We start from the raw sequence: 115,343 nt of genomic DNA, 5'->3' as shown, positions 1-115,343 counted from the left end.
GGGTTGAAAAAGTTGTACTTCATCAACCGACAAGATAAAACTCTCAGCGTCTTTTTTAGTTTTTTCGAATTGTTCAATATACCAAGAATAACTATAGGGCTGTTCCATAAGGAGCAATTTTGATAATCCGTTTAAAAACTAATTTTAAAAAATACAAGATATTCAGGTTAATCAATCGAAAGTATAATGTAATTTGTGACTAAATATTTGGTCTTGGTAGAAGTTCGTAAAACTATACAAAAAAGGGAGTGAAAGAGTTGCAATAACAATATTATTTCTTCTCATTGTGTAAACAAAGTTTTTCTATTGTACAGGTGGTAGGAATCAGCAGATACAATAGTTATGGTAATCGAAAAAAAAGTCAGACATTATGATTAGTATGAAATGGGTACTGCGTTCTTTTGTAATGTGGATTACGGTAGTAATAGCTATACCGCTTTTGTCCACGGCACAAAATAAAAAGCTTACTTTTGAGGATGTGATGAAATGGGAGGATATTTCAGACTCTCACTTTTCAGACAATGGGGAATGGCTGGTATATAGTGTCTGGCCAGACAGAGGAGATGGTGAAGTGCGTATTCGTAGCCTGGAAGAGGATAAAATTTTTACCGTCAAGATGGGAGATGATCCTAGGATAACTCGCAATGGAAATTGGGTAGGAGCTTATCTAAAACCTAAACTCATCGATCAGATAAAAGCTGAAAAGGATAAACCTAAACAGGGGTTGGCTTTATTAAATACCGCTAACGGTACTACAATTGAAAAGGATAGTGTAAAATCGTTTGAGTTTTCTAATGATGGGAAATGGGCTGTAGTTCACTTTTATCAATCTAAAAGTATTAAGGATAAAAAGAGTAAAAATGATTATCTGGGTACCAAAATGATATTGCGTAACTTGGAATCAGGTCAAGAGTATAGCGTCCCTTTTGTAAAAGAAGTTGCCTTTGACAGTACTTCTCATCATTTAGCATATTCAGTCGTTGATACCAATGGGGCTAATAATGGGCTATTTTATCGTGACCTGGAATCGTCCTCATCAGAAAAGCAGACGGTAGTTAAGGCAGGAAACCAGCTGTTTGCCAACCTGGAGTGGGATCATAACGACGAAAAGCTTGCTTTTACTCAAGCCAGTCTGGATACTACGTTTGAAACAGATGATGCAGACCTGAGGATTTGGCAGGTTAATGATGAGGGTGTACGTACATTGGTTGAAGCTGGAGATGTTGATAAGGAATGGGCGCTGCGCACCAATAACGACCTGGAATGGACAGAAAATGGAGAGCGCTTATTTTTCGGATTAATGTCACGGGAAATGGCTGAAGTCAATCAGAAGAAAAAAGAGGAAAAAGCAGACTCTGTAGATATTTACAGTCGGGAACAGATTCTGGATAAAAAAGAGATGGATGTATGGCATTATGATGATCCCCGGATTAAAACTCATGAGAAGGAATCATGGACTTGGCGCAAAAAACGAACATATCGAGCGGTTTATCATATGGATAATGCCCAATGGGTACAACTGGCTGACCACAAGGTGCCGAATGTAGAAGTCAGCCAGAATCCTGATTATGTGTTGGGACAATCCCGGGTGCCATATCTGCAAGAGATGACTTGGGACGGGTTTTTCAGCGATTACTACATTATTGACTTGAAAACAGGTGGGCGCACAAAGGTTATTGAGAAGCTAAGATCTGACGCCGTTCTGTCCCCCAAAGGAAATTATGTAGTTTTTTATCAAGACAAAGATTGGCATCTGTATAATGTGGAAGAAGAACTGTATCGTAATCTCACAAAGCATCTGGATACGCCCTTTTATAATGAAGATCATGATTATCCCTATCCGGTACAGGGATATGGAATCGCTGGGTGGATGAAGGGAGATAAAGCCGTTATGATCTATGATAAGTACGATGTATGGAAGTTTTTTACAGATGAGGGTAAAGCCGTAAACCTCACTGAAGATGGCCGTGACCGGGATATAATATATCGTATTGAGCGCACTGAGAAGGATCGCAAAACTTTTGATCCCAGCGATGAAGTCTTAGTTCGGGGATTTTATGACCATAAAAAAAACTATGGTTTTTATACCCTGAAGCTGGATGAGCCTGGAACAGAAAAAAAATTGGAGACAGACCATAAGTACAATTTCGTGACTTCTGCTGAAGATTCAGATCGTATTATCTATAGCCGTGAAAAATATGATGAGTATCCAAACTTGTGGGTTAGCAACGATCTTTCGTTTGGGGATACCGAACGACTAACAGGGCTGCATTTAAATCTCCATGATACCTATAATTGGGGAACGGCTGAGCTTATTGAATGGTCGGATATGGATGACGGACAAACTATTCGCGGGGCTTTGATAAAACCGGATAATTATGATCCGGATAAAAAATACCCGGTATTGATCTATTACTACCGATTCTTTTCGCAACGGGCGTATGAGTTTAATAACATTACGACCGACGACCGTCCTACGCTCCCACAATGGGTGAGTGATAACTATGTGGTGTTTCTACCGGATATCCGTTTTGAAGTGGGCACGCCTGGTTTTGCATCAACCAAGAGCTTGGTGCCCGGTGTGCAAAAGCTAATTGAAATGGGGATTGCACACCCTGACAAATTAGGCCTACACGGACATTCCTGGAGCGGGTATCAAACGGCTTTCATGATTACCCAGACCGATATATTTGATGCAGCAATTGCCGGTGCACCTGTTTCAAACATGACGAGTGCTTATAGTGGTATTCGATGGGGATCGGGACTTGCCCGTCAATTTCAATATGAGCAAACCCAAAGTCGTATCGGGGGAAGCTTGTGGGAGTATCCCGAGCGTTATATTGAAAATTCGCCGGTATTTTATGCAGACCGCATTAATACTCCCTTGTTGATGATGTTTGGAGATGAAGATACCGCGGTGCCATGGTATCAGGGAATAGAAATGTACTTGGCAATGCGTAGACTCGATAAGGATGCTGTCTTTTTACAATACCGTGATGAGCCGCATCACTTGCAAAAGTATGCCAACAAGTTAGACTATGCAATCAAAATGAAAGAGTATTTTGATCACTATCTGCGGGGAGAGGAAGCTCCTGAATGGATTACCGACGGAGTGCCATACCGAGGGGAATAAATTATCCGGGCAGTGGTGAAAAAGCCACTGCCTGTTATTTTAACTGTGTTTTAAATCTTATAATACGTTTATAAGACTGATCAATTTGTTCTTCATTAATAACTCCCTTATCTACAAGTTCAGTTATTATGCGATGGGCTTTTGGTACGATATTCGGATCATAAATCGAATTATTTCCAAAGGCGAGGATATCGACGCCGGCCATAATAGCTTGTTTAATAGCTGTTTGTAAGCCGTACTCTTTGCGGATTGCTCCCATCATCATATCATCTGAAAATATCACCCCATCATATTCCAACTTGTTTCTCAAAAGGCCTGTGATTGTAGGTTTTGATAAAGTAGCAGGATAGCTGGAGTCAATTTGTGCATTGAAAATATGGGCCGTCATAATAGCATCAGCTTTACCAGTATTAATGAGCTGCCGGTAAGGAATAAGTTCTTTCTCTGACCATGTATCAGTTACATCAACAACCCCGAGGTGAGAGTCTTTTTTTGAGCTGCCATGGCCCGGAAAATGTTTTAAGACGGTTTGTATATCGTATTCATTTAAGGTTTGTATAAATGTACCGGCATGCTTTACAACAGTTGTAGGTTTGGAAGAATAACTGCGACCAAGTTTTCCAATAATGGGATTGTCCGGATTTACATTTAGATCCACGACAGGTGCAAAATCAACGTTAATACCAATTTTGGAAAGGGTATGCGCAGTGCGTCGTGCATACTTTCTGGTACTATCAATATTATTTAGTTCTCCCAAATATTGTGCTGAAACCGATGGAGGGAATCCGTATTTAGGTTTAAGGCGATTCACCTTTCCTCCTTCCTGATCTATTGAAACAATTAGGGGAGAATAAGATAACGCCTTAAGCTTTTTCACCAAGGTTTTAAGTTGTTCGGATGATCGTATATTTCTTTTGGCTTGGCCCCGAGGTACATCATAGTCAAAGAGTATGACTCCTCCCAAGTGATACTTTTGTATATCGCGGACTATATGATTGGTGTCAGCTATGGTCATGCCACGAAATCCAATGGTCAACATTTGACCAATTTTTTTATTCAGCGGTATTTCGTCAAGGGTTTTTGATAAGGATTGACCATTTATATTGCCTGAAAGAAATGAGAAAACTAAAAAAAATAGTAGTAAGCGAGCCATCTTTTATTGTTTCGGTGTAATTAAACTGTCTAGTAGTTTGGGGAGATTAAATGAAGGGCGCGCATCATTATAACGAACGATCTTTCCATCGGGGCCTACGAGGATATAAAAAGGAATACCGCCGCCCCGGTAAGTTCGAAATGTTTCTTGCTGAAAGCCATTTCCGCCATACAGTTGTGGCCAAGGATTCTTAAATTGTTGCAGTGATTGTCGCCAGCGTACACTATCTTCTTCAATGGAAATCGCCAATATCTCAAATTGATCACGAGAATATTTATTATACAGATCCTTCATGTGTGGAAATTCATCGAGGCACGGAATACACCAGCTGGCCCAAAAATCGAGAAGTACATATCGTCCTTCGTAGTCTTCCATACTCACCATCTCTTCATTTTTATTAGGAAGGGTAAAAGGTACTGCCGGTTGTCCGGGTGAGACCTTTTTAATCTGACTATAGAATGATTTTAGAAATGATGTGTATTTAGGATAGTTTTCGTACTTTTTTAAATAGTTTTTGTAGCTAGGCGTTGCAACTTCTAAAGACATTTCTCCGATGCGTTCAGCTACGAGATACATTTTTGCATATGCTTTAGCTTTTCTCTGATCGATATATTGGAGTACAGATCTGCGAGCTGAATCAAGGGTTTCGTATCCCAGTCGTTTAATGTCGTATTGCATCAGTTCCTGACCATATTTTTCTTCCAGGCTATCCTCAACTCCAAAGGTGTTTGCAAAGGCATTGGTGAAATCACGAATACCTGCACGTTGTGAATGCAATGATTCAAAGGTGAAGAAGTTAAGCTCTTGGGCTTCTTCAAGGATTTGCTTTCGTCTGGATTTTGGAGAGATGTCTGGTTTTGTGCGTTGATAGGTAACTTCCTCTAATTCTTTCACTAAATATTCACCCACTGCTTTATAGTATATATCTACCAGCGGCGTGTTAAATAAATGTTTTTTCGCTATTTGATATCGTTTTTTGTATAAGTCGGTGATATTCGTTTGTTTCCCTTCCCGAAAATCAGGGATAGCATTGTTAATTTTTTGTTGTATGGGCTTAAGTTTATTACGATAATCTGAGTAGCTTTGGTCCCATGGTTTAGGATATCCACTAACAGATACAGAATCAGGGAAGTGAGAAAAAGATATATTGAGCTTAAGGGGTTGTGCCGGTTCAGCTACAACTGGATAAGTTTGTTCATTAACATTAAACTTAATGAGTTGTGTAGAATCAATTGGTAGGGAAAGTGAGAAATTCCCCTCCTCATTTACAGTCACCGGGAAATGTTTTTTGGGAGCATACTTATAGTGAACCGGTTGTTTTGAGATGAAAATATCTGCGGAGCCAACGTAGTCAATACTGCCTGAAATGGTAGAAGTATATTCTGTTTGACACCCGGATAACACTATGAGGAAAATGATTAGTGTTGATAGGCCATTTAATTTAGACATAGATTTTAATCCGGAAAACATTAGAAAATTTTAATATTTAAGATTAAAGTACTTTTAAAGCTGTTCAAAGCTAATTAGTATTTGGCTTTAATCCTAAATGCAAAAATATTTTGTAACAAATGGGATTTAAAATACTCTTGTTACATGAATTGATGAAAACATAATTGGATTACGATAGTCATTATGTTGGGTTGCTGCAGACATTATCCTTTGAGGGTATTGTAAGATATATTTAAGTAAAATTTAAACGTGAAGAATCATGATTGAGAGCTATAATGAAAAGCAGTTGGAAGAAAAAATTGACAAGTATGTCAATGGAGAGCTTTCGCCAAGAGAGACAGACGAGCTATGGGCAGAATTGATCCAGGATGGTTACCATCTGGACTATATGAAAAGTGTTGCAAATGTGAAGGCTGTTATTGAAAAGAAGAAGGAAGAACGTCAAATTCAGAAAAGAAGAAAAAAATGGTTTTATGCTGCTGCAGCCATAGTTATCTTTTTAGTTGGCGTAGTAGGTTATATGAATATTTATAACCAAAATAACACACGATCTTTAGAACCAATCTCTAGTATTGAGCTTGATTATTATCGTTCTGAAGATGGTAATATGGCTCAGGATGACTCTAAGGTTATTCGGGATGCAATACGTCTAGCCAATACAGGGGCAGTCACTGAAGCCATTAATTTATTAGATAGTGAGTTGGAAAAGGCGTCAAAACCTTCCTGGATTGCTGAATTAAGTTTAAACTTAGGATCTCTCTATTATAATGAGGGTAATTATCGAGAATCCATTAATCATTATGAGCGAGTGATAGAACACAAAGAGAAAGTGGATCTTCTTATGTTAGAAAAGGCATATTGGTATGTGGGTAACGCCTACTTCCATATAGATCAGCTTGTGAAGGCACGAACGCATATTGAAAAAGCGTATGATTTAAATGGGGCTTACCGCAGAGTTTCTAAAAGTTATCTTGACGCCCTTTCTGACTAAAGAAAAAAGCAACTCTTCTAGTATCAGGAAATGAATAAAAGGCCGGAAGGAAATATCCTTCCGGCCTATTCTATTTTTGCTAGATGTTATGCTGCTTATTCCCATTATTGTTAAAAAAGATTCCCTGTTCTGCCATGTAAGATAGACCTACCATCAACAAGAAATAAAAAACGAAGGTGCCGGCTAAAGCCATATTTTTGTTGTAATCGGGCCTTACAATAGGTTGTGAATCCCCTATTAACATATAGGGACCCCAAAAATGAGGGCTGGCATTTTTATTCTCGAGGAAATACCGTTTTGTCGCTTGTAGGGCTTCAGCTTTCGATTTTCCTTCATTTAATTGTTCATAAAAATGGACTGCAAAATCAGAAGCCAGCATGTCATTTACCGACCATAAATTCAAGACTAGCGACTCTGCACCGGCATAACGAAGGGCCCGACTAATGCCCATGACTCCTGTTCCCTGTATATATGACCCTGACCCAGACTCACACGAGTTTAGCATAATCATATCGCTGTTAAGGTTCAGTTCAAAAAGTTCATAAGCAAATATTTGGTCTTCAAAAGTGGTATCTGCAGCTGCCTGCTGTTTGCTCATATACATCGTAGAGAACATAGGATCGCGTTCAGAGACAGAACTATGAGTAGCCATATGTAAGATACGTGCCTTTGGTGCTGTGCGTTTAAACGTTTCTTTGGTAGAGTTCTGGTTAATAAAAGTTTGTACTTCAGATAGATTTGTTAACCTATTCGCTATGGAAGTCACTTCTTTTTGGGCAAAGGGTAATGGTACAAGTTTTTTTTCTTTGTAAGAATTAAATTCGGAGACACCGTAACCAACATAACTCAAGGGGTTTTGAATATTAGACGGTTCATTATTTTTATTAATTACTTCGTCAAGAGAAGTAAGGTACTGTGTGTTATACTTTTCAATAAGGTATGTAGCTTCCCCATAACTGTAGTTGTGTGTTGGTTTCGCGAGAGGTAGAATATCAATAGGAAGCTGGTATAAATAACTGTCAGGGATAATGGTTATCTGTTCAATGTGCCCAGGTATATCATTAATACCAAGTAGCTTTGTGACTGTATATAAGGAGTCGAGATTTGTTTTATGGGTAGCTACTTGTGTAACAGAATTTGAAAATAGATTGCGAAGTGTTGAATCTAGTGAAACAGTTTGCATTTCTACATCCGACCGACTGATTTTAGCAATGTAATATTTATTTTTCAGCTCAGTCACATGCATGATCATTTCACGGGCAGAGAGTTGACTTTGGATTTTATGTATTGAAACTGTTTCTGATCCTTCTTTTCTAGTAAGTTTTTTATCCAGCTTCCGTTTTTTGAGGTTAAGTTTGCTTATGCGCTGGCGAATTTGAAACTGTTCATCCTCTGGAGCAGTCAGTAATCTTTTTCGATTGGCATCCAGCTGTTTGGTCAGCTTCTTATATTGGGTCAGCTCGGACTCATTCAATAAACTCGATTTAACAAGAGGGTTCTGATAATAACGGGAATCATTGATAGTCTTAAGTTGGTCTAGTACTTGTGTTGCTTTGTCCGGCTGGTCTTCTTTTAAATAAATAGATACGGCCAACTCAAAAGCATCTAAATACTCATCTTCGATATGCCAAAAACCAGATTTTAGATCTGCGCTGCTTCTGGCTCTAACAATTACCTGCTCAAGAGCGGGATTAAGAATGGCGAGTGCTTTATGAGGTTTCCCAGTTAGGTATAGATAGTTTGCTTCAATAGTTTTTGCTTTTATGATTTGTTCAAAATCAAGAAGCTTAAGGTTTTTGTTTTTAAACTCTGTGATTAGAGAGCCAGCTTTACCTTTCTGTTCACTGTTAAGGTAGTTTAAGGCTTTGTTTATAGTAGCTTCAATAAAGTTTGGGTTATTTTTATTGGGAGCTAATTTGAGAATCTTATCTTGTTTTTCGATTGCTTTTTTAAACTTTCTTTGCTCAGAATAAGTTTCTGCTTGTTCATTTAATAACTCTATATATGCTTTGGTATCAGTTGAAGAGGATAGATGCTCTTCAGCCTTGTTGAAAAAAATATGGGCTTTCTGAAAATCATTCCTGAATTTCCGATAAAAAGAACCATTCAGCATATACAATGTTCCCAAATCTGAGCTGTTATTTTTTTTCTGCGCCAATTTTCTTGCTGTTTGCAGGTATGCTAAGGCATTCTCCTGATCATTAGTTTTTCGATGGTAAATAAAAAGATTATTTAGGATTTCAATTTGGTGGTCGTAGTTCTCCTTATTTTTGGCTGTTTCTAAAGCCTGAAATTGTAGATCCAAATATCTTGCATACTGTCCTAGTTTGTAGTGAGTTAACGCTAAGTTATTATAGAGCGCTGAGAATTTAATCGGAGGATTGTTTTTTTCTATTTGTTTAAGTATCTCCAAATAGACTTTATTTGCAGCCTTAATTTTACCAATATTATATAGATTGATTCCAGTGGAATATTTAATCTGCTGTTTTAGTTTTTTGCGATTTAAGTAATCTGCTAATGGGAGCGTAATATTTCGAGCAATTTCCAGATTACGGTCATAGAAACCTAGTCGATACATTGAGTAGTCGAGGAGGCGGAATGTGCGCAGCTTAAGGGAGGAATTGGGAAAGAGTTTGTTATTAATCAGTGTATTATAAAGGGAGGAGGTGTTGGAATATTGGTCTTCAAGGTAGAGGGTTCTGAAGTAACTAAATTGGGCCAGCGTTTTTTTTAGGTCCTTTTCGTCTGAAATGCTTGTGTTCCAGCTTTGTATTATCTTTTCTCGGTAGGATTTACTCAATAGATCATTTTGACTACTGCTAAACAACAGGAAAAAGTGAGGAAGAACAAACTTATTCGGATTCAGACTCTCTCGGTCTATTGTTTTGTTTTGAACAATAGTTTGTACTAGTTTTTCATATTGGATATTACTAGTAGAAGGGAGGGTAAAGCGTGATATAAAATCAGTATAGAGATTCTTCTTTCTTTGAATAGTTTCGGTGCGGAGAAGCAGTCCGATAAATAGATCTACAGAGCCTGTATGCCAGACTACTTTTTTTAACTGCTGATGAAAATTTTTGTTGACCTCATCAAAAGATGGATGGAAATTTTTCTTTCGATTAAGTTGTTCAATAAAGTCTCTCAGCTCATCTTTTTCACTGGCTAATAAGCTGAGTGCCCACAGGTTCTCGTCGGTGTTTATTCCGTTTTCTATCTGTTTTGCATAGTGTTTGGCTTGTTGTTTTGAGTTATGTAATAGCTCAGAGCTATCAGACCCCGCAACAATTTGAAAGAAGCTGAATAGAATAACTAACAACATCAGATAGATCTTAGCTAGGATTGATATGCCATTTCTTTTGGTCGTTCTAGATTAAATCTATGGTACTATTACAGTAAAGCAAAATTTTTGTTAAAAATATAGATCTTAGCCTAGCTAAGGCAGACTGTCACTTTCATAATGATAAAAGTGTTTTGAGTTAAAAAGGTAACGTCAGGCAGTGATTACAGTTCGGGCTTGTCGTAGATGGTGCTCATGTCGGAGTCGGAGTCGAAGCCGTCGCGATCAGGGGTATCCTGGGTGACTTCGGAGTTGTTCTGCTCAGGTGTGGTATCGAGGCCGGGGTCGGTAACGGAAGCACAACCGGTGAACAGGGCAAAAGCGAAAGTGACAGCGAGTAGTTTTTTAGCGAGCGTTTTCATAATGATAAAAGTGTTTTGAGTTAAAAAGGTAACGTCAGGCAGTGATTACAGTTCGGGCTTGTCGTAGATGGTGCTCATGTCGGAGTCGGAGTCGAAGCCGTCGCGATCAGGGGTATCCTGGGTGACTTCGGAGTTGTTCTGCTCAGGTGTGGTATCGAGGCCGGGGTCGGTAACGGAAGCACAACCGGTGAACAGGGCAAAAGCGAAAGTGACAGCGAGTAGTTTTTTAGCGAGAGATTTCATAGTGATCCTTGGTTTTATTCTTGGTTAAATTGTAACGAGTATGAATTGTTGTACCTAAAAGCCTTAAGTATAAATGTTATTAAACATACCAATTCTCGACTACAAGAGTAGCGAATGGGGAGTTTGTTACAAGAAAGTCAATATTTCTGTAATATTACCACATATAATTATTTGTAACAGTAGTCTATTTTAAGATAAATTTTAGTGACTATAATTCAGTATACTCTATGATACAAGAGTATTTAGACATTCGTTTGTTACAAAAAATATCAGAAGACAAAAAATTTAATTACAATGATTGTATGAGTTTTCATTTGTATGATTATTGAATAGTTATATATTTGAATGATTAAACCATAGTACGTGGCTTCTTCATGTATCATTTTTCAGCAAATTGATTAGCTAATAAGGCTTTTTTTATTACCTTGAATAACTCCAGAGTTGATTATTCAGAGCTAGTTCATGCTCTCCAAGAAAATAAACAGGGCAAAGCCAATGAATTGCTCGAGGAGCTGCTATATCGCCTTAAGGACTATCTGCAGGTTGTTCTCAATGCCACTGAGCGCGAAGCTGAAGAGTGTACCCAACAAGCTTTTCTGGACGTTTTTGAGCAGATCAAAAAAGACAATATCCGGGAAGAAAAGTATATTTTCAGTTATATGATTCGCGCTTGCCGGCATGAATACTTCCGCCATTCCAAAGAGCAGCACCGTTTTAATAACCCAATGGAGGATCATCAAGAGCATCTGGTTGATCCCGCAGAACAGTTCACAAACTTGATGGATAAGGATCGGCAAGAAATTTTAGAGGCTTGTTTGGATGAGTTGCGGGAGAGCTCACGTAAGTTTATCGAATATTTTATTGATGAACCGGATACAACAACAAAAGAGGCAAGTGCCCATTTTGATATATCCGGAGCGAATGTGAGAACAAAGAAGTCTCGAATATTGAATCGTCTACATCATTGTTTTAAGAGGAAATGGCGACAATAGGTGGTATTGACAGAGAATGTTTCTGAACAATAGCATTTTGAGTATCTGTTATTAATATGCTGGTATAACTTGTCCTTCCACGATAATAAAAACGCTATCATTTTTTTGGGGAGTAACTGTATGGGTTCCGGTAAATGCACCGAAGGCTGGCAATATTCCATATCTTTGTCCAAAATAAAAGCAGGGAAACGTCATGGCCTGACGCCCTTTTCCATTTAATTTTGCTGCAGGATGTACATGGCCACTCAGTAAATAAGCTTCAGTTTTGTCAGAAGGAGTGTGAGGGTCTTTATCATGAACAAACAAAAAGGCTCCTATCTTCATTTTTTTAAAAATGTTGATAAAACCAGTATGGTACTTATCTGTACTTAGAATATCATGATTACCAACAACAAGGCTTACTTCAATCTGACAGTATCTCTTACGCCACTTTATAAATTGCTGCCACTCATGATTGAGGTTACTGTGGAAAAGATCTCCCAATATTATCAGATGGTCGGGTTCTGTTTTTTCAACCAGATGTTCTAAGCGATGAAGGTTAGATTCGTTCACCTGCTTTGGTACAGCGATACCATGTTTTCGGAAATGGGTTGATTTGCCTATATGTAGGTCGGCAATGAGAAGGATTTTCTCTTTTTGCCAATAAATGGCCCGTTCTGGCAGCAGCCAAAAACGATTACCTTTAAGGTTGAATGTCGTAGCGTTTTGAATCATAGAATGAATCTAAAAATAGCTGTTACACGATTCAAAGTTTTTCGGCAGTTCTTAAGAGAAATCTAGGTTTGTTTTTCGAGCTTTAGTTGCATGCGCTGCACGCGATTGGTCAAACTCTCTGAGCTAAGGCGTTCGCGCAGACGATCTACCATGATAGGAAAGGCAAAAGGCGTAAAACGTTCTGTTTCTTTGAGAGTTATTTGTTGAGATTGTATGCGCTTGAGGACTTTTCGAAGTCTCACTTCATCCAGTTGGTATGAAAGCACCTCATCGTAGGCTTGTTGAAGTAGCAGATTATCCGGTTCATATTGGTCAAAAACATCAAAAAATAAGCTTGAGGAGGATTGTAGGTGACGGCTGGCTTTGCGTTGTCCGGGAAAACCCTTAAAAATAAGGCCGGCAATGTGACAGATTCCACGAAAGCGTCGCTTGGCGAGTTCAGTATCATTCAGGCTGGAAAAGATATCTTCAACTAAATTGTTATCAGAAAACAGATCGTTTGCCAAAGCTTTTTTTAATGGAATCTCCTTATCTGACAAGAGCTCAAAGCCATAATCATTCATGGCAATAGAAAAGGTAATAGGTTTGAGCTGTGATATGCGATAGGCTATCAGTGCTGACATGCCTTCATGAACATACCGTCCCTCAAAAGGATAAAAAAATAGGTGATGGCCTTCGTTTGAAGTTGTCTGTTCAATGAGTAGTTCATCTTGGTCGGGTAGGGTAGACCAGTTCTCTTGCACATTTAATATAGGTTGAATCGTCTTAAGTTCAATGTCATTTGAAGTCTCCTCGATAGCCTCGTGCAGTTTATGGCGAAGTAATGCAGACATGTTTGAGGAGAGAGACATCCGGCCGCCCATCCAGCTGGGAACTTTTGCTTTTGATGTATTAGAACGACGTACATAAGCGGTCATTTGTTTTGTGCGAACCAGTTCGAGACTACGTCCGGCAAACCAAAATTTATCCCCCTTCTTTAATGAAGCAATGAACCACTCTTCAATACTCCCTAAGTGTCCACCATTAAGGTATTTGACACTCATCATGGTGTCACTGGCAATAGTACCAATCGACATTCGATGACGTCGTTTTATTTTGTGATCGGTAACCTTATAGAGGCCACCTTCTTCTATTACTTTAGAATATTCGTCATAAGCTTGTAGTGATTGCCCACCGGTTGTTATAAAATTCATGATCCAGTTCCATTCTTTCCGGCTCAGTGTTTGGTAGGCAAAAGTCGATCTAACTTCCTCATAGAGTTGGTCCGGTTTAAAGCCGTTGGAAACGGCTAGGGTGATGACATACTGAATCAGTACATCATAAGGTTTTAAGACAGGTATTCGGTTCTCCACAGCAACTTCTTGGGTAGCTGCTGTTTTTAGTGCAGCTGCTTCTATCAGTTCCAAGGCATTGGTAGGCACAAAATAGATACGGCTCGTGGAACCCGGTTGATGTCCGCTTCTACCTGCACGTTGCATAAAGCGGGCTACTCCCTTAGGGCTCCCTACCTGTATTACGGTTTCAACGGGTGTGAAGTCGACTCCTAAATCGAGGCTTGAGGTGCAAACTACAGCTTTAAGTTTACCTTCGTGAAGGGTTTGTTCTACCCATCGCCGAATTTTTTTGCTTAACGAACCATGATGCAGGGCAATAGTGCCTGCAAGCTCCGGTTTGGCATCAAGCAATTGTTGGAACCAAACCTCGGATTGTGATCGCGTATTGGTAAAAATAAGTGTAGATCGACTTTCTTCGATAATCGGTAATACTTTTGGCAATAGTTTAGTGCCCAGGTGACCTGACCAAGGAAATTTTTCTACATCATCGGGCAATACCGACTGAATACTTAGGGACTTCTCAATATTAGCTTTAATGGTGACTGCTTCATTCGATTTATAATTGTTTCCCAGCAGAACCTGTTTGGCTTCCTGTAAATTTCCAATTGTTGCTGAAATTCCCCAAATATTTATGTTGGGTTGCAAGTGTTTGAGTCGGGATAGTCCCAGTTCGGTTTGTGTTCCCCGTTTAGTGCCGATCAATTCATGCCACTCATCCACAATAACAGCATTAAGATCCGAAAAATAGTCTCGATATCCTTTTTGGGCCATCAAAATATGCAGGCTTTCCGGTGTTGTGATTAGTACTTCCGGCATCTGCTCTTTCATTTTCTTCTTTTTGTAGGAGGAGACATCACCGGTACGCCGAGCGATTTGCCAAGGAATATCCAGATCATCAACTACCTTCTGAAGGGCTTGCTCAAGATCACGTGCTAAGGCCCTAAGCGGGGTAATCCATAATAGTTGGAGGCCATTATCTGTTAATTCTTTATAGGTTTTGGGATGTCTATTAATCCAGTTGATAAGCACGGGCATCCACAATGCATAGGTTTTTCCAGTTCCGGTAGGAGCATTAAGGAGGCCGTTTTTGCCTGAAAGATATGCATCCCATACCTCTCGTTGGTATTCAAAGGGTTGCCATTGTTGTTGTTCAAACCATTCTTCAATTAGTTCCAGGCCTATCTGTTTCGTTGGTTGCAAATTAATCCTCTTAGTTACCAGTAATAGCATTGTGAATTTCTGACTACAAAAAGTGTAAACGTCAGAGCAAGCAATATAATTTATCTGTTTCTTGTTACCATTTGTTCAGGTTCAAAATATGAGCCAGTCTTTGTTTAACTGGCCCACAAGTGTCTAGTGTTCTCAAAATATATTTGGAGTTATGCTGCCCGAATTGATGAGGTTTCCCATATCTTTGTTATAGATAACACTGATTTTGGAAGGGCTTCCATAGATGGAAGATACCATTTCACAATTTTATACATTCCGTCACTTTTCATTGAGGGTGAAATCTTGTTTATTGCAAAACAGGTAAAAAAATTATGAATACAGAAGTAAAACGATTGGTTTCTTCTGTTGGCTTGATTATCTGCATAAATTATTTAATATGAGATTGTCCGCAAACAAATATTCCCAACCCAAATTCGATTATTATGTGGTTAAATATTGAATCATTTGAAGAGTATAAAAAAGTCTATAATGAAAGTGTTAATAAACCCGAAAAGTTTTGGGAGCATGAGGCCGGTACATTCTATTGGCGAGAAAGTTGGGATGAAACTTTCAGTGGGGATTTTGAAAGTGGTGATGTAAAATGGTTTGAAGGAGGAAAGTTAAACATTACAGAAAACTGCCTCGATCGACACCTCAACACTATTGGCAATAAAACAGCATTTATTTTTGAGCCCAATCATCCCGACTCATTTCGGCGCACAATTACCTATCGGCAACTTCACGAGGATGTATGTCGTTTTGCCAATGTTCTGGAATCAAAAGGGATTGAGAAGGGCGATCGTGTAGCAATTTATATGGCAATGACGCCAGAGCTAATGATTGCAGCATTGGCATGCGCCCGAATTGGAGCGGTTCACTCTATTGTATTTGCAGGTTTTTCGGCACAGTCACTGGCAGAACGTATCCAGGATTGTGATGCCAAGATGTTGATTACCAATGATGGTCTTCGACGTGGAGAAAAGCATGTTCCCCTGAAAGATATTTCTGATGAAGCGCTTGAAGACTGTCCTACAGTTGATAAGGTTATTGTATGTCAGCGAACCAATCGTGATATCAATTGGGTTGAAGGACGGGATGAATGGTGGCACTTGTTAATTCGTAACGCATCCAAAGAACATGAAGCGGTGGAGATGGATGCGGAGGATCCACTTTTTATACTCTATACCTCTGGTTCTACTGGCAAGCCCAAAGGGCAGGTTCATACCTGTGGAGGATATATGGTTTATACCAGCTATACCTTCCGGAATGTATTCCAGGTTGAGGAGGAAGATGTTTATTGGTGTACCGCTGATGCCGGATGGATAACCGGTCACTCGTATATTCTGTATGGGCCACTGCTAAATGGCGCATCCGGTATTATCTTTGAGGGAACACCAACGTATCCTGATCCGGGCCGTCTGTGGGAAGTTTGTGAGAAATACAATGTAACTCATTTCTATACATCACCGACAGCTATCCGGGCATTGATGAAAGAAGATATTGACTATGTTAATAAATATGATTTGAGTTCACTAAAGGTTCTCGGTACAGTGGGCGAGCCTATCAACGAGGAAGCTTGGCATTGGTACCACGACAACATTGGGAACGGGCAATGTCCTATTGTTGATACTTGGTGGCAAACCGAAACAGGGGGGATCATGATTTCACCCTTGGCCGGTGTAACTCCTACGAAACCCGGATTTGCTACATTGCCACTGCCAGGAATACAGCCGGCGTTAATGGATGAAAACGGAAAAGAGATTGAAGGAAATGGTGTGCAGGGGAACTTGGTAATCAAGTACCCTTGGCCCGGTATGACACGTGGGATATGGGGCAATCAGGAACGGTATATGGAAACATATTTTGAAGACTATCCGGGATACTATTTTACAGGTGACGGATGCCGTCGCGATGAGGATGGTTATTATCGAATTACCGGTAGGGTGGATGATGTGTTGAATGTCTCGGGCCACCGACTGGGCACAGCAGAAATTGAAAATGCAATTGATGAACATCCAAAAGTGGTAGAGGCCGCTATTGTTGGCTACCCGCATGATGTAAAAGGGGAAGCAGTTTTTGCCTTTATGACATGCGATGAAGAGATTAGTGATCCGGCGTCTTTTAAAGAAGAGATAAATAAGCTGGTCTCAAAAGTAATTAGTCCTATTGCCAAGCCAGAGAAAATTCAGATCGTGGAAGGACTCCCGAAAACACGGTCTGGTAAGATAATGCGGCGTATTTTACGCAAGGTAGCAGCTGGTGAAACGGATGATATGGGAGATACCTCTACCTTACTTGATCCTTCGGTAGTTGATGGGATAAAAGAGGGAACGGCCTATTAAAAACTAAAAATGGATTCGTTTATTTCTCAGGGATGCGGCTATGTCGCATCCCTTTTTAATATCTATAAGATAAGCCCTACAATAAAAAGCAGTACGCTGGTAACAAGGAGGATTAGACGAAAACGGGTTCGAACTAACATGGGATGATAGAGTAACCCAAAAGTGAGAGGGCGCTCATTTAGCCAATCGTAGTAATGGTGACGATGTGCTTCGCCCAGCGCCATTGTAACGTGCCCGTGTATAATGGTAATCATGAAGGGAACCGAAAAGAATATGCATCCAATATAAGCCATCGGCTTTTCGATACTGAATATATTAGCAAAATACAGGTAGGGCCAAGAAAAGAGAATGAAAAAAGGTATAGTCAATACCCAGTTGATGATACTTATTTTCTTAAAGTTCTTGGGATTTAACTCCTGATTCATAATTAGTATAGTGGTTGGGGTTTGGGGCAGAATCGGTATTCTAAATGTGCAGATACCAATAAAATGGCATTGAAAGACCATTTAATACAATGAGTACGACGAACCAAAGTCCTTTCTTTTCAGTATCCAAAAAAGGATTTCGAATAATATGAGCGAGATAAAAGATTCCGAGAGCTAAATAGAAAAGAGTATAGAAAAAAAGAAACGGTATTACGTATCCAAGGTATGATAAATACATGAGGGGATTAACGGCTTCAGGAGATAGCACCGTCTCAATGATTGTGTACATGCCCCACCCAATACTAGACAATATGATTAGAAACGGAAGGAAAGTAAGGACACCCAGAAAAATTTGAGTAGTTTTGTTCATGGAGAATTTTCATTTAAGCTAGATTTGACTGGCAATAAGCATCTCGATTTCCCGATATGGCATATCAAATATTTTTGACAAAGATTTTTTTGTCAAATGCTTTTTATAAACATATGTGCCGTTTCGGAGGGCTGTATTTGTCCAGAGACATTCTCGTATTCCACCAGCATCGCCAATAGCGAGAAGGTAAGGTACAATGACGTTATTAAGAGCGTAGGTGGCTGTACGAGCTACATTCGAAGGGATATTAGGTACACAATAGTGAATGATATCGTGTTTTATAAAGGTGGGCTTAGAATGAGTTGTTGCCTTGCTCGTTGCAATACAGCCGCCTTGGTCAATAACCGTGTCGACTATAACGCTGCCAGGCTTCATGCTGGTGACCATCGGTTCTGTTACTAGGCAGGGGGATCGCTTTCCTTCAAACATGGCAGCACCAATTACCACATCGGCATATTGAAGGGCTGAAGATAAGTACTGGTAATTAGCAGTGGCTGTGATGATTCGTCGATCAAGGGCATTCTCAAGATGGCGGAGCCGGGCTAAGTCATTATCCATCACAAAAACTTGGGCACCGTAACCCAAGGCTGTTCGTGCAGCATATTCTGCAGTAATACCGGCCCCAAGGATAACGACAGTCGCAGGGGGGATTCCTGAAATACCTCCCAGCATGATTCCTTGTCCTCCGTCGGCCTTTTCGAGGTAGTGGGCTCCAATTTGCACTGACATTGAACCGGTAATTTCATGCATCATGCGCACAATGGGAAACTCTTTGTCGTCGCCTTTGATAAATTCAAAGCCAATAGCCGATATGTTTTTATTGATAAGGGTATCAATAAACTCTTCTGTAGTGTTGCCCAAGTGCAGGGCTGAAAGCAGGATATGGTCTTGCTCCAGTAGTTCAAGTTCTGATTCTGAAGGGGGAGCTACTTTAACGATCAATTCCGACTTTTTATACACCTCATCGATGCTAAAGGCTATTTCAGCTCCGGCATCGGCATATTCCTGATCTGTAAAGTGAGCTTCAGCTCCGGCATCTTGTTCTACATAAACTTCGTGTCCGTTTGATGTTAATACCGATGTGCCTCCTGGAGTTAGACACATTCGTCGTTCATCATTGGAGACCTCCCTTGGTAACCCTATCTTTAAGGAGATTTCTGATTCGGATTTCATAAGCTGTTTTTCAAGCGTCTGAATACCAATTTTTTCCGTATCAAGTGGGTTAATATCCATAAAATAATTATTTCTAAGGGTTATTTAGGATAATTTACTTTACTAAGTACCACTTAGCAACATTTTCAATAGAACATATAAAAGACTTATACCGGCTAAAACGATTGTTTTTGAGAAATATCGATGCTTTCTAAAGGTTCGCTGTGAGTCATTATAGATTTTAAAATGAGTATAAAGCCAAAAAAGAGTTTAGGGCAACACTTTCTTACCGATGACAATATTATTGCAAAAATTGCGGATGCCATACCTGCGCGGGAAGGCGATCGAGTGGTTGAGATTGGTCCGGGAACGGGAGCACTTACCGAATCGCTGGTCGATCAATATAAAGATATAATAGCTGTTGAGTTAGACCAGCGTGCTATTGAAATACTAGAGCAAAAGTTTGATGATCTTGAGATTCGTCATGAAAATGTGCTTGACATAGATTGGGAGGAACTTTCTATAGGTAAAGAGAAAACCCATGTAGTCGGGAATTTACCCTATTACATAACCAGCCAGATCTTATTTTCTCTGCTTGAGCACAGAGAAGTACTTTCTACAGCATTACTTATGATGCAGAAAGAGGTGGCGGAACGGATTGTTGCAGATATCCGAACCAAAGATTACGGTATTTTAAGTGTACAAACGCAGTTGATGGCAACGCCCGAGATCCTGTTTCCGGTATCGCGCCACTGTTTCAGTCCCCAACCCAATGTGGAAAGTGCAGTTATGAAGCTGACTTTTGATAAAGGAGCCATGGAGTGTTCTGACAAGAATTTGAAAACGGTCGTCCGAACTGCTTTTAATCAACGTCGTAAAAAGTTAAGTAATGCACTAAAGCCTATCATTAGTAAAGAGAAACTGCCCGATGGTTTTGATTTTGATAAACGAGCAGAAGCTTGGGAGCCACCATTGTATGAAAAGTTGACAGCACAATTTGTAGAAGATGGCATTTTGACCTGAAATTTCGACTAGCCATAAATAGTGCCTGTCAGTTTTTTTTAAAAAAAAAAATTATAAATACCCAGTTCTTAGCCTTTCTAGCCCATTTTGACAGATCTTTATACTGAACCCTTAAAGTTTGGTATGGTACTTGCTCAACTATAACCCTGTTGAAATGGGATGTGATCTCATTACAAGATTTTTTAAGTATTTCCAGCAGATACTGCTGTAGATAAAGAATTTCAAATGTCAACTAATAACTTAAACTAGGAGTCATTACTTATGGCTAAATCTAAAATCAAACCGTTAAGCGATCGCGTTTTGGTTCAGCCAGAACCTGCGGACGAGAAAACAGAATCCGGCATTATTATTCCTGATTCGGCTAAAGAAAAGCCTCAGGAAGGAACTGTTGTTGCTGCAGGGCCCGGCAAAGTGGAAAACGGAACTAAGATTGATATGTCAGTTGCTGAAGGAGATAAAGTACTCTACGGAAAGTATTCAGGCACTGAAGTTACGCTTGAAGGTGAAGAGTACCTGATCATGCGTGAAACTGACATTCTTGGAATCGTTTCCTAAAGCAATTCTTTACACATTTTTTAAATATAAACTCAAAAAATTAATAGAGGAACTATGTCTGCAAAACTAGTTCATTATGATATGGAAGCGCGCGATGCTCTCAAGCAAGGCGTTGACAAGCTTGCAAATGCTGTCAAGGTCACTTTGGGACCGCGTGGACGAAACGTAGTAATTGAAAAATCATTTGGAGCACCAACAGTTACTAAAGATGGTGTTACAGTAGCAAAAGAGATCGAGCTGTCCAACAAGCGCGAAAACATGGGCGCTCAGATGGTGAAAGAAGTTGCGTCTAAAACTAGCGACAATGCTGGTGACGGAACTACAACAGCTACTGTTCTTGCTCAGTCTATTATTCAAACCGGTCTTAAGAATGTTACTGCCGGAGCGAATCCAATGGAACTGAAGCGAGGCATTGATACCGCTGTTAAAGCCATTGTTGCAGAGCTGCGTCAAATGAGTAACCCGGTTGGTGACAGCTTGGATAGCATCAAGCAAATTGGTACTATCTCTGCTAATGGAGATGACGAAATTGGCCAAAATATTGCTGATGCAATGGAAAAAGTTGGTCAAGATGGTGTTATCACTGTTGAAGAAGCGAAAGGTACCGAAACATACCTCGAAACCGTTGAAGGTATGCAGTTCGACCGTGGATATCTCTCTCCTTACTTTGTGACCGATTCTGAGAATATGGTCGCTGAAATGGAAGAGCCATATATCCTGATCTTCGACAGCAAGATCTCTAACATGAAAGATCTGCTACCAATTCTTGAGAAAGTTATTCAAACCGGTAAGCCGCTGCTTATCATCGCTGAAGATATTGAAGGCGAAGCACTGGCTACATTGGTTGTAAACAAGCTGCGCGGGTCGCTGAAGATTGCTGCTGTTAAGGCACCTGGATTCGGTGATCGTCGTAAGCAGATGTTGGAAGACATTGCTATTCTCACTAACGGTACTGTTATCTCAGAAGAGCGTGGATACAAGCTCGAAAATGCTACGCTTGATTTCTTAGGTACTGCTGATCGTGTGAATATCACTAAGGATGATACTACACTTGTTGGTGGACAGGGTGAAGATGATGACATCACTGCCCGTGTAAACCAGATCAAAGGTCAAATCGAATCTTCTACTTCTGACTATGACCGCGAGAAGCTGCAAGAGCGTCTTGCTAAGCTAAGCGGTGGTGTTGCAGTATTGAACATCGGAGCTGCTTCTGAAGTTGAAATGAAAGAGAAGAAAGCTCGTGTTGAAGATGCACTCCACGCTACCCGTGCCGCTGTTGAAGAAGGCATCGTAGCTGGTGGTGGTGTTGCATTACTGCGCGCTCAATCTGCTCTTAATGATCTTGAAGGTGAAAACCCTGATCAAGAAGTTGGATTCGATATTGTGCGCCGTGCACTCGAAGCTCCTCTTCGAACTATTGCTAACAACGCTGGTGCCGAAGGCTCTATCGTTGTACAGAAAGTTCTTGAAGGCGAAGGTTCCTTCGGATACAATGCTCGTACCGAAGAGTATGAAGATCTCGTTGAAGCAGGCGTAATCGATCCTACGAAAGTAACTCGAACCGCTCTTGAAAACGCTGCATCTGTTGCCGGCTTAATGCTGACAACGGAAGCACTCATCTCTGACAAGCCTTCTGAAGGTGGAGACGATGATGATGGCGGACCAGCCGGCGGCGGTATGCCCGGCGGTATGGGAGGCGGTATGCCCGGTGGAATGGGCGGCATGGGCGGCATGATGTAAAATAGCCGTTTACGCTCAACCGTCTTTCGTTAGACGATTTAAAGCCTCGCTCCCTGTTGGGAGCGAGGCTTTTTTATTTTCATGAGGTACTCGATGTGATGAGCTAGACAGTAATGCAATATATACAATAGCATTAGAATGGATTAATGTTGGTAACAGTACGGTGTTTGGTTTCTCTTGACCGTAAATATTGCAAAAAAGATTAAGAGAGATGCTATGTAAAACGTCTTTAATACTGTTTATCAAACTACAACGTTGATTCCTCTGAGAAGTTGGGATCCTGATACCTTAAACTGGAACTAAATGTGGAGGTTTTTTGGAATTCTTAAAGAGGGTAATTCTAATTTTGTTTTTTGTAACTGTTTCTATTGCTGTTGTTATGGCACAATCCAAAAATAAAGAGAAAGAAATACGATAAACGTTTTACTTAGAGCTGGGAGGAACCGGGGCATCTATCAGTTTTAATTATGACCGGATGTACAGTGAAAAGTTTGTTTTTAGAACAGTAATTGGTGTCATATTAAACTTAAGTGAGGATGAAATACTCAGTCGTTTTAGCCAACATGAAGTGCATTGGCAAACATATGGTATCTCGGTGCCGGTAATGAGTAGTTACTTAGTTGGTAAAGACAAGAAGTTCTTAGAACTCGGAGGTGGTGTTACATTTCAGTGGGTATCAGAAAAGCACACATTATCAGAACGATATAACAACTTTGAAGCAATACCTTCTTTGCATGTGGGATATAGACGTCAACCAGCAGGTAAAGGGTTTGTATTCAGGGTGGTAGCCGGACCACTTTTATATGATAATTTAATATTTCCTCATATTGGTCTCAGTTTTGGGTTTGTCAAGTAATACCGTGCTATACTTGGCAACACCAATACTTGATGATGTCTAATAGGGCAACGACTACTGCTAACTATTGTTTAATATTGGCTACAATATGTACCATTGTGCACTAAAGTAATTTAATGCTGTGTATATTCGAACGGACATTATTGGGCGAGACTTTTTTTATTGAGTTATAGCTCATTATTAGAAAAATCTATAACATCAGCTTTAGTAAGAATATAGCCGCTTAGTGCGTCATAAACGTAACTTGAAAAGCTAAACCTGTTGGTAGAATTGCTGTTTTCAGTGGAGTAACTATAAAAGCTGTAACATTTGTAGACTAGATATCTCTTGTAAATGAGTAAAGTTAGGATTGGATTAATCAGAGGGTTTTAAATGTCGGATGACCAAACTATCTACATTCGGATAAATGAAAGACTTATACAAGATCTGATGTCATCATATTTGAAAGATGAAGATTTTAGGGTATTGGGAGTAGGTCAGGAAGATACTGTCTCTGAGCAAGATATTATTGATCTGAAACCAGATATTATTATCGATGAGTATCAACAGTACCAGAATAGCAGTTTTAGTGCAATTACGGTTTCGGCTAAAGATAAGCACTCACCGGCTTTTGTGATTTTGGATAGATTTGAGGTGCTATCCAATCTTCAGAGTTTAATCTCTGACGGAATAAGCGGGGTGTTATTAAGAAATGATGATAAGGATACTCTGCTAAAGTGTTTGGATGCTGTATCAAAGGGAGAGTTTTATTTTAACTCTTATCTGCAGTTTGAGCATACAAACAATTTCGCGAACGAACGGAATATAAATGATATTCAACAGTTGACTTCAAGAGAAGTTGAAGTATTACAAGAGATGACCAAGTTGAAATCAAATGAAGAAATTGCCCAATCGTTATCCATTAGCCATAAGACAGTTAAAAATCATAGATATCGCATTGGTAAAAAGTTGGGTCTGAGTGGTCGTGGGGAGTTATTACGTTATATATTGAGAAATAAAAAAGCATTGAATTTATCTACTTAGTGTAATGGATGGGCAAAATTTTAAACATATTGTTACTTAAGTCTCAATAAAAATGAGCCTTTTAGACCTATTTACATTTAGGAAACAAAATCCTCTCTTGTAGTTAATTCATTAAAACAGAATATAGCGATCAAAAAAATTTACGCTATTTGGCTAGGGGAGCTTTATGAAACAGTGTAACACATGGACTGCATTTTCAAAATTTATATCTGGCTTAGATATCCCGGAAGCGATTAAAGAACAAGAGGGAAATAAAAAGTTACAGGTCGATCATCAATTCTACTTGGATCTTTTTTCTATGTTGAGTCCGGCCTTTCCAAATGTTGACCAAGTTGTTGTTGAGCGCTTGTCTTTGGCAGGCTATCTATATTTTCGAACAACATTACTATTAGACCAACAGTTTGATACGGTTTCTGACAACACCAATACTTCGTCGATAAAGCGAATGATGTTATGTATGGCGTATCATGAACGGTCTATTAAAGAGTTAACTCAAGTATTTGAGAGTAATCACCCGTTTTGGGAAGAGTTTGATGTTATTAAGAAACGGTATTTAGAAGCTAATATGCTTGAAAAGAAGCTCTCAAAAGAGCAGCAATTCTTTACTGAAAAATTATTTGAGCAATTAGCCGAAGGCAAGTCGGGATTAAGTATTGCTTCGGTGTTAGCCCTGTGTTCGGTTAATAACAACTTTGATACAGAGAAGTACTGGAACGCTCGTTGCTGTCTTTTCATACCGGCTTCCAGCTTTTTGACGATATTGATGATTTTAAGCAGGATATGAAGAGCGGGCAGTGGACCTATGCTATTTACCGCGTTGAAAAATTTATTGAGCAAAATATTGAACATGATCAGATACTTGCCCCCGCTACAAAGAATAAGTACCTGTTTGTCTCGGGGATTGCCAGTAAGCTCCTGAATGAAGCCAAGGATTACTACCTGAAGGCAATGGCTCTGGTTGAAAAGATCCCCGTGGATAAGTATAAATCACGTATCAAGAGTGAGATTGAGAGATGTGATAAGTTGTTGTGGGAAATTGAACAGCTTTTACTTAAAACCCGGCAAAAGGCGAACAGGAATGGGGCATTCAAGAATAACTCTCCTCTTAAAAAGGTTCACGAAAAGGATATTGAAAATGCCATTGAGGATGGAGTTACATATTTAAAAGAGACTCTTGATGAATCTAACCGGTGGTCTGACTTTTTAACAAATGCTGGCCTGGGAAGCGGTTGGATTACGAACTACGTGTGCTATCAGCTGCATGAAGCCGGACTGGCCCAAAAGTGTGTTGAAGACGTTAGCCGCTCTTTGATTGAAGATGAAGAGTCGCTTGGCGGATATAACGATTTTATGATCCGGGATGGCGATTCACTTAATTTTATTATTGGCATAAATCCTTTATTGCCGCAGGAACAGCGAGAACGGCTCGTTGAACGCTGGCTGACCTTCCAAAGGGAAGACGGGGGATGGGGTACATATAATGATCCGGTTTTGTTAAGAAGAACTCTTGAGCTCCCTGAGGATGAGGACGTATCAGGATGGACGATTTCGCACCCCTGTGTTGCGGCGGTCGCAGCTTACATGCTAAAGGATTTGGATCAATATTCTGACGAGTTTGCTAACACAATATCATGGTTGGCGGAGCAACAGACTGCCGAGGGATATCTGCCGGCTTACTGGTGGACAAGCCCTGTTTATACCACTTCCTTTTTTGTAATGGCTGTTGCCGGGGTTGATAAGTATGCCAGGCAACAGCAGCAGGCTCTGCAATGGCTGGCTGCATATCAAGAGACCGATGGAGGATGGGATTCTGCTATAGAAGGGGCAAATTCCAATGCCTTTTACACTGCACTTGCATTAAAAGCTTTGCTCCTCAGTTACCCGGAAAAGTATGAGCAGCAGATTGAAGGGGGAATACATTGGCTTTTAAATCATCAGTATGAAGATGGAAGTTGGCCTGTTTCAAGAATATTGAAGCTGCCGGCGCCTGATGTAAAGGATCCGTCTTCGGTGGCACGCTGGCGAAAAAGTTCATTTGGAGTCAATATTCTGGTGGATGATCATCTCGGTAATTTCTCAACGGCAACAGTAGTTAATATGCTTGCTTGTTATCAAAAACTAAAGTTAGAACCTATAGAGGGTGAGAATGAAAAAGTGGAAACAAATTAGCTTAGCATTTTTTTGCGGTATCATGCTGCCGTTAACAGTGGTTGGTCAGCAGCCGGATTGGGAGAGGTTAACCAAAGAAAAGTCTATGGAGTACAAGCTGGATCGGTATTCGGTCTACCAAACAGATTTTAGGTTCTCGGGAGATCTCTCTTATCCCATAATCAAAACGCCCTATGAAGGTAGAAAAAAGGGATACAAGAATTTTGAGGTAAATATTAATCGTCGTTTGGAAGAGGCTATAGATAAATCTTTCCAGGTGAAAAGGTCATCCGGCTTTTATCAACTGTTGATGTTGGTTGCCCCCTTTGTGAATAACCGATTCGAATTTGGGCATTACAAGGCCTTCGATATACCGATTATCAGCAGGGAGCAGTTGCGAAGCTGGTGTAAAACTCGAACTCTAACAAAAGAAATACAGGGCCGGTATTTTTAATGACCGGCTCTGTTTTTATTTCAACTTCAAACACTTATCGGTTATGCACAAGTTTACAATTGTTGTATTATTGATCACTTTTTCATTATCCGGTGAATTACTGTATGGACAATCAGTGATTACGGGCAAAGTTGTTGATCGGGAAACCGGTCGTTCCCTTCCCGCTGCAAATATTATGGTTCAAGACAGTAGTTATGGCACGGCATCCAACAGCCAGGGATCATTTTCACTTAAAACAGATAGCTTACCGCTAGATTTGGTTGTAAGTTTTGTGGGGTACCAAGAACAAAAAGTGAAGGTCACAGAGAAAAAGCACAGAGAACTTGTCATTAGCTTGAAACCAACAGTAGTTAGGTCAGAGCAAATTACGGTTACCGATAATTTTGAGATCAATTTGGTAGAGAAAGCGATAGACAAGGTGTTATCGAGGAAAGAACAGGTATTCGGCCACGCCTTTTACCGGCAGCTTACCCAGAGTGATTCGATTTATACTGAATTTGTAGAAACGTTTTATCACGCTGAACTCTCCTCGAATGTAATTGACCATTTAAAAGTAGAAAATGGCAGATATGCAGTCATCCCTTATGATAGTTTGAAGGCTACAATGTACAATACTAATTTTTCCATTTTTTCCAGAATGGAACTTGTTGATCAGTACCCATTTATTTCGACTTTTATTTGGCCACTTCGAGTAGATTCAAGGGATTATTATAACTTTTATGTGGAGAAAAGATATCACCAAGAGGCAGAGGATGCTATAGCACTCCGCTTTGAACCCAAAAAGAATATTGAGGGGCCAGCTTCCACTGGTACAGTGGTAATTACCGATAGCAGCCACACTATTTTAAAATTGAATGTACGAGTTAATGATGAAGATTATGACCCGGTTAACCCCGTTGCCCAAAAAGCGGAGACGCGAAATTCAATTCTTAATATTGAATTTTCAAGAACGACATTAAGCAATGATATTTTGTATCCAAATATGATAAAAGTCGACTTGTCATATGATTATATCAAAAAGAAAGGATTATTTGGCAGGACTGATTTCAAGCGGCGGATTCATTCACGGTCGTTACTGTTCTTTTATGACTATGAAGTAGATGGGTTATCACAATATTTAACCGAGAACTATTTTGAAGGTGAAAAGACTGATGCTTCAGATTACCGTTTGATTGATAAGGCTGATTATAATCCGGAATTTTGGAAAAACAATCCGATTATTCTGCGAACACCTGTCGAGAACAATGTTGTGAAATCATTCGAGAAGTATGGCTCTTTTGGTAAGATGTTTAATTCTGAATCAACAAGTAGAAAGTAATCAGTAGCAGACTCAAAGAGCAGGTAGCTGTAGCGTTGTTAATTCCGGTGTTAATTGTTACTGATGTTATTAGAGATCCACTTTCTTCCCCCTTCGAAGCGGGGATGATGAATTCGGCGTCAGCCGAAGATAAAGGGGGATGTTTCTCTGCCTCACAATCTTCCCCATTCCGTTTTAAAAGAGTACCAGTGGCTTCCCTTCTCCTTCCGGTCTCTGCACCCTTTTTGTTCTTCACAGCTAATTTTTTGGGATGGATACCGACTTTTTAAATGAACTCCTATCATAGATAAGCGTTCTTCTTCTTGCTTGCAGGGAGAGAATAGGGGTGGGGATGGAGTTGAAATTAAAAAAAATCGGGAGAGTGGACGAAAGAAAATCCCGGCTATCTTCTGATAGCCGGGTGTTTTAGAAGTCATTTACTGATTATCAAACTTAGGTATCTTGTTTTCATAATGTTTGGCAGCATTAACACCCAACACATCAAAACGATCAAAATGCACATGCATACGTCGCCAGAAGTCAGTCCAGTTTCTTTTACTATGGGGGGACCAAACTACTTCTGAAAGGGCAGAAGCACGGGGATAGGCCATATATTCCACTTTATCTCCACTGTGCATATATTCGGTCCAGATATTCCCTTGTGCTCCAAGGATATATTGTGCTTCTTCAGCGTTTAACTCTTCTGGTACCGGATCGAAGTTGTATATTTTTTCAAGGCTGATAAATCCACCAATAGCCAGTGGCTCCGTTTCTTCATCTGCCTGGTAATAATCTAAGTATACATGGCTGGTAGGCGTCATGATCACATCGTGTTTCTGTTTGGCAGATTTAATACCACCTTCCATGCCGCGCCAGCTCATGACGGTAGCATTCGGGGCCAAGCCGCCTTCCAGGATTTCATCCCATCCGATAATCTGCCGTCCATTTTTGTTGAGGAATTTTTCAATACGAGTGATGAAATAGCTTTGCAATTCGTGTTCATCCTCCAACTCTTCGCGCTGTATAACCTGCTGAGCAAATTCACTTTCCTCCCATTGTTTTTTAGGTGCTTCGTCGCCCCCGATATGGATATACTCGCTTGGGAATAGGTCCATGACTTCCGTTAATACATTTTTAAGAAAAGTGAATGTTTTTTCTCGCGGACAGTAGATATCTTCAAAAATACCCCATGTTGTTTTTACCTGGTAATCTTTGCCTTCTATACACCCGTACTGGGGATAGGAAGCAAGGGCAGCGGAAGCATGTCCGGGCATCTCAATCTCAGGAATAACCGTAATATGCTTCTTTTGAGCATATGCAACTACTTCCCGAACCTCTTCTTGAGTGTAGTATCCGCCATAAGTTGTAGTATCGTATACATTTGAAGTGTAATGGCCTACAAGTGTTGAATCTCTCCATGCACCTATTTCTGTAAGTTTAGGATACTGCTTAATCTCTATACGCCACCCCTGGTCCTCGGTTAGGTGCCAGTGAAAGCGATTCATTTTGTGCATGGCCATCAAGTCGATATATCGTTTTACAAATTCGACCGGGAAAAAGTGGCGTGCCACGTCGAGGTGCATCCCCCTATACTCGAAACGGGGATAATCGTGAATCTCCACTGCAGGAATATGCCATTCGGTATCTTGGGATACCAGTGTATAATCGGTTTGGTATATTTGTGGAGGTAATAATTGTAGTAGTGATTGTACTCCATAGAACAATCCGGTGGCGTTGGGAGCCGATAATTTGACCGACTCCTGAGTAACTGATAGGTGATAAGCCTCATCATTTTCATATGAGGTGGTATTGTCATCAATCGTAAATGAGATGCTGTTTGAAGCAGTAGAGTTTGAATTTTGGATACTGAGATCAAAACCGGTCGCTGAATCGATGGTACCTTTTAGCTGTTTAGCCACATCGAGAAGTGTAGAATTAGACTTGTCGGCGTAGATTGTTGTTTGTCTATCAATTTGAAATGTACCGGATTTTAACTGTAATGTAGCTGGCTCGGGAATAATATGAGGGGCTTGTTTTTGGGTATGTTCAACCGGTTGACAGGCACAAACTATTAAAGCTGAAAATGCAAAAAGTAGAATTCGTAATATCATAAGATTGATTTGGTTCACAATTGCCATCGTACATTAATAAAAAATGCCCTGTGATAAAAAAGCTTGGGAGCTTGTTTGCGGAAGCCCTAAAAAAATGTACTTGAAGGTATATGGGCGAGCTTTTGGGCAGGATTTTAACCTATTTTGTATGAGATATCGGTATGTGGACGAAATATTGGAACCGCTCCCAAAGGTTGTGAAATGGAAATAAATGGTAGTTAGAAGTAGATATTTTGTCTCTTATTTATAAAAATAGGGCTGCGAATGAACTTTGAAAGAAGGTTGGTTTCCATTGCTAGGTGATAGTTACAACCAAAACATTAGCATGCTATCCTTGGAGATTATTATTGTATCAGCCATATTAAACGATCTTTTTAATTAGAGTCTACATTTATGCTATTAGCCCCTATAGATTGGGCCATTATTTGTGCCTATTTACTTTTTTCACTATGCATCGGCCTTTGGGTGGCCCGGCAGGCCGGCAAAAATTCCACCCAGTTTTTTGCTGCAGGTAAAAATATGCCATGGTGGTTATTGGGGATCTCAATGGTAGCCACCACTTTTTCTACGGACACTCCTAATTTGGTATCTAATATTGTTAGAACCGATGGCGTATCAGGAAACTGGGTGTGGTGGGCTTTTTTGCTTACAGGCATGCTTACAGTTTTTGTATATGCAAACTTGTGGAAACGGTCGGGAGTACTTACCGATGTGGAGTTCTATGAGCTGCGATATAGTGGTAAAATGGCGGCTTTCTTGCGTGGGTTCCGGTCGATCTATTTAGGATTCTTTTTTAATGTTGTGGTGATGGCAACCGTATCACTTGCAGCAATTAAGATTAGCGGTGTACTGATGGGGCTTACCCCTGTGCAAACAGTGGTAATTACCGGGGTTGTTACAGTTATTTACAGTTCGCTTGGAGGGTTGAAGGGAGTGTTACTCACCGATTTTTTTCAGTTCTTTTTAGCAATAGGGGGTAGTCTTATTGCTGCTTATGTTGCGCTGGATCATCCCGAAGTAGGGGGGCTTGAAGGATTGCTCAATCATAAAGAAGTAATCACCCAGCTTAATATTTTACCTGATTTTTCAGATCCATCCCAGGCCATAGGTATTTTTATTATCCCATTGGCTATTCAATGGTGGAGCGTTTACTACCCGGGAGCTGAGCCAGGTGGCGGTGGATATATTGCTCAGCGAATGTTTGCTGCCAAAGATGAAAATAACTCGATTGCTGCTGTTTTCTTCTTTAACGCCGCACACTATGCGCTTCGCCCATGGCCATGGATTATTGTAGGTTTGTGTTCTATTATTGTGTTTCCTGATATTGCATCTATGAAAGAAGCCTTTCCAGATGCTGCTTCTGTTGCCGATAATGATATGGGCTATCCGGCAATGCTTACTTTTATTCCTACAGGATGGCTGGGGATTGTGGTTGCGTCGCTAACAGCAGCTTATATGTCCACAATTTCTACTCACCTCAATTGGGGGTCCTCATATTTGGTGAACGATTTTTATAAACGATTTGTCCGTCCGGAAAGCTCAGAAAAAGAATTAGTTAGGGTAGGACGAATTTCTACAGCGGTACTTATGATTGTTGCCGGGTCATTGGCATTATTCCTGCGTAATGCTCTGGACAGTTTTCAGATTATCTTGCAGATCGGGGCCGGAACCGGCTTACTCTTTATTCTACGCTGGTTTTGGTGGCGTATAAATGCGGCCAGTGAGGTTGCCGCGATGGTGATCTCTTTTCTAGTAGCTATGTATTTTCAGTTTGCTCATACTCATACAGGGTTGCCTGATTTAACGTCTTGGCAAGAGCTTATTGCAGGTGTGATTATTACAACGATCGGTTGGGTGTTGGTTACGTTATATACCCGGCCAACGGACAAAGAAACGTTGGTTAATTTTTGTGAGGTTGCACGACCTGGTGGACCTGGTTGGCAAAAAGTTATTGAAGAAGCCGAAGCTGAGGAAAACAATTTGGAACCACTTCAGGATGAAGCATGGCGGGTGCCCCAAGGAATCTTATGCATGGCATTAGGATCTGTTGCAATCTATGGAACCCTCTTTGCTACAGGGTATTGGATATACGGACGTTGGACATTGGCCAGTGTTATTACCATTGTTTCGATAGCAGCAAGTGTTTATTTATTTAAATCATGGAGAAAACTCATACAAATAAGACCGGAAGACGAAGAGTTATTTGAGGAATAATACTGACTAGAGGTAGTGTACAGGCTTTCTTAAAAGTATTTGGAGATAGGTATTGTACCACATTAGGTGGTTTATTAGAACCAAAGAGTATGAAATATGAAGTTTGGAAACGTTTCCAGTGGGTTTACTCTAGAAGAGTATTATCGAAAATAGTAACATATATGGGTTAATTTTTTTTAACACTAAGGTAAAACAGAAGCTATAATGCAAGATGGTGTGGTCGGCGTAGACTTGGGCGGAACATGGACAAAATTCGGATTGGTATCTGAAGAAGGGGGGCTTTTGGCTTATAATGCTATTCCGACCAATTCATCAGTAACATATCAACATTTTTTTAAGCACTTATTCGATCAAGTGATTCAATTAAAATCATCACTTGATGTCGAATTAAACTTAAAAGGAATTGGTATTGGCGCTCCTACAGGCAATTCTTGCCTGGGCACTATAGAGAGTGCTTCAAATTTAGATTGGAATGACAATGTTCCTGTTGTCAGTGTGTTAGAAGAGTATACCAATTTGCCTGCTTTTTTAGTCAATGACGCGAATGCATCGGCAGTGGGAGAGCTGCTATATGGTGCCGCACGTGGAATGGAAAACTTTGTTTCAATTACATTGGGCACTGGGCTGGGATGCGGTATTGTTGCCAATGGAAAGCTTGTAATGGGGAAGAGAGGTCATGCCGGAGAGATTGGGCACACTACTGTATATTATGATGGACGCACTTGTTCATGTGGGCGTCAGGGCTGTTTGGAAACCTATGTATCTGCTCCGGGTTTAGTAAGAACGGTACAGAAAATACTATCAGAAAAGGGAAACAAAAGCACACTCCGAAATATTACGTCAGCAGAAATGGATGCAAGGAAGATTACGGAAGCAGCACGCTGTGATGATGTAGTTGCACTAGAGGCTTTTGAGTATACCGGTAGAATTTTAGGATTGAAACTAGCAGATATTGTAGCTTGTATGAATCCCGAAGCGATAGTGGTATCCGGGGGATTAGCAAAAGCAGGAGATCTTATCTTAGAACCGGCAAAAGAAAACATGGAAGAACATCTGTTGGAGATATTTAAAAATGAAGTAGATATCCTGCCTTCCAGCCTTACTGAAAAGAACGCTGCAATTTTAGGTGCCGCTGCTTCAATCTGGCAAGAAATTAAAAAGAAAAAAACTCATCATGCATGAAAGTTAATATTCCAGCAACCAAGAAAATGAATGTTATACTGAAAAGCGACTCAATAGTAGCTTTTGTGATCTTGTTATTTCTCTTTGTTGAGATCGGGAAAGCGCAAAATGAAGCTCCTGCTATCAAATTTAATCCCAAAACATATGTTGCGCCCAAGGTTTCTAATCCGTTGACAATCGATGGTAGCCTGAATGAGAACGGGTGGCAACGGACAATATGGACCGACCCGTTTTTGGATATTGAAGGGGAGAGTGCATCAAAGCCGAGATATCGTACAACCGTTAAAATGTTATGGGATGATACCTATTTGTATATAGCTGCTCAGCTGGAAGAACCTCATGTTTGGGCAAGACTCAAAGAAAGAGATGCCGTCATATTTCATGATAATAATTTTGAGGTGTTTGTAGATCCTGATGGAGACACCCACCAGTATTATGAGCTGGAAGTGAATGCCTTGGGTACCTTTTGGGACCTGATGCTTACGGAGCCTTATCGTACAGGAGGGAAAGCTATAGATTCTTGGGATATGAGAGATCTAAAAATAGGTATTGATATTCAGGGCACGCTAAACAATCCTGCTGATATCGATTCGGGATGGACAGTAGAGCTTGCAATCCCCTGGAAAGACCTGGAAGAAGCCTCTAAAGATGGAAACCGTCCATCTGTTGGAGATCAGTGGAGAATTAATTTTTCGCGTGTAGAGTGGAAGCTTGAATCCGAAGAAGGGGCGTATCGAAAGGTGACAGATCCTGATACAAACGAACCTTTATCTGAGGATAACTGGGTTTGGTCACCGCAGGGGGTTGTAAATATGCATTATCCCGAGATGTGGGGCTATATACAGTTTGCTAAAGAAGTTGGAGATTCTTCCAGTTTGGATAAAGAAGAAAATATTAAGTGGTATTTGCGAAGATTGTATTATCAGCAATATCGTTATAAAAAAAATAAAGGTTCTTTTACTTCAGATCCGCAACACCTGAAAAGTCAATTCATAGCAGATGAGCTTGGTTTGACGAAGCAGTTTCCAGACTTCTCGATTGTGGCTATCAATAGTAGTATACACACCTTTGAAATACAGATCAAAGAGCCGGAAAGTGGGAAACGTTGGTATATTCGTGAGAATGGCAGGGTTTGGAGCACTGCACTATAACAGTAAAAAGAAGTGTTATTTATGGATAGAAAGACATTTTTGAAGTATACAAGTTCTACATTAGCAGGAGTCGCCAGTGGCTTTAACCTATCAAAAGCATTTGGTGGTCAGAAAGTTAGATTGCGAAATCATAAGCTGTCAAAGAATTGGGCATGGATAACAGAAACAGAGGGGTCGGTTGATGATTGGAAATACCGCTTGGAGAAATTAAAAAAGGCTGGTTTCGATGCTATATTACCGCAGAAAAATTTTGATACCATTATTCCGGCTGCCGAGAAGGTTGGGATCGAGGTACATGCCTGGTTGGTGAGTCTACAGCGCGGTAGTGATACGGAGGCTCAACAAAAGCATCCCGAGTGGTTTATGGTAAATCGGAAGGGGCAATCTTCATTATCAGATCCGGCCTATGTAGACTACTATAAATGGTTTTGCCCGTCGCGTAAGCCTGTACATGAATATCTCCGCGAAGAAGTGTCTGAGCTGTTGGCATATACAGAAATTAAAAGTATCCACCTGGATTATATTCGTTATCCGGATGTAATCTTACCTATAAGTTTACAACCCAAGTATGATATTGTACAGGATAAAGAGTACTCCCAGTACGATTACTGCTACTGTTCGGTATGTCGACAGCGATTTAAAGAACAGTATGGGACAGATCCACTGGAGTTGAAAGATCCTGCTCAAAGTCGGGAGTGGAAGCTTTATCGGTATAACCAGGTTACTACTTTGGTGAATAAGATCGCTCTTGATGTGCATGAACAAAATCGATTGCTTACTGCCGCCGTATTTCCTACCCCTGATATTGCACGTACCTTAGTCCGCCAGAACTGGCCCGACTGGGATCTCGATGCTGTTTTACCAATGATGTATCACAACTTTTACGATAAGGGCCTCTCATGGATTGCTGAAGCAGTAAAGGAAGCTCGAAATGAACTTCCTAAAACAACGGCTTTATATAGTGGTTTGTTTGTACCTGCAATGGATGAAAAGGAGTTGGCCCAAGCTTTCGAATATGCCATGGATGCTGGTGCCGATGGTATATCACTATTTACTGATACAGCAATGAAGGGAAAGCATTGGAAAAACCTGCGACGTGTTATCCAAAAGGGATCATAAAAGAAAGCATTGAGATGAAACGTTAAAAGGACATTCTTTAAAAAAAAGAAACTGATTCACTTTTCTGTATAACATCAATGGGAAAGGTATATCTGTTAAAAGTGTATTTAAAGACCGTAAAGATGCATTTCGGTTGTGGAAGCGGTTCCAAAGTAATGGGGATTCTTGCTATATGACAGAACCCTAGTTTTTTTAGAATTGTATAACATCGATGTGATTATGCATCTGATGTATTAGAGATTGGCACATGTAAATCAGAGAAGGATATCATTCATACAAAAAAATAGGGGATAGTATTAGACGCGGATACTCAGTTCGATACGTCTTCTTATAAAATCAATCTAACACTAAAAAGATAAAATTATGAAAGATCAATACGATAGTCGAATTGCATCTTGCTTTGCGAAAAGCATCTTAGTAAGGGGGGGCATGGCAGTAATTTGTTTCATGTTCGTCTTGCTGGTAGGTGCTGTTCCCGCAATAGCACAAAGCAGTACTGTTTCGGGAACAGTTCTATCTGCTGATGACCAAAGTCCACTTCCGGGAGTAAATATTATAGAAGTGGGTACTCAGCAAGGAACAACATCTGATGCCGATGGAGAGTTTACACTTAATGTATCGAACTTAAATACTTCATTACGTTTTTCCTTTGTAGGTTTTGGAAAGAAGACTATTGAGCTCAATGGTCGGTCTCAAATATCAGTAACGTTAGAACCACAGACTGAAGCGTTAGATGATGTTGTAGTTACAGCACTCGGCCTTAAAAGAGAGTCAAAATCGTTGGGGTATTCTGTTTCAGAAGTAGAGTCAAAAGATTTAGTTACTGCAACTGAAACGAATACGGCTAATCTACTACAGGGAACGGTAGCAGGTGTTAATGTAAGTCCGACTTCGGGCGGTCCAGGTTCTTCATCTCGTGTTACTATTCGTGGATCTTCTTCATTAAATGGTAATAACCAGCCGCTGTATGTTGTTGATGGTATACCCATTGATAATACAAACTTTGGATCTGCCGGAAAGTGGGGTGGCTTCGATGGGGGAGATGGTATCTCATCAATAAACTCTGAGAATATTGAAAATATCAGTGTCTTAAAAGGAGCCGGTGCCGCTGCTTTATATGGTGCACGTGCTCGTGATGGAGTTATAGTAATTACAACAAAGTCTGGTGAAGGGCTTGAACGCGGTCCTGTTTTGAATGTAAGTAGTACTTTTACCTGGAATGACGCTATGGTTGGATTTGCTGACTATCAAAGTAAATATGGGCAAGGAAACCAGGGGCAAAAGCCACAAAATCAAACTGAAGCACGGAATACCGGTTTGAGTAGTTGGGGCGCCCCTTTAGATGGTTCTTCTGTAGTCCAGTTTGACGGGCAGAAGCGTCCGTATGTTAGTCATGGTGATAGGCTTAATCAATTTTATGAGACCGGCGTTTCCAGTAAAAACTCTTTGTCTTTATCGGGCGGCGACAAGAACTCGACTTACTATTTTTCGACTACTTATTTTGATTCAGAAAGTATCGTTCCTAACTCAGGCTTAGAACGGTTATCACTGACGTTACGTGGTTCACAGACGGTTGGAAAGTTGAAAGCAGATGTAAAAGCGAACTATATTGATGAAACTGCCAACAACAGGCCTTGGCTTTCTGATAGTCCGGGTAATGCAAACTTCTCTGTTGCTATCTTACCGCCGAATATTGGTTTAGATGCTCTTCAGAATAATTACATGACTGAAGATGGCACCGAACAGACGTTTAGTAGTAATGACTATGTAAATAATCCGTATTGGGTTGTTAATCAGTACGATACTGATGATAACAAAGATCGTATTATTGGGCACGTAGACTTGAGTTATGATTTGACAGATTGGGCTTCTCTGCAAGCTAGAACAGGGTTAGATTGGTATACACTGCGCCGTACGAGTTTTACCCCATGGGGTACTGCATATAGAATGGGTGGCGATATGTTAGAAAATGAATTCAGAGTGCTGGAAAATACTACTGATTTAATAGTTAAAATTGATAGACAGATAACCTCTGATATCGCTGTCAAAGCTACTGCAGGTGGAGCAATAAGTTATAGGAAAAATGAAACCGTTGGTGTTTCAGGGAGTGACTTCAAAGTTCCGAAATTTAGAACTATCTCCAATATGTCGAGTGTAACACCAAATTATGACTTTTCTGAAAAGCAGGTGAACTCTGTTTATGGTTCATTTGATTTCTCTTATAACGACTATCTATATCTTACTTTAACAGCACGGAATGATTGGTCTTCAACACTCCCTAAAGATGGAAATGCATTCTTTTATCCATCAATTAGTACAAGTTTTGTATTCTCTGAAGCATTTTCCTCTGCAATGCCTTCCTGGCTTAGCTTTGGTAAAGTGCGGGGATCTTGGGCCGAAGTTGGAAGTGATACGGATGCCTACCAGTTAAACCTTACATACGCTGTCCTAAACTTTACCCATCAAAGTCAATCTGCTGCTACAGTTGGTGGTGATGTGGTGCCATTATCAACATTAAAACCTACTTCAACGAAAGAACTGGAGTTTGGGTTTGACCTGCGATTCTTTGATGATCGCCTGAGCCTTGATGCTAGCTGGTATGATCGTCAAACAACAAATCAAATCTTATCAACTACTATTTCTAATACTAGCGGTTTTGGTGAACGAATGATTAATGCCGGTCAGTTAGATAATAGTGGTATTGAATTATTACTTAGTGGTATACCGGTTAATACAACGGATGTTCTTTGGGAAACCAGTCTAAATTATGCTCAAAATAAAAGCGAAGTAGTAGAATTAGCGGGAGAACAAGAAGTCCTGTTGATGGAACAAAGCCGAACCCAAACCGCTACTATTACCGCAACTGTTGGTGAGGAATACGGAACGATAAGAGGATATAAATATAAGCGAGATGCGGACGGTAATATTATTCATGAAAACGGATTGCCGGTTCAATCTGATGAGCAAGCTGTCTTGGGTAAAGGTACACCTGACTGGACATTGGGCTGGAGCAATACTGTTTCTTATAAATCCTGGAGCTTGAATACCTTAGTAGGTGTTCATTGGGGCGGGCAAATATTCTCTGGAACAAACTCATATGCTTACGGTGCCGGACTTCATAAGAACACCCTGGAAGGGCGTGCTGGATGTGATCAAGCAGGGACCCCTTATAGCCCTTGTTTCGTTGCCGATGGAGTAGATATTAATGGAGGTCAAAACAATACGGCTGTTTTACCTTCGGCTTACTATGGCAATATCGAGCAAAATATAGCTGAGGAATTTGTGTATGATGCAAACTTTGTGAAGCTACGGCAGTTACAATTAAGCTACCAGCTGCCTCAATCATTGATTGCCAAACTCCCAATTCGAACTGCAACACTTTCTGCAACAGGACGAAATCTGTTTTACATCTACAATTCAGTACCGAATGTAGATCCAGAAGCAACTATTAACAGAAATAATTCCCAAGGTTTGGAGCTGGCGGGAGTACCTGGTGCAAGGTCATTCGGATTTAGCATCGATATTGGCTTTTAAAAGCACTGCATAAACCTAATAAATGAATTCTATCAATTATGAGTACATCATACTTATCTAAAATAACACCTATAGTATTTGCTTTGTTACTGGTTGGAGTGCTTGTTACTTCTTGTGACTCTTTCAGTGATTTTGGAGACATGAATGAAGATCCAACAACTGTAAATCAGGTTGCCCCTGAGATGCAGCTTACTACCATTCAATTAGCTACAGCAGGGACACGCTATGAGGTCTGGCGTGCAAACCTTCTGTATAGTGAAAATATTGTGCAACACCTTGTGAATGTATGGTTTGGGGGTGGCAATAACTATACTGAGAGTGTTGGCTGGTTAACGTCTTTCTGGAATACAGCATTTTCTGGAACCGGTATTTCCAGCAGGGCACAGGTCAAAAATGTTGAGGATCTGGTTTATCAGCTCAAGAAAAAGAAAGAGGCCGGAGAAACCGTCGATAATCAACTCGCCATAGCACGAATAATGAGGGTGTTTATATACCATCGTATTACCGATCTATATGGTGATATGCCTTATTCAGAAGCGGGCAAAGGGTTTATTGATCGCGAGTTTACCCCGGTTTACGATCGCCAAAAAGATATCTATGACGATTTCTTTTCTGAACTGGATGCAGCAGTAAAGCAGTTGGATGGATCAAAATCTTCGTTTGGTAGTAATGATCTGCTTTATAACGGGGATGTCACAAAGTGGCAGAAGTTTGCTAACTCACTGAGACTGCGACTGGCACTTCGGTTGGTTAAGGTAGATATCAGTAAAGCCCAGAACCAAGCAGAGGCTGCGATTTCGGCTCCTGGTGGTGTCATGACCAGTAATGAGGATATTGCTATGGTTAAACACCAAGATGGGCCAAATAATGGTCCGGCAGGTATGAATAGTAATCCTGTTAGCGAAGTATTAAGCCACAGTAGCGATCATGAATATGTTGCACAAACGCTTATTGATTGGTTAGATAACCGCAATGATCCACGTATTGATATTTATGCTCAGGATAATAAGCCCCCTTTAGGATTCCCAAGTGGATATACTTCTACTTCCGTTCAGAGTCATTCAAGCTATACCGGAGATATGGCTGACTACTCGCGGGTGAATCCTATGCTGGCAGATCGTGATGATCCGACTTTCTTCCAAACTTATGCCGAAGTAGAATTTATGTTGGCAGAAGTAGCTGTTCGTGGTTGGTCTGTTTCGGGTACTGCCGAAACACACTATAATGATGGGGTTCGAGCTGCCATGAACTACCTATCACTTTATGATGCTGATGGAGGGGCAGATATTGCTTCGGCAGAAATTAACAATTACCTGGCCAATAATCCCTTTAATACAGGTGGTACTGAAGCACAACAGTTAGAACAAATAAATACCCAATACTGGGCAGCCGTATTCCTCAATGGTTATGAAGCCTGGAGTAACTTCCGTCGCAGTGGATACCCTGACTTGGAGCCAGCAATGGTAGACAGTAATAATCCACCGGCCGGTAACCAAACAAATGGACAAATACCACGCCGAATGATCTATCCACAAGGAACAGAGTCGGTTCTCAATGCAAAGAATTATAAAGAAGTAATAAGCCGACAAGGACCAAATGATATGGTAACCCGTGTTTGGTGGGATAAGCAATAACCTTATGCTTAAACCTAATTGATCTGCCGGGACTTTTGTTGTAAGACAGGGTCCCGGCGGGATCATTATAATATAACATTAACATTTGTCTGCTAGGTGTAGCAGATTTTAACCTATGATAACACGAACTGATTGTTAAGGTTCAGCGACATTACAATCATTTGAATGAGTTGAGATCTATTATTTTAACTAAAAACTAACAATGAATTACCGAGCTTCAGAAACGCGATTTAGTTATTACGAAAATATACCCACTAAAATTTTTGATGAATCTATACAAGGTTCTAGATATGTGGCTCAGCTTATTGCTGATGAAATACGTCGAAAGCAAGAGCAAAATGATTCATTGGTATTGGGCTTAGCCACCGGGTCAACCCCAACTGATGTATATGCTGAACTCATTCGTATGCACCAAGAAGAGGGGCTTTCTTTTCAAAATGTAATTACGTTTAATTTGGATGAATACTATCCGATGCAACCGAACTCGTTGCAAAGTTATGTTCGGTTTATGGATGAGCAGCTTTTTAACCATGTAGATATTCCTGAAGAGCAGGTTCATATTCCGGATGGGACAATTAAAGAAGAGGAGATTGAGGATTATTGCAAAGATTATGAGCAGAAAATTGCTGAAGTGGGGGGGATCGATATTCAACTTCTGGGTATTGGTAGAACAGGACATATTGGTTTTAACGAGCCCGGTTCACGCCCAGATTCCAAGACTCGCCTCATTACGCTGGATAAAATTACTAGAAAAGATGCAGCAAGCGACTTTTTCGGTGAAGAGTATGTCCCAAGACGAGCTATTACAATGGGGGTAGGTACTATTCTCGATTCTGATCGTATTATTATGATGGCTTGGGGCGAAGGGAAGGCTCCTATAATTAAAGAAACGGTAGAAGGGGAAGTTCGTGAAAGTGTTCCTGCCACCTATCTACAAAAACATGATAATGCTGAAGTAGTTTTGGATACTGCATCGGCGGATGAACTGATTTGTAAGAAAACACCCTGGTTGCTAAGAAGTTGTGACTGGGACGATCAGCTGATACGGAAAGCTGTGGTATGGCTGTGTCAGAAAGTTGATAAACCGGTTCTCAAATTAACGGATGAAGACTATAATGAGCATGGCATGGGAGATTTGCTTACGCAATACGGCCCCGCCTATGATATCAATCTAAAAGTATTTAATGAGTTACAGCATACTATAACCGGTTGGCCCGGTGGTAAACCCAATGCTGAGGATAAAAATCGACCTGAGCGAGCCGAACCGTTTCCTAAAAGAGCTATCGTCTTTAGTCCCCACCCTGATGATGATGTAATATCGATGGGGGGTACGTTGATTCGTCTTGTAGAACATGACCACGAAGTACATGTTGCCTACCAAACATCTGGTAATATCGCTGTTTTTGATGATGATGTTGTGCGGTTCGTAGATTTTGTTTCTGATTATAACGATACGTTTAGCATAGAGCAGGATGAAGCTAATAATATGCTGAAAGAGATTAAGCAGTTCTTAAATGACAAAGAGCCTGGTCAAGTTGATACCGATGAAATAAAAGAGATCAAAGGTCTTATCCGACGAGGCGAAGCCAAAGCCGCAGCGCGGTATTGTGGAGTACCTGAAGATCAATTGCACTTCCTTGATATGCCGTTTTATGAGACGGGCCGTGTAAAAAAGAAACCGTTGTCGCAAGACGATGTGGATATTATTGTTGATCTTTTACGCGAAGTTCAACCCCATCAGGTATATGCAGCGGGAGACCTGTCAGACCCGCATGGAACACATCGTGTTTGCCTTAAGGCAATATTCTCGGCTCTTGAAGAGTGTTTAGACGACGATTGGTACCAAGATTGTTATGTGTGGCTATATCGCGGTGCATGGCAAGAGTGGGAAATTAACGAAATTGAGATGGCTGTACCGTTAAGCCCAGAAGAGTTAGCTAAAAAACGCCGTGCTATTTTTAAGCACCAGTCACAAAAAGATCGCCCGTTATTTCCCGGCCCTGATGAACGTGAATTTTGGCAGCGATCTGAACAGCGTAATCGAGGAACAGCAAAGCTCTATGATAAGCTTGGCTTTGCTGAATACGAAGCTATTGAAGGATTTGTTCAGTATAGAAAGAATCAATAAAAAGAAAAGGTGGTGTGCCGACTGGTACATCACCTTTTTTTTACTCTATTTAATACAAATTGTTGAAGAGATACCAAGTAGGGGAATCCATTATTTTTGTGGGGCAATATCGGAGCTTTGGCGAACTATTAGTTCGGCCTCTAAATTTTCATGCACAATATTCGCCTCCTTATTTTCAATTTGATTGACAAGAAGGTTAGCAGCTCGTTGCCCTTTTTGATAGATTGGTTGTTGCACTGTGGTAAGAGGGGGGATGGTATATTGAGCAATGGGTAGGTCATCAAAACCGACAACCGAAAATTCCTCTGGAACTGGAATGCTTTCTTCATGTAGAGCAAGCAGGGCCCCCATTGCCAAGGTATCGCTCATGCAGACAACCCCTGTAATATCCAGCCCTTCTTTAATCCATTTTTTCATAGTCGAATAGCCGTGGCGTTGCGAATAGTCATCAACAGCAATGTATTTATCAGTAATAGGTAAATTGGCTTCATTCAGGGCTGCTTTATAACCGTTAATTCTATCAACCGATTCTTTCATATTGGGACTGGCCATGATAGCTCCAATACGCTTATGCCCCAATTCAATTAAGTGGGTTGTGGATTTTTTTACACCGGAAAAGTTATTTACATCAATAGAGGTTATTTCATGGTTTTGTTCATCATGGCCCACAACTACCATTGGTACATCTTGTTCTTTGAGTTTATTGATGACAAAGTCTGTCACCTCTTGGGTCAATAGGATGTAGCCATCCAGACGCTTCTCGTCCAAGATATTTTCATTAATGTCAGCCCCTTTATCGGTAGAGATGGGTGATAAGGTCACGAAATATCCATTATCAATACATTCCTCAAAAATGCCAAGGTGTAAAAGAGACCAAAAGCCATTTCCTAGAGTTTCATCACATCGGCGAGGGGCTACAATACCAATTTCATAATTTCTATTGGTTGCAAGTCCCCTTGCAACAGAGCTTGGCTGGTAGTTATGCTCTTCTACCACTTTCATAACACGTTCTCGAGCTTCATCACTTACATTTTTGTGATTATTTAGAACACGGGAAACTACCGAACGAGAGACATATGCTAATTCTGCAACTTGGTCAATACTCAGCTTTTTCATAAAACATACTTAACACTATGTTAAAACCTGTTTTTTATGGTACATAGATTTTACTAGGTATACAAGTGATGCATATTAAAATAGATTTGGAAGCGGTTTCAAAAAAATAATTAACCACTCTCAAAGCTACATTGTAATATTCTAAGGTGCTTTTTACACGTAGTTTAGAACATTTTAATAAAGGGTTGTTTGGTTATAATAGAAGTAACTATCACCCTTTTTCGTAAAAGAAAAAGCGGACATAGAAGTGAATTACTTTCTCTGTTTTTTCTCTTTTTCGCTAAGTATCCAATTCACAAACATAAATTCCAATGCTGCCGCCTCATAGCCTTCCCATTTAGAGATCATATCCTGGAAGTTATCTTCTGTTATTGTATCCGGATCTCCTCCATAGCTCATAACAATCCATTTTCGAAGCCCTTTCTCTTCCCCCGATGTTTTATTACTGGGAAAACAAGCATTGGTATGGTTCCTAAATAGCATAAGTTGTTGAGCTGAGGTAGGACCAACCCCTCGTACTTCTTTAATGGTATTGTAAAATGTTTGTGGGTCACAGTTTTCCAGTTGTTCTAAATTTTGCTCTCCTGAAAGAATATCTTCGGCAAAACCTATAATAAATTCTCCCTTCCTTTTTGTAGGTCCCAATTTGCGAATAGCAATAGGGTTGGCTTTTACCAATTGATGTGGTCTGGGCCAGGCGGGTAAACTGTTGCCGTTAGTTGTAACAAGGGAACCATAGTTTTCTCTGATCTTGTAGACCATTTTTTTTGCTGTGGGCTTGTGTGACAGGCGCATCTCAATAATACGGTTAATGGTATCTTCAAAAAGGTTTGCCCGGGACATACGTTTTAATCCATAGAGTTCTGTTAACTTAGGACCGATAACAGGATCATCATCAAGTGTATCATACATTGGGCGTAGATCCAGATCGGTGCCAAAGATACGGCGTAAGCTTTTGTTTGCCTCTTCAATCTCTTCTTTGGTAAGTGATTCGGGGCTCTCAAAATGAAACTCTGGATTTTCTGGGTCACCATTAAAAAAAGAGGTAATTATAGTGTCACGATCTCCAATAGGAATGGGGCGGGTGAATCCCTCTTCAAAAGTCTTTTCGGGATCATGTTCGTGATCAAAATATTGATCGATATCGAGGCATAAAAACCAGTCGTGGGGTGGTATTGATTTGAGAGTCCAACTACTCATGTTAGGAAAAGGTTATTGTTTAAAAAAACTACATACTTTTGATAATGTATAAAATTATGCCATTATTAAAAGAGAATTAATTATCGAGAGAAAAATAAGGGGTACATATGAAATCAATCATTATAAATTTATTGATCGCTGTATTTTTAATGGTTAGCTGCGCAGGCAGTGGGTCTGTTTATCAATTGCCTGATAACCAGCAAAAAGGACTTACTTTCCAAACTTATCAAGAATCACCAGAACAGGCTTTTGATGTAGTCAAAGAGGAGGTGAAAAACTATAAGTCAAAAATGCTTATACAGGACGGTTGGGAAATCACTTCTTCTAATAAGAAGGCAGGTACCATAAAAACTGATTGGAGGCAAGCAGGCAGTTCAGCTTCTGTAAGTGGCGGGCGTACTATGGGATCTGATAGTGACGAACGTTATAAGTTAAGTGTACGGGTTATCGAAGTTGATTCAGGTTCTAAAGTATCAATTCAATTAATAAAGCAGGTTAAGATGTCACAGTGGCGAACCTTTGACGTCAAGAAAAAGACTGCTCAAAAACATATTCAGCCAATTTTAAAGAATATAGAAAGTAAATTAACGGTTCAAGGTTGAGGTGTTTACACAACAAACCCCTCATTGTTCGAATGTGAATGAGGGGTTTTCGTTTTGCTTCAATCGGTCTTGATCAATCTTTTTCTGATACATTCGTTCTACATCTTTAAGGGTATCCGTATCTGAGGGGGCGAGGTCCCAGCGTATAGCTTTAAAACGCGGGAGCCGAAGTGTATAATTAGCTTTGGTACGTTTATTTATCTGGATGTCATCAAATTCTAGCTCTACTACGATTTTGGGAATCAGACCTAGGGTAGGTCCATACTTTTCAACTGTTAAATCTTTAATTTTTTTATTCAGTCGCTTCATTTCTTTATCTGTATAGCCCCCATACGCTTTTCCAATTGGGATGAACTCCTCTTCATATCGCTCATCTTCTGCTACCCGAATACCTAGGGTGAAATCAGAATAGTAGCCACCACGTTTGCCGCTGCCGGCATGGGCATACATCAGTATGGTATCGAGAGTACCAGCAGGTTTTTTAACTTTTAACCACGACTTTCGTCGTTGTCCGTATTCATATGAGCTTTCTTTTTTCTTTAGCATTAATCCTTCATTACCGTGAGCGAGGGCCCTGTTAAATAGCTTTTCCAGATGTTCATGGTTGTTAACTTTGAACTGGTTGGTAATAGGTAGAGTGTGTGTATCTGCTAACGATTCCAGTTTTGCTCTTCGCTGGTTAAATGAATTGTCAAAAAGTGGCTGACCTTCTTTAAAGAGTAAGTCATAAGAGATAAATAGTACAGGAAATTGGTCAATGAATTCTTGGGTCGGTTTTTTTCGCCCCATGCGTTTCTGGAGCAGTTGGAAGGGGAGAATTTCGTCATCTTTAAATACGCAGATTTCGCCATCCAGTACGGTGCCGGGTAGTTTGCGTTGTGCAAAGAAGTCAACAATTTCGGGAAATGAATGGGTAATATCATTAAGGTCGCGGGAATATAGCTCAACTTGTTGATCATTTATATGTGCTTGGGCACGCATGCCGTCAAACTTTTCTTCTGCGAAGTAGGGTTGCAAGTTATCGATACTCCGGCTTTCGATAGGAGAAGCTAACATAAATGACAAAGGATGGAACAGCTTAAAAGTTGCTTGGTCTAAACTATCGTTTTTACAGAGTACAGCTGTTTTTCCAATACTTCCGGTAATCATGTGGGCATAGCGCACATTTTCCAATTTTTTATCAAAGGCAGTTGCCAAAGCCGAAACTACACTCTTGGTTTCAAATCCGATGCGGAGTGAGCCTCTGCTCATTATTCGGATAAAGTATTTTATTTCCAATGGGGTCATTTTCTTCCAGCTATTGCGCAGAACTTTTTGTTTGTCTGCACGCGAAGAGAGCTCTGCAAGTTCTTGGTATCGTTTTTCTACCTGTTTTAGTGATAACTGAGTAGGAGTTCTTTTAGCTCTGGCTACCTCAATATTGCGCATAAGTTTTTCTATCGCTTCAGAGGCACTTCCCAGAGCAGTTTTACAGGGTTTAAATACTTTTTCGTAATCAATTTCACAGAAGTTAGCTGCACAGGTTGAATAGGTTCGGCTGCCAACAGAAGCACGTAAGCCCGACAAGTCAGAAAAAGCACCTTCACCCAGAAATTGGGCAGCCCGATTTAAATCCTCATCTTGTTTAATTGATTGAAAGTAATCCGCACAGATAGCAATTTTTGTATTCGTACTCCGAGTCTCGTTAATCTCTTGTACTGTCTTAGCTAATTTTTGGAATGCGTTATGAGTCATAGATAAAGTTGTTAATAGAAAACAGCTACTAGTATTAATCTCTTTTTTTTAGAGGTCTAAAAAACGAGAATTAATATCTCGCTGTTTTAAGTAATGGCGAACAACATCAGCGTTAGGAGTATGAGTGATATGAACTTTTTTAGGCCTTAGTTCCTCACATAGTTGTATAAGTTCAAAAAAGTCAAGATGGTCAGAAAGGGGAATTAGTTTATGGACAGTAAGTTGGGACCTCGTGGCCTCACGGCTAGCCCAACCTGAGCAATAGGCAATACGTTTTTTTCGAACATTTGAAGCAAAACCGTTGTTGAGAGCTGAATTAGTAGTGATTAAGATATTGCCTTCGCAGCTCTCGCGATTGTAGGTAGAGTACCTGCCCAGATCAATGCCAGCTTCTTCATATACTGCACACATTTTATAGCCTGCACCATGAATTTGTACAGGATGATTCAATGGAGACAGGAAATGCATTACTTCTTGTGCTTTGCCTAGGTTATAAGCCAAAAAAACGGGGGTATGATTATCGGCAAGCGTTTCGGCTGCAAATGTTCGAATTTTGTTGCCCAGCTCTTGATGAGAATCCCAGCGATAAATGGGCAGGCTAAACGTGGCCTCTGTGATGAGGTGATCAACTTTCCTGGGCATGACAAAACCTTCGCTGGCGGGAGAGGGCGGTGTTCTATAATCCCCAGTGTATAGTACTGTCCCCTCCTCACTTTCGACATAAACCATAGCTGAACCCAAAATATGACCCGCCGGAAAGAGCGTGATACGGGCACGATCTGTATCAAAAGGTTCATTAAAATCGAGTACTGTTGCCTCACCCTTGAACCCTCGGCGTTGCATAAGCTTCAAGGTGTTTTTTGTGCAGTATACGTTGCTGTTACGGTTACGAGGCATATGATCGGCATGGGCATGAGAAATAAATGTATGTTGGGTCTCAGTACCGCTATAATCAAAGCCAATATTCAAATTAGGAAGCAGAATACCGTGATATTCCGCTTTTGTGATATTCATTAAATAGGAGTTCGGTTAATTACTAAGTATGCAAGCAGGAATATTGCAAAGCCCACTGCCACCATTATGGCACCGCATCTTGAAATTAGCATCGGTAAGTCTTCAGAATTAGCTTTTATCAAAAGGCGATTTTGTTTCCAGCGGACCAATTGGATTCCTGCTATATAGACTACTAGTAAACTCCAAATAGTGAACAGAAGTTCAATTAATGAAAAGGGAGTAAAAGAAAGGAATAAGCCGGGCAGCGTAAATAGCAGAAAATACTTAATGACTCTAATGAATATAGGGGGTGGCCTTTCTTGGTCTGCGGCCTTTTGCAGAAATTGGCTTAACTGTTGTTTTTTTAGGATGAGATAGCTGCCACTTCCGATAAGAGATATTCCTAATACAACATAATAAAGGGCAAACCATTTTATGGAGAAAGCTTCTAAATTCATGAGAATAAATTATTCTTCATCAGGCATATCTTCTTCGGCAATTGGAGCTTCGTTTTGCGGATACATAATAGAAGCAATAACAGAAATGGTGAGAGCAAGAGCAATAAATGCGAGTGCAAAAGGTGTAGGTATATGATAAAAATCAGTAATCAGCATTTTAATACCCACAAAGACTAATATAATTGAGAGTCCGTAATGTAAGTAATGGAAGAGTCTCATAATACCGGCCAAGGCGAAATAAAGAGCTCGCAACCCCAAAATTGCAAAAGCATTTGAGCTATATATGATGAATTCATCACGGGTAATTGCAAGAATTGCCGGAATAGAATCAAGAGCAAACACAACATCGGTTGTTTCAATAACTACGACCACCACAAAAAGAGGGGTGGCAATTAGTTTACCCATTTTTCGTATGAAAAAGGCCGATCCATGATAGTTCTTTGTCGTGGGAAATATCTTGCGGACAAGCTTCAAGATTGGATTCCGTTCCGGATGGACTTCCTTATCTTTTTCAAAAGCAAGTTTTATGCCAGTAAAGACAAGGAACCCTCCGAATACATAGATGATCCAGTGAAAACGTTCGAGAAGGGCAACACCCGTAAATATAAAGAGAAATCGCATGATAAGAGCTCCAAAAATTCCCCAGAAAAGAACTTTGTGCTGGTATTCGGCAGGTACTTTGAAGTAAGAGAATACCAACAAGAAGACGAAGATATTATCAACACTAAGCGATTTTTCAATTAAATAACCCGTATAGTAATCCAGAGCTGTTTGGGTACCCATATAGTAGTAGACGCCAATACCAAAAATTAGGGCTAATGTAATCCAAACGCCGGTCCAGATGAGGGCTTGGCGGATTGTTTCTTTGTCATCTTTGTCGTGGAAGACGGTTAGGTCAATAATTAGCATCGCAATGATGAAAATATTGAAGACCGTCCAGAGTAATATAGAATGATCCAAAGGTTATGCGGGTGTTTGGCAATTCAAAATAAGCCTCAAAGGTATCGAACCTGTTGCAAAATTACTAAGTAAGCTTTTTGCATATTCCTTACTCAACAAGCAATCCCTCATCAGGCTGTGTTAACTCTTGTGGGATAACATTCATGACTTCTTTTTTGAATGCCTGGATCACATTCGTCTTAAGATATTCTCGGCTGTAAACAACTCGAACTTTACGACGGGGTACCGGATCACTAAAATGACGTAGGTGTGCTTTGGCACATTGTGCATCAATTTGATTTTTGGCAAGGTATGGGAGGAGTGTCATACCAAAGTTTTGTTCAACAAGCTGTTTTAAGGTAGCCAGATTCCCGCTTTCAAATTCAATACGCTGTTCGTCAAGTTGGTTTTTACGGAATTTTTTGCACAGTTGGACGGTTTGGTCCCGAAAGCAATGTCCTTCATTTAGTAGCCAAAGGTCACTACCTGTTAAATCATCAACAGATATTTCTTCTTTTTTGGCCAGTGGATGGTCTTCAGAAACATATCCCAGGAACGGTTCATAATAGAGATCCTCTTCAAAAATATTACCACGATCGGCTGGTGTGGCAATAACTCCAATATCTAGGTGGTCTTGATCCAACAGATCTAAAACATCATCTGTTATAACTTCTTCAAAAATGAGACGCACATCTGGATACTTCTCTCGGAAGTTACGTAGAAAAAGTGGTAGCAAGTATGGTGCTATTGTGGGAATTATGCCAATACGAAAGGTACCGCGAAGTTCTTCATCACGCAGCGATGCCAGATCTTCAATATGTTTTTCCTGTTTCAGCATCTTTTTAGCTTCCGCAATAATTTTTTCGCCAATTTCAGTTGGTATCACTGGCGACTTAGATCGGTCAAAAATAGTAATATCAAGCTCATCTTCCAGCTTGTGGATCTGCATACTTAGCGTTGGTTGTGTAACGTATGACTTTTCAGCAGCTGTAGCGAAATGGCGATACCGGTCAACAGCTACAATATATGAGAGTTGTGTAAGTGTCATATTAAATTTATGAATCTTTAAAAATCAATGTAAACAAGTTCTTCTCCGGAAAAATACAAACTTTAAACTTATAATTCGTTTTTAGTTAGAGAATTCCTATTAGATTGCTACATTTGCCCTGAACGAATAGTTCTAAACATATTATTGAGAGTTAAAGAGTTAACATAAAGAGTGTTTGTGATATGCAACAAGCTCATGTATTTATCGAAGGAAGGGTACAAGGCGTTGGTTTTCGCCATTTTGCACAAGTTAATGCTGAAGAAGTTGGCGTATTCGGATGGGTAAAGAATTTACCTGACGGACGTGTCGAAGCTGTATTCGCAGGCCCCATTGATCATATCCGGGAGATGCTTAACCGATGTGAACAGGGGCCCGGTGCCAGCAGGGTAGACAATATTGATGTTAGCCTAGAAGAGGCAACGGACGAATATGAAGGTTTCGAGGTACGTTATCACTAATGCGACTTTTTATTGCCATTCCTATACCGAATTCAGCAAAGAAAAAGCTTGCTGAATTACAGAATGCTATGGAGGGGGTGCGTTGGCAATCACAAAACCAGCTTCATTTGACGCTCAAGTTTTTAGGAGAGACCGAAGTTGAAAAAGCTGAAAAATTACAAAAGCGATTATCAAAAATTCAGCATCCGGTTTTTTCGTTAGTTATAAAGGGGATGGGATTTTTTTCGCAGGGTAGAAAGCCACGGGTATTATGGGCGGGAATTGTCAAAAATAAACGTTTGGCAGAGTTACATAATAAAATAGAACAACTATGTGCCGCTATGGGGTTTAAAACAGAGGTTCGCCCCTTTAAACCTCATATTACTATGGCCCGGCTAAAAGGGTGCTCTAAACAAAAGGTAACTTCTTTTATTAATGAGTATAAACAGTTTCAGTTGCCCAGGGTCCGTGTTTCTGAATTTGTGCTATATGAAAGCAAACTGAGTTCGGAGGGAGCGACACATCACCGATTAAAAACCATAAACTTGCAGAGTCAGTAGATCTGGAGTCAATAGTAAATTGAATATGAATATGCGTATGCTGCAGACGATATTGTGGATAGGAGTCAGCGTACTAATCGGCTATATGCTGATTCTCTTATTAATGTACCTATTGCAATCAAAGTTGACCTATCATCCTCAAAAAGAGTTGATCGCTACCCCGCAAAGTATAGGCCTTTCTTATCAAGAAGCTAACTTCCACACCGAGGATAACCTCAAGCTCCATGGATGGTTTGTGACTGCAAACCCTTCAGCCCCTACCATACTATATGCACACGGTAATGCCGGGAATATTTCGGGTCGTCTTCAGAGTATTCAGCTTCTTAATAGTTTGGGCTGTAATGTATTTATATTCGATTATCGTGGATACGGCAGGAGTGAAGGGAAACCCAGCGAAGAAGGAACCTATCGTGACATTTCTGCAGCTTGGAGTTATTTGGTGAATCAAAAGAAGATGAATAATGATGATATTGTAATTATGGGACGGTCACTGGGGGGAGCAGTTGCTGCTTGGCTGGCCGCTCGTAAAGATCCTGCCGCCGCAGTTATTGAATCCACTTTTACTTCAGCAGCAGATCTGGGAGCAGATCTCTATCCATGGTTGCCGGTACGTTGGTTGCTAACATACGAATACAAAACAAAAGAGTATGTTCAACAAATTAATGCCCCTTTGTTTATGGCCCACAGCCGAGATGACCGAGTCGTGCCTTTCCATCATGGGCAAGAGTTGTATGCGGTAGCCAACGAGCCCAAGACATTTGTAGAGCTAAAGGGCAGTCACGGTTCAGGATTTTGGGAATCAGGAGAGGTTTATTCAACAGCATTGCTGGATTTTTTAGGACGTAATACCTCATTAAAGTCAAAAATGGGAAAATAGCATGGAGATCATTAGCAAACAGCTAGTCATTGATGCAGAAGGGTTTTCAGATATTAAAAATATTACCAGAGAGGTTGAGCGGTTTGTTGCCGAAAGTGATTTTTCAGAAGGATTGATACACATTTTTCCAATCGGTTCAACCGCATCAATTTCGACTATTGAGTTTGAAGCTGCGTTGGTGCAGGATATGCAGGATAAACTTGAAGAGTTTGCGCCTCACGATCAGAAAACTCGACATGGGGAAACATGGGGAGATGATAATGGGTTTTCCCATATGCGAGCTACTATGATGGGACCCGGTATTACGGTGCCGCTTCATAATGGGGAACCGGTACTGGGCACTTGGCAGCAAATAGTTATCATTAATCATGATAACAGGGCTCGTGAACGCTCTATTTTCTTGCAGTTAATAGGTGATTAGGGGTGGAAATTATAACCAAATCTGTTGCATCGAGATAACGGTTTAAGACTGAGAATGCTTCACTAACCGCCATTTTTGAAGCCTGGAATGACTACAATTTCACAATACAATATTCTGGATTATGCCCTTAATATTGTGGCTCAGGAATCGTATTATTGTCACAAGATCAGATCTAAATTAAATCGCCTGAATGAACTTTTCACACCTCCACAATCACACACAATTTAGTATGCTGGATGGTGCCGCCAGCATCAGTCAGCTCATAAAAAAATCTAAGAAGCATGGGATGCCCGGGATTGCTATTACCGATCACGGGAATATGTTTGGGGTACCGGAATTTGTTAATGAGGCGCATAAGCATGATGTAAAACCGATTATCGGTTGTGAGTTTTATATCACCCCTTCGGGGATGCAAGACAAGCAAGACCGAACGCGATACCACCAAGTTCTTTTGGCAAAGAATATGACGGGATACCGAAACCTGTCAAAATTGTGTTCGCTGGGATATACCGAGGGTATGTATTATAAACCCCGCATTGATAAAGAAACACTTGCAGAACATGCCGAGGGGTTGATTGCTACTACTTGTTGTATTGCCAGTGAGATTAACCAAACGATTATTAATGGCGAAGAAAAAGATGCCCGTGCACTTTTTGAATGGTATCTAAATGTATTTGGGGATGATTATTATATCGAACTACAACGCCATGGCTTGGCAGACCAAGACCGTTGTAATGAAGTACTTGTAAAATGGTCGAAGGAATATAATGTAAAGATGGTGGCTACTAACGATTGCCACTATGTCGAAGAAGAAGATTCGGAGGCGCACGATATCCTATTGGCCTTACAGACTAATGCGGATATCAATGATCCCAACAGGTTTCGGTTTACAGATGATAATAACAATCTAAACACCGATTTCTATTTGAAGACTCCGGAGGAGATGGAAGAACTTTTTAGTGACCTGCCTTCGGCTATTGACAATACAAATGAAATTATTGAAAAGGTCGATAATATCGATCTTAGTTCTGAGCTTTTGCTACCGCATTACAGTATTCCGGATGAGTATGATTCGATGTATGAATATTTGCGGAAACTTACCTACGATGGAGCAAAAGAGCGATATGGTGAGATAACGCAAGAAGTTAGCCAGCGTATTGAGCAGGAGCTGAAGATCATTAGCGAAATGGACTTCGTTGGTTACTTTTTGATTACCCAGGATTTTACCACAGAAGCGCGTAATCGTGGAGTATTTGTTGGGCCGGGTCGTGGATCTGCAGCCGGTTCTATCATTGCCTACTGCCTGGGCATTATTAATATTGATCCGTTGAGGCACGATCTTCTTTTTGAGCGGTTCCTGAATCCCGAGCGTGTAAGTCCACCCGATATTGATATCGATTTTGATGATACCGGGCGCCAGGAAGTGATCGATTACGTAGTAGAAAAATATGGGCGTGATAAAGTAGCCCAGATTGTCACTTATGGTACAATGAAAGCCAAGACAGCCATACGGGATGTAGGTCGTGTGTTGGGCGTGCCATTGCAGGAGGTAGATCGTATTACCAAAATGTTTCCCGATCAGCCGGGAGTAAATACTTTTGATAAGGTATTGGATCCGTCAAAGAATCCAGAGTCGGCCAAAGATATTAAGCAGCTTTTTGATCATCCCGATCCCCAGGTGCAGAAAATGATGCGCTTTGCCCGAACATTGGAGGGGTCGGCGCGACAGACGGGGATTCATGCTGCCGGTGTTATTATCGCTCCGGGCGAAATAAGTGAATATGTGCCGGTAGCCCTTTCTAAGGATAAAGAGCTTATTACCCAGTACGATGGACCGCATGCCGAGGAATGTGGTTTGCTGAAGATGGACTTCCTGGGATTGAAAACTCTCTCTATCTTGAAGACTGCTATTCAGTATGTAGAAGAGAACCATGGGGTTCATTACGAGCTGGATGAGATTCCCGAAGATGATGAGGAGACATTCGAACTGTATCAAAATGGGAATACTATTGGGACTTTCCAGTTTGAGTCGGATGGGATGCGTAAATACCTCAAACAGCTGAAACCTACCGAGCTGGATGACCTTATTGCTATGAACGCCCTGTACCGGCCGGGTCCTATGCAGTTTATCCCCGAATATATCGATCGTAAACACGGGCGTAGTGAGGTAGAATATCCACATCCCGACCTTGAGGAGCTACTTAAGCCCACTTATGGTATTATGATTTACCAGGAGCAGATTATGAAAGCTGCTCAGAAGATTGCCAATTATTCGCTTGGAGAAGCGGATTTGCTGCGTCGTGCGATGGGTAAAAAGAAGAAAAAGGTAATGGATAAGCAGCGCGAGATTTTTACCACTCGTGCTATTGAAAACGGTGTTGGTGAAGAGAAGGCCGAAGAGCTTTTTGACATTATGGCCGAGTTTGCCAACTATGGTTTTAATAAGTCTCACTCGGCGGCTTATTCTGTAGTAGCTTATCAAACGGCCTTTTTTAAGGCCAACTATCCTGCAGAATATATGGCAGCAGTGTTGAGCCATAATATGGGAGACATCGATAAAGTCTCGAAGTTTATAGAGGAGTGTAGTCGAAATAATATTACCGTAGATCCTCCCAATATAAATACTGGTGCAGGTAAGTTTGTAGCTGTAGATGGGCATATTCAGTATGGGATGGAGGCCATTAAGGGGGTTGGGTCAAATGCGGTACAGGAGATCGTTAAAGAGCGTAAAGAAAATGGTAAGTTTGAATCCATTTTTGACTTTGCCCGCCGTATCGATTCCCGATTATGTAATAAGCGCACACTCGAGAGCCTGTTCCAGGCAGGTGCTTTTGATTCACTGAATCCCAACAGGCGGCAGTTATTACAGCACATGGAAATTATTATTAGCTATGGGTCACGTGTGCAAGAGCTGGAAGATTCGAACCAGTCAGACCTTTTTGGCGATGGCGGTGATAGTGCTTCGGCTATTGATGAACCAGAGTTAGAACCTATTCAGCAGTGGTCAAATATTGAACGTCTCAATAAAGAGCGCGAATTAATTGGCTTTTATCTGAGTGGGCATCCCTTAGACAAATTTAGTGAAGATGTGCGCATTTTCTGCTCCCATACTCTTGACTCTGATGAGCTTGAACAGCTTAATGATCGCACCAATGTTCGGGTAGCCGGTATTATAACCAAAGTGAACAGGGTGACAGACAAGAAAGGCCGCCCCTTTGCATTTTTGGAAATGGAAGATCGAAATGGTGTAGTTGAAGTAGTAGTATTCAATGATGTATATGACAGTAATCTGGGAATGATTCAAGAAGATACCCGGGTAGTCGTGGATGGTAACTTTGATTCATCCCGTGGAAAGTTGCAGATAATTGCAAATAGTTTTGAACGGATCGAAAGTATGAGAGAAAAATACCAAGACCAGATAGAACTCAAGATTGATATTGACACAAATTATATTGCTGAAAGTGATCTGGAAGCTATGGCAGAGCTATTTAAGCAAAACCAGGGAGAAACAAATGTAAGTTTTAACGTATTGAGTAAAGAGGCAAAACGTCCTTTTAAGATGCACGTGCGCAAGTTTGTTGTAGATCCTAACGAAGAACTTTTAAGTGGCTTGAAATCGATTTTAGGCGACGAAGCGGTTGCTTTAGATCGTTCTAAGGCTAATGGACGGTAAGATAAGTAAAGGTAATGCGTTCAATAGTAAAAAACGATGTGATAATGTATTCGCTTTATGCGATATTATTGCAGAATAATTTTGATAACCTATTAATTTAATGTAGACGAAGGTGTTGATATGAGTAAAGCTCTAGAACTAACAGATGATTCTTTTGAAGATGAAGTGCTAAATGCAGAATCTGGCAAGCCAGTTCTTGTTGATTTTTGGGCTGAGTGGTGTGGTCCATGTAAAATGGTTGGCCCTGTTGTAGAAGAACTTGCCGGTGAATTTGAAGGTCAGGCAAAGGTAGGTAAAGTTGATGTAGATTCTAATCCGGAAACATCTACGAAATATGGTATTCGCAGTATCCCATCGTTGCTTATTTTCAAAGACGGTGAAGTTGTAGATCAAATTGTTGGAGCTGTACCAAAAGCTCAGCTTAAAAAACAGTTAGAAGCACAGGTGTAAGTATAGTAAGCCTGTTTTTTTGAGTCTAAAGTAAAGGCGGTGAATGTATTCACCGCCTTTTTTTATTGTCGTCTTTTAAGAAGATAGGAGAACAGAAGGGCAAAATTCTAATCGTCAAGGTAGAAGATCACAGATACTTCTCGTCCTTCATCATTAAACTGAATTTCATCAGCATATTGTTCCATAAGGTAAATGCCGCGGCCTCCCTCATTAAGCAAGTTTTCTTCTTTAAGAGGGTCAGGGGTATCGGATGGATCAAAACCGTCTCCTTCATCTCTTATAGAGATTGAAAGGGTTCGGTCGTTAAGTTTGACGTTAATATAGGTGTTTTTATCCGGGTCTTGTTCGTTACCGTGTACGATTGCGTTGTTTACGGCTTCACTGAGTGTGAGTAAGATCCTGTTAAAATCCTCTTCTTCCAGGTCGGCCCATGTTTTCAACTCATCGACAAAAGGGGGTATGCGCTCCATCTGATCAAAGGTAGAGCTCAGGATAAGATTTTTTTCGCTGAATCCAGACATAGATTATGAACTAAAATAAGAAAAGCATCTCCGGAGTTGGAGATGCTTTAGATTCAGTTAAGCATATAGCCCGCGCATCTTCAAGGTCATAGCCACCTTGTTAATTCCGAATACATAGGCAGCTTGTCGTAGCGTAATATCATGCTTCTCACGTGTCTCGAACAGGTTGTCAAAAGCATTGCGCATCATGCGGTTAAGACGACGGTTCACTCGTTCTTCAGTCCAGAAATAGCCTTGGCGATCTTGAACCCATTCAAAGTAAGAAACGGTGACGCCACCAGCATTTGCCAGAATATCGGGAACTACCATTATGCCTTTATCTTCAAGAATGGAGTCAGCATTCGCTGTAACAGGCCCGTTTGCACCTTCTGCAATAATACGTGCATTAATGCCAGCAGCATTCTCGCGATTAATTTGATCTTCTTTGGCCGCAGGGATGAGAACATCACATTCAAGTTGAAGCAGTTCTTCATTAGTAATTTTTTCTGCTTCCGAATATCCTTCCAGTGAGTTGTCATTATTTTTAGCATACTCCATGGCTTCGGGAATGTTGATACCATTTTCATTGTAGTATCCCCCAGAAATATCACTTATAGCAATAATTTTGGCTCCTTGCTCATACATCAGCTTTGCACTTACAGAACCTACGTTACCAAATCCTTGAACAGCAACAGAGCATTTATTGGGCAATAGTCCAACTTTATTTAAAGCAGCTAGTGTTACCGTTACAACGCCACGGCCGGTAGCTTCTTTGCGTCCATATGATCCTCCTAAAAGGATTGGCTTACCGGTAACCACAGCAGTTTCCGTTTTGTGAGCATTCATGCTGTAGGTATCCATGATCCAAGCCATAACTTGCTCATCGGTATTCATGTCAGGGGCAGGGATGTCGCGATCCGGACCAAATACCTCAAGCATGTTGGCTGTATACCGGCGTGTTAACCGTTCAAGCTCTCCTTTTGAAAGTTCATTCGGGTCACATCGAACACCACCTTTTGCACCACCAAAAGGCACATCAACAATAGCACATTTCCAGGTCATCCAAGCTGCCAGAGCATTAACTTCTTCCAGGGTAACATCCGGTGCATAGCGAATTCCCCCCTTGGATGGTCCTAGTAGGTTATTGTGAATGACACGATACCCTTCAAACACTCTGATTTCTCCGGAGTCCATCATAATTGGGACAGACACTGTAACCTGTTTCACAGGACTGGCCAGATATTGAAACATTCCTTCGTTTAGTTCGAGGACTTCAGCTGCAAACCGAAATCGTTCCATCATTGATTCAAAGGGGGATTCTTCATCGAGCTTCGGACCGGGCTCTTTATAGTAGCCAGTTGTGTACATATTCTTGTTGTAGGGCCTTAGGGTTAAAAAATCTGTTCTTTTTCAGCATGACTTATGAAGGACTGATATTACAATAATTCTGGAACAATCCCATCAGTAAGAAACCGAAAGTTATGAAAAATTAAGAGATGATATAAGCTAAATTTTGCACAGATTTGTGGGAAAAATGGGAAATTTGAAAAAATGGCCTTTGAAGCTTATGAGGGTGAAAATTTAAGGCTGAGATTGTTATTTCCAGAATTAGGGCAAGAATTGTTAAGAAAGTGTTTGTATCCTTCGATACTTAAGTTAAAGTGTTGCATTTCAACAAAATTTAATGTTGATTCAACATTCTAAAGTATTTTTTTTGTTCTATAGCGCTTTGACCATTATTTAAAAATGCATTTACAATGGATGCACGTGTGCTGGTCTTAAATAAAGATTATCAACCGTTGAGTGTATGTTCGGTTCATCGCTCCATCAAGTTGCTGTTTCTGGATAAAGCAGAAATGCTGCATGATTACCCAGAGCGTAAACTTAGAACGGTATCAAAGGATTTTGATTATCCTTCTGTAATTCGGCTGCGTCGGTATATCAATATCCCATACAATAAGATTGTATTATCGCGGCATAACATCATGAAGCGCGATGCTAAAACATGCCAATATTGTGGTTCATCCCATAACCTTACTATTGACCATGTATTCCCAAAAAGCAGGGGAGGGAAGGATACTTGGGAGAACTTAGTTACGGCCTGTGACAGATGTAATGTAGAAAAGGGGGACCGAACACCTGACGAAGCGGGGATGCCGCTGAACAGAAAACCTTTTCGACCTATTCACATTACGTTTTTGCAATCAGTTCTGGGTACGGTGGCCGATGATTGGAAACCTTATCTGTATATGTAATAGTGTATTACAGCGCATTATTGAATGCTATTAGTTTTTTCCTGTTCCTTCATACGAAATACATAAAAAAACCTTACCTTTGGAAGGTTAGTTATTTTTTTAAAATCCAATCTGTTATGAGTAGTAAAGGACGTGTATTAGTTGCTATGAGCGGAGGAGTAGACTCTTCCGTAGCGGCAGTAATGCTCAAAGAACAAGGTTATGATGTCATCGGAATTACGATGAAAACGTGGGATTACTCTCGCGTGGGCGGTAAGTCTGATAAGGAAACAGGCTGCTGTACACTCGAATCAATGAATGACGCGCGCCAAATAGCTGTTGAGCACGGTTTTAAGCACTTTATTGTGGATATCCGTGATGAATTTGGCGATTGGGTCATTGATCGTTTTGTGGATGACTATATGAGTGGCCGCACGCCCAATCCATGTGTTTTATGTAATACGCATATTAAATGGGCCGCCCTGTTACGAAGAGCTGATAACCTGGGCTGCGATTATATCGCTACAGGACATTATGCAAATGTACGGGAAGAGAATGGCCGGTATGTGATTTCAAAGGGATTGGATCCTCAAAAAGACCAGTCATATGCCCTTTGGGGGGTAGAACAGAAGCATCTGGCGCGCACAATTTTTCCGCTGGGTAGCTACAAAAAAACTGAAATTCGTGATATGGCCGAGGAATTTGGTCTTACTAAAGTAGCTGATAAGCCTGATTCCTATGAGATCTGCTTTGTACCGGATGATAATTATCGCCGATTTTTAAAGGATCGGGTTGACGGTTTAGAAGAGCGTGTTAAAGGCGGTAAATTTGTGGATCAGGATGGCAATATCGTTGGTGAGCATGAAGGCTATCCTTTCTATACTATTGGCCAACGTCGAGGATTAGATTTGGCGCTGGGTAAGCGTGTTTATGTCACGGATATCGATCCGGAAACAAATATTATTACCATAGGTGAAAAGAAAGATTTGGTAAGCACTACATGCCGTGCCAAAAATATTAATCTCAGTAAGTATGGTGAGGTTCCGAGAGGAGAGATGGAAATTACCGGTAAAATTCGCTATAACGATGATGGGGTTATAGGTACACTTAAGCAGCTTGGAGAAGATGAAATCCAGGTCGAGTTTCCAACAGGTCGTGAGGCCATTACTCCGGGACAAGCCGTTGTCTGTTACGAGGGGAATGATGTTGTAGGCGGAGGTTGGATTCACAAGGTGAATGTTGATACTGATGCCTTGCTACAAGACGCATAATTTTATTTATTATCCCTCGTTATGTAAGCCTGCTCAAAAATTTGAGCAGGCTTTTTTATTAGTTAGTATGAAACATCGCATTTACTTACCATGTAAAAGAAATACTCAAATCTCAATTTTGAACAGCTATTTATTACTATGAAAAAAGCAAGCTATCTACTGTCGGCCATGTTAATGGTGGCCTGTTTATCTCAGCCGGTTTCAGCACAGTTCGAAGGTCAGATTACCTATACTTCATATGAGTATGCTGGAGCGGAACAGGAAGAAAAAGATGAGTTTAACTTATTTATTACTCCTGATCGGATTTTACTGCAGGGAGAAAATAAATATGAATTTATGGGATCATTAAAAACGGAAGGAGTTTTAGTCCGTCTCGACTTTGAGGATTTCGTTTTTTTAACTGGAGACGATAAAGTGCTGAAGATATCAAAATCGGACATTACCTCGATGATGAAGATGTTTGATAATGGCGGTAATACCCAAGAAAAAGTTAAAGATAAATCAGAAGATGTCAGTTACGAGCGTACCGGTGAGACCAAAACTATTAAAGGATATAAATCTGAGAAATTTGTGTTCAGGGACGAGACAGAGAAGGATGAACATATGGAGGTATGGATGACGAAGGATATCAACGTTAATTGGGGCATGTTGGCTGAACCCTGGAATGGCAGTGCACAGACGATGATTGATAACTTTCCGATGAGTATTATTTTTCAAGAAAAGTATTTTCCCATTCGAGTAGAAAGTTTTGACGGTGGACAAAAAGAGTCACTTCTTGAAGCTTCAAATATTAATGAATCTTCAGTTGCCCGTGCCATGGTAAAAGTCCCATCAGGAGTACAAGTATTGAGTTTACAGGATTATCTGTTTCAAAAGATGAGCGAGCAGTAATATATAGAGTGTGTGGTTTTGCATATTGAGTAGTGAGATCTATGTCCAGTTCTTTTTTAAGAATGATAAAAAGATCCTGCTACTCATACTCTCAATATCTTATTCCATACTACTCATTATTAACGTTCCCCATTAAGTACATATCGCCGGTAGGTTGAGGCACACCGCCTTTAGGCTCCATCGTAACTGCAAAAGCGTTAGCTGATTGTTCGGTAGCCTCAGCCATCTCTTCAATTTTAAAGAACTTGTCTTTTTCATCTTTTACAGCAAAGACTCCCGCACTAACAGGTTTATTATCTTTAATCAACCAAAGTTGATAGTCTTTATCTTCTGGAACAGTAGGTAAGTTAGAAACTTGAAGTAAGGCCTGTTGTCTTTCAGCATTCCAGATAATCTTGCCATAGCCACTGGGGTTAACTTCAAGTCCGGCCATCATCACTAAATCGATTTCCCGTGCTTCCAGTATAGAAAGCATCTCTTCTTTACGCTGGAGTTCACTTTTAAGCTCTGTAATGGTTGTTTCTTTCTTAGCAATAACTTCTTCTTTCTCGGTTATGGTAGAACTTAAATTGAAAGAGTAAAATATAAGGCTCAGGCAAACAACAATAAGAGCAAAAGAGGCAGCAACAGCAAAGGCAGACCAGTTAAAATCGTCATCGCCAGGGTCTTGAGTGTCATCAATGGAACTAATATTGTCTGCACCTTTGGTATCAGCCTTATCTTCTTGAGCACGGATTTCATCCATCAGCCGATCTTTTAGCTCAGGGGAGGGCGCGCTAGGTTCAAATGTGAATGCCAGCTGATTTGCAGCCGACCACATTTCTTGGTAAAGGGTCCGTTCTTCGTCAGAAGCTTCACTAAGCATCTGTTCAAACTCTTTGCGTTCCTCCTCTTCAAGTGCATGGAGGACATAGCCCGCACAAAGCTCTTCAAATTTATCGCTATCTGTTTGTTGATTAGCCATCAGTTGATATAAATTCTCCTAAAATACGTTTCAATTTTATCATCCCTTGTCGGGTACGAGTTTTGACCGTTCCCAATGGAATATCTAAATGATCAGAAATTTCTGATTGAGTCATACCCCGGTAATAAGCAATTTTAATAACCTCACTTTGTTTCTCCGGGATTTTATCTAAAGCCTTTTTTACCAATTCTGCTCGATCCGAAAAGATCGTTGTTTCCATAGGATCATATTTATCGCCTTCTAGCGAGAATAATGGCTCATGAATACTAACAGATTGCTTTTTCTGAGTTTTATATCCTTTCGAACGAATACGATCGATTGCTTTATTACGTGCAACAGTTACAATCCAGCTATACACATTGCCCCGCTCAGGGTCAAAAGACTCGGCTTTTTTCCAAATTTTAACAAATATTTCTTGCAGTAAATCTTCTGCTTCTTCTCGTTTTTTTACAATAGAAAGAACCATGCTGAACAACAGCCGCTCATAAAGCTCATAAAGCTCTTCAAGTGCATAAGCGTCACGCGACTGTATCCGCTTCATTAATTGTACTTCGTCATCGGAATTGCCGTGAGCCACTTTTCCGATGGTTGCAAGTAAGTTAAATATGAACACGTTGTTATCTCATTATTAAACTACGCAAATTGTTGCGAAGCAGATTTATAGCAATAAATATTTGGTTGAATCCCTAATTTCCATTAGGCTAATCATTCGAAAATATAATAAGAACTTTTGAACAATTAGAATTGTGTCTTGGTTACTTAAAATGACGGTGTTGGTATCCGGCCTGATGGCGCCTGCCGCACTCTATTTATCTTTCCGGCTATATAACCTTATTAAGAAAAGATGGCAAAATGTGCCTTCTATAAAGTGGGCTGGTCCTTTATTGATAAGTTCTTTTTTCCTTTTTCCATTGGCAGGGTTAATCGATTATTATACTACAAACAATGTAGATCTGTTAGCCTATCCCAAGATATTAACCTATTGGTTCTGGTTTGGATTAGTATTTCTGTTTCAGCTTATTAGCTGGGTTGTAATAGCAGATCTTTTGAAGCTTGCTAGCAGGTTACACTCATCAATAGAATCCAAAGTAGATCGATGGTATTCTCATTTTATAATTGCTGTATTTGTTCTCGTCTTTATTTTTGTTGGGCTAAAAATGCATAATAATACAACTCAAATTGTAGCCGAAACACAAACAATCCCGGTAAAGGAAATACCTCAACCGCTCAAAGATTTTAAGATTGTTCATATTTCTGATATACAGGGAGATGAGTATACAGGGAGACAAGATATCGCACGTTATATCCAAAAAGTGAACAAGTTGAATCCCGATTTAATAATTTTCACAGGGGACCTGATTTCATATGGAACCGATTTTATTGCGATGGCAGCCCGTGAGCTTGGTAAGGCAACGGCTACCTATGGCACGGTTGCGGTTGTTGGAGATCATGATTATTGGGCTGGTACCGATACTGTTGAGAAAGCCTTAGAAAAACAGGGTATATCATTACTGAGGGATGAAAATTATAGCATCAGGCTGGATAGCGTCAATTCATTTGTAGTAACGGGTGTTACTGAGGTATACAGTAAGGCTTCATCGCCTAATGTGGTGGATTCACTAACACGAAATACCGCCGATCCACAGCTGAAGGTTTTTGCTTCGCATCAGGTAGATAAGCATTTGGTTAAAAGTGCCCAGCAAAATAACTATGATCTCATGCTGGCAGGCCATACCCATGGTGGACAAATTAGGATCCCATTCATGGGTATGAGTTTTTCTGCTGCTGAACGGGAAACCAAGTATGTAAGTGGGTTATATCAAGAAGGAGCGCTTCCGATCCATATAAATAATGGACTTGGTTTTACTTTGGGGCCTGTTCGATATGGGGCCCCTCCTACAGTTACGTTACTCCGACTTTATAAAAAGTAGAGAGAGTTATTGGTTAAGAAGCTCAACCATTTCTTTAGTACTATTTACGGGCAGTTCACAGCTATAGTTTTGGCAAACATATGCGGTAGGTTCACCATCTTTCATTTCAAAATCTTTAGCAAAAGAAGCTAGCTTATTGATGGAATCATTTTTGGGCTCTTTTAGTAAGACTACTGTGTTTGGTAGAAACCGGCTATTCAATTCACCCAGCATTCTCCGGGTAGTTGAATGACTTTTGTCCCCAACGATTATCACTTCCTTAGAATATGCAGAAGTGAAAGCAACACTTTGCAATGCAAATCCAAAGCTGGTAAGGGCTTTTTCAATATCAGAAGAAAAGAGTTTGTTGCATTGATCTGCCATCTCTTCCCATCTGGCATTTCCCGTTAGTCGTCCCAATCTGAGTAAATTTAACATTGCTACGGAATTACTGGAGGGCATTGCCCCGTCATATACTTCCTTTTTACGTCCCAGTAACTTTTCACTATTTTCAGAGGTGAAATAGAAACCACCATCTTCAGTATCCCAAAACTGTTCAATAAATTGCTTGTTTAGGGATACCGCTTTTCGAAGGTATTCTGTTTTGTAAGTTGTCTCATAAAGTTCTATCAGTCCCCATATCAAAAATGCATAATCATCAGCGTGGGCGTTAATAGCAATTTCTCCATTACGATACCGATGTTTAAGCCCATCGTCTGTAATCATATTAGTATTGATGAATTCCCAGCAGTTTTCAGCCTGTTTGATGTAGCCCTCATTAGAGAAGGTACCCCCTGATTTGGCAAGCGCCGCCATGACTAGTCCATTCCAGTCTGTCAGAATTTTATCATCGAGCAGGGGAGGCACCCTTTTCTGACGGGCATCAAGCAGTTTTTGCCGTATTGATTCGAGGACTTCTTGTAACTGTGTAGGTGACATATCACGTTCATAAGCAAGTTCCGTTATTGATGAACTGAGGTGTAGAATGTTTTTACCGGTACGTTGACCGGTGGCCTCATCTTTATAATTTCCTTCTTCAGTTAGATTATAAACTTCTATGGCAAGTTCTGCCTCTGCCGTTGGTAGTACTGCTCGAACTTGATCAATGGTCCAAACGTAAAATTTACCTTCTTCTCCCTCACTATCGGCATCTTCGGCCGAGTAGAATCCACCTTTGCGGTCTTGCATTTTGCGTTTTAGATAATGAGCTATCTCATCTGCGGTATTCTTGAAGAGTTTTTTATTGGTCTTTTCCCAAGCTTCGGTATAGGCGAACATCAGCATGGCTTGATCATAGAGCATTTTTTCAAAATGGGGTACCAGCCATTCGCGGTCAGTAGAATAACGGTGAAAGCCCAGTCCCACGTGGTCAAAAATACCGCCACGACGCATTTTAGTTAGCGTTTGTTCTACCATTTCCAATGAGGTATCGTCACCCAGCTGTTCTGCGTAGCGCAATAGCAGCATTAAATTGTGAGGGCTTGGGAATTTAGGAGAGATGCTAAAACCACCATAGGTCTCATCGTACTGTTCTTTATATTGTTTGACAGCCATCTTAATGGTATCGCCTGTTAAACGTTCGCCGCTTTCAAAGGTAGTTGATTTTTGAAAAGCATCAATTATTTGTTGCGAAGAGGAGGTGACCTTTTCGCGTTCATTTTTCCAAAGTTGTGAAATCCAGGGGATGAGCTCACGCATTCCAGGTCGTCCATGGCGGCCTTGGCGGGGAATATAAGTGGCAGCATAAAACGGTTCTTTATCGGGAGTGAGGAACACATTTAGTGGCCAGCCTCCACTTCCTGTCAACATCTGACACACCAACATATAGGTATTATCGATATCAGGGCGTTCTTCACGATCCACTTTGATATTTACAAAAACTTCGTTCATCAGTGAGGCAATCTCATCATCTTCAAACGATTCGTGGGCCATCACATGACACCAGTGGCAGGTAGCATAACCGATAGATACAAGCACCGGTTTATCTTCCCTGCGTGCTTTTTCGAATGCTTCTTCGCCCCATGGATGCCAGTGTACCGGATTATCAGCGTGTTGTAGCAGGTAGGGGCTGGACTCTTGAGCTAAACGATTTTTGTTATAATTAGTGGAATCTGCCATTTAATTGTTGTCAACGTCTTTGGTGAACCTTTTACTATAGTCAACAATAAACCGATCATACTCTTCGTCAATGAGGTCGGTAGAGATTAGAAAATCAGCTGATGATCGATTACAAGCCATCGGAATATTATAAAGAACACCAATGCGCAGTAATGCTTTGACGTCCACATCATGAGGTTGAGCACGCAGAGGATCCCAAAAGAAGATCATCATATCAATCTCATTTTCTGAAATAGAGGCACCAATCTGGAGGTCGCCTCCCAACGGGCCACTGTTGAAGCGAGTAACTTCTAGGCCTATCTGTTCAGAAATAAGTTTACCGGTTGTTCCGGTTCCAAAAAGGTTGTGTTTTGAAAGAGAACCTTTATTAAAGTCGCACCAGTCAATTAAATCATCTTTTCTATGATCGTGTGCAATAAGTGCGATGTTTTTTTTCTTTTTCATTTTTTTGGATCCCGGTGCAACAGGTTGTTCAGTCTTTTTTTTACCAGTCATTTATCTGTGATTTTGATAGTGGGATAATAGGAGTTTGTGAAAATATTTGTCAGTTAATAGAAGGGAGTAAGCTACTGTAAGAAAGGATGGCTCTCAAGCGATAATTTAGCTTGCCGCTTTTGAAACAGCCAAGCGGAGCGGGGTATCTTCAATTTTGATACTTTTTACAGCAAAGTGCTTGGTTTCAAAACCTTTGAGCTGGGTGTTCATGCTCTTTACTGTGCTAATATGTCCGGATTTTTTGACCATCGATTGGAGCTTCGATTTTGAAAAGGTGTTTTCGGATAGGATAACTTCGTTTTCTGACGCCAAATCAACAAAGCGCGAAGCAATATTAACTGTAGATCCAAAATAATCAATACGGCTATTGAGATTGACTGCTACGCAGCTCCCATGGTGAATACCTGCTTTAAGCTGAAGATGCTCATTGAAGCGTTCATCATGTGAAAGCATTTTTTGAGCATCAAGATAGGCCTTAAATGCATCTTCTGGTTTGCAAAAAACGGCCATCACCGAATCTCCGATGGTTTTAACAATAGCCCCTTCATGCTTTGCAATTGCTTCTTGTAAGATTTCGAAATGATCAATCATTTGGGATACAGCCTGACTATCGCCTTCTTCATTGTAGATGCCGGTTGAGTCAAAAAGGTCGGTAAACATCAGGCTGAGGTTATCCACAGAGATTTTTTCCCCTTTACGTAAAACTTCATCGGCAAAGAGATTCCGAAATAGTTGTGATGAGGTTGCTTCAGCAGCACTTACGCCACTATTTTCCCACTCTTTGCGTTCCAAAGTAAATATCTGAGGCTCAGCGGTGTTGTTCTTGAAAGTTAAGTTTGGTTCTTGACTTATGTTAACTTCTTCACCATTAAACCCCTTTTCCTGTAGGGATATGAGTACGGTATTACTTGAATTTTTCTTGACGGTAATTAGTGCTTCTCCGCTACTGTTATTCGTTCGAAGAATATATTTTCCTACAGGAAGATCTGTTTTTAAAAACCGTTTCTCGTTTGGATCAAGGTACTGTTGAACATAAATATGGGAGCGAGATTGTGGACCTCGATTACAATATTGTTCATCCTTAACTTTTCGAATTAGGGGATGAGGGCGAAAGCTTAACTGAATTGTTTTATTGAAGTTAACATTGAAATCTTTATCACAATCGCTACAGTAAATCGGTTCATGGATTTGACTTAGTGTTTTTACCGAATGTTGTATAGTGCGGCATTGCGGGCAGTATAGGTCCCAATTAAACGTTAATAGATCGGCTTTAGCCGCATGGATAAAAACTTTAAGCACTTCTTGGTGGGGAAGATTCCAATAGCTAGCAAGATCATATGGGTTAATACGTTTTAGTACCAGGTGGTCGGCTTTTTTGATATACTCAGTAATACGTTCGAGTATCGAAGCGTCAACTTTGCTATTATGCAGATCTTCTAAAACTTGCTTTAGCCGTTTTCTGCCCCGTCGCGGAAGTTTGTTCTTTGTTGCTCTTTGGTATGGTCTAATTTCTTGGAGGGCAAGTTTATTATACGTAAATATCGCATTTTTAACCTTTCGCTTAATTAAGGTTTTGAACTTTAGCGTGCTGAATGCCGCCATGAGAGGCATTCTTGGTGTGATAATAAACTGTATTTTTAGCCTCGTGCCATATTCCGTAGGGTGAAGTGTTACTTGAATTTTAATATCCTTATATGCCCCCGCTTGGTAGTGTCTTACTACGCCAAAGTTAAAGGGATATTCCCATTCATATGGTTCTTCTTCCCATACCTCGTAGCGATTAATTTTGTTATAGGAGAGTTGTGCAAAGCCAGCTTCAACAGTTTGGCTGATGTCTGTTTGTCGTATACTGGGTCGTCCGATATCTTTAAAAAGCCTGTTCGTATCAGAAATAAATGGCCATATTTCTTCCGGTAGAGCACTAATGTGCCATTGCCACGAAATATGAATGGGTTGCGAGAACATTGATCCCTTATTTTGTTGAAAACAGCATTCTTAGCTTCCAATTTACTTCGTTAATTAGCCGTGGAAGCCTTATATTTATCGTCCTTTTACTTAAAAGAGAAACGAAACCGTTAATTGTTACAAATTTTTTTAATTGATTATGGCTGTTGAACGAACTCTTACTATTTTAAAACCAGATTGTGTACGAAAAGAATTGATTGGAGAAGTGACCCGTCGTATCCAGGAAGCTGGTTTTGATATCGTTGCTATGAAGATGACCCGCTTGACCAAAGATACGGCCGGTGGGTTTTATGCCGTCCACAAAGAACGCCCTTTTTATGATGAGCTTTGCGAATTCATGAGCAGTGGCCCATGCGTACCGATGATACTTGAAAAAGAAAATGCTATTGAAGATTTCAGAGCATTTATCGGAGCTACTGATCCTAGTGAAGCTGAAGAAGGAACTATCCGCGCTGACTTTGCAGATAGTGTCGGTGAAAATATTATTCACGGTTCTGACTCTGTTGAGAATGGTCTAAAAGAAGCGAACTATTTCTTTACCGAAGCAGAAGTGGTAGCTAATAAAGCATAAAAATAAATTCAAGAGGTTATCCAATTCGTGTTGGGTGACCTCTCTTTTTTAGGAAACTACCTATGACAAAGATAGCATATTGTTTTCCAATTCCGGACGAAAATGTAGAAGACTGGTTTGCTTTTGCAGAAAAGGGAAAGGCGAAAAACGTGAAGTATTTTCCGAAATGCACGCCTGTATTGGAGTAATAAAAAGAAAGCTGGTACCTGAAAGAGAAGGAAGAGGGTTATGAAGTGCCTGTATACACCGAGGCCGAGGATGAAAATTTTATAGGGCATTCAAGTAGGATCAATCAGAATTTTCGAAATGCTGCAGAAGCGAAATAGCTTGCATTCAAGAATTGGATGTAACCCAAAGCCCCTCCTCCATGCCTCAGTAAGTTTAGATTAGAGCGAATAACCGACATACAATTAATTCTCACCCCAAAAGTAGTATTGTAATGAAGCGAATGGCAGTATTAGTTTTTTATCTCTTGTTTTGTATGCTGGTTACAGCGTGCAGTTTTTCGCAATTACAACCCAAAGTGAAAGTAGGGGCAGAAGTATTGCTGGAAAACCATATCACTGAGTTGGAAGGCAAGCGTGTAGGGTTGGTAATGAATCCGACAGCACGAGTAGCCGGTTCGCATATGTTGGATACCTTGTTAGCAAGTGGTGTCAATGTTACGGCCCTTTTTGCCCCTGAGCATGGTTTTCGCGGAGATGTAGGAGCAGGAGAAAAAATAGAGGATGGGATAGACCAGGCCACTGGGTTACCTGTATTTTCACTATATGGAGATACAAAAAAGCCTACTCCCGATATGTTAGAAAAGGTTGATCTCTTGCTTTTTGACATGCAAGATGTGGGAGGTCGATTTTATACCTATAATGTAACCTTGGGTAATATAATCTCTGCAACAGCTTCAGAAGATGTTCCTATTTGGGTGCTTGATCGTCCGAACCCTGCAGGTGGAGAGCTTATATCGGGTTGGATGATGCAAAAAGATCATCAATCATTTGTAGGGCGATACCCTATCCCGATGGTACATGGAATGACGTTGGGAGAGTTAGCTAAAATGATGGTAGGCGAGCAGTGGATACCGAATGCCGATGATGCTGAAGTCAAAGTTATTCCGATGAAAGGATGGGAGCGTTCCATGCGTTGGTCACAAACCGGTTTGGATTGGATATCACCTTCGCCCAATTTACCTACTTTCGACCATGCTTTTGTTTATTTAGGAACGGTACTTTTTGAAGGTGTAAATATATCAGAAGGGCGTGGCACCTCCGATCCTTTTCTCAAAATTGGGTCTCCTACAACTCAATTGAATTCAGGCCATATTGCCCAACTTCGCCGTTCTTTTTCTGGAGTTAATATTGAACGTATCTCATTTACACCAAAAGCTATACCCGGTAAGTCTCGGAATCCTGATTTTAAAGATGAAAGGTGTCATGGTATCAGAATTCAGGTGACAGACCCAACGGCTTTTGATCCTGTTAAGCTCGGTGTCACTCTACTTTCTGTTATGCTGGACGCTACACCTGACGCTGAGCTCAATGATTTTATCCAAAAGTTAAGCGGTATTGATAAGAAAAAGTTATTAAGGCAGCTCAGTAAGAATACCTATCTTGAAAACTGGGAAAAGACGGGAAAAGAATTTTCAGAGAAACGGTCAAGATACTTGTTATACAACGAAAGTAGCATGTAAGCTAAAGACGTTTTTTTCTAAAATGTATAACCAAATTGAAACATTGCTCCCCCGAAATTGGTATGCGAAGCTAATGCAATATTAACTCACATACCAAGGCGATGACTCTATTAATAACTACCATAGTAATGACATTTGTAATTGGCTTAGGCAGCATAAGTTTTTACCGGGATGAGGTTTTATAAAGCCTGAAAGCAGTAAATTATTTTTTTCGATGCCACTCATAACATAATAATGCAGCACTAACAGAAGCATTGAGCGACTCTACGTGGTTTTCCATAGGGATGGAAAATTTATAATCGCAGTGTTCTAAGGTTTTTTCGCTGATTCCGGAACCTTCATTACCTATAACAAAAGCAAGGGCCCGGTCTACTTCTAGGTCCCATAATGACTGATCGCCGCTCATATCCAGTCCTCCAATCCAAAATCCTTCATCTTTGAGTTTTAAGATGGCTTGGTTAAGGTTGCCTGCACGGACAATAGGAATGCGTCCTGCCGTTCCGGCCGAGGTTTTATAGACGGTAGCATTCACTGGGGCTTGGCGGTGTTTAGGAACCAAGACTGCAGAAATACCGGCAGCAGCGGCTGTTCGTAACATTGCTCCAAAATTGCCGGGATCTTCAATCTCATCGAGCAGTAGTATTGCCGGATAAGTAGAGGTATCGATAGAATCGAGCCATTCTCCAAAGTTTAAATAACTGACTTCACTTCGTAATGCAACCACCCCTTGGTCATTAACCCCACCCACCAAATCATACAGCTTAGAACCAGGTACATGAGAGATGGGGATATTGTGTTGCGAAGCTACTTCAAATATTGTTGAAATATTAGAATCATGAATAGAATCGCGGACAAATATTTTCTCTACCTTTTCTGCTTCATTGGTAAGGGCTTCTCGAACAGTATTTCGCCCATAGATGTAAATACTAGTATCTTTGTTGTCCATAAATATTAACTGGGATTGAAAAAGTGAAAATTAATCTTAAATTGATAATTGATTACGGTAAAAAATAAGGGGACATACTATGGATAAAAAGAATAATGACAGTGAATGGTACACGCATTCCAATTTGTCAAATATACAAGATTCAACGGGCAATTCCCGAGTGTCAAATTTTGTTGAACAGGTACATACCTTAAATACGCTACATTTTATTGTAGGTATCTGTCAGATTTTTATGGGGCTTACAGTGATAGGAGCTTCAATTCTGGGATTTATTAATCCATTATGGGTATCAGTTGCATTTACAATGGTAGCTAGTGTAACAACAATGATTGGATTATATTTTCTATATATTACGGTATCAAAATCGTATGATTCGCGCTCTTTGCTTCGCAATGCAATGAAGCGTGTGATGAAAGCCAAAAATTAAGATGACTGATTTTAGTAATACCGAAGAACAGGAACGCCTTAACTCATATTTAAATATTCATCTAAAGAAGGACAAACTTTCGTTGCCAATCGGCGAGCAGGTTGAAGCCTTGCATAAAAAATATCGCAATAAGTGGATATTGCTGGCTGTTAATATCGCTGCTATTCTCTTCTTTGGATATTCATTTTATTACGATATAACTCAACTTGGCGACACTTTTTTAACCATTATAATCGTAGTATTTGTGTTAAATGTAGGGCTCATTTTTTACCAAAGGAATCAGATTCAAGAGCTCATCGATTATTTACAGTGGAAAGAGAGGAATGAAGATTAAAAAGTTTTGTTTAATCTTTACGATCTTTTGTTTGGCTAATATTAATATCGAAGCGCAATCAATCATGGCAAAAGATCCCAATTTACCTCTATTGTATTCTGATGATGGTGACGGCTTTATTGTTATTGCCCATCGCGGAGCCAGTGCTTATTACCCGGAAAATACGATGCCTGCTTTTGAAGGAGCTGTAGCCATGAATGCCGAAATGATTGAATTAGATGTATTGATGAGTAAGGATGGAGTACCTGTTGTCTTTCACGATTTGTCACTGGACAATCATACCGATGGCAACGGTTATGTTCCGGAATACACACTGTCAGAATTGAAAAAACTGGATTCCGGTTCTTGGTTCAGTAAAAATTATGCAGGTCAGCAGATACCAACGCTTGAAGAAGTATTGCAATTTGCAGCCGGAAAAATTGCCCTCAATATTGAGATTAAAACCGAAGCTGTAAGTGATATCATTGATGGAGGGGTAGAACAAAAAAGTCTGGAGTTAGTCAAACAGTATGGAATGGAAGAGCATGTGCTGTTTTCCAGTTTTGATTATCGGGTCATAAAGCATTTGAAAAAACTGGATCCGACAATTCCTGTTGCATTGTTGTATAATAAGCACCAGTCCAAGAATCAATTACCTCACCAGCAAGTACGAGAATTCTCTGCGGATGCTTTTAATTGTAGCTTCCGTCAATTCAGTAAAAAATGGGCGCGTGATTTAAGAGAACACGGAATCCCACATTTTATTTACACGGTGAATAGTAAAAGGAAGATGAAAAAGTTGATTAAATCCGGTGTTACCGGCATCTTTACAAACAAACCTGATGTATTACATCAGGTAAAAGATCGTTTTTAGGGTAGGATCTATTATTTTTAAAAAAACTGATGCTCACATTTGAATGCTGAGCGCAAACCTTCTATTTTCTTTTCAAATATGTAGGAATCCCAATATTGATTCTTTTCTGAGGTTATTTCAGGGTCAAAATACTTTTATAAGTTATAGGTGATGATCTTGAGATAAATTCAGGATGATATTTCGTACTATAAACGCCTCAATTAATTAATAACTGCTCTCATGGCCACCAAATATATCTTCGTTACAGGCGGAGTTACATCTTCACTGGGAAAAGGAATTATCTGTGCTTCTTTAGGGCGACTTCTTGTTGCTCGGGGATTACGGGTGACAATACAGAAGTTGGACCCCTATATTAATGTGGATCCCGGAACGATGAATCCCTATGAGCACGGCGAGGTATACGTTACTGAAGATGGGGCGGAAACAGATTTGGATCTAGGTCATTATGAACGATTCCTTGATATCCGTACATCTCAAGAGAATAATGTAACAACAGGCAGGGTCTATAACGATGTTATTTCAAAAGAACGGCAGGGAGCATACCTCGGTAAAACAGTACAGGTAATACCGCATATTACCGATGAAATTAAATCGCATACTCTTGCACTGGGTGAATCCGGTGATTACGATGTGGTAATTGTTGAAATAGGGGGAACGGTAGGGGATATCGAGAGCTTACCGTATATTGAGGCTGTTCGTCAGCTTCGTTATGATGTAGGTAGAGAAAATACTCTTTCCATTCATCTTACATTAGTGCCATACTTATCAGCGGCGCGTGAGCTTAAGACGAAGCCAACTCAGCATTCTGTAAAAACCCTTTCTGAAAGTGGGTTACAACCCGATATTATTGTAGCACGTTCGGAGTATGAGCTCGATGATACCATCCGTAATAAAATTGCACAGTTTTGTAATGTCGAGTATGATGATGTTATCGCTTCTTTAGATGCCGAAAGCATTTACGAGGTTCCTTTATTGATGCAGGGTGAAGGATTGGATGAACGTGTTATCAGTAAATTAAACCTAAAATCCACCGATCCCGACCTTGAGCGATGGATTGGTTTTGTGGAAGCTGTTCGCAACCCATCTACTGAAATTAATATAGCATTGGTCGGTAAATATGTGGAGCACCATGATGCTTATAAATCGATTGTTGAAGCGTTTATTCATGCTGGGGCTGTCAATGATTGTTCTGTAAATATTAAATGGCTGCAATCCGATGATTTGACTGGAAAAAATATCGCGGATAAGCTCAATGATGTATCCGGGGTGTTGGTTGCTCCCGGCTTTGGAGGGCGTGGTATAGAAGGAAAACTCGTTGCGGCGCGGTATTCCCGAGAAAATGATATACCGTATTTTGGTATCTGTTTAGGTATGCAATGTGCTGTTATTGAATATGCTCGCAATGTATGTGGATGGGAAGGCGCCAACAGTACAGAATTTAATGAGGATTCGGAGTATCCTATTATTGATCTGATGCCCGACCAAAAGAATATTGAGGATAAAGGTGGCACCATGCGCCTTGGCCTGTACGACTGCAAGGTGAAGATTGACTCAAAAGCTCATGAAGCCTATGGTAAGGAGCTGTTCAAGGAGCGCCACCGTCATCGATATGAGGTAAATAACAATTTGCGATATAAGCTTGTTGAAGAAGGAATGGAGCTGACGGGTTTTAATCCTGAGCGTGATCTAGTTGAAATCGTTGAGCTTCCCGATCATCCTTGGTTTGTAGGGGTTCAGTTCCATCCAGAATTGTGTTCTACCGTAAATAATCCACAACCTCTTTTTGTGGATTTTGTAAAAGCCAGCCTAAAATATGGAAAGCAGCACGAATTGAATTTTCCGGTCAATAAGGATAAGGCGACTGTAACATAATTGCTTCTTTTATGAATGCTGATGTATCAGCTTTTGCCCATAAACTGCGTACTCGTGTTTGTGGGTTGATGGTGTATTCAGGTGCGATATTGCTTACCCAAATCCATTCTCCAGTTACGGATGAGCAGCTTTGGATGCCACCGGGAGGGGGAATTGATTTTGGAGAAACAATGACAGACTGTTTAAAACGGGAATTCCGCGAGGAAACCAATTTGGAAATTGAAGTTGGCGAGTTATTGCACCTTAATGAATTGGTATCACCTCCCTTTCACGCAGTGGAGTGTTATTTTGAGGTCAAAAAGAAAAGTGGTAGTCCCAAGCTTGGTTATGACCCTGAACTGGAGAAAAATGAGCAGCTGTTGCATAAGCTGAAGTGGATTCCTCTCGCGGAACTGGAAAATATTGATTGGGCACCCCAGAGTTTAGAAGACAAGTTAAAGAATTGGGAGAAACGGTACACTTATCCTGTATTCACTGGTACATCAAAGATCTAAATGAATACATTTTTTATCCTAATTTGATTGTCATAAATTTAGAGGCTTAAATTCTAACGAATTCTTTCCCATGTCTACCTTGCGATCTTCTTTAGTCCTGTTCCTATTTTGTGTATTAGCTATTTCTTCTTGTCAGAAAAACAATAAGGCAGAAAAAACGGTTATAAAAAATGTACAAGGATATACTTTTTATAACGGCGAGCTCAAAGCGTTTTCTGCAATAGCATTTGAAAACGGTAAGGTTATTGATGTATATAGTGACGCCTCATCTGTGGAAATGGAAACCGCCAAAGTAATTGACGGGGAGGGCCAAATTATGTTGCCCGGACTTATTGATGCCCATGGACATGTGATGGGGTTGGGTTTTCAGCAGATGAATGCTGACCTTACAGGAACCCAATCGTTAAAAGAAACTCTCGCTCGCGTTGACGATTATACAACTAAATATACTGATATAAATTGGGTAAAGGGGCGCGGCTGGAACCATACGCATTGGAATATTGGTCGGTTCCCAACGGCTGATGAGCTTGATAAAATAGAGCATGAACGTCCTGTATGGTTAACACGTGTCGATGGCCATGCTGGCTGGGCAAACTCCAAAGCAATGGAAAAGGCTGGGATTACTGCAGATACGAAAGCACCCAAAGGGGGTAAAATTATTCGTGATAAAAATGGAAAGCCAACCGGTGTATTCGTGGATGCCGCTATGAGTCTTATCGAATCTGAAATTCCCGAGCCTACTGATGAAGAAAGAAGGCTCGCTTTTGAAAAGGCGCTGCAACAGATGCGCAGTCATGGATTAACAGGAGCGCATGATGCCGGAGTATCTGTAGAGGCATGGAATCTATATAAGGATTTTGCTGATAATGGGAAGTTAACGACTCGTATATATGCCATGATAAGTGATGATGGCAATACCTTTGATACCTTGTCAGAAATTGGTCCTCTAAGTTCTTACGCTAATGATAAACTAGCACTACGAAGTGTAAAGCTCTATGCCGATGGTGCACTGGGAAGTCGTGGGGCAGCTATGATCGAGCCTTATTCTGATGACCCAAATAACAAAGGATTATTATTTGTATCAGAAGAGGAACTGACTGATAGGATTTCAAAAATAGCATCCGCTGGATACCAGGCAAATGTTCATGCTATTGGAGATCGTGCCAATAGAGTGGCACTCAATAGTTTTGATAATGTGAAAGACAGCCTTGGCGAACAGGGACTTCGACACCGTATTGAACACGCTCAGATTGTATCTCTCAATGATATACCTCGCTTTAAAGAGTTGGATATTATCGCTTCTATGCAGCCCACTCATGCTACAAGTGATATGAATATGGCCGAAGATCGTGTTGGTCCTGAACGTATTAAAGGAGGGTATGCATGGCAAACCTTTTGGGAGCAAGGAACAGTAGTTGCATCGGGATCTGACTTTCCGGTAGAAAATGTAAATCCTTTTTACGGTTTATATTCCGCTATTAGCCGTCAAGATCACCAGGGAAATCCTGAAGGAGGCTGGTATCCTTCTGAACGTTTGAGTAGGGTTCAGGCTCTCAAATCATTTACAATAAATGCTGCATATGCGGGGCATCAAGAAGATGTGCTAGGTAGTTTGGAACCCGGGAAATGGGCCGACTTTATTATCATTGATCGAGATATTTTTGAAGTTCCTGCCATAGAAATATGGCAGACCGAAGTGTTAGAAAGCTGGGTTGCCGGCGAACAAGTATACAAAGCAGAACAGTAATTTTTGGTGATCTAATTTTTATATGAAAATACGTTTAGGCCAACTTAATACAACTGTTGGTGATCTCGAAGGGAATTTCGAGCTCATCAAAAAGGCCATGATAGATGCAGAAAATGCGGATGTAGACTTGTTAGTACTTCCTGAACTGGTTGTTCCCGGATATCCTCCGATGGATCTTGTAGAACGTTCCCAGTTTTTGGAGTCCGTTTATAAAGCTAATGAAGGTGTTATTGATCTCACTAAAGATAGATCAGCAATACTATTTGGTACCCTAACAGCAAATGCTGGCGATAGCGGACGCAAATGTTTTAATAGCGCAATACTTGCTGAAGATGGTGAGCTTGTGGCAACCGTTAATAAAGCATTGCTCCCTACTTACGATGTTTATGATGAATTGCGATATTTTGAGCCCAGTACCAATTTTGAGTGCATCGAATTCAATGGTAGAAAGCTGGGAATAACAGTTTGCGAAGATATTTGGCATAATTTTGAGCTTTCGTATCTCAGCTATGATGTAAACCCTGTAGAAGAGTTGGCAGAAGCAGGAGCTGAAGCGATACTCAATGTTTCGGCCTCACCCTATACCCGGAATAAGCCTGAAAAGCGCAAAAAAATGCTGCAACAACATGCTCAAGAATGGGGCATTCCGATATTTTATGCTAACCAGGTAGGGGGCAATACAGAACTTGTTTCTGATGGTGATTCAATGGCTATTGATGGAGAAGGAGAACTTGTGGCACGTTGTAACCTGTTTAGAGCTGATTATGTAGATCTCCAGTGGGAAGAGGATGCGTCAGCCCTACAAGCAAAATCTGATAGTAGTTCGTCAGTGCCTAAGCCAATTGCACAGATGTTTGAAGGTATAAAGGTAGGGCTTCAGGACTATCTGAAGAAAACGGGTATTTCCGATAAGGTAGTACTAGGACTGAGCGGCGGAATTGATTCTGCATTGGTGGCGACAATAGCTGCTGAGGCATTGGGAAAAGATAATGTTGTAGGTATCACGATGCCATCAGAATTTTCGTCTGTGGGGAGTATAAGTGATTCTGAAGAACTGGCTGGTGATTTGGGCATTACTTGTCATGAGCTACCGATCGGGGATATCTATGACCAATTTAATGAGTCTTTGAGTCCCTATTTTGATGGGACTCCTTTTGGAGTAGCTGAAGAAAATTTACAACCTCGTATTCGTGGTACGTTATTGATGGCTTATTCTAATAAGTTTGGACATATGCTGTTAAATACCGGCAATAAATCGGAGTTAGCCACAGGTTATTGTACATTATATGGGGATATGGCCGGGGGATTGGGTGTTATTGCTGATCTCTATAAAACAGAAGTATATGAGATGGCTCATTGGCTGAATAATGAGTATTTTGATGAGGTGATTATCCCAAAGAGTATTTTGGAAAAACCGCCAAGTGCAGAGCTTCGTCCCGGTCAAAGCGATGCGGATAGTTTGCCGGAATATGAAATTCTGGATGCTATTTTAAAGGCTTATATTGAAGACCAAGACTCGCTTGAAGAGATTGTTAGTCGAGGTTATGATAAGGGGCTTGTTAAACAAATTCTTATCTTGGTCGATAATATGGAGTATAAACGCTTTCAGGCAGCACCGGTTTTAAAAATGAGCGATAAAGCTTTTGGCACCGGAAGAAGGGTGCCTATAGTACAAGGCTGGACCAAAAATCGATAGTAAATTTTTTTATGCTAAAATAGCGTTGTATTCGTTAATTTGTTTCGGTGAGGTCTGGGGGAGCTTTCACTAAAGCGATATATCATAAAGCATTGTACATCTTAATCTATTAAGACTGAAATTTCTATGCAGAAGAAGCTACATTTATTTTTAATTTTATTTTTTGTTGTCGGTGTTTCTTCGGGGATTGCACAACAAGAAGATACTACGACTATTCAAATTAAAGAGGTTGAAATTCCAGCAAAGCTGTTGCCTTATGATAACCCTATGGTGTCGGAAGATGAAGCGTTTTCTGCCTCTGGTGAGCCAGCAAAACAGAAACTGGACAACTTTGAAAAAGATGTAATGCGTCGCATTTCTGATATATATCGCACACATGTAAATGCTGTAGAGGCACAAGTTCAGGATGATCCCCTAAGTGCAGAAAAGCATATTAAAGATGCTCTTAACTCTTTGCAGGAACTGCTGGATACCTATCCCGAGGTTCAGTCGAATCCTCGTTTTAGTGAGCTGTACCGATCAGTAATGACTGAATACCGCGAATTTTATGGAATTAAAGATACCTTTAAAGAGGAAGAGGGGGAGATTTTTGCGATTCAAGAAGAATTATTTTCGGATAATGATGAGTGGGTAAAAGAAGAGTATGTGCTACCCAAAAATATTACTACTCCTAAAACAGAAGTACCCCTTGTGCAAAATAGGCAGGTAAATCGTCACCTGATGTATTTTACCCTTAAACGACCGGAGGTTATGGAATCGTGGTTGCAGCGGAAAGAGAAGTATTTTCCAATGATGCGTCAAGTTTTTGAAGAAGAAGGCTTGCCTACCGAACTTATTCACCTTGCTATGGTAGAAAGCGGTTTGAATCCACGTGCAAGAAGTTGGGCAGCGGCAGTGGGAATGTGGCAATTTATCCGTGCTACCGGTTCTATGTATGGTTTAGAAGTGAACTGGTGGATTGATGAACGACGTGATCCAGAAAAAGCAACCCGTGCTGCAGCCCGGCACCTGAAAGACCTGTATAATATTTGGGGCGATTGGCATTTGGCTATGGCTAATTATAATATTAGTCCACGGGGGTTAAAGCGAGCAATTCGTGCTGCAGGAAAAGAAGACTATTGGGCCGCCTACCCTTATCTTCCCCGAGAGACACAGGGATATATTCCGGGTTTTATTGCAGCTACTATGATCAATATGAACCCTACAGAGTTTGGATTCAAAGAAGAGTACAAGAATGAGGAGTATAATTACAAGGTTTACGAAGTAGCTCCACTAATGCCGTTAGATGCGTTAGCTGATGCCGCTGGAATCAGTACGGATAAGCTGAAGGAGTATAATCCAGAATTATTGAGGTGGGCAACACCTCCCGGAAATAACTATCCTCTGAAACTACCGGTAGGAACTAAACAACGATTCGCATCCAACTATGAGGATATACCTAAAAATAAGCGTAGCCAAAACGTAGCTATGCACACCGTAAATAGCGGAGAAACGTTGGGATATATTGCCCAAAAATATGGAACTTCGGTTAGAGCACTTTACGAGAGTAATGAACGTTTATCCAGTACTATCTATCCTGGTCAGAAAATTGTTGTTCCTCTTGCTCCAGGAAGTAATGAACAACTTGCCGTAAATCGACCGACCAATCAGCCACGAGGTAAAACCTCTACCAAAAGTAAACAACGTTCAAAATCAAAAGCGCCGGCTAATTCTGCTACTCTTAGCTACGAAGTTAAAAGCGGCGATACCGTAGGACATATTGCAGAGTGGTATGATGTTAGGGCATGGCAAATTCGCTCATGGAATGGTACTTCAAATGTTATCAGGGCTGGAGAAGACATCACAGTATATGTTCCGAAATCGAAAAAAGCGTATTATAGTCAGGTAAATACGATGTCGTTTAGTAAAAAGCAGCAGATTGAACGAGAACAGCGATCGGGTAAAGACGTAACGGAAGCTTACTTAGCTTCGGCATCTGATTCTGGAGAAACGATACAGTACACCGTTCGAAGTAATGATACTCTTATTGAGATCGCAAATTCTTTTGGGGTGTCTGTAAACCAAATAAAACGTCTTAATAATTTGAATAACTCCAGAATTTATGTGGGACAAAAGTTGAATATAAAGCCTGAATAGAACGGTTATTTATGAGGAAATGGGAAAAAATTATAGCCGGAAGTGTGCTGGCGATTACTTCACTGGTATTGGTGGGAGTCGTACGTAATCCGGATATCTATTTCCTCATCAAAAAAAACTTTACCATTTTTAGCGAGGTTTATCGTGAGGTTTCATTGCACTATGTGGATGAAGTTGATCCTGAGAAGCTGATGCGCAAAGGCATCAATGCAATGCTTAAATCTTTGGATCCATATACCATATTGATTGATGAAGCTGATAATCAAAATATGGAAATAATGACCCGGGGTAGTTATGGTGGAGTTGGAATGGATGTGGGCTACAGGGGAGATAAAATAGTAGTTATTGCTCCGATGGAAGGGTATTCAGCTCATAATAAAGGAATACGAACAGGAGACGTAATTACGGCTGTTGATGGTATTCCGGTTAATAGTTTAAGTCCGGAGGAGGTACGTAACTTGACAACCGGTGAGCCGGGAACTGCGGTTACAATGACTATTGATCGGTATGGAATTGATCACCCGTTAAAGTTTGAGCTGACACGCCAACGCATTGAAATTAAAAGTGTATCTTATTTTGGTTTTGTAGGTGCAAAAAAAAGAGTTGGCTATGTCTTACTAAATCGATTTTCTCAAAATGCAGCTAATGAAGTGCAAGATGCTGTTGAACAATTAAAGGCTGAAAAAGAACTTCAGGGTTTAGTTTTGGACCTAAGAAATAATCCGGGAGGATTGTTGGATCAGGCTGTACAGTTGGTAGATAAATTTGTGCCACAAGGTAAAACAGTGGTCGAAACACGAGGACGATTAAGCCAGCATAATAATAGTTTTAAATCGAAGGAAACTCCATTGCTTCCCAATTTGCCGGTTGTGGTACTGCAAAATGGAGGGAGTGCGAGTGCCTCTGAAATTGTGGCTGGAGCTATGCAGGATCTGGATCGGGCCGTTATTATGGGGGAGCAAAGCTTTGGAAAAGGGTTGGTACAGGTTGTACGCCCGTTATCGTATAATACTTCTTTAAAGTTGACAACTTCTCGATATTATATTCCAAGTGGTAGAAGTATTCAATCAGTTACCTATACCCATGATGAAAATAATAGTGCAGTAAGTAAGCCAGATTCTATTCGGAAAAAATTTAAAACAAAGAATGGACGTACTGTATATGATGGGGATGGGATTGCACCAGATATCCAGATTTCTGAAGAAAGCCCAACATTGTTACAGACTTCATTGATGCAGCAGAATATGTTTTTTGAGTTTGCCAATAAGTATGCAGCGAATCATGACTCTTTGAAAGACCAGATGGGATCTGATGAATTGCTTTTGGAATTTAAGAGTTTCGTAGATCAGCAAGGTTTTGAATACGAAACACCTTCAGAAAACCATTTAGCAAAGATTGATTCTTCGCTAAACAAAACTCAAATGAAAAATGAGCATGTCGCTGCATTACAGAAACAAATTGAATTGCGTAAAAAAGAGGCATTTACTCAGCAGCGTAATGCAATCAATAAACTGCTTTATCAAGAACTTGTTGCTCGATACAAAGGTAAAAAGGGACAGCATTTAGCTTCATTGCCCTATGATAGAGTTGTAAATAAAGCGGTAGAAGTGTTGTTGGATTCGAGTCATTATAACAAAATCTTATCTGTTTCTAATTAGTGGCAAAAGCAGACTTACATATACATACAGTAGCATCTGACGGACATATGCAACCTGAAGATGTGGTTCGCAATGCCAAGCGCCACAAGCTTGATATTATTTCTATTACTGACCATGATACTATTCGTGGTTATCAAAAAGCTAAAGAAAAGGCCCAAGAGCTTGATATAGAACTGATACCTGGCGCAGAAATTACATCAGACTTCAATGGGCGTGAATGCCATTTACTTGCCTATTGCTTTGATCCGGACCACCAAGAAATAAAAAGATTAGTTGCCCGACACTATCATTCACGTTTAAAGCGTGGAAAGTGGATTTTAAACGAGTTATCCAAAGAGGGTATCCTTATTGATATTGATGAAGTAAAGGCTGAGGCTAACGGTGGAAATATTGGACGCCCCCATATAGCCGCTGTACTGATTAATAAAGGATATGTCGCCTCATTTAAAGAGGCATTCATTCGATATTTGAGTGATGAATCACTGGGTACTATTGAAAACGAATATTATACTCATCATGAAGTGATTGAGACGGTCAAAAAAGCAGGTGGGGCCGTTATCGTAGCACATCCTGGTAATTTGTACAATAAAGATGAGCTGGCAGAATTAGTTGAGGCAGGTGTAGATGGAATTGAGTATATCCATCCTAGTCACAGTTACAAGACCCAAAAATGGGTTGAGGCATTTGCTGATGAGCATAACTTGCTAAAAACCGGGGGTAGCGATTTTCATGGCGGAGATAAGGAGTATCAAAAGTTTTTTGGAGTAGTCACAATAAATGCTAAGTATGTGCATCGCCTTAAGCGAATGACAGATCAGCGCAAAAAGATATCAGTCCAAGGTTTATGAGTTACCAAGAACTAGTTGGGAATACAGACGATACCGATGTAAAAGTAGGTATTGTTGTAGCGAAATGGAATTCATTTATAACTGATGAGCTGTTGCAAGGAGCACTTCATGCTTTCAACAGTAAGGGGGTTAATGAAAACGATATTATCGTTGCACGCTGTCCCGGTGCTTATGAAATTCCATTTACAACGCGAAAACTATTGGAAAAGGTCGACGGTGTGGTTACCTTGGGCGCTGTTATACAAGGCGATACCCCGCATTTTGACTATGTTTGCGATGCGGTAAACCGGGGTGTGACCGATTTAAATATGATGGGTAATAAGCCGGTGGTCTTTGGCGTTCTTACAACGGATACTGTGGAACAAGCCCAAGAACGATGTGGGCTTCATGGTGATAAGGGAAACAAAGGTAGTGAAGCAGCGTTAGCCCTATTGGAAATGATATCTCTTGGTAAGTCTCTCAATCAATTATAATACTTTAGAGCTTGAAATAACGGGTATAATACTCTAATATTGATAGCTTAATAAACCAGTTGTATTTTATATTGGAACCAATTTCACTGACAAATAACGAACAGAATAGTCGCGACAAAGAGTTGCAGGCTGCCCTTAGCGAACAGGGGGAGGTCCCTCAACATATTGCTATTATTATGGATGGTAATGGGCGCTGGGCTAAGAGTCGTGGAAATATTCGTTCATATGGTCATAAAGCTGGTGTCGACTCTGTCCGAGATATAACCGAAGCGTGTGCACAAATCGGCGTCAAATATTTAACATTGTATGCATTTTCGACTGAAAATTGGGGACGTCCTAAAATTGAGGTAAATGCGCTGATGCGCTTATTGGCCAGTTCATTGCGCAAAGAAGCTGAAAACCTGAAAGAAAACAATATCAAACTGGAAACAATTGGTCAGATTGGTCGCTTTCCTAAAAAGTGTCAGCGTGAATTGCAGGAAGCGATTGATTTAACAAAAGATAATGATCGGCTTCATTTATGTTTGGCACTTAGCTATTCGGGACGATGGGATATTACAGAAGCAGTAAAAAAGATGGCTCATCGTGTTAAAGATGGTGATATAGACCCTGCTGATATTGATGATGAGATGATAGGGGCCCACTTATCAACAGCTGATATTCCCGATCCGGAATTGATCATTCGTACCAGTGGTGAATATCGCATTAGTAACTTTTTACTTTGGCAGTTGGCTTATTCGGAATTATATATAACGGAAACGTTCTGGCCGGACTTTCGTCGCGATGAACTATATAAGGCTATCCAATCTTTTCAAGAACGTGATCGTAGATTTGGTAAACTTTCTGATGATACACAAAAAAAATCCATGAATCGATACGTTCAAGAGCTGACATCTTAACCTTCTCATTCAAATAACGTAAGCTCCATTTTGTTTCAAGAATTAACTCACGTGAAAAAAATACTTTTTGCACTACTTGTTTTAGGCTTTTTAGTTGAACCTGCCGTAGCACAGGATACTACTTCTGATTCTACAAAGTCTATTAATATTGAAAATCCCATGAATGTCACCCCTCAACAGCTCGAGGTCTTGGGCGTTGAGGTTGAAGGGCTTACAACCTCTCGAGAAGAGTTTGTGATTGGAACTAGTGGGCTACAGAAGGGTACCCAAATTACGGTTCCTGGTGAAGACATTAGCAATGCCATTACAAGTCTTTACCGCACCGGACTTTTTTCTAATATTGAGATTGTAGAGTTGGAAAGGGAGCCTGGAGGTATTTATCTGAAGATTATTGTGCAAGAACAACCTCGCCTTGCTGAATATGAGATTTATGGGGTAAAAAAATCTGAGAGAAAAGATCTGCGAGAAAAAATTACGCTTTTGAAAGGCTATGCAGTAACAGAATCTTCTCTTGAACAGGCAAAAAATACAATTCGCAGGTATTACAAGGGGGAAGGGCACTGGAATATCAGCGTTGATGTCAAAAAAACAAGAACGGATACTGTCAGAAACAGAGTTACCGTTGCATTTAATATTGACGCCGGAGAGCGTTTGGAAATCAAAGATATATCCTTTGAGGGGAACGAAAAGTTTAGTGACAGAAAGCTGCGAAAGGCATTAGGTTCTATTAAAGAAGATAGATGGTGGAAGTTTTTTTCTAAAAAACTGTTCAAAGAAGATGAATTTAAGACGGCAAAAGATAATTTAAGAGCGTTTTATGGAGAGCACGGCTTTCTTGATTTCCGAGTCATTTCTGATTCCGTCTATACATTTCCATACACCCAACGACGACTGTTTGTTTTAAAGACACCGGCAAGGGGAATTAAAGTAAAGCTCAAGGTCGAAGAAGGGCCCCAGTATAAAGTTCGTAATATTAGTTGGGAAGGGAATACCGTTTATACTGATGAGCAGTTAACACAAACCTTAGGATTTGAAAAAGGAGAAGTATTTAATCAGAAAAAGTTTCAGAAACGGTTAGAGATTAATCAGAAAGGCCCGGATGTTACAAGTCTTTATCAAGATATTGGGTATCTGTTTTTTCGGGTTCAAGAGAATATTGAAGTCGTTGCCGAAGATTCTGTTGATCTACATATGAATATTTATGAAGATGAAATTGCTTATGTAGAAAAGGTTTCATTTACAGGTAATACGAAGACTCATGATGATATAATACGCCGGACACTCCGTACCGTTCCTGGCGACAAGTATAGTAGACAAAATATTATACGATCCATTCGTGAGTTAGGTCAACTTGGTTATTTTCGCCAACAGTCTATTGAACCGAACTTGTCTCCCGATAGAGAAAATAATACTGTAGACATCTCATATAGCTTAGATGAATCTCAAAGTACTGATAATTTTGAGTTTTCTGGTGGTTTTGGCGGGCAGGGGATTGGTTTAATTCTTTCTGCAAAACTGAATTTTAATAACTTTTCGATGCAGCGGGCTCTAAATGGTGAAGGATGGAATCCTATTCCTTCGGGCGACGGTCAGAAGCTGTCGTTGGGTGTGCAGGTAACTGGCCAGGGATATCAGAGTTATAGCGTTGGTTTTCAAGAACCTTGGCTTGCCGGTCATCCTTTGTCGCTGGGAGTTAATATGAGCTATGATCGTATTCGGTATCGCGGAAGTAATCAGCAAAATGAGATGTTTTCCAGCAGTGTCTCATTAGGAAGACGTTTGAAATGGCCGGATGATTATTTTACGCATCAAACAGTGTTGTCATATCAGCTCTATGATGTTGCAAATGCCTCATTTTTAGCAGAAGGTACATCCAGCATAATGAGTATTAAGCAGATATTGGAACGCAATTCTACAGATAATAAAATATCTCCGACAAAAGGGTCTAAATTGCGTTTATCAGGAGAACTTGCGCCCCCATTACCTGGTTTTTCTCAGTATTATAAGTTGAAATCAAGTTATCAGAATCACACAACATTGGTAGGGAAACTGGTGTTAACAAACACTGTTGAGTATGGTTATTTAGGTTACTTGGGGCAAGGACAACGAAGTGATTTCCAACGGTTCAAGTTAGGAGGAACACAGTTACAGCAGCGCCAAAGTTTCCTTGACGATAACATTGATTTGCGAGGTTTCCCTGGCGGACGGTCCGGTTCTATTACTCCGTACGTAAATGGTGAAGCAGTGGGAGGTCGCTTATATAGCAAATATTCTTTAGAGCTTAGATACCCTGCAGTTACAGAACAACAGGCTCAAGTTTATCCATATGCCTTTTTTGACGCCGGGAATACCCATTTGGATTTTGATGAGTTCAAACCGTTTGAATTAAAACGGGCAGCAGGTTTTGGAACCAGGATCTTCCTCCCCATACTTGGATTAGTTGATCTAAGTTATGGATACAGGTTAGACGGTATCCAAGTACCGGGTAATCCTGTTGAGGCTGGTCAGTGGCAGTTCCTCTTTAATATAGGTGCTCCATTCTAATGGTGAAAAGAGTAACATATCAACTTATATTCTTTTGTTTGATTGTACTATTTGCTGTGCAATCTGCAACAGCCCAGCAACAGAAAATTGGCTATATCGATACTGACTATATTTTATCTCAAATGTCTGAGTATGAAGGAATACAGCAGCAACTTGAATCAATAAGTTCTGAATGGAACGCCAGACTGGAAAAGATGAAGAATGAAGTTGAACAATTGAAAGAGGATTTTGCGGCTAAAGAGATACTCTATACGGATAAGCTGCGCAAAGAGAAAAAGCAAGAAATTGAAGCGAAGATGAAGCAACGCCAACAGTTTCTTGATCAAAAATTTGGAGCTGAAGGGGAATATTTTAGAAAACAGAAAGAACTTTTAGAGCCTATTCAGCGAAAGATTTTTAATGCTGTTAATAGCGTTGCTCAACGCAAAAATTTCGACTTCATATTTGATAAAGCACAAAAATCAGATATGATCTATAGTGCTCAAGAATGGAATTTAAATAAGGAGGTACTAGAAGAGCTTGGTGTTACGTTAAATGAGTCCAGCAATTGACAAAAATTGTTGTTATAATCAAAACGCTTTAATAAGAAGAACCAAAACAAGAATTTGATCAATGTTTAAAAAGTTATTCAGTTCTACACTCGTATTTCTTTTTGCTATCAGTGTTACTGCTTTTGCCCAACCCCAAATTGGGTATATGAATACCCAAGAAGTAATTAGCAATGTTCCGGAACGCTCTGATGTTCAAGAAGAATTAAACTCTTTCATCCAACAAAAACGCCAGGAACTTGAGCAGCAAACAGCAGCCTTTCAGGATTCTGTAGCTGAATACCAGCAAAACAAATCTGCACTGTCTGAACAAGAAGTCAAAGAAACAGAACAAAGACTTTCACAAATGCAGGCATCAATGCAGCAGTTCCAGCAAGCGATTCAGCAGCAAATTCAGCAAAAAAGGTCTGAACTTTTACAACCAATTTATAACCGAATGAATGAAGCTATTGATACAGTAGCTGAAGAAAAAGATCTCGATTTCGTACTTAACGAGACAACAAGTACTGGTGAGAAATTGGTTTACTTTTCTTCAAAAACGAAATTGGATATTACCGACGAAGTGCTCGCACAAATGAAAGCAATATCTGCTAAGAACTAACTGAAAACTGATTATAATTATGTTAAAACGACTACTATCAATATCTTTAATTTGTCTATTTGCCGTTAGCATTACCGGCATTTCTACTGCTAATGCTCAGCAAGATGATCTTACCATAGGATATGTTGATCCGCAGCTCATCTTAAACAAGATGCCACAAATGAAGGCTGTACAACAACGCCTCCAGAACTTTGTTGAGAAAAAAAGAAATGAGCTTGCCAATAAGCAGCAAGATTTCCAACAACAAGTCTCAGAGTACCAGCAAAAGGAGTCTGTTATCTCTGAATCTGCTAAAAGGAAAGAAGAAGAGCGATTGGGTAAATTAAATGCAGAACTGCAGCAGTTCCAGCAAAGCATTCAACAACAAGTTCAGCAAAAGCAACAAGAGCTTGTAAGCCCGCTACTTGATCAGATCGATACTGCTATTAGCACTGTAGCTGCCAATAGAGGGTTAACTTATGTGATTAATAAAACCACTAGTCAGGGTGATCGTATCGTTCTTTACACTTCTGCAGATGCAGAAAGCAAATATAATATTACAGAAGAAGTAATGGAAGAACTTGATATGTAATATCTTCTTCTTGATATGAATGTTTTTAAAAGGCAGTCAGTTTTGGCTGCCTTTTTTTATTTAAATCGCCGTTTACGGTTTTGAATGTAGTCTTCAAAAAGATATTCCCCAAGGGTGTCAAGCGAAGCAAAGTAGGCCCGTCCTTTGTTTGCTTCTGTTAATTCTCTAACAAAGTTTTGAAGGTATGGATCACGGGCAATCATGAATGTTGTTATGTTAATGTTATCACGTCTGCACTTAACAGCTTCATCTAACACCTTATTAACGATTTTACGATCCAGTCCGAAACTGTTTTTATAGATTTCTCCATTTTCAATGATGCATGATGGTTTACCATCTGTAATCATAAATATTTGTTTGTTCGCATACTTTCGGCGATGTAAAATGTGGCGGGCTAATTGAAGAGCCTGTTTCGTATTTGTATGGTAGGGACCTGCTTTAAGATAGGGTAGGTCTTCGATATTTACTTTCCAGGCTTCATTGCCAAAGGCAACAATATCAAGAGAATCTTTGGCATATTTATTCAGGATGAGCTCAGAAAGAGCCATTGCCACCTTTTTTGCAGGAGTAATTCGGTCTTCACCGTAAAGTATCATTGAATGGCTTAAGTCAATGAGGAGGACTGTTGCAACCGAGGTATAGTGATCGGTGTCGTGAACCCTAATATCGCCTTCTCTCAGCTCCAGTTTTTCAATGTTGCTATGCTTCAGCATATTCATCATTGTACTATGACTGTCAATATTTGTTATGTCATCTCCCTGATGCCATTTTCGCGTTTCAGGCTGTCGTTCAAGGCCTCGACCAGTATGATCTGTTTGATGGCTGCCGAATTCGCCTTTTTTTAAATTATCAAATATCTCTTCAAGTGAACGACGTCGTAAACTACGCTCTGTTTTTCGAGTCATCTGCAATGTGTTCTGCGCAGGATTTCTTTCTAGATATCCCCGTTCTTCCAACTCTTTAATAAAATCTCCAATACCATAATCATCAAAATCATCAGTTAGGCCATACTCATTATCAAGCTGATTGAGCCACTGTAGGGCTTGCGAAACCTCACCACTAGCTATTGTTAACAGTTCCTGAAAGGTATCCCACAGGCTGTCAAAGGGCGACTGGTACTCACCTTTAGAAAATCGCTCATCCCATTGTTGGTACTTGAAATGCATAGCAAAAAGGTTGACTTTAGCATGAGTAAACCAAACGCACTTGATTTTAGTTTAATTCATTTTGATGGATAGTTCTGCTAATATAAATAATGGTGAAATAGATCGCATTCATTTTGAACAGCGGTTATGGGATGAAGGTTTTAAACGGGTAATGGGCCTTGATGAAGTAGGACGAGGTTGCCTTTCAGGTCCAGTTGTAGCAGCAGGAGTTATCTTTGAACCGGATACCTTTATTGATGAAATAAGGGATAGTAAAACCTTATCCCTTAACGAGCGCAAAGCACTAACTCTTGAGATTAAAGATAAAGCTGAATATTGGACTATTCAGTGGTGTACGCCTGAAGAAATTGATAAATGGAATATATTGCATGCCTCTATTAAAGCAATGAATCGTTGTGCAGAAAAGGAGGGTGCTGCTCCCGATTACTTACTTGTTGATGGAAATCGTTATAACTCTGGTTTGTGCCCGCACAAGTGTTTAGTGAAAGGAGATGACCGTTCAATGACCATTGCTGCTGCCTCTATTATTGCAAAGGTTTATCGGGACGAATGGATGATTAAGCTACATGAAAAATATCCCTATTATGGTTGGGATACCAATGTAGGTTACCCCACTGCGCAGCATTACAGTGGATTGGAAGAACATGGTTATACCCCTTATCATCGCCAGAGCTTTAACTTGCGAACGGATAAGGTGTTGGAAGAAGAGTAACTTCAATTTGTTAAGCTATCGGTAAATACTAAATTGTCGCTTATAGAAATCCAGATTTAGGCAGATCCCCAGCATTATCGTGTTGGTGATAAGGGCGGAACCTCCATAACTGATAAATGGTAGAGGAACCCCGATAACGGGGAGCAGGGCAGTAGCAGATCCTACATTAATAAAGAAGTGCATAAAATAGATTGTAGTAACGCTAATAATAACTAGTTGAGCAAATGGGTGCTTGTGTGCTTCGGCTGCCTTAAGAAGGCGTATTGAAAGCATTAGGAGCAAGATAATTACGAAGCTTGTTCCCAGAAAGCCAAATTCTTCTCCTATTACGCAAAAAATAAAGTCTGTCCACTGTTCAGGTAAAAATCGTAGTTGTGTTTGGGTCCCCTGCATAAAACCTTTGCCGTATAGCCCTCCTGATCCAATGGCTGTTTTCGCTTGGATTACATTCCAGCCTGCTCCCTGAGGATCAAAAGAGGGGTTAGTAAAGGCCTCGATACGTGCCCGTTGGTGAGGCTGTAAAACTTGAGAGAGAGAAACCTGTATACCGATAACAATGATAATACCGGTAACAAAAGAAGCAAAAGTTAACCAGGTGCGCCGTTGCAGCATAAATATCAGTAAAGTAAGTATTACTGCGGCTATTAAACCCCAATACCATGCTATGATAGTTAGATAACCGATAATAGCAGGAGAGATGATGAAAAGAGAAATTCCATAAGGAAGCCCCGACCAGAATAAGATGACGGGGATCAGGGACGCAAAAATGATAGCGGTACCTGTATCATTTTGCAAAATTACTAAAATGGTAGGTACTAATATAATTAGAACTGTAGTTAAGGCCGATTTTATATTTTCGGCAGATATATTTCGGCGACTGGTTAGATAATTAGCTACTGCAAGCACCGTAGCAATTTTCATAAGCTCACTTGTTTGCAGATTAAAAGGCCCTATGACAAGCCAGCTTTTAGCCCCGTTTACTTCTTTCCCAAATAGCAAGGTCAAGATCATCAGTAAAATTCCAATGCCATAAAAGATATATGACCCCTCTTGAAAGGTACGCGGATTTATAAACTGTAAGCCTATCAAGAGGAGTATCGCGATGCCGAATGCTATAAGTTGCTTGTAGAAATTAATCTGGATATAGGTAGGTAGGAATTCAGCAACTGGCCCCTGAGTGGCACTATAGATAGCTACAAGGCCTACGCCAATTAAACTTGTCCATAAACCAATGAGTGACCAACTGAGTTCTCGTAGATTAGTCATCTGTTTGTACCTCCGGAGTTTCTTCATCAGTTGTTTGTTTACGGGGCTCAAAATTCTTTACATAGTCGTAGACGTAGGAACGTTTTACTTCTCCGGTCAGGTATTGTTCGATCATCAATGAAGCAATTGGAGCGGCCGAAATTGAGCCATATCCGCCGTTTTCCACAAGTACAGCTACAGCAATTTGGGGATCATTGAGGGGGGCAAAACTAATGAACCAGCCATGATCCTGTCCATGCGGGTTCTGTGCAGTTCCCGTTTTGCCGGCAACTTGTATACTATCTAAATCAGCGTAATATCGACCACTGCCATCGGTAACAACTCGCCGCATACCTTCTCGTACAGTTTTAAGGCTTCGCTTACTAAGCCATTCGATCTTTTCTTTATGTGGGGCTGTTTGTAATTTAGTGCCGTCATTTTTACTAATGGCCCGTACAAGATGGGGCTGAACATGATACCCGTTGTTGGCAATTTGAGCAGCCACCAGTGCCATTTGTAGCGGTGATGTTCCCACAAAACCTTGACCTACTCCTAAACTCAACTGATCGCCAATACCCCATTTCCCTTCACCCAAAACGCGATTTAGGTAGGTACTGTCTGGCAGGGTTCCCTTAGTTTCATTTGGAAGGTCAATATCATTTCGCTGCCCAAGGCCAAATGAAGAAGCTAGATCGTGCCATTGGTTCAGTCCTTTAGTTGTAGCAATTTTATCCATCAGCCAAAAGAAAAAAGTATTGCTGGATTCTTGTAGTGCTTTTTTGACATCATATTTACCGGGATCGGCTAGGTCATTATAGCGTCGGCCTCGCAGGTAATAACCCGGGTTTTGAATTTCAGTGCTGGAGTTTATGATCCCCATATTCAGCCCCATAAGTGCCATAAGTGGTTTGAAGGTAGAACCCGGAGGTTGACTGCTGGAGATTGCTCTATTGAAAAGTGGGTCTGTAGTATCTGAATTTATATCAACCCAGTATGTGGAGTCAATACGTCCCGCTAGTTTTCTTATATCATAGCTAGGGGCACTGGCCAGACTAAGCACTTCTCCATTATCTGGATCTAATGCGACAGCAGCTCCTATTTTGCCTTTCAGCAGATCTTCAGCTAATAGTTGAAGATCGGTATCTATTGAGGTAAGAAGATCAGCGCCTTTGCTGGGAGCTTCATCAATAGCTCCATCTTGATAAGAACCTAAGTTTTGGCCCATCGCATTTATCTTAATATACTTTGTTCCAAATTCTCCTCGCAATTGATCTTCATATACCATTTCAAGACCACTTTTACCGGTTTTATCTCCTAAGTGGTAGTTCTTTGTTCCAAGATACTCTTCTTTTGATACTTCCCTTAGATATCCTAGGATATGGGAGGCATCTAAACTATCGATCGGATATTCCCTTTTACTCTCGACCTGGTGACCAATACCCGGCAGTCGCCAGATGTTTTCCTGAATGATGGAGAAAGTTTTAAAATCTACCTCTGTAAATAACCGTGATGAACGATACCAAGAATATGTTTGTGCTTCTTTAACCCGTTCTTTTATGTCTTCAACAGACATATTAAGCAGCTCGGCAAGAATAGGGGTGTTTTTTTTCTTATAGCTGGCAGGGGTAATAGTAATGGTATAGATAGGTTGGTTATCTACGAGCAGATTTCCATTTCGATCATAGATAAGTCCGCGGGCAGGGGTTACGATCTCCTGTCTCAGTGAATTTTGTCGGCTCAGTGGTCCATAGCGATCATGTTGAATGAGCTGTAGTTGAACTAGTCGCCCCAACATAATTAGTCCTAATATAATAATGCCCACCTGTAAGACACGGATAGATACCTGGGTGCGTTTTTTCTTACGATGTTGCATTATATTTCAATTTATCGAATTCGAAATAAATAGATAATAGCAGCAATAAGTGCTGTATAGGAGCTATTGCCTATTAAATGACGCCAGAAAAATATTTCAGCAGTATAATTTACAATTACCCAATTAAGGCCCAGGAAAATAATATTATGTACCAACGCGCCAATAAGTATTGTTAAGAAAGCCTGACCAATTAATAATTGTTTTTGTGTGTTTTTGGGAATGAAATTATAGCTTATGAATATTAATAACGTTTTGGCAAACATATTTAGTCCCCACAAGTCGAGTAGTGCATCCTGTAAAAAACCCAAGCTTGCTGCCATTATTATTGCGGAGGTACGATCTTGACGAGAAGCATACCATAAAAGAAATATAAGCACCAGGTCGGGCTGAACCATATATATTTTCAAGTGTCGAAAAAGAGCGACCTGAATAACTAAGAAGAGAATCCCTAACCCAATTTTTTTAAGTCGATCTGGATTCATTTTAAAATCTCCTCGTATTCTTTCTTGAGTTTGGTAATAGCAGTATCTGGCTTAAATTTGACAATAAATCCTTCCGCTAACTCATACAAGTTAACATATGGTTTAAGGAATACTTTTTGTGTCTCTTTTCCTTGCCGAGGTTCTGTCCTTGTAACTTTTCCTATAGGGATATCAGGTGGAAATTGGTTACTCAAACCGGACGTTACAACTACTTCTCCGGTATCGATCTCAGTAGTTTGAGGAATATGGTCAAGTTGAAGTTCTACAATTGTTTCGCCATTCCATGATATAATACCATAGGCATTCGATTTTTGTAGTTTGGCGCTTACCCGAAACAGGGTATTAAAAAAGGGCATTATCTGGGAATAGTTTTTATTAGCTACAATAACTTTGCCTACTAAGCCATTCGCAGATACCATAGGCATCCCTCTCTCTATGCCGTCATTCGTACCGCCATCTACGGTTAAGGAATTGGTTACTTGGTTCAACTCTTTAACAACAATCTGCACCGGATACAGAGGTAATTCACTTTTACTGCTAAATTGCAGCATTTTACGTAACTCCTTGTTACGTTGTCCCGCTGCTCGTAGTCTGCTCAATTCATCCAGCAACAAAACGTTTTGTTTTCGAAGCTGGGTATTTGTTTTTAAGGCTTGCCTGTATACCCGAACGTTAGAAAGCGGTTCTTCCATATAACTGAATAATGTGATAGAGACCTTTCGAAGATTATCTAGCCCTCCTTGGTAGCGCCCAATCATCAATGCAACGGCTGTGATCAGTAAAAGGGCCGTTATTATATGGTCTTTAACATCAGCTATTCGGGGTATTCGGAACCGCATTCACTTATTGTATAGTTTAGGTAATAACTGTTCGGTAATGTTCGAGATCTTCCAGTATAGCTCCGGTTCCGCGCACTACAGCTGTTAATGGATCTTCGGCAATATGCACCGGTAGATCGGTTGTTTCCATAATTAGTTTATCAAGATTTTTAAGTTTAGCACCGCCTCCTGTGAGCATAATGCCCCTGTCAAGAATATCTGCTGAGAGCTCGGGTGGGGTTTGCTCAAGAGATTTGGTAATAGATTCGACAATGGTATTGACTGATTCTGATATCGCTTCCCGAACATCTTTGGACGTAACGTGCCGTGTGCGCGGTACGCCATTTACCAGATCACGACCTTTTGTTACCATATCTAACTCTTCATCGAGGGGAGCTGCGGACCCTATCTCACACTTGATTTTTTCAGCTGTTCGTTCACCTATCAGAAGGTTATGATTACGACGAAAGTAATTAATAATATCATCGTTTAGTTCATCACCACCCAACCGTACCGATTGTGCATATACAATACCGGAAAGTGCAATTACGGCTATTTCAGTAGTGCCGCCCCCGATATCAACAATCATATTACCAATTGGTTCGTGTACATTTAGGCCAATGCCGATAGCGGCAGCCATAGGCTCATCAACCAGGAATACCGATTTGGCCCCGGCATGTTCTGCACTATCGCGTACAGCTCTACGCTCTACTTCGGTTATTCCACTGGGTACACAAACGACCATCTGACGTGTTCCCGAATACCATTTCATTTTTACTTTGTCGATCATTCCCCGAATCATCTGTTCAGCAACTTCAAAGTCGGCAATGACGCCATCGCGAAGCGGTCGGACGGTTCGGATATTCTTATGTGTTTTCTCGTGCATAAGTCGTGCTTCGTGACCACTGGCTACAGGTTCGTTTTGCATGTTCAGGGCCACGATAGATGGTTCATTGAGTACTATGCCTTCACCTCGTGAATAAATTAGGGTGTTTGCTGTTCCCAGGTCGATGGCAATATCGGTATAGAGCCAGTCGAACCACCCTTTGTTTTTTTCGTTTTGTTTCTTTTTGGGGGTATGTCTATCCATGGTTAATAAGTGTAGATGAGCTGAAAGTAATCAGTTTTTTAGCTGAAACAATTACAAAAAAAGAAAATACAATTTTGTAACTCTATTTGCGAATTAATGGGTAATAAACAAAAAAATAAAACAGATGCAAGGTTAATGTCTAAAATGACGGTTTCCGGTAAATACCATTGCTAGGCCTAATTTATCTGCTGCCTTTATAACCTGTTCATCACGAATACTGCCTCCGGGTTGTATTACTGTTTGTGCACCGGCCTCTGCGGCGGCTTCTACTCCATCAGGAAATGGGAAAAAGGCATCCGAGGCAATAGCGGTACCTACTAATGAAAGTCCTTCTTGTCGAGCTTTGGCAATAGCTATTTCAGAAGCTTCAACTCTGCTTGTTTGTCCGGTACCAATTCCTATTGTTTGGTTGTCTTTAGCATAAACGATCGCATTAGATTTAATATGTTTCACTACTTTCCATGCAAAAAGCAGGTTCTCGACTTCTTTATCTGATGGAATTCGTTCGGTAACGGTTTTTAATTCTTCTTTGCTGATGGTTTTCAGATCAGCATCCTGGCTGAGTGCTCCACCAAAGATAGAACGGTATTGTCGGGTTCTGGTATTATTTGGCAATTTTTTAATTCGGATAAGTCGACGATTCTTTTTCTGTTGCAGTAGTTCCAATGACTCTTCACTAAAGTCGGGAGCAATGATAATCTCGGTAAAAATTTCATTAATTGCTTTGGCTGTTTCGGTATTCAGTTTTTGGTTAACGACTACTATGCCACCAAAGGGGGACATGGTATCGGTAGCAAAAGCTTTCTTCCAGGCATTGGAAAGTTTTTTGTCAGAGGCAACGCCACAGGGTACGGTGTGTTTGAAAATTGCACAGGTGGGTTTTGAGTCCCAAAAGTCGCTAATGAGATTTAGGGCAGCATCAACATCCGTAAAATTGTTATAGCTTAATTGTTTGCCATGGAAGCAATCAATGAATTCCGATTGATTGCCATATACAGCTGCTCCCTGATGTGGGTTTTCACCATAACGCAGTGTCTGTGATTTAGATAGAGAGACATTCAGTTGTTCCGGAAGTTCTTCGGGTTTGTCATCTAAGTTATTAAAGTAATTTGCGATAGCCGAATCATAGCTTGCAGTATGGTTGAAAGCATTTTTTGCCCATTTTTGGCGTTTTGAAAATGAAAGAGCATTACCTTGTTTTAATTCAGAAATACAATCTTCGTATTGGTCTGGTGATGTGAGAATTCCAACATGAGCAAAGTTTTTGGCAGCAGCTCGAATCATTGTAGGACCGCCAATATCAATATTTTCAGTAGCAATAGCAGGTGTGCAATCGTCTTTGGCTACAGTTTCTTTAAAAGGATAGAGGTTTACAACTACCAGCTCTATTGGCTTAATATCCAATCGCTCCATTTCATCAACATCAGCTTGATGGCTGGTTCGGCCTAATATGCCACCGTGGATGATAGGATGTAACGTTTTAACACGTCCGTCCAGGCATTCTTCAAAGCCGGTGATTTCACTAACATCAGTAACAGGAATATCCTGCTCGCGAATTTTACGTGCAGTACCGCCTGTAGAGATGATTTCTACACCTGCATTGTACAGGGCTCGGGCTAAATTGGTGATTCCTGTTTTGTTGGAAACAGATAAAAGGGCGCGATTAACTGTTAAAGGTTCTTGAGGAAGCTTAGATAGAGGTTGTAAAGCCACTGTTAATTATTGGATTTGGAGTTTAATTCGTTAGTGAGTTTAGCTATTACTTCAGGAAAGAGTTTATGCTCTTCTTTTAAAACCCGGCTGGCCAAGTCATCAGCATTGTCAGAACTTTTGACAGGAACTTTGCGCTGCCCAAGTATTGGACCATCATCATACTCTTCCGTAACCAGATGAACAGTGCATCCTGACTCATTCTCATCATTATCTATTACAGCCTGATGAACACGCATCCCGTAGAACCCTTTTCCACCGTATTTAGGGAGCAGGGAAGGGTGAATATTGATGATTCGGCCATGGTATTGTTCAATCACGGCAGTTGGAATTTTTATCATATAGCCCGCCAATGCAATCAAGTCGGTATTCCATTGTTCCAGTTGTTTTAACAGGCTTTCAATATATGTCGACTGATCTGTGAATTGGGAGGGAGCCAGTATTATATGAGGGATACGATGATTTTTAGCACGTTCTATGGCTTGGATCCCAGTTTTGTTGGTAATAAGACCGGCTAGCTGTCCATCAATTTCCCCGGCTTCTATCGCATTAATGATAGATTGAAAGTTGGTACCCGACCCAGAAGCAAAAACAACGATATTGAACAAGGTGAAAGAGATAAAAATAATTGTAGTAAGTTTGCCGAAAAGATAAGCAAAAAAGAATACAGATTAAGTTCGAATTTCAGAACTTTTTTAGCTGGAGTCGCTGACTGAGCTACTCCGGAAAACATAATAATTGTTGAGGCTCCAACGAATCTGGTTAATCGTAATTTTAATCATGGTAGCTATTGGGATAGCAACAAGCATTCCCAGTAAACCGCCCATCTGAGCTCCAATCATAATGATGAATAAAATAGCGACGGGATGCATATCAGCAGAGCGTGAAAAGATGAACGGTTGCAACACTACATTGTCGAGCACCTGTACCATCAGGATAGCGATAATACAGGGCAAGACCAGCGAAAAGTTACCAACTTCGATGATAGAAACAATAATTGATAGAATATAGCCGATGATGGGCCCAAAATAGGGTATAGTATTGGCAAGGCCCACTGCAATACCTACAGATAAGGCATTATCGAGCCCTACTATCGTCAATCCTACCCATGAAGTGAAAGCGACGATGATACTTTGTAGCATTACACTTCTAAAGTAGATTCCAAGACGTGTTTCAATTTTATCAACTAGGCTTAAGGTTGTTTCAAAGTATTTGTTGGGTACTATTTGAAGGATGTCACGACGGAGTTTCGTACCGTCTTTGAGAAAGAAAAAGGTTGCAAAGGGGATAATCAGTGCTGCAGAAAATATGTTAGTGAAGATTCCAATAATATTACTGAGCGCGGCGGGTAATTCCCCTACATCCAGTAATTCCTTGAGTGCTTGTGCCATGTTATCGCTTAAAAAGCCTTGAGGTAAAAAAGCGAACTCTCGGGTAAGACGTTCCTCTATTTGTCTTGTAATACTCTGGATGTTTTGAATGTTTAGTTGCCCTGCCAGTTCTACCATTTGGTTTGCAACAATGGGTATAATATTGGTAGAGATCCAGATTAAGATAAAAATAAGTGCACTTAGAACCAGGGTGATTGAGAAGGTTCTGTTTATTCCGGAAGCTTGCATGCGATTCACAATAGGGTCAAGCATATAGCTGAATATCATAGCAACAATAGCATATCCTACCAATGTGCCAAAATAATATAGCAGGAACCATACGACCGTGATACCGGCTAGGGCTAATACTGATTTAACAACACGTTCAAGGGTTATATTTGTCATTGTGCAATCGCCTTCATTAGCGCGTCAATATGCTTGAAAATATCCGTAGATCGATACCCTTTCCTTGCCAAGTGATCGACCACCTTCTTTTTTCTTTTATAGGGATCCTCTTCTCTCAAAAAGCGTTTTTTACGTTTTAATACCAAATCTAAAAAAGTCTGTTTAACATCCTGACCTTCAATAGCCTGCTCGATACATCGTTCAGCTACAGTATTAGAAATTCCCTTTTTGAATAAGTGAGATTTAATCTTATTTGGCCCCCATTTACTGAGGTTGCTTTTATCTGCTGCAAATTTTTTTGCAAATCGTACGTTATCTAGAAAACCTTTTTCCTGAAGCTCATCGAGCACACTATTGATTACGTCTTTAGAGTAATCTTTCTTTATAGCTTTGGTAAACAGTTCCTTACGAGCATGTTCTCTACGCCCCAGTAGTTTTAGCATATATGCTTTTATGGCAAAGCGCCCTTCTTCGCGCTGGAGCTTGCGAAATAACGAGGGCGTTATTTCCATTCCCTTTTTTAGGTTAAATTTGAGGAGCGTCTGCTCGGAAACACCCAGCAAAAACTCCTCATCAACAAAAATGGAATAGCGTGCTTTATTTTTCTTTTGAACGCTAATAGAACTTATATCACCCGGTAGGTGATGTTCTGTTTCCTTACTCATGATTAATCGCCACTGTCGGAATCGTCCTTTGATTTTTCGTCTGAATCTGTCTGATCTTCTGCCTCTTCGTTTTCAGAAGGATTCATTTCGGCACGAATTTGTTTTTCAATTTTCTCGGTAAGTTCCGGATCAGACTCCAAGAACTCAATAGCATTATCCGTACCCTGGCCAATAGGTTCTCCTCCATATCGGTACCAGCTGCCTCGTTTCTCAATAATGTCAAATTCTACCGCCATATCCAGGATTTCTGCCATCCGTGATATCCCTTTTCCATACATGATATTAAATTCAACCTGCTTAAAGGGTGGGGCTACCTTGTTTTTAACTACTTTGACCTTGGTTCGGTTACCTACTACGTCATTACCCTGTTTAAGTGATCCTATGCGACGGATGTCCATCCGTACTGAGGAATAGAATTTAAGGGCACGTCCACCGGAAGTTGTTTCGGGATTACCGAACATAACTCCAATCTTCTCGCGAATTTGATTAATAAAAATGACTGCAGTTCTCGTTTTATTGATGATCCCCGTAATTTTACGCATTGCTTGCGACATCAATCGGGCTTGAAGCCCCATATGAGAATCTCCCATTTCGCCTTCTATCTCGGCTCGAGGTACCAAGGCAGCAACAGAGTCAACAACAATGACATCCAGTGCCGCAGATCTGATAAGGGTTTCTGTAATCTCTAGAGCTTGTTCTCCACTGTCGGGTTGAGAGACGAGAAGTTCATCGGTATTAATACCGAGGTTCTTGGCATAACGCGGATCAAAGGCATGCTCCGCATCAACAAAAGCAGCATAGCCTCCGGCTTTTTGTGCTTCAGCAATTACATGTAGAGCCAGTGTTGTTTTACCACTGGCTTCGGGGCCATAGATTTCGGTTACACGACCGCGGGGAATTCCGCCAACGCCAAGGGCATAATCTACCATGATAGAACCGGTAGAAATACTGGGGACATCAGAGGTCGCCTCATCACCGAGACGCATAATTGTTCCTTTCCCATGCTGTTTTTCAATTTGGCCGATGGCCATTTCTAGTGCCTTTTCACGATCTTGGTTGTCAGACATAAATTCGTAAGTAATTAGATTGTAGAGTTTTCACCCGATAATATATTAAATAAAACTGACAACATAGTGTCAGTCCAATTCCCAAAAACTGTTATTGTTTTGTTGCTATTTGCAGAACAGGAAATTTCCTGTGACAAGAGACTAATATATTTTTGTTATTCGCAGGCTATATTAGTTAGACCGCCAATATAGATATTCCTTACGAAATCAGGGATTTAGCTTGCCAACAACATCGGCTAGTTTGCCTATTGCTTGGTTAATTTGTTCTGAAGTTATATATGGAGCAGCACCAAAGCGTATGATGTCACCTCGTGCATCAGTAAAGACATCTTGTTCCATCAGTTTAGCCCGTATGGTACGGGCATATGGAGAGCGTAGTGCAAGAAAGCCGCCATTCTCTTTGAGGGGGCGGTTATGGTAGAGCGTAATGATCTCAGGATCAAAATCCTGTTCGAGGAATAGGGTTCGTAACAATCCAACCTGTCTCTGATATTGTTGTCGAAGTAGGTCTGCTGTTAATCCTTGCTTTTCAAAGAATTCTACTACTTTGGCTGCCCTGAACTGTGAAGCAGGATCATAGGTGCCAGATGCAAACCGTTGGTTCCCATCATCATAATGGACGGGTTCATCATTTCGAGGTTCATCCAGCGTGCTAAAAGAAGCAAACCAACCTGTTATTGCAGGTCGCAGTTCACAGCCTTTCGGGAATCGAAGAAAGCAGTTGCCTTCGCCCCATTGCAGGTATTTATATCCACCAATAAGCAGATAACAATCTTCTAAGTTTTCTTCTGTTATTGACAGAGGTATTACATTAGTACCGTGGTAATCGTCAATAAGTAGGGGGATCCCCTTAGAGCGAGCAAGAGCTGCAATTTCAGAAATGTGCTGGTTTACCAGTCCACTTTTAAAATAGACACGTGATAACATTATAGCAGATACTTGATCATCAATCTGTTCTATAATATGAGAGACGATATCCTCATAAGGGTCTACCTTAATTACCTCCAAGCCTTCTTCTTTGAGACGGTGCAACTGCCGAAACATGGAGTGGAACTCACCGGTTGTGGTGATAACTTTCGGTTTATTTTTTAAATCGAAACTGGATAACCATGCAACTAGCAACAGGTGTGTATTCTCGGCCAGGCTATATAACCCATCAGGATCATCATAATATTTACGCAAATAGTTGCGGAGAATCTCTGCTTTTTCAAAAGCAGGATCCCATTTATTATCTACCTGGGATGCCGCTGTTGTAAAAGACTCTTTTAGCCCTTCAAGTGCTATGTCGGGCCAGGCCTGGTGCGAGTGTCCGGTAAAAAGAAGTCGATTCTCTACGTTGAAATGTAAGTAATATGGTGTAAGTTTAGTTGCAAGCTGATCGATAGTATCCATAGTGAGTTTAAATCTCTGATCGGATTTCCCAGAGGTCCGGGAAAATACGGTTGTGTAATGTTTTACGGAGATACTCAACGCCACTGGAGCCGCCGGTACCAATTTTATTGCCAATAGTGCGCTCTACCATTTTTACGTGGCGATATCGCCATTCCTGCATTCCTTCATCAAAATCTACAAACAACTCGCAGAGCATGGCTGCTTCTTGATCTATATTCATAACCTCTAGAAGTATTTCCTGGTTATGGTCCGATGGGTCATATAGAAGTCCATGTTCATTATTTCTTTCTGGTATTTCGGCATCATATCCTTGCTGTTGAAGAAACATACAGAAGCACTCCCAAAGTGTTGGCTCTTCCATCCGCTCTTGTAGTCGATCTACATATTGCGGTTGGTGTTCATGTACTTTTAAGACATGAGGTGATCGATGTCCGCACAATATTTCAACTTCGCGGAACTGTACCGATTGAAAGCCGCTGGCTTCATCTAGAAATCCTCTAAAACTTTCAAACTCCAGGGGTGTCATCGTTTCCAGGATGTCAACTTGTCCCACCATCGTTTTTAAAATTGTTAAAATACGTTTCATGGTTTTAGCTGCTCCCCAGGTGGTCCCCTCTATCAGGTCATCTCGGAGCTTGTCCATCTCATGTAAAAGTTGTTTAAACCAGAGCTCATAGGTTTGATGGATAATAATAAACAGCATTTCATCATGCTCTTCTGGCTCTGATTGAATATTCTGAAGTTCTAAAAGTTCATCAATTTTTAAATAATTACTATAGGTAAGTTTCATCACAGAGTGGTATTTATTACGTTACTTAGCCGTTAAATGATAGGTAGAATTTAGGTTAGTCTCTATTTTAATTGTTTAATTACAGGAAGTGGCCAAAAATGCTTAGATTTGGCGCGGAATTATTAAGTGAAAAATGATATATGGCTTTTTTAATAGCAGATAGTGGTGCAACGAAAACGGAATGGAGTTTAAGTAATGGAGGTCAGCAGGAAACAATATTTACTGAGGGCTTAAATCCCTATTATCATACAACAGAAAGTATCGTTGATGTGATAAAGCATGATTTATTTCCAGAGCTCGATGAAGAGATTGAAAAAGTGCACTTTTATGGAGCCGGTTGCGATAGTGAAGCAAAAGAAACTATTGTGCGCCAAGCATTGGAGAGCGTTTTTGATAAGGCAAATATCAATATTTACCATGATTTGATGGGAGCGGCGCGTGCTTGTTTCTTACGGGAGCCTGGTATTGCTTGTATCCTCGGTACCGGTTCAAACTCTTGTCTGTATGATGGGGAAGAGATTGTTGAGCATATCCATTCCCTGGCATTTATTTTGGGGGATGAAGGGAGTGCCGGTTATTTTGGGAAGAAACTGATAAACAAATATTTTAGATTTGAAGTACCTGAAGATCTTAAAGAAGATCTGGAAGCGAACTATAATATGTCTTTAGAGCATATAACAAAAGGGCTCTATGATGGTTCGCAAAAAAGCCGATTTATTGCTTCGTATGGGGCTTTCCTGGGAGATCATCCGGATCATCCCTTTATAAGAGAGATGTTGTATGAGGGGTTCGACAACTTTATCAGCCGTATTGTGCTAAAATATTCCAATGCAACAGATCATGAGGTTCGTTTTATTGGGTCGGTAGCTCATGCCTACCAAGATTTAATTAAAGAGATTTTAGCAAAATATGATTTGGAGGCAGGTCTTTTTGTTAAGAATCCAATGAAACGTCTTGTTAAGTATCACTCTGCAGAGGTGAATTAAGTATTGTGATTGATACCCATTGCCATATTTATGCCGATCAGTTTAATGATGATATCGAAGAAGTGCTCAACCGGGCAAGTAAGGTCGGGATAGACCATATCTTTATGCCCGCCATAAATTTTGAGTCGGTTCCTAAAATGGATGAAATCGTTCATCCTCATATTAGGTTTCATAAAATGGCAGGCATACACCCTACCGATATTAATGGAGGGACTCGTACTACTGAAGAAGAGCTATTTAAGTATTGTAGCAATGATGAGATTATAGGTGTTGGAGAGACCGGCCTGGATTATTATTGGAGTGCTGAATACAAATCTGAACAAGAGCAAAGTCTTCGTATTCATTGTAAGGTAGCAAAACAGCTGGCTAAGCCAATTGTTTTGCATAATCGCGATAGCACAAAAGATTTACTGGATGTTGTAGCAGATGAACAGGATGGAAACCTTAGAGGGGTATGGCACTCATTTACCGGATCAGAAGATGAAGGTAAAAGAGCAATAGACCTTGGGCTTAAGCTTGGTATAGGCGGTATTTTTACTTTTAAAAATGCCGGTGTTGATAAGGTAGTGGGTCGGCTTCCGCTGGAACAGATGATACTCGAAACCGACGCCCCTTACTTAGCACCTGCTCCCAAAAGAGGAAAACGCAATGAACCTGCTTTTGTAAAATATACAGCTCAGCATTTGTCCAAGATAAAGGACTGTTCGCTGGATGATGTTTTGCAAGTGACTGACAGTAATGCATTAAACTTATTTGGCATCTCGCAGTAAAGAAAATCCCAAAGCATCCAATTGGGGAAAGCGATCAAAGTAAGCCGCTGGTAAATAAGTGTTTGAGAACTCTTCGCGCAAAGGAAATTCAGCTCTTAGCTCATTAAATTTTATTCCTCTTTGATTGGGAGCTTTTTGGATGATTTTTTCCAAATTCTTCTCATATTTTTTTATCGGATGGAGTTTTTTTAGTAACTCACCAATAGTATCAAAGTTGGTAATCTTTTGATTAAGAGTGTGGCTACTTTGTTGATTTTGCTGTTTTGGGGCTTCTAGGTTAAAGTGAGCAAGTAAGTCATCAACAACAAACTTAGAGGCATTGCTTTTGGCCTGCACAGAGTAACCCGCGATGTGGGGCGTTTTGAGAAAAGCCTGTTTCGCAGTTTCAAGACTGAAATTAGGTTCATCTTCCCAAACATCAATAATAATATCTCCAACCTGGTTTTCGGTCTTACTATCTAACATTGCTTTTTCATCAATAATGCCTCCACGGGCACTATTTATAATAATCTCAAAGGTATGCTGAGAAAGTTTTTCAAAATCTAACCAGTGATAGGTTGGATAAGTCCCTTTTTGGGTTAATGGTGTATGAAAAGTGAGGATATCAGATGCTAATACTTCATCTAACGTTGCAGAAATGTAGTCATCGTCTCTTAGCTCTCTGGGGGGATCGTAGCCTATTGTAGTAATCCCCAGCCTTTCTAATAGTTGTATCACTTCGCTCCCTACATTTCCAACCCCAATAACACCGACCGTTAATGTAGTTAGATCCTTTTGACGATTCTCTGCCCATAAGAGGAGAGCTGTGCCCACATATTCCGCTACGGAACGTGCATTACACCCTTCAGCATTGGCAAAAGTAACGTCGTGTTTGTTGAGGTAGGGAATATCAACATGATCGGTACCGGCCGAGCCGCTGCCAACAAATGATAGCTGATTCGGAATATCAGGCAGTGTTTCTTTATTAACAGGGATTACAGTACGGACTAGTAAGCCGTGGGCTGTTGATATTTCCGGGGGGAATCCATGGACTGGATCAAAAAGTTGCAGGTTAATGTTTTCGGGCAAATAAGACTGTATATTATACAGGTGCTGATCAGCTAAAATGTTGAGCATCAGAGACATTTAGATATCAAGTTTTGATCAAATATACATTATTACAACTCAAAAATTAATCCAATAACAGTAGTTTATGGCTTCTAAATCGTACAACGCAGTATCAATAATCCGTAAAAAGCGAGATGGTAAGGCATTAACAAAAGAAGAGATAACATTTTTGATAGATCAGTATACTGCTGATGAGTTGCCGGACTACCAGATGAGTGCTTTTTTGATGGCTGCCTATTTCAATACGCTTAACAGTGATGAAGCTTCGGCCCTTACCTATGCCATGTTACATTCAGGAAAAGTAGTTGATCTTAGTGATATTCCCGGTAAAAAAGTAGATAAGCATTCTACAGGCGGGGTGGGAGATAAACTATCGCTGATATTGGCACCTATCGTAGCTAGTTACGATGTGCCGGTTCCGATGATTTCCGGTCGGGGATTGGGGCACACCGGGGGCACGTTGGATAAGATGGAGTCAATTCCAGGTTTTACCGTTGATATTACTCTGGATCGGTATCGGGAGATTTTATCTAAATGTAAAATGGTAATGGCTGGGCAGACCGAGGATATTGCTCCTGCCGATAAGCGTCTCTATGCGCTACGAGATGTGACGGCGACGGTAGAATCGATACCTCTCATTGCCAGTAGCATCATGAGTAAAAAGCTTGCTGAAGGTATTGATGCCTTGGTACTGGATGTTAAATTTGGATCCGGTGCATTCATGAAAACCCAAGAAGATGCGAAAAAGCTTGCCCAAACCTTGGTGGCTATTGGTGAGGATTTTGGAAAGGAGACCGTTGCTTATCTGACGAATATGAATCAACCTCTTGGCTATAAAGTAGGAAACTGGCTGGAAGTGGAGGAATCTATGGAGGCCCTGCAGGGAAAGGGGCCAAAGGATATTATGGAAGTTACCCATACTCTTGCAGGCACTATGATTTTTCTAGGAGGTAAAGCTGAAACGGTAGGAGATGGGATTCAAAAGAGCAAAGAAGCTGTTCGGAATGGACAAGCTTTTGAAAAATGGCTGCAGTTGACCGAGCACCAAGGCGGAAATATAGAAGTACTTAAAGATTTTGATAAATACTCAAAGGCTAAGCATCAATTTGAGTTTACAGCTAAACAAACAGGAATAATTTCTGAGATAGATGCTTATTGTATCGGGATGGCTTCCCTGGAGCTGGGAGCGGGACGTAAAAAGAAAGAAGATACCATTGATTCTGCCGCTGGCATTGAATTAAAGCATAAAGTAGGCACAAAAGTTAAAAAAGGTGAAACATTAGCCGTTGGTTTTACGAACAACAACAAAGCAATAGAAACTGCAGAAGATACGTTGGATGACGCTTTTATCGTTGATGATACTCATGTTATTAAAGAACAGATGGTTACTCATCGCGTTGACAAAGATGGAATCCACAAAATATCGAAGAAACAGTGATATTAATTGCAATATCACGAAAATAACATAACTTTAAAGTCTTAGAGCTAAATTGTAGAATAAGCAATTAGTATTATAGGGCAGGGCAAAAATCAATAAAAAGAGATAATACCATGTTTAAACGATTCATTCGTGCTATTAAGTCGCTTTTCGGTGGAGTTGTAAGTTCCTTGGAAGATCCTAAGCTCATTTTAGAGCAGAATATTCGGGATCTTAATGATCAGATTCCCCAGATGAATGAAAATATCGCTACGGTAAAGGCGAATATGATCATGCTTCAAAAAGAAGTGAAAAAGTATGAAAAGCGCATCGAAGATCTTACGGCAAAAATTAAATCGGCTATTAATGCCGACCGAGATGATATTGCTGAAGGTTATGCAATGCAGCTTGAGAAGGCTAAAGAAAATCTGTCTAGTTCCAAAGAGCAGCTCAAATTTGCTGAACAAGCCTATGAGAAAGCTTTAAAGGTTAAAAAGGCCTTTATTCGTGAGAAGGATAGCAAAATACAGGAGGCTAAAGAAGCAATGCGTGCCAGTGAACGAGCCGAATGGCAAGGTAAAGTGGCTGATGCACTGGAACAATTTGAAACAGGTGGGCTCGATCAAACGCATGACGAGATGGTTAACCGTTTAAATGAGCGGACAGCTAAAAATGAAGCTCGTATGGAAATGGCCTTGGACAGTATTGATACAGAAACAATGGAAATTGAGGCCAACGCCGAAAAGCTTCGTGCCCATGAGCTTGTAGAGCAGTTTAAGGCTGACATGGGTAAAACGGAAGCCCCAAAAGAAGAGGAAAAGAGCGTAGGTTCTGCTAATGAAGGGGAGATTGAAATTGAGAAAGAAGCTCCTGAAAAAGAACAGGGCAAAACGATTGGCAATAAAGAAAAGTCAAAATCTTAATGATATAGTGCTATGGCCAACGATAGCCGGAGCGAACGTGAACGTTTGAAAGAAGAGTATAAAGCTCATTACCGTAAGATGCGTGAGATTAAAGAACGCGCTTCACGAGCTAATAAAACAAAAAAGATCTCTGATGCACTAAAAAACATGGACAAAAGCCAGATGCTTGATACCTTTGATGACTTCCTTTATTCGGTTAAGCATAAGGTGGCATCTGTAGAAGCAAGGTTAGATGTTGCCATGGAAAGTTTGACGGACGAAAAGAAAGAAGCCATAGATGAACAGGAGTTTGATGAAGAGATGGCAAAAGAAAAAGCAAAAGATACATTGAAGCAGGTTAAGTTAGAGATGGGGCTTTTGTATAAAGAAATTGAACAACAGGCTGATACCCTTGAGGTTAACAAAACTATTGGGTCGGGTGAAAAACCGTCTGATCAGTCTCCGGGTTCACGATCAAGCGAAGATTAAATCTGATTTTATGAGTGAAGAAGACAAATCCATAAATTTTACACGCGAGGCTTTTTTACACCCATTAAATATGGGAGTACTATTGGTCGCTACTATATCGGCTTTTCTGATGGACGATGTGGGATTGATGTCGAATCTGGTACTCTCAATGGCTTTTGGCGTAGAGCTTATGTACCTAGGTATTGTTCCGCGATTACCAAGATTCAGAAAAAGCGTTAAGCTAAGAAAGTTACGGGAACGTAATCCTGCTGCTGAAGAAAAATCAACATTCCAGGAACTCGACCAAAAGAGTAAAAAGCGATTTTTAGTACTGAAACACTTAGCAAAGCTTATTAAAGAAAATTTTGATAAGCTTCCGTATAGTTCTCAAGGGTTATTAGAAAATATTCGAAAAAAAATTCAAGAGCTGATTTCTAACTATCTTACCCTGCTAGATCTTCATAAGCGATATCAGCTATATATGAATACATCGGTAGAAGAAAGTTTAAAAGACGAGGTTCAGGAAGAGGAACGGAAGATTAAAAATATGAAGTCGGATCGGCTGAAGCGTACGAAGGCACGTCGGGTTGGTATCCTCAAAAAACGTCTTAAAAAGTTTGAAATCGCGAAAGAGAAGTATTTGATTTGCGAAACTCACCTGGAAACTATTGAAGATGCCATTCATTATATTTATGAACAGTCGATGACAATGAGTAACCCTGAAGAAATTGGTTTCCAGCTTGATAATCTTCTTGAAGAAGTGGAAGAAACATCACAACTTATTGACGATCTTGACAAAGACATTTTACCTTTACATTCTGACCTTGATGATCTTGATTTAGATTCGGATTTTCTTGAAATGGAAGAAGAAAAGGAACAAGAACCTGAGTCAGGATCGCAAGTTAACACTTCGAACCGGGTTAAAGAATAATATATTTATGAGTAAATCTTATGATACGGTCCTTTGTAAGACTGACGATCAAGGTATCGCTACCGTCACTATTAATCGGCCTAAAAAGTTAAATGCACTAAACGATAATGTGCTCAATGACTTGGTAGATGTTTTTAAGGCTATTCAGGTTGATGAGAATATCGAAGCTGTTATTGTAACAGGAGCTGGTGATAAGGCTTTTGTCGCAGGAGCTGATATCAAAGAATTGCGTGAACTTGATAATCGTTCTGGCCGCATGGCTTCACAAAAGGGACAGCAGATCTTTCAGCTTATCGAAGACACGCGACGTCCGGTTATTGGTGCAATTAATGGATATGCCTTAGGGGGCGGGGCCGAACTGGCTATGGCTTGTCATCTGCGTATCGCAAGTGAAAATGCTGCTTTTGGATTACCGGAAGTGGGGTTAGGACTTATTCCCGGTTATGGGGGAACACAGCGGCTTACTCGTCTGTTGGGGCGGGCCAGAGCGCTGGAGATGATTTTAACCGGTAAGCAAGTGAAGGCGGAAGAGGCTGCAGAGCTGGGGCTCGTCAACAAAGTGACCGATGGTGATCCTGCTGAAGCGGCAAGAGAACTTATTAAAAAGATTTTATCAAATGGCCCTGTTGCCGTACGTAGTGCTATTAAAGCGGTATATCACTCCGACCATCAAAATGGTTACCAGATAGAAGCAGACCTTTTTGGAGAGCTATGCGAGACAGAAGATTTTGTCGAAGGTACTTCTGCATTTCTTGAAAAACGGAAGCCGGATTTTAAAGGGAAATAATCGTTGCTCTTTTGTCTGTATTTCCATTTCGGTAGGATAAAAAAATATTTACTTAATAAGATTACGTGACTGAACTTCTACTTATAGTTCTTACTATTTTTCTGAGTGGATTTTTCTCTGGCTCAGAGATTGCGTTTGTAAGCGCTAATCGTTTGAAGCTGGAGATAGAATCCAGGAAGACGTCTAAAACGGGGCGTGTTGTTAATTATTTTGTGCGAAATCCGGAAACCTTTCTCACTACTACCCTGGTAGGTAATAATATCGTCAATGTGGTATATGCCACACTGATGACCATTTTTCTGGTAACGCCGATTACCCATATCTACCAAAGTTGGTTTGGTGCGGTTCCTTCAAATCTGATGATGCTGGTTTGGCAAACTGTTATTGCTTCGGTGGTAATTATGTTGTTTGGAGAGATTTTGCCCAAAGCTATTTTCCGCATTCATGCCGATTGGTGGGTAAAGGTGATTGCTGTTCCCCAGCAAATATGCAACTGGATTTTTAGGCCTTTAATTTACCTGGCAGATAAATGCTCTGATTTTATTATCAAGATTGTTGATCCGGAGATTGACAGATCTGGACGCGTATTTCGGCGGCAAGATGTGGAACTTATATTTCAGGAGTTGCGAGATAGTGGGGGACATGATCTTGACAAGGAAGACTCTGAGATACTACATAATGTATTGGAGCTGTCTAATAAACGGGTTAAGGAATCGATGATTCCCCGTACCGATATTGTGGCTGTTGAAAAGAATACAAGTATTGAAGAGACGCTCAAACTTTTTATTTCATCAGGTTTTTCAAAGCTTCCGGTATATCAGGAAAGTATAGATGATATTGTGGGAGTTATTTTTGCCTATGACCTATTTAGCAATCCCGATAATCTTATTGAGATTATGAGGCCAATTAAGCTGGTTCCGGCATCTCAAAAGTCAAAAGATCTGCTTTCAGAGTTTAGAAAGTCCAATATTTCTGTGGCTATTGTTATCGATGAGTATGGAGGTACCTCCGGAATGGTAACTATTGAAGATCTACTTGAAGAAGTTGTTGGAGATATTCAGGATGAGTATGATACAGAAGAGCATTTCGTGAAAAAGCTTTCAGAGCGAACTTATATACTTAGCGGCGGTATCGAAATTGATGATTTATTACAGGAACATCCCGAAATAACATTACCGGAAGAGTCTGCAGAGTATGAGACTATTGCAGGTTATGTTATTAATGCTTTAGGACGTATCCCCAAAGTGAATGAGGAACTGCTGATTGATGGGAATAAGATCATAATCAGTAAGGCCACGCCCAGTCGTATTGAAACGGTTAAGCTGGTAGTTATTGAGTAACTACTTGGTAATTTGTTTGTAACATTTTGGCCTGGTTTGTACGTAAGCCATACAGATAATAGTTCTCACTGGGGCATGAAAGTGAGCCTTCTTTCAATTTCTAAAAACGATTAGCGAATTTATGTTTGATCATTATCCCAAATGGGCCCAAGAGTTTGCCCAAAAATATTTGAGCCGTACTATAAATCAATTCATATTGCATGGCAATGTTCATGACTTGGTACCTCTACAAGATAAAGGAGGGACTGACTTTGTTCGGTTAAAATCATTTCTCTCGGAAGAATTTTTTGGGGCCCGTGACTATGTGATTTTTTATGATCGTTCCTCCGGTATATACTTTCGTGATAAGGAGACGCAAAAAGACTTTAATCAAGCCCTTGCCGGCCGTGATTCGTTGGTAGGAACCGATTATGCTAACAAGTTACCCAAAGATCCAGTCCGGGTTTTTTCACTTCTAGAACAGTACTTCCGCGTTCGTATTGATAGCAACAAGAGCATTGCCCTCATTGTCGATTATGCTGAAACGATTGTACCTATGAATGAGGCCGGTTCTACGGCTACCGAAGATCGCAATGCCTTGGTCTATCTTTCTCGGTGGGCGCATGATCCAATGTTTTTAGCAGCTGATTTTACTACCGCATTAATTACTGAAAATCTTGCTGACCTCAATAAAACGTTGGTTCAGAATCCTTATACCAATGAGATAAAAATAGG

101 protein-coding genes (2 of these 101 cut by a window edge) are annotated in these 115,343 nt (G+C 40.5%); 60 read left to right on the top strand and 41 right to left on the bottom strand.

The genetic code is table 11. The annotated features are described in order from the left end of the window. Positions 1 to 108 carry the 5' end (the start) of a DinB family protein gene (locus tag FCN14_RS07750; protein ID WP_138430628.1) on the bottom strand. It extends 459 nt beyond the left edge of the window, so 108 of the gene's 567 nt are visible here — the first part of the coding sequence; the start codon lies at positions 106 to 108; the stop codon falls past the left edge of the window. A 262-nt stretch (positions 109 to 370) separates the two neighbouring features. Here FCN14_RS07750 and FCN14_RS07745 point away from each other — a divergent pair, with 262 nt between their 5' ends. Beyond that, positions 371 to 3,133 carry an alpha/beta hydrolase family protein gene (locus FCN14_RS07745; RefSeq protein WP_246043126.1) on the top strand — a complete coding sequence of 921 codons (2,763 nt, stop codon included), beginning with the start codon at positions 371 to 373 and terminating at the stop codon, positions 3,131 to 3,133. Positions 3,134 to 3,167: 34 nt separating this feature from the next. Here the strand turns inward: FCN14_RS07745 and FCN14_RS07740 are convergent, their stop codons facing one another. Together FCN14_RS07740 and FCN14_RS07735 are read right to left on the bottom strand one after the other, a co-directional pair. Beyond that, positions 3,168 to 4,286 carry a glycoside hydrolase family 3 protein gene (locus tag FCN14_RS07740; RefSeq protein ID WP_138430627.1) on the bottom strand — a complete coding sequence of 373 codons (1,119 nt, stop codon included), beginning with the start codon at positions 4,284 to 4,286 and terminating at the stop codon, positions 3,168 to 3,170. Between the two features lie 3 nt (positions 4,287 to 4,289). Next, positions 4,290 to 5,735: a TlpA family protein disulfide reductase gene (locus FCN14_RS07735; RefSeq protein WP_171032842.1), complete on the bottom strand. Its 1,446-nt coding sequence runs from the start codon at positions 5,733 to 5,735 to the stop codon at positions 4,290 to 4,292. A gap of 259 nt (positions 5,736 to 5,994) precedes the next feature. Between FCN14_RS07735 and FCN14_RS07730 the strand changes: the two genes are divergently transcribed. Continuing rightward, positions 5,995 to 6,726, top strand: a complete 732-nt coding sequence (locus FCN14_RS07730) for a tetratricopeptide repeat protein (RefSeq protein WP_138430625.1) — start codon at positions 5,995 to 5,997, stop codon at positions 6,724 to 6,726. A 79-nt stretch (positions 6,727 to 6,805) separates the two neighbouring features. Here the strand turns inward: FCN14_RS07730 and FCN14_RS07725 are convergent, their stop codons facing one another. From FCN14_RS07725 to FCN14_RS07715, 3 genes are all read right to left on the bottom strand, one after another. After that, the gene (locus FCN14_RS07725) at positions 6,806 to 10,045 is read right to left on the bottom strand and encodes a CHAT domain-containing protein (RefSeq protein WP_138430624.1); all 3,240 of its coding nucleotides are present in this window, start codon (positions 10,043 to 10,045) and stop codon (positions 6,806 to 6,808) included. Between the two features lie 182 nt (positions 10,046 to 10,227). Beyond that, complete coding sequence (locus tag FCN14_RS07720; protein WP_138430623.1) at positions 10,228 to 10,425, bottom strand: hypothetical protein; 198 nt, start codon at positions 10,423 to 10,425, stop codon at positions 10,228 to 10,230. A 45-nt stretch (positions 10,426 to 10,470) separates the two neighbouring features. Beyond that, the gene (locus tag FCN14_RS07715; protein ID WP_138430622.1) at positions 10,471 to 10,668 is read right to left on the bottom strand and encodes a hypothetical protein; all 198 of its coding nucleotides are present in this window, start codon (positions 10,666 to 10,668) and stop codon (positions 10,471 to 10,473) included. Between the two features lie 425 nt (positions 10,669 to 11,093). On the opposite strand from FCN14_RS07715, the gene FCN14_RS07710 reads away from it, so the two are divergent. Then, positions 11,094 to 11,660 (top strand): RNA polymerase sigma factor, encoded by a 567-nt coding sequence (locus FCN14_RS07710; RefSeq protein ID WP_138430621.1) that lies wholly within the window; start codon positions 11,094 to 11,096, stop codon positions 11,658 to 11,660. Between the two features lie 51 nt (positions 11,661 to 11,711). Here FCN14_RS07710 and pdeM read toward each other — a convergent pair whose 3' ends face one another. Both pdeM and FCN14_RS07700 read right to left on the bottom strand, forming a co-directional pair. After that, entirely contained in the window at positions 11,712 to 12,374 is a 663-nt protein-coding gene (gene pdeM / locus FCN14_RS07705) for a ligase-associated DNA damage response endonuclease PdeM (protein WP_138430620.1), read from the bottom strand. Between the two features lie 62 nt (positions 12,375 to 12,436). Continuing rightward, positions 12,437 to 14,908, bottom strand: coding sequence for a ligase-associated DNA damage response DEXH box helicase (locus tag FCN14_RS07700; RefSeq protein WP_246043125.1), 2,472 nt, complete (start codon positions 14,906 to 14,908; stop codon positions 12,437 to 12,439). Between the two features lie 452 nt (positions 14,909 to 15,360). Here FCN14_RS07700 and acs point away from each other — a divergent pair, with 452 nt between their 5' ends. Then, a complete protein-coding gene (acs, locus tag FCN14_RS07695; RefSeq protein WP_138430618.1) occupies positions 15,361 to 17,259 on the top strand; it encodes an acetate--CoA ligase in 1,899 nt (632 codons plus the stop codon). Positions 17,260 to 17,321: 62 nt separating this feature from the next. Here the strand turns inward: acs and FCN14_RS07690 are convergent, their stop codons facing one another. Both FCN14_RS07690 and FCN14_RS07685 read right to left on the bottom strand, forming a co-directional pair. Further along, on the bottom strand, positions 17,322 to 17,684 hold the full coding sequence (locus tag FCN14_RS07690) for a hypothetical protein (protein WP_138430617.1): 363 nt from the start codon (positions 17,682 to 17,684) through the stop codon (positions 17,322 to 17,324). Between the two features lie 388 nt (positions 17,685 to 18,072). Further along, positions 18,073 to 19,287 carry an alanine dehydrogenase gene (locus tag FCN14_RS07685; RefSeq protein WP_138430616.1) on the bottom strand — a complete coding sequence of 405 codons (1,215 nt, stop codon included), beginning with the start codon at positions 19,285 to 19,287 and terminating at the stop codon, positions 18,073 to 18,075. Between the two features lie 165 nt (positions 19,288 to 19,452). Between FCN14_RS07685 and rsmA the strand changes: the two genes are divergently transcribed. The 9 genes from rsmA (at position 19,453) to FCN14_RS07640 (ending at position 28,323) form a co-directional block, all read left to right on the top strand. After that, positions 19,453 to 20,229 carry a 16S rRNA (adenine(1518)-N(6)/adenine(1519)-N(6))-dimethyltransferase RsmA gene (gene rsmA / locus FCN14_RS07680; RefSeq protein WP_138430615.1) on the top strand — a complete coding sequence of 259 codons (777 nt, stop codon included), beginning with the start codon at positions 19,453 to 19,455 and terminating at the stop codon, positions 20,227 to 20,229. Between the two features lie 261 nt (positions 20,230 to 20,490). Continuing rightward, positions 20,491 to 20,784 (top strand): co-chaperone GroES, encoded by a 294-nt coding sequence (groES, locus tag FCN14_RS07675; protein WP_138430614.1) that lies wholly within the window; start codon positions 20,491 to 20,493, stop codon positions 20,782 to 20,784. 54 nt (positions 20,785 to 20,838) lie between these two features. Then, a complete protein-coding gene (groL, locus tag FCN14_RS07670; protein ID WP_138430613.1) occupies positions 20,839 to 22,524 on the top strand; it encodes a chaperonin GroEL in 1,686 nt (561 codons plus the stop codon). Between the two features lie 475 nt (positions 22,525 to 22,999). After that, entirely contained in the window at positions 23,000 to 23,380 is a 381-nt protein-coding gene (locus FCN14_RS07665; protein WP_138430612.1) for a hypothetical protein, read from the top strand. Positions 23,381 to 23,752: 372 nt separating this feature from the next. Next, positions 23,753 to 24,403 (top strand): helix-turn-helix transcriptional regulator, encoded by a 651-nt coding sequence (locus tag FCN14_RS07660; protein WP_138430611.1) that lies wholly within the window; start codon positions 23,753 to 23,755, stop codon positions 24,401 to 24,403. A gap of 166 nt (positions 24,404 to 24,569) precedes the next feature. Further along, entirely contained in the window at positions 24,570 to 25,187 is a 618-nt protein-coding gene (locus FCN14_RS07655; protein ID WP_138430610.1) for a hypothetical protein, read from the top strand. Next, the gene (locus FCN14_RS07650; protein WP_171032841.1) at positions 25,124 to 26,572 is read left to right on the top strand and encodes a prenyltransferase/squalene oxidase repeat-containing protein; all 1,449 of its coding nucleotides are present in this window, start codon (positions 25,124 to 25,126) and stop codon (positions 26,570 to 26,572) included. The genes FCN14_RS07655 and FCN14_RS07650 overlap by 64 nt, the downstream gene beginning before the upstream one ends. Then, entirely contained in the window at positions 26,550 to 27,005 is a 456-nt protein-coding gene (locus FCN14_RS07645; protein WP_138430608.1) for a hypothetical protein, read from the top strand. Before FCN14_RS07650 ends, FCN14_RS07645 begins: the two co-directional genes overlap by 23 nt. 43 nt (positions 27,006 to 27,048) lie before the next feature. Next, a complete protein-coding gene (locus FCN14_RS07640) occupies positions 27,049 to 28,323 on the top strand; it encodes a carboxypeptidase-like regulatory domain-containing protein (protein WP_138430607.1) in 1,275 nt (424 codons plus the stop codon). Here the strand turns inward: FCN14_RS07640 and FCN14_RS07635 are convergent. Together FCN14_RS07635 and FCN14_RS07630 are read right to left on the bottom strand one after the other, a co-directional pair. Further along, the gene (locus FCN14_RS07635) at positions 28,295 to 28,558 is read right to left on the bottom strand and encodes a hypothetical protein (protein ID WP_138430606.1); all 264 of its coding nucleotides are present in this window, start codon (positions 28,556 to 28,558) and stop codon (positions 28,295 to 28,297) included. The genes FCN14_RS07640 and FCN14_RS07635 overlap by 29 nt on opposite strands. 181 nt (positions 28,559 to 28,739) lie before the next feature. Continuing rightward, entirely contained in the window at positions 28,740 to 30,413 is a 1,674-nt protein-coding gene (locus FCN14_RS07630) for a beta-N-acetylhexosaminidase (RefSeq protein WP_138430605.1), read from the bottom strand. Between the two features lie 393 nt (positions 30,414 to 30,806). On the opposite strand from FCN14_RS07630, the gene FCN14_RS07625 reads away from it, so the two are divergent. The 7 genes from FCN14_RS07625 (at position 30,807) to nagB (ending at position 43,375) form a co-directional block, all read left to right on the top strand. Further along, positions 30,807 to 32,627 (top strand): sodium:solute symporter family protein, encoded by a 1,821-nt coding sequence (locus FCN14_RS07625; protein WP_138430604.1) that lies wholly within the window; start codon positions 30,807 to 30,809, stop codon positions 32,625 to 32,627. A gap of 204 nt (positions 32,628 to 32,831) precedes the next feature. Next, positions 32,832 to 33,809: an ROK family protein gene (locus FCN14_RS07620; RefSeq protein WP_138430603.1), complete on the top strand. Its 978-nt coding sequence runs from the start codon at positions 32,832 to 32,834 to the stop codon at positions 33,807 to 33,809. Then, complete coding sequence (locus tag FCN14_RS07615) at positions 33,806 to 34,960, top strand: carbohydrate-binding family 9-like protein (protein WP_138430602.1); 1,155 nt, start codon at positions 33,806 to 33,808, stop codon at positions 34,958 to 34,960. Before FCN14_RS07620 ends, FCN14_RS07615 begins: the two co-directional genes overlap by 4 nt. 21 nt (positions 34,961 to 34,981) lie before the next feature. Continuing rightward, positions 34,982 to 36,079 carry a family 10 glycosylhydrolase gene (locus FCN14_RS07610; protein ID WP_138430601.1) on the top strand — a complete coding sequence of 366 codons (1,098 nt, stop codon included), beginning with the start codon at positions 34,982 to 34,984 and terminating at the stop codon, positions 36,077 to 36,079. Positions 36,080 to 36,442: 363 nt separating this feature from the next. Further along, the gene (locus tag FCN14_RS07605; protein ID WP_212747583.1) at positions 36,443 to 39,613 is read left to right on the top strand and encodes a SusC/RagA family TonB-linked outer membrane protein; all 3,171 of its coding nucleotides are present in this window, start codon (positions 36,443 to 36,445) and stop codon (positions 39,611 to 39,613) included. Positions 39,614 to 39,651: 38 nt separating this feature from the next. Next, positions 39,652 to 41,247, top strand: a complete 1,596-nt coding sequence (locus FCN14_RS07600) for a SusD/RagB family nutrient-binding outer membrane lipoprotein (protein WP_138430600.1) — start codon at positions 39,652 to 39,654, stop codon at positions 41,245 to 41,247. A 202-nt stretch (positions 41,248 to 41,449) separates the two neighbouring features. Next, entirely contained in the window at positions 41,450 to 43,375 is a 1,926-nt protein-coding gene (gene nagB / locus FCN14_RS07595) for a glucosamine-6-phosphate deaminase (RefSeq protein WP_138430599.1), read from the top strand. Positions 43,376 to 43,465: 90 nt separating this feature from the next. Here the strand turns inward: nagB and FCN14_RS07590 are convergent, their stop codons facing one another. Next, on the bottom strand, positions 43,466 to 44,491 hold the full coding sequence (locus FCN14_RS07590) for a LacI family DNA-binding transcriptional regulator (RefSeq protein WP_138430598.1): 1,026 nt from the start codon (positions 44,489 to 44,491) through the stop codon (positions 43,466 to 43,468). A gap of 252 nt (positions 44,492 to 44,743) precedes the next feature. Further along, positions 44,744 to 45,691 carry a DNA-3-methyladenine glycosylase family protein gene (locus FCN14_RS07585; RefSeq protein WP_138430597.1) on the bottom strand — a complete coding sequence of 316 codons (948 nt, stop codon included), beginning with the start codon at positions 45,689 to 45,691 and terminating at the stop codon, positions 44,744 to 44,746. Positions 45,692 to 45,798: 107 nt separating this feature from the next. Between FCN14_RS07585 and FCN14_RS07580 the strand changes: the two genes are divergently transcribed. After that, the gene (locus FCN14_RS07580) at positions 45,799 to 46,293 is read left to right on the top strand and encodes an outer membrane protein assembly factor BamC (protein ID WP_138430596.1); all 495 of its coding nucleotides are present in this window, start codon (positions 45,799 to 45,801) and stop codon (positions 46,291 to 46,293) included. Positions 46,294 to 46,314: 21 nt separating this feature from the next. Here FCN14_RS07580 and FCN14_RS07575 read toward each other — a convergent pair whose 3' ends face one another. The 5 genes from FCN14_RS07575 to FCN14_RS07555 all read right to left on the bottom strand — a co-directional run bounded on the left by FCN14_RS07575 (position 46,315) and on the right by FCN14_RS07555 (position 51,465). After that, entirely contained in the window at positions 46,315 to 48,027 is a 1,713-nt protein-coding gene (locus tag FCN14_RS07575) for an ATP-dependent DNA ligase (RefSeq protein WP_138430595.1), read from the bottom strand. 48 nt (positions 48,028 to 48,075) lie between these two features. Continuing rightward, positions 48,076 to 49,041 (bottom strand): MBL fold metallo-hydrolase, encoded by a 966-nt coding sequence (locus tag FCN14_RS07570; protein WP_138430594.1) that lies wholly within the window; start codon positions 49,039 to 49,041, stop codon positions 48,076 to 48,078. Continuing rightward, positions 49,041 to 49,478, bottom strand: a complete 438-nt coding sequence (locus FCN14_RS07565; protein WP_138430593.1) for a hypothetical protein — start codon at positions 49,476 to 49,478, stop codon at positions 49,041 to 49,043. The genes FCN14_RS07570 and FCN14_RS07565 overlap by 1 nt, the downstream gene beginning before the upstream one ends. Positions 49,479 to 49,487: 9 nt before the next feature. After that, positions 49,488 to 50,438: a TerC family protein gene (locus FCN14_RS07560; protein ID WP_138430592.1), complete on the bottom strand. Its 951-nt coding sequence runs from the start codon at positions 50,436 to 50,438 to the stop codon at positions 49,488 to 49,490. An 88-nt stretch (positions 50,439 to 50,526) separates the two neighbouring features. Continuing rightward, a complete protein-coding gene (locus tag FCN14_RS07555) occupies positions 50,527 to 51,465 on the bottom strand; it encodes a hydrogen peroxide-inducible genes activator (RefSeq protein ID WP_138430591.1) in 939 nt (312 codons plus the stop codon). Positions 51,466 to 51,647: 182 nt separating this feature from the next. Here FCN14_RS07555 and FCN14_RS07550 point away from each other — a divergent pair, with 182 nt between their 5' ends. The 6 genes from FCN14_RS07550 to trxA all read left to right on the top strand — a co-directional run bounded on the left by FCN14_RS07550 (position 51,648) and on the right by trxA (position 57,883). Continuing rightward, positions 51,648 to 51,923, top strand: coding sequence for an acylphosphatase (locus FCN14_RS07550; protein WP_138430590.1), 276 nt, complete (start codon positions 51,648 to 51,650; stop codon positions 51,921 to 51,923). Then, entirely contained in the window at positions 51,923 to 52,462 is a 540-nt protein-coding gene (thpR, locus tag FCN14_RS07545; RefSeq protein ID WP_138430589.1) for an RNA 2',3'-cyclic phosphodiesterase, read from the top strand. The genes FCN14_RS07550 and thpR overlap by 1 nt, the downstream gene beginning before the upstream one ends. A gap of 25 nt (positions 52,463 to 52,487) precedes the next feature. Next, the gene (locus FCN14_RS07540; RefSeq protein ID WP_138430588.1) at positions 52,488 to 53,339 is read left to right on the top strand and encodes an alpha/beta hydrolase; all 852 of its coding nucleotides are present in this window, start codon (positions 52,488 to 52,490) and stop codon (positions 53,337 to 53,339) included. Between the two features lies 1 nt (position 53,340). Further along, positions 53,341 to 53,760, top strand: a complete 420-nt coding sequence (locus FCN14_RS07535) for a secondary thiamine-phosphate synthase enzyme YjbQ (RefSeq protein WP_138430587.1) — start codon at positions 53,341 to 53,343, stop codon at positions 53,758 to 53,760. Positions 53,761 to 53,950: 190 nt separating this feature from the next. Beyond that, on the top strand, positions 53,951 to 57,433 hold the full coding sequence (gene dnaE / locus FCN14_RS07530; RefSeq protein WP_138430586.1) for a DNA polymerase III subunit alpha: 3,483 nt from the start codon (positions 53,951 to 53,953) through the stop codon (positions 57,431 to 57,433). Between the two features lie 120 nt (positions 57,434 to 57,553). Next, positions 57,554 to 57,883 carry a thioredoxin gene (trxA, locus tag FCN14_RS07525; protein ID WP_138430585.1) on the top strand — a complete coding sequence of 110 codons (330 nt, stop codon included), beginning with the start codon at positions 57,554 to 57,556 and terminating at the stop codon, positions 57,881 to 57,883. A 107-nt stretch (positions 57,884 to 57,990) separates the two neighbouring features. On the opposite strand, the gene FCN14_RS07520 is transcribed toward trxA, so the two are convergent. Continuing rightward, on the bottom strand, positions 57,991 to 58,404 hold the full coding sequence (locus tag FCN14_RS07520) for an ATP-binding protein (protein WP_138430584.1): 414 nt from the start codon (positions 58,402 to 58,404) through the stop codon (positions 57,991 to 57,993). 57 nt (positions 58,405 to 58,461) lie between these two features. After that, on the bottom strand, positions 58,462 to 59,751 hold the full coding sequence (locus tag FCN14_RS07515) for a Glu/Leu/Phe/Val family dehydrogenase (RefSeq protein WP_138430583.1): 1,290 nt from the start codon (positions 59,749 to 59,751) through the stop codon (positions 58,462 to 58,464). Positions 59,752 to 60,140: 389 nt separating this feature from the next. On the opposite strand from FCN14_RS07515, the gene FCN14_RS07510 reads away from it, so the two are divergent. The 3 genes from FCN14_RS07510 to FCN14_RS07500 all read left to right on the top strand — a co-directional run bounded on the left by FCN14_RS07510 (position 60,141) and on the right by FCN14_RS07500 (position 62,779). After that, positions 60,141 to 60,638 (top strand): HNH endonuclease, encoded by a 498-nt coding sequence (locus FCN14_RS07510; RefSeq protein ID WP_138430582.1) that lies wholly within the window; start codon positions 60,141 to 60,143, stop codon positions 60,636 to 60,638. Positions 60,639 to 60,754: 116 nt separating this feature from the next. Further along, positions 60,755 to 61,888, top strand: a complete 1,134-nt coding sequence (gene mnmA, locus FCN14_RS07505) for a tRNA 2-thiouridine(34) synthase MnmA (RefSeq protein ID WP_138430581.1) — start codon at positions 60,755 to 60,757, stop codon at positions 61,886 to 61,888. A 138-nt stretch (positions 61,889 to 62,026) separates the two neighbouring features. Beyond that, on the top strand, positions 62,027 to 62,779 hold the full coding sequence (locus FCN14_RS07500) for a DUF4412 domain-containing protein (protein ID WP_138430580.1): 753 nt from the start codon (positions 62,027 to 62,029) through the stop codon (positions 62,777 to 62,779). Positions 62,780 to 62,888: 109 nt separating this feature from the next. Here FCN14_RS07500 and FCN14_RS07495 read toward each other — a convergent pair whose 3' ends face one another. Both FCN14_RS07495 and FCN14_RS07490 read right to left on the bottom strand, forming a co-directional pair. Further along, the gene (locus FCN14_RS07495) at positions 62,889 to 63,743 is read right to left on the bottom strand and encodes an anti-sigma factor (protein ID WP_138430579.1); all 855 of its coding nucleotides are present in this window, start codon (positions 63,741 to 63,743) and stop codon (positions 62,889 to 62,891) included. Beyond that, positions 63,736 to 64,356 carry a sigma-70 family RNA polymerase sigma factor gene (locus FCN14_RS07490; protein WP_246043124.1) on the bottom strand — a complete coding sequence of 207 codons (621 nt, stop codon included), beginning with the start codon at positions 64,354 to 64,356 and terminating at the stop codon, positions 63,736 to 63,738. The genes FCN14_RS07495 and FCN14_RS07490 overlap by 8 nt, the downstream gene beginning before the upstream one ends. Before the next feature lie 133 nt (positions 64,357 to 64,489). Between FCN14_RS07490 and FCN14_RS07485 the strand changes: the two genes are divergently transcribed. Continuing rightward, positions 64,490 to 65,674, top strand: coding sequence for a metallophosphoesterase (locus FCN14_RS07485; protein WP_138430578.1), 1,185 nt, complete (start codon positions 64,490 to 64,492; stop codon positions 65,672 to 65,674). A gap of 6 nt (positions 65,675 to 65,680) precedes the next feature. On the opposite strand, the gene FCN14_RS07480 is transcribed toward FCN14_RS07485, so the two are convergent. From FCN14_RS07480 to FCN14_RS07470, 3 genes are all read right to left on the bottom strand, one after another. Continuing rightward, on the bottom strand, positions 65,681 to 67,771 hold the full coding sequence (locus FCN14_RS07480; RefSeq protein WP_138430577.1) for a thioredoxin domain-containing protein: 2,091 nt from the start codon (positions 67,769 to 67,771) through the stop codon (positions 65,681 to 65,683). Further along, the gene (locus FCN14_RS07475; protein WP_138430746.1) at positions 67,772 to 68,215 is read right to left on the bottom strand and encodes a methylglyoxal synthase; all 444 of its coding nucleotides are present in this window, start codon (positions 68,213 to 68,215) and stop codon (positions 67,772 to 67,774) included. A 156-nt stretch (positions 68,216 to 68,371) separates the two neighbouring features. After that, positions 68,372 to 70,231: an adenylate/guanylate cyclase domain-containing protein gene (locus FCN14_RS07470; protein WP_138430576.1), complete on the bottom strand. Its 1,860-nt coding sequence runs from the start codon at positions 70,229 to 70,231 to the stop codon at positions 68,372 to 68,374. 139 nt (positions 70,232 to 70,370) lie between these two features. On the opposite strand from FCN14_RS07470, the gene ndk reads away from it, so the two are divergent. The 3 genes from ndk (at position 70,371) to FCN14_RS07460 (ending at position 72,489) form a co-directional block, all read left to right on the top strand. Beyond that, a complete protein-coding gene (gene ndk, locus FCN14_RS07465) occupies positions 70,371 to 70,802 on the top strand; it encodes a nucleoside-diphosphate kinase (protein WP_138430575.1) in 432 nt (143 codons plus the stop codon). A gap of 62 nt (positions 70,803 to 70,864) precedes the next feature. Then, entirely contained in the window at positions 70,865 to 70,990 is a 126-nt protein-coding gene (locus tag FCN14_RS16010; RefSeq protein ID WP_281280644.1) for a hypothetical protein, read from the top strand. A 251-nt stretch (positions 70,991 to 71,241) separates the two neighbouring features. Next, the gene (locus tag FCN14_RS07460; protein ID WP_138430574.1) at positions 71,242 to 72,489 is read left to right on the top strand and encodes an exo-beta-N-acetylmuramidase NamZ family protein; all 1,248 of its coding nucleotides are present in this window, start codon (positions 71,242 to 71,244) and stop codon (positions 72,487 to 72,489) included. Between the two features lie 202 nt (positions 72,490 to 72,691). Here FCN14_RS07460 and rlmB read toward each other — a convergent pair whose 3' ends face one another. After that, positions 72,692 to 73,435, bottom strand: coding sequence for a 23S rRNA (guanosine(2251)-2'-O)-methyltransferase RlmB (rlmB, locus tag FCN14_RS07455; RefSeq protein WP_138430573.1), 744 nt, complete (start codon positions 73,433 to 73,435; stop codon positions 72,692 to 72,694). A gap of 79 nt (positions 73,436 to 73,514) precedes the next feature. On the opposite strand from rlmB, the gene FCN14_RS07450 reads away from it, so the two are divergent. From FCN14_RS07450 to FCN14_RS07375, 16 genes are all read left to right on the top strand, one after another. Then, positions 73,515 to 73,862 carry a hypothetical protein gene (locus tag FCN14_RS07450; protein WP_138430572.1) on the top strand — a complete coding sequence of 116 codons (348 nt, stop codon included), beginning with the start codon at positions 73,515 to 73,517 and terminating at the stop codon, positions 73,860 to 73,862. A gap of 1 nt (position 73,863) precedes the next feature. Beyond that, complete coding sequence (locus FCN14_RS07445; RefSeq protein WP_138430571.1) at positions 73,864 to 74,196, top strand: hypothetical protein; 333 nt, start codon at positions 73,864 to 73,866, stop codon at positions 74,194 to 74,196. Positions 74,197 to 74,260: 64 nt separating this feature from the next. Further along, a complete protein-coding gene (locus tag FCN14_RS07440) occupies positions 74,261 to 75,049 on the top strand; it encodes a glycerophosphodiester phosphodiesterase (RefSeq protein ID WP_138430570.1) in 789 nt (262 codons plus the stop codon). Positions 75,050 to 75,268: 219 nt separating this feature from the next. After that, the gene (pyrG, locus tag FCN14_RS07435) at positions 75,269 to 76,921 is read left to right on the top strand and encodes a CTP synthase (protein ID WP_138430569.1); all 1,653 of its coding nucleotides are present in this window, start codon (positions 75,269 to 75,271) and stop codon (positions 76,919 to 76,921) included. An 11-nt stretch (positions 76,922 to 76,932) separates the two neighbouring features. Beyond that, positions 76,933 to 77,415, top strand: coding sequence for an NUDIX domain-containing protein (locus tag FCN14_RS07430; RefSeq protein ID WP_138430568.1), 483 nt, complete (start codon positions 76,933 to 76,935; stop codon positions 77,413 to 77,415). 70 nt (positions 77,416 to 77,485) lie between these two features. Further along, entirely contained in the window at positions 77,486 to 79,162 is a 1,677-nt protein-coding gene (locus FCN14_RS07425; protein ID WP_138430567.1) for an amidohydrolase, read from the top strand. 22 nt (positions 79,163 to 79,184) lie between these two features. Beyond that, positions 79,185 to 80,858 (top strand): NAD+ synthase, encoded by a 1,674-nt coding sequence (locus FCN14_RS07420; protein ID WP_138430566.1) that lies wholly within the window; start codon positions 79,185 to 79,187, stop codon positions 80,856 to 80,858. Positions 80,859 to 80,984: 126 nt separating this feature from the next. Next, entirely contained in the window at positions 80,985 to 82,994 is a 2,010-nt protein-coding gene (locus FCN14_RS07415; RefSeq protein WP_138430565.1) for a LysM peptidoglycan-binding domain-containing protein, read from the top strand. Between the two features lie 11 nt (positions 82,995 to 83,005). Next, positions 83,006 to 84,652, top strand: coding sequence for a S41 family peptidase (locus tag FCN14_RS07410; RefSeq protein WP_138430564.1), 1,647 nt, complete (start codon positions 83,006 to 83,008; stop codon positions 84,650 to 84,652). Beyond that, positions 84,652 to 85,500: a PHP domain-containing protein gene (locus tag FCN14_RS07405; RefSeq protein WP_246043123.1), complete on the top strand. Its 849-nt coding sequence runs from the start codon at positions 84,652 to 84,654 to the stop codon at positions 85,498 to 85,500. The genes FCN14_RS07410 and FCN14_RS07405 overlap by 1 nt, the downstream gene beginning before the upstream one ends. Beyond that, on the top strand, positions 85,497 to 85,973 hold the full coding sequence (ribH, locus tag FCN14_RS07400) for a 6,7-dimethyl-8-ribityllumazine synthase (RefSeq protein WP_138430563.1): 477 nt from the start codon (positions 85,497 to 85,499) through the stop codon (positions 85,971 to 85,973). Before FCN14_RS07405 ends, ribH begins: the two co-directional genes overlap by 4 nt. 71 nt (positions 85,974 to 86,044) lie before the next feature. After that, a complete protein-coding gene (gene uppS / locus FCN14_RS07395) occupies positions 86,045 to 86,872 on the top strand; it encodes an undecaprenyl pyrophosphate synthase (protein ID WP_138430562.1) in 828 nt (275 codons plus the stop codon). Positions 86,873 to 86,923: 51 nt separating this feature from the next. Continuing rightward, the gene (gene bamA / locus FCN14_RS07390; RefSeq protein WP_246043122.1) at positions 86,924 to 89,416 is read left to right on the top strand and encodes an outer membrane protein assembly factor BamA; all 2,493 of its coding nucleotides are present in this window, start codon (positions 86,924 to 86,926) and stop codon (positions 89,414 to 89,416) included. Between the two features lie 38 nt (positions 89,417 to 89,454). After that, entirely contained in the window at positions 89,455 to 89,967 is a 513-nt protein-coding gene (locus tag FCN14_RS07385; RefSeq protein WP_171032840.1) for an OmpH/Skp family outer membrane protein, read from the top strand. Positions 89,968 to 90,028: 61 nt separating this feature from the next. Continuing rightward, positions 90,029 to 90,565 carry an OmpH/Skp family outer membrane protein gene (locus FCN14_RS07380; RefSeq protein WP_138430560.1) on the top strand — a complete coding sequence of 179 codons (537 nt, stop codon included), beginning with the start codon at positions 90,029 to 90,031 and terminating at the stop codon, positions 90,563 to 90,565. 19 nt (positions 90,566 to 90,584) lie between these two features. Then, positions 90,585 to 91,136 carry an OmpH/Skp family outer membrane protein gene (locus FCN14_RS07375; protein ID WP_138430559.1) on the top strand — a complete coding sequence of 184 codons (552 nt, stop codon included), beginning with the start codon at positions 90,585 to 90,587 and terminating at the stop codon, positions 91,134 to 91,136. Positions 91,137 to 91,192: 56 nt separating this feature from the next. Here the strand turns inward: FCN14_RS07375 and FCN14_RS07370 are convergent, their stop codons facing one another. Beyond that, positions 91,193 to 92,302 carry a vWA domain-containing protein gene (locus FCN14_RS07370; protein WP_138430558.1) on the bottom strand — a complete coding sequence of 370 codons (1,110 nt, stop codon included), beginning with the start codon at positions 92,300 to 92,302 and terminating at the stop codon, positions 91,193 to 91,195. A gap of 64 nt (positions 92,303 to 92,366) precedes the next feature. On the opposite strand from FCN14_RS07370, the gene rnhB reads away from it, so the two are divergent. After that, positions 92,367 to 93,014: a ribonuclease HII gene (rnhB, locus tag FCN14_RS07365; RefSeq protein ID WP_138430557.1), complete on the top strand. Its 648-nt coding sequence runs from the start codon at positions 92,367 to 92,369 to the stop codon at positions 93,012 to 93,014. A gap of 15 nt (positions 93,015 to 93,029) precedes the next feature. Here rnhB and rodA read toward each other — a convergent pair whose 3' ends face one another. The 12 genes from rodA to FCN14_RS07305 form a co-directional block, all read right to left on the bottom strand. Then, positions 93,030 to 94,280 carry a rod shape-determining protein RodA gene (gene rodA, locus FCN14_RS07360; RefSeq protein ID WP_138430743.1) on the bottom strand — a complete coding sequence of 417 codons (1,251 nt, stop codon included), beginning with the start codon at positions 94,278 to 94,280 and terminating at the stop codon, positions 93,030 to 93,032. Further along, positions 94,273 to 96,132, bottom strand: a complete 1,860-nt coding sequence (gene mrdA, locus FCN14_RS07355) for a penicillin-binding protein 2 (RefSeq protein WP_138430556.1) — start codon at positions 96,130 to 96,132, stop codon at positions 94,273 to 94,275. The genes rodA and mrdA overlap by 8 nt, the downstream gene beginning before the upstream one ends. Positions 96,133 to 96,143: 11 nt before the next feature. Beyond that, the gene (mreD, locus tag FCN14_RS07350; RefSeq protein WP_138430555.1) at positions 96,144 to 96,614 is read right to left on the bottom strand and encodes a rod shape-determining protein MreD; all 471 of its coding nucleotides are present in this window, start codon (positions 96,612 to 96,614) and stop codon (positions 96,144 to 96,146) included. Continuing rightward, positions 96,611 to 97,453 carry a rod shape-determining protein MreC gene (mreC, locus tag FCN14_RS07345; RefSeq protein ID WP_246043121.1) on the bottom strand — a complete coding sequence of 281 codons (843 nt, stop codon included), beginning with the start codon at positions 97,451 to 97,453 and terminating at the stop codon, positions 96,611 to 96,613. The genes mreD and mreC overlap by 4 nt, the downstream gene beginning before the upstream one ends. Positions 97,454 to 97,469: 16 nt before the next feature. Continuing rightward, the gene (locus FCN14_RS07340) at positions 97,470 to 98,522 is read right to left on the bottom strand and encodes a rod shape-determining protein (RefSeq protein WP_138430554.1); all 1,053 of its coding nucleotides are present in this window, start codon (positions 98,520 to 98,522) and stop codon (positions 97,470 to 97,472) included. Between the two features lie 132 nt (positions 98,523 to 98,654). After that, on the bottom strand, positions 98,655 to 100,235 hold the full coding sequence (gene purH, locus FCN14_RS07335) for a bifunctional phosphoribosylaminoimidazolecarboxamide formyltransferase/IMP cyclohydrolase (protein WP_138430553.1): 1,581 nt from the start codon (positions 100,233 to 100,235) through the stop codon (positions 98,655 to 98,657). A 2-nt stretch (positions 100,236 to 100,237) separates the two neighbouring features. After that, complete coding sequence (purN, locus tag FCN14_RS07330) at positions 100,238 to 100,840, bottom strand: phosphoribosylglycinamide formyltransferase (RefSeq protein ID WP_138430552.1); 603 nt, start codon at positions 100,838 to 100,840, stop codon at positions 100,238 to 100,240. An 87-nt stretch (positions 100,841 to 100,927) separates the two neighbouring features. Further along, positions 100,928 to 102,007: an AI-2E family transporter gene (locus tag FCN14_RS07325; RefSeq protein WP_138430551.1), complete on the bottom strand. Its 1,080-nt coding sequence runs from the start codon at positions 102,005 to 102,007 to the stop codon at positions 100,928 to 100,930. Further along, positions 102,004 to 102,672, bottom strand: a complete 669-nt coding sequence (locus FCN14_RS07320; RefSeq protein ID WP_138430550.1) for a regulatory protein RecX — start codon at positions 102,670 to 102,672, stop codon at positions 102,004 to 102,006. Before FCN14_RS07320 ends, FCN14_RS07325 begins: the two co-directional genes overlap by 4 nt. A 2-nt stretch (positions 102,673 to 102,674) precedes the next feature. Continuing rightward, positions 102,675 to 103,739 (bottom strand): recombinase RecA, encoded by a 1,065-nt coding sequence (recA, locus tag FCN14_RS07315; protein WP_138430549.1) that lies wholly within the window; start codon positions 103,737 to 103,739, stop codon positions 102,675 to 102,677. 207 nt (positions 103,740 to 103,946) lie between these two features. Continuing rightward, the gene (locus tag FCN14_RS07310) at positions 103,947 to 105,131 is read right to left on the bottom strand and encodes an aminotransferase class V-fold PLP-dependent enzyme (protein ID WP_138430548.1); all 1,185 of its coding nucleotides are present in this window, start codon (positions 105,129 to 105,131) and stop codon (positions 103,947 to 103,949) included. Between the two features lie 7 nt (positions 105,132 to 105,138). Continuing rightward, positions 105,139 to 105,921 (bottom strand): tryptophan 2,3-dioxygenase, encoded by a 783-nt coding sequence (locus tag FCN14_RS07305; RefSeq protein WP_138430547.1) that lies wholly within the window; start codon positions 105,919 to 105,921, stop codon positions 105,139 to 105,141. Between the two features lie 140 nt (positions 105,922 to 106,061). On the opposite strand from FCN14_RS07305, the gene FCN14_RS07300 reads away from it, so the two are divergent. Then, positions 106,062 to 106,907, top strand: coding sequence for a hypothetical protein (locus FCN14_RS07300; protein ID WP_138430546.1), 846 nt, complete (start codon positions 106,062 to 106,064; stop codon positions 106,905 to 106,907). 5 nt (positions 106,908 to 106,912) lie between these two features. Beyond that, positions 106,913 to 107,677 carry a TatD family hydrolase gene (locus FCN14_RS07295; RefSeq protein WP_138430545.1) on the top strand — a complete coding sequence of 255 codons (765 nt, stop codon included), beginning with the start codon at positions 106,913 to 106,915 and terminating at the stop codon, positions 107,675 to 107,677. Here FCN14_RS07295 and FCN14_RS07290 read toward each other — a convergent pair. Further along, positions 107,657 to 108,802: an NAD(P)-dependent oxidoreductase gene (locus FCN14_RS07290; RefSeq protein WP_138430544.1), complete on the bottom strand. Its 1,146-nt coding sequence runs from the start codon at positions 108,800 to 108,802 to the stop codon at positions 107,657 to 107,659. The two genes, FCN14_RS07295 and FCN14_RS07290, sit on opposite strands and share 21 nt — an antisense overlap. 67 nt (positions 108,803 to 108,869) lie before the next feature. Between FCN14_RS07290 and FCN14_RS07285 the strand changes: the two genes are divergently transcribed. From FCN14_RS07285 to FCN14_RS07255, 7 genes are all read left to right on the top strand, one after another. After that, positions 108,870 to 110,222 carry a thymidine phosphorylase gene (locus FCN14_RS07285; protein WP_138430543.1) on the top strand — a complete coding sequence of 451 codons (1,353 nt, stop codon included), beginning with the start codon at positions 108,870 to 108,872 and terminating at the stop codon, positions 110,220 to 110,222. Between the two features lie 113 nt (positions 110,223 to 110,335). Then, positions 110,336 to 111,124, top strand: coding sequence for a PspA/IM30 family protein (locus tag FCN14_RS07280; protein WP_138430542.1), 789 nt, complete (start codon positions 110,336 to 110,338; stop codon positions 111,122 to 111,124). 12 nt (positions 111,125 to 111,136) lie between these two features. After that, the gene (locus FCN14_RS07275; protein ID WP_138430541.1) at positions 111,137 to 111,592 is read left to right on the top strand and encodes a hypothetical protein; all 456 of its coding nucleotides are present in this window, start codon (positions 111,137 to 111,139) and stop codon (positions 111,590 to 111,592) included. A 10-nt stretch (positions 111,593 to 111,602) separates the two neighbouring features. Beyond that, entirely contained in the window at positions 111,603 to 112,502 is a 900-nt protein-coding gene (locus FCN14_RS07270) for a hypothetical protein (protein ID WP_138430540.1), read from the top strand. 7 nt (positions 112,503 to 112,509) lie between these two features. Next, positions 112,510 to 113,289: an enoyl-CoA hydratase/isomerase family protein gene (locus FCN14_RS07265; RefSeq protein ID WP_138430539.1), complete on the top strand. Its 780-nt coding sequence runs from the start codon at positions 112,510 to 112,512 to the stop codon at positions 113,287 to 113,289. Positions 113,290 to 113,354: 65 nt separating this feature from the next. Then, positions 113,355 to 114,629, top strand: a complete 1,275-nt coding sequence (locus FCN14_RS07260; RefSeq protein WP_138430538.1) for a hemolysin family protein — start codon at positions 113,355 to 113,357, stop codon at positions 114,627 to 114,629. 121 nt (positions 114,630 to 114,750) lie between these two features. Beyond that, a protein-coding gene (locus FCN14_RS07255) for an ATP-binding protein (RefSeq protein ID WP_138430537.1) crosses the window boundary here: on the top strand, positions 114,751 to 115,343 show its start. Its footprint extends 1,120 nt past the window's final position; only the first 593 of its 1,713 coding nucleotides appear in the window; its start codon is at positions 114,751 to 114,753; its stop codon lies off the right edge, out of view.

Origin of the sequence: Fodinibius saliphilus, from assembly GCF_005869845.1 — a bacterium.
Lineage (GTDB): Bacteria > Bacteroidota > Rhodothermia > Balneolales > Balneolaceae > Fodinibius > Fodinibius saliphilus.
This window is presented reverse-complemented; position numbering and strand designations above follow the sequence as displayed.

Bases quoted from the DNA above. Each gene is read 5' to 3' on its own strand.
- FCN14_RS07745 (WP_246043126.1), top strand. From the start codon at position 371: ATGATTAGTATGAAATGGGTACTGCGTTCTTTTGTAATGTGGATTACG.
- FCN14_RS07740 (WP_138430627.1), bottom strand. From the start codon at position 4,286: ATGGCTCGCTTACTACTATTTTTTTTAGTTTTCTCATTTCTTTCAGGC.
- FCN14_RS07735 (WP_171032842.1), bottom strand. From the start codon at position 5,735: ATGTCTAAATTAAATGGCCTATCAACACTAATCATTTTCCTCATAGTG.
- FCN14_RS07730 (WP_138430625.1), top strand. From the start codon at position 5,995: ATGATTGAGAGCTATAATGAAAAGCAGTTGGAAGAAAAAATTGACAAG.
- FCN14_RS07725 (WP_138430624.1), bottom strand. From the start codon at position 10,045: ATGTTGTTAGTTATTCTATTCAGCTTCTTTCAAATTGTTGCGGGGTCT.
- FCN14_RS07720 (WP_138430623.1), bottom strand. From the start codon at position 10,425: ATGAAAACGCTCGCTAAAAAACTACTCGCTGTCACTTTCGCTTTTGCC.
- FCN14_RS07715 (WP_138430622.1), bottom strand. From the start codon at position 10,668: ATGAAATCTCTCGCTAAAAAACTACTCGCTGTCACTTTCGCTTTTGCC.
- pdeM (WP_138430620.1), bottom strand. From the start codon at position 12,374: ATGATTCAAAACGCTACGACATTCAACCTTAAAGGTAATCGTTTTTGG.
- acs (WP_138430618.1), top strand. From the start codon at position 15,361: ATGTGGTTAAATATTGAATCATTTGAAGAGTATAAAAAAGTCTATAAT.
- FCN14_RS07690 (WP_138430617.1), bottom strand. From the start codon at position 17,684: ATGAATCAGGAGTTAAATCCCAAGAACTTTAAGAAAATAAGTATCATC.
- FCN14_RS07685 (WP_138430616.1), bottom strand. From the start codon at position 19,287: ATGGATATTAACCCACTTGATACGGAAAAAATTGGTATTCAGACGCTT.
- rsmA (WP_138430615.1), top strand. From the start codon at position 19,453: ATGAGTATAAAGCCAAAAAAGAGTTTAGGGCAACACTTTCTTACCGAT.
- groES (WP_138430614.1), top strand. From the start codon at position 20,491: ATGGCTAAATCTAAAATCAAACCGTTAAGCGATCGCGTTTTGGTTCAG.
- groL (WP_138430613.1), top strand. From the start codon at position 20,839: ATGTCTGCAAAACTAGTTCATTATGATATGGAAGCGCGCGATGCTCTC.
- FCN14_RS07665 (WP_138430612.1), top strand. From the start codon at position 23,000: ATGTACAGTGAAAAGTTTGTTTTTAGAACAGTAATTGGTGTCATATTA.
- FCN14_RS07660 (WP_138430611.1), top strand. From the start codon at position 23,753: ATGTCGGATGACCAAACTATCTACATTCGGATAAATGAAAGACTTATA.
- FCN14_RS07655 (WP_138430610.1), top strand. From the start codon at position 24,570: ATGAAACAGTGTAACACATGGACTGCATTTTCAAAATTTATATCTGGC.
- FCN14_RS07645 (WP_138430608.1), top strand. From the start codon at position 26,550: ATGAAAAAGTGGAAACAAATTAGCTTAGCATTTTTTTGCGGTATCATG.
- FCN14_RS07640 (WP_138430607.1), top strand. From the start codon at position 27,049: ATGCACAAGTTTACAATTGTTGTATTATTGATCACTTTTTCATTATCC.
- FCN14_RS07630 (WP_138430605.1), bottom strand. From the start codon at position 30,413: ATGATATTACGAATTCTACTTTTTGCATTTTCAGCTTTAATAGTTTGT.
- FCN14_RS07625 (WP_138430604.1), top strand. From the start codon at position 30,807: ATGCTATTAGCCCCTATAGATTGGGCCATTATTTGTGCCTATTTACTT.
- FCN14_RS07620 (WP_138430603.1), top strand. From the start codon at position 32,832: ATGCAAGATGGTGTGGTCGGCGTAGACTTGGGCGGAACATGGACAAAA.
- FCN14_RS07615 (WP_138430602.1), top strand. From the start codon at position 33,806: ATGAAAGTTAATATTCCAGCAACCAAGAAAATGAATGTTATACTGAAA.
- FCN14_RS07610 (WP_138430601.1), top strand. From the start codon at position 34,982: ATGGATAGAAAGACATTTTTGAAGTATACAAGTTCTACATTAGCAGGA.
- FCN14_RS07605 (WP_212747583.1), top strand. From the start codon at position 36,443: ATGAAAGATCAATACGATAGTCGAATTGCATCTTGCTTTGCGAAAAGC.
- FCN14_RS07600 (WP_138430600.1), top strand. From the start codon at position 39,652: ATGAGTACATCATACTTATCTAAAATAACACCTATAGTATTTGCTTTG.
- nagB (WP_138430599.1), top strand. From the start codon at position 41,450: ATGAATTACCGAGCTTCAGAAACGCGATTTAGTTATTACGAAAATATA.
- FCN14_RS07590 (WP_138430598.1), bottom strand. From the start codon at position 44,491: ATGAAAAAGCTGAGTATTGACCAAGTTGCAGAATTAGCATATGTCTCT.
- FCN14_RS07585 (WP_138430597.1), bottom strand. From the start codon at position 45,691: ATGAGTAGTTGGACTCTCAAATCAATACCACCCCACGACTGGTTTTTA.
- FCN14_RS07580 (WP_138430596.1), top strand. From the start codon at position 45,799: ATGAAATCAATCATTATAAATTTATTGATCGCTGTATTTTTAATGGTT.
- FCN14_RS07575 (WP_138430595.1), bottom strand. From the start codon at position 48,027: ATGACTCATAACGCATTCCAAAAATTAGCTAAGACAGTACAAGAGATT.
- FCN14_RS07570 (WP_138430594.1), bottom strand. From the start codon at position 49,041: ATGAATATCACAAAAGCGGAATATCACGGTATTCTGCTTCCTAATTTG.
- FCN14_RS07565 (WP_138430593.1), bottom strand. From the start codon at position 49,478: ATGAATTTAGAAGCTTTCTCCATAAAATGGTTTGCCCTTTATTATGTT.
- FCN14_RS07555 (WP_138430591.1), bottom strand. From the start codon at position 51,465: ATGACACTTACACAACTCTCATATATTGTAGCTGTTGACCGGTATCGC.
- FCN14_RS07550 (WP_138430590.1), top strand. From the start codon at position 51,648: ATGCAACAAGCTCATGTATTTATCGAAGGAAGGGTACAAGGCGTTGGT.
- thpR (WP_138430589.1), top strand. From the start codon at position 51,923: ATGCGACTTTTTATTGCCATTCCTATACCGAATTCAGCAAAGAAAAAG.
- FCN14_RS07540 (WP_138430588.1), top strand. From the start codon at position 52,488: ATGAATATGCGTATGCTGCAGACGATATTGTGGATAGGAGTCAGCGTA.
- FCN14_RS07535 (WP_138430587.1), top strand. From the start codon at position 53,341: ATGGAGATCATTAGCAAACAGCTAGTCATTGATGCAGAAGGGTTTTCA.
- dnaE (WP_138430586.1), top strand. From the start codon at position 53,951: ATGAACTTTTCACACCTCCACAATCACACACAATTTAGTATGCTGGAT.
- trxA (WP_138430585.1), top strand. From the start codon at position 57,554: ATGAGTAAAGCTCTAGAACTAACAGATGATTCTTTTGAAGATGAAGTG.
- FCN14_RS07520 (WP_138430584.1), bottom strand. From the start codon at position 58,404: ATGTCTGGATTCAGCGAAAAAAATCTTATCCTGAGCTCTACCTTTGAT.
- FCN14_RS07515 (WP_138430583.1), bottom strand. From the start codon at position 59,751: ATGTACACAACTGGCTACTATAAAGAGCCCGGTCCGAAGCTCGATGAA.
- FCN14_RS07510 (WP_138430582.1), top strand. From the start codon at position 60,141: ATGGATGCACGTGTGCTGGTCTTAAATAAAGATTATCAACCGTTGAGT.
- mnmA (WP_138430581.1), top strand. From the start codon at position 60,755: ATGAGTAGTAAAGGACGTGTATTAGTTGCTATGAGCGGAGGAGTAGAC.
- FCN14_RS07500 (WP_138430580.1), top strand. From the start codon at position 62,027: ATGAAAAAAGCAAGCTATCTACTGTCGGCCATGTTAATGGTGGCCTGT.
- FCN14_RS07495 (WP_138430579.1), bottom strand. From the start codon at position 63,743: ATGGCTAATCAACAAACAGATAGCGATAAATTTGAAGAGCTTTGTGCG.
- FCN14_RS07480 (WP_138430577.1), bottom strand. From the start codon at position 67,771: ATGGCAGATTCCACTAATTATAACAAAAATCGTTTAGCTCAAGAGTCC.
- FCN14_RS07475 (WP_138430746.1), bottom strand. From the start codon at position 68,215: ATGAAAAAGAAAAAAAACATCGCACTTATTGCACACGATCATAGAAAA.
- FCN14_RS07470 (WP_138430576.1), bottom strand. From the start codon at position 70,231: ATGTTCTCGCAACCCATTCATATTTCGTGGCAATGGCACATTAGTGCT.
- ndk (WP_138430575.1), top strand. From the start codon at position 70,371: ATGGCTGTTGAACGAACTCTTACTATTTTAAAACCAGATTGTGTACGA.
- FCN14_RS16010 (WP_281280644.1), top strand. From the start codon at position 70,865: ATGACAAAGATAGCATATTGTTTTCCAATTCCGGACGAAAATGTAGAA.
- FCN14_RS07460 (WP_138430574.1), top strand. From the start codon at position 71,242: ATGAAGCGAATGGCAGTATTAGTTTTTTATCTCTTGTTTTGTATGCTG.
- rlmB (WP_138430573.1), bottom strand. From the start codon at position 73,435: ATGGACAACAAAGATACTAGTATTTACATCTATGGGCGAAATACTGTT.
- FCN14_RS07450 (WP_138430572.1), top strand. From the start codon at position 73,515: ATGGATAAAAAGAATAATGACAGTGAATGGTACACGCATTCCAATTTG.
- FCN14_RS07445 (WP_138430571.1), top strand. From the start codon at position 73,864: ATGACTGATTTTAGTAATACCGAAGAACAGGAACGCCTTAACTCATAT.
- FCN14_RS07440 (WP_138430570.1), top strand. From the start codon at position 74,261: ATGGCAAAAGATCCCAATTTACCTCTATTGTATTCTGATGATGGTGAC.
- pyrG (WP_138430569.1), top strand. From the start codon at position 75,269: ATGGCCACCAAATATATCTTCGTTACAGGCGGAGTTACATCTTCACTG.
- FCN14_RS07430 (WP_138430568.1), top strand. From the start codon at position 76,933: ATGAATGCTGATGTATCAGCTTTTGCCCATAAACTGCGTACTCGTGTT.
- FCN14_RS07425 (WP_138430567.1), top strand. From the start codon at position 77,486: ATGTCTACCTTGCGATCTTCTTTAGTCCTGTTCCTATTTTGTGTATTA.
- FCN14_RS07420 (WP_138430566.1), top strand. From the start codon at position 79,185: ATGAAAATACGTTTAGGCCAACTTAATACAACTGTTGGTGATCTCGAA.
- FCN14_RS07415 (WP_138430565.1), top strand. From the start codon at position 80,985: ATGCAGAAGAAGCTACATTTATTTTTAATTTTATTTTTTGTTGTCGGT.
- FCN14_RS07410 (WP_138430564.1), top strand. From the start codon at position 83,006: ATGAGGAAATGGGAAAAAATTATAGCCGGAAGTGTGCTGGCGATTACT.
- ribH (WP_138430563.1), top strand. From the start codon at position 85,497: ATGAGTTACCAAGAACTAGTTGGGAATACAGACGATACCGATGTAAAA.
- FCN14_RS07380 (WP_138430560.1), top strand. From the start codon at position 90,029: ATGTTTAAAAAGTTATTCAGTTCTACACTCGTATTTCTTTTTGCTATC.
- FCN14_RS07375 (WP_138430559.1), top strand. From the start codon at position 90,585: ATGTTAAAACGACTACTATCAATATCTTTAATTTGTCTATTTGCCGTT.
- FCN14_RS07370 (WP_138430558.1), bottom strand. From the start codon at position 92,302: ATGCATTTCAAGTACCAACAATGGGATGAGCGATTTTCTAAAGGTGAG.
- rnhB (WP_138430557.1), top strand. From the start codon at position 92,367: ATGGATAGTTCTGCTAATATAAATAATGGTGAAATAGATCGCATTCAT.
- rodA (WP_138430743.1), bottom strand. From the start codon at position 94,280: ATGACTAATCTACGAGAACTCAGTTGGTCACTCATTGGTTTATGGACA.
- mrdA (WP_138430556.1), bottom strand. From the start codon at position 96,132: ATGCAACATCGTAAGAAAAAACGCACCCAGGTATCTATCCGTGTCTTA.
- mreD (WP_138430555.1), bottom strand. From the start codon at position 96,614: ATGAATCCAGATCGACTTAAAAAAATTGGGTTAGGGATTCTCTTCTTA.
- mreC (WP_246043121.1), bottom strand. From the start codon at position 97,453: ATGCGGTTCCGAATACCCCGAATAGCTGATGTTAAAGACCATATAATA.
- FCN14_RS07340 (WP_138430554.1), bottom strand. From the start codon at position 98,522: ATGGATAGACATACCCCCAAAAAGAAACAAAACGAAAAAAACAAAGGG.
- FCN14_RS07325 (WP_138430551.1), bottom strand. From the start codon at position 102,007: ATGACAAATATAACCCTTGAACGTGTTGTTAAATCAGTATTAGCCCTA.
- FCN14_RS07320 (WP_138430550.1), bottom strand. From the start codon at position 102,672: ATGAGTAAGGAAACAGAACATCACCTACCGGGTGATATAAGTTCTATT.
- recA (WP_138430549.1), bottom strand. From the start codon at position 103,739: ATGTCTGACAACCAAGATCGTGAAAAGGCACTAGAAATGGCCATCGGC.
- FCN14_RS07310 (WP_138430548.1), bottom strand. From the start codon at position 105,131: ATGGATACTATCGATCAGCTTGCAACTAAACTTACACCATATTACTTA.
- FCN14_RS07305 (WP_138430547.1), bottom strand. From the start codon at position 105,921: ATGAAACTTACCTATAGTAATTATTTAAAAATTGATGAACTTTTAGAA.
- FCN14_RS07300 (WP_138430546.1), top strand. From the start codon at position 106,062: ATGGCTTTTTTAATAGCAGATAGTGGTGCAACGAAAACGGAATGGAGT.
- FCN14_RS07290 (WP_138430544.1), bottom strand. From the start codon at position 108,802: ATGTCTCTGATGCTCAACATTTTAGCTGATCAGCACCTGTATAATATA.
- FCN14_RS07285 (WP_138430543.1), top strand. From the start codon at position 108,870: ATGGCTTCTAAATCGTACAACGCAGTATCAATAATCCGTAAAAAGCGA.
- FCN14_RS07280 (WP_138430542.1), top strand. From the start codon at position 110,336: ATGTTTAAACGATTCATTCGTGCTATTAAGTCGCTTTTCGGTGGAGTT.
- FCN14_RS07275 (WP_138430541.1), top strand. From the start codon at position 111,137: ATGGCCAACGATAGCCGGAGCGAACGTGAACGTTTGAAAGAAGAGTAT.
- FCN14_RS07270 (WP_138430540.1), top strand. From the start codon at position 111,603: ATGAGTGAAGAAGACAAATCCATAAATTTTACACGCGAGGCTTTTTTA.
- FCN14_RS07265 (WP_138430539.1), top strand. From the start codon at position 112,510: ATGAGTAAATCTTATGATACGGTCCTTTGTAAGACTGACGATCAAGGT.